Source organism: Dactylosporangium sp. NPDC049742, assembly GCF_040674675.1.
GTDB lineage: Bacteria > Actinomycetota > Actinomycetes > Mycobacteriales > Micromonosporaceae > Dactylosporangium > Dactylosporangium maewongense.
Genome location: NZ_JBFANF010000001.1, coordinates 1 through 115,343, shown reverse-complemented (window position 1 = coordinate 115,343; position 115,343 = coordinate 1). Strand labels below are relative to the sequence as shown.

At 70.1% G+C, this 115,343-nt stretch carries 99 protein-coding genes, 4 tRNA genes and 3 pseudogenes (1 of these 106 running past the window's edge); 51 read left to right on the top strand and 55 right to left on the bottom strand.

Annotation, left to right across the window (positions count from 1 at the left end; translation table 11 throughout):
* The 3 genes from AB0J72_RS00530 to AB0J72_RS00520 form a co-directional block, all read left to right on the top strand.
* Positions 1 to 336, top strand: partial view of a roadblock/LC7 domain-containing protein gene (locus AB0J72_RS00530; protein ID WP_344501174.1) — the 3' portion only. The gene continues 81 nt to the left of window position 1, outside the view; the window shows 336 of its 417 coding nt (coding positions 82-417); its start codon lies off the left edge, out of view; it ends in the stop codon at positions 334 to 336.
* Positions 333 to 1,298, top strand: coding sequence for a TAXI family TRAP transporter solute-binding subunit (locus AB0J72_RS00525; RefSeq protein WP_363392788.1), 966 nt, complete (start codon positions 333 to 335; stop codon positions 1,296 to 1,298). The genes AB0J72_RS00530 and AB0J72_RS00525 overlap by 4 nt, the downstream gene beginning before the upstream one ends.
* A 75-nt stretch (positions 1,299 to 1,373) precedes the next feature.
* Positions 1,374 to 2,333 carry a threonine/serine dehydratase gene (locus AB0J72_RS00520; RefSeq protein WP_363392785.1) on the top strand — a complete coding sequence of 320 codons (960 nt, stop codon included), beginning with the start codon at positions 1,374 to 1,376 and terminating at the stop codon, positions 2,331 to 2,333.
* A 372-nt stretch (positions 2,334 to 2,705) separates the two neighbouring features.
* Here the strand turns inward: AB0J72_RS00520 and AB0J72_RS00515 are convergent, their stop codons facing one another.
* From AB0J72_RS00515 to AB0J72_RS00490, 6 genes are all read right to left on the bottom strand, one after another.
* Positions 2,706 to 3,662: a glycosyltransferase family 2 protein gene (locus AB0J72_RS00515; RefSeq protein ID WP_363392782.1), complete on the bottom strand. Its 957-nt coding sequence runs from the start codon at positions 3,660 to 3,662 to the stop codon at positions 2,706 to 2,708.
* Positions 3,663 to 3,715: 53 nt separating this feature from the next.
* On the bottom strand, positions 3,716 to 4,912 hold the full coding sequence (locus AB0J72_RS00510) for an acyl-CoA reductase (RefSeq protein WP_363393917.1): 1,197 nt from the start codon (positions 4,910 to 4,912) through the stop codon (positions 3,716 to 3,718).
* A gap of 26 nt (positions 4,913 to 4,938) precedes the next feature.
* Positions 4,939 to 5,985 carry an acyl-protein synthetase gene (locus AB0J72_RS00505; protein WP_363392779.1) on the bottom strand — a complete coding sequence of 349 codons (1,047 nt, stop codon included), beginning with the start codon at positions 5,983 to 5,985 and terminating at the stop codon, positions 4,939 to 4,941.
* Positions 5,982 to 7,382 carry an AMP-binding protein gene (locus AB0J72_RS00500; RefSeq protein ID WP_363392776.1) on the bottom strand — a complete coding sequence of 467 codons (1,401 nt, stop codon included), beginning with the start codon at positions 7,380 to 7,382 and terminating at the stop codon, positions 5,982 to 5,984. Before AB0J72_RS00500 ends, AB0J72_RS00505 begins: the two co-directional genes overlap by 4 nt.
* 111 nt (positions 7,383 to 7,493) lie before the next feature.
* Positions 7,494 to 8,243 (bottom strand): SDR family NAD(P)-dependent oxidoreductase, encoded by a 750-nt coding sequence (locus AB0J72_RS00495; RefSeq protein WP_363392774.1) that lies wholly within the window; start codon positions 8,241 to 8,243, stop codon positions 7,494 to 7,496.
* The gene (locus tag AB0J72_RS00490; protein WP_344501182.1) at positions 8,227 to 8,472 is read right to left on the bottom strand and encodes an acyl carrier protein; all 246 of its coding nucleotides are present in this window, start codon (positions 8,470 to 8,472) and stop codon (positions 8,227 to 8,229) included. Before AB0J72_RS00490 ends, AB0J72_RS00495 begins: the two co-directional genes overlap by 17 nt.
* Before the next feature lie 105 nt (positions 8,473 to 8,577).
* Between AB0J72_RS00490 and AB0J72_RS00485 the strand changes: the two genes are divergently transcribed.
* Positions 8,578 to 9,072 carry a GNAT family N-acetyltransferase gene (locus AB0J72_RS00485; RefSeq protein WP_363392771.1) on the top strand — a complete coding sequence of 165 codons (495 nt, stop codon included), beginning with the start codon at positions 8,578 to 8,580 and terminating at the stop codon, positions 9,070 to 9,072.
* Here the strand turns inward: AB0J72_RS00485 and AB0J72_RS00480 are convergent.
* On the bottom strand, positions 9,069 to 10,289 hold the full coding sequence (locus AB0J72_RS00480; protein WP_363392768.1) for an FAD-binding oxidoreductase: 1,221 nt from the start codon (positions 10,287 to 10,289) through the stop codon (positions 9,069 to 9,071). The two genes, AB0J72_RS00485 and AB0J72_RS00480, sit on opposite strands and share 4 nt — an antisense overlap.
* Positions 10,290 to 10,512: 223 nt before the next feature.
* Complete coding sequence (locus tag AB0J72_RS00475) at positions 10,513 to 11,439, bottom strand: hypothetical protein (RefSeq protein WP_363392766.1); 927 nt, start codon at positions 11,437 to 11,439, stop codon at positions 10,513 to 10,515.
* 239 nt (positions 11,440 to 11,678) lie between these two features.
* Between AB0J72_RS00475 and AB0J72_RS00470 the strand changes: the two genes are divergently transcribed.
* Positions 11,679 to 13,757, top strand: coding sequence for a S9 family peptidase (locus AB0J72_RS00470; RefSeq protein WP_363393915.1), 2,079 nt, complete (start codon positions 11,679 to 11,681; stop codon positions 13,755 to 13,757).
* A gap of 863 nt (positions 13,758 to 14,620) precedes the next feature.
* Here AB0J72_RS00470 and AB0J72_RS00465 read toward each other — a convergent pair.
* The 5 genes from AB0J72_RS00465 to AB0J72_RS00445 are packed head-to-tail and all read right to left on the bottom strand — an operon-like array spanning position 14,621 to position 20,930.
* Entirely contained in the window at positions 14,621 to 15,199 is a 579-nt protein-coding gene (locus tag AB0J72_RS00465; protein ID WP_363392763.1) for a GtrA family protein, read from the bottom strand.
* Positions 15,196 to 16,353 carry a dTDP-4-amino-4,6-dideoxygalactose transaminase gene (gene rffA, locus AB0J72_RS00460; protein ID WP_363392761.1) on the bottom strand — a complete coding sequence of 386 codons (1,158 nt, stop codon included), beginning with the start codon at positions 16,351 to 16,353 and terminating at the stop codon, positions 15,196 to 15,198. Before rffA ends, AB0J72_RS00465 begins: the two co-directional genes overlap by 4 nt.
* A gap of 27 nt (positions 16,354 to 16,380) precedes the next feature.
* The gene (locus tag AB0J72_RS00455) at positions 16,381 to 18,747 is read right to left on the bottom strand and encodes a hypothetical protein (RefSeq protein WP_363392759.1); all 2,367 of its coding nucleotides are present in this window, start codon (positions 18,745 to 18,747) and stop codon (positions 16,381 to 16,383) included.
* Between the two features lie 43 nt (positions 18,748 to 18,790).
* Positions 18,791 to 19,606, bottom strand: coding sequence for a MaoC/PaaZ C-terminal domain-containing protein (locus AB0J72_RS00450; protein WP_363392756.1), 816 nt, complete (start codon positions 19,604 to 19,606; stop codon positions 18,791 to 18,793).
* A 10-nt stretch (positions 19,607 to 19,616) separates the two neighbouring features.
* Complete coding sequence (locus tag AB0J72_RS00445) at positions 19,617 to 20,930, bottom strand: 3-oxoacyl-ACP reductase (RefSeq protein WP_363392753.1); 1,314 nt, start codon at positions 20,928 to 20,930, stop codon at positions 19,617 to 19,619.
* A gap of 88 nt (positions 20,931 to 21,018) precedes the next feature.
* Here AB0J72_RS00445 and AB0J72_RS00440 point away from each other — a divergent pair, with 88 nt between their 5' ends.
* From AB0J72_RS00440 to AB0J72_RS00410, 7 genes are all read left to right on the top strand, one after another.
* Entirely contained in the window at positions 21,019 to 22,293 is a 1,275-nt protein-coding gene (locus tag AB0J72_RS00440; RefSeq protein WP_363392750.1) for an acetyl-CoA C-acetyltransferase, read from the top strand.
* Between the two features lie 34 nt (positions 22,294 to 22,327).
* Entirely contained in the window at positions 22,328 to 23,917 is a 1,590-nt protein-coding gene (locus AB0J72_RS00435) for a sugar ABC transporter permease (protein ID WP_363392748.1), read from the top strand.
* A gap of 28 nt (positions 23,918 to 23,945) precedes the next feature.
* A complete protein-coding gene (purB, locus tag AB0J72_RS00430) occupies positions 23,946 to 25,364 on the top strand; it encodes an adenylosuccinate lyase (RefSeq protein WP_363392745.1) in 1,419 nt (472 codons plus the stop codon).
* Between the two features lie 174 nt (positions 25,365 to 25,538).
* The gene (gene purS, locus AB0J72_RS00425; protein WP_363392742.1) at positions 25,539 to 25,799 is read left to right on the top strand and encodes a phosphoribosylformylglycinamidine synthase subunit PurS; all 261 of its coding nucleotides are present in this window, start codon (positions 25,539 to 25,541) and stop codon (positions 25,797 to 25,799) included.
* Positions 25,796 to 26,476, top strand: coding sequence for a phosphoribosylformylglycinamidine synthase subunit PurQ (gene purQ, locus AB0J72_RS00420; protein WP_354889879.1), 681 nt, complete (start codon positions 25,796 to 25,798; stop codon positions 26,474 to 26,476). The genes purS and purQ overlap by 4 nt, the downstream gene beginning before the upstream one ends.
* A complete protein-coding gene (purL, locus tag AB0J72_RS00415) occupies positions 26,473 to 28,974 on the top strand; it encodes a phosphoribosylformylglycinamidine synthase subunit PurL (RefSeq protein WP_363392739.1) in 2,502 nt (833 codons plus the stop codon). The genes purQ and purL overlap by 4 nt, the downstream gene beginning before the upstream one ends.
* Before the next feature lie 2 nt (positions 28,975 to 28,976).
* Positions 28,977 to 29,732 (top strand): 2-phosphosulfolactate phosphatase, encoded by a 756-nt coding sequence (locus tag AB0J72_RS00410; protein ID WP_363392736.1) that lies wholly within the window; start codon positions 28,977 to 28,979, stop codon positions 29,730 to 29,732.
* A gap of 1,173 nt (positions 29,733 to 30,905) precedes the next feature.
* Here the strand turns inward: AB0J72_RS00410 and AB0J72_RS00405 are convergent.
* A tRNA-Ser gene (locus tag AB0J72_RS00405) sits at positions 30,906 to 30,993 on the bottom strand.
* Between the two features lie 280 nt (positions 30,994 to 31,273).
* Between AB0J72_RS00405 and AB0J72_RS00400 the strand changes: the two genes are divergently transcribed.
* Together AB0J72_RS00400 and AB0J72_RS00395 are read left to right on the top strand one after the other, a co-directional pair.
* Positions 31,274 to 31,849: a hypothetical protein gene (locus AB0J72_RS00400; RefSeq protein WP_363392733.1), complete on the top strand. Its 576-nt coding sequence runs from the start codon at positions 31,274 to 31,276 to the stop codon at positions 31,847 to 31,849.
* On the top strand, positions 31,812 to 32,762 hold the full coding sequence (locus AB0J72_RS00395) for an NAD(P)H-quinone oxidoreductase (RefSeq protein WP_363392730.1): 951 nt from the start codon (positions 31,812 to 31,814) through the stop codon (positions 32,760 to 32,762). The genes AB0J72_RS00400 and AB0J72_RS00395 overlap by 38 nt, the downstream gene beginning before the upstream one ends.
* Here the strand turns inward: AB0J72_RS00395 and soxR are convergent.
* Together soxR and AB0J72_RS00385 are read right to left on the bottom strand one after the other, a co-directional pair.
* Positions 32,743 to 33,198: a redox-sensitive transcriptional activator SoxR gene (gene soxR / locus AB0J72_RS00390; RefSeq protein WP_363392728.1), complete on the bottom strand. Its 456-nt coding sequence runs from the start codon at positions 33,196 to 33,198 to the stop codon at positions 32,743 to 32,745. The two genes, AB0J72_RS00395 and soxR, sit on opposite strands and share 20 nt — an antisense overlap.
* Before the next feature lie 5 nt (positions 33,199 to 33,203).
* On the bottom strand, positions 33,204 to 33,902 hold the full coding sequence (locus tag AB0J72_RS00385; RefSeq protein ID WP_344501204.1) for a glycosyltransferase family 2 protein: 699 nt from the start codon (positions 33,900 to 33,902) through the stop codon (positions 33,204 to 33,206).
* A gap of 102 nt (positions 33,903 to 34,004) precedes the next feature.
* Between AB0J72_RS00385 and AB0J72_RS00380 the strand changes: the two genes are divergently transcribed.
* Complete coding sequence (locus AB0J72_RS00380) at positions 34,005 to 34,385, top strand: PPOX class F420-dependent oxidoreductase (protein WP_363392724.1); 381 nt, start codon at positions 34,005 to 34,007, stop codon at positions 34,383 to 34,385.
* Positions 34,386 to 34,503: 118 nt separating this feature from the next.
* Here AB0J72_RS00380 and AB0J72_RS00375 read toward each other — a convergent pair whose 3' ends face one another.
* The gene (locus tag AB0J72_RS00375) at positions 34,504 to 34,713 is read right to left on the bottom strand and encodes a BldC family transcriptional regulator (RefSeq protein WP_033365012.1); all 210 of its coding nucleotides are present in this window, start codon (positions 34,711 to 34,713) and stop codon (positions 34,504 to 34,506) included.
* Positions 34,714 to 35,137: 424 nt separating this feature from the next.
* Positions 35,138 to 35,977, bottom strand: a complete 840-nt coding sequence (locus tag AB0J72_RS00370; RefSeq protein ID WP_363392720.1) for a hypothetical protein — start codon at positions 35,975 to 35,977, stop codon at positions 35,138 to 35,140.
* A gap of 99 nt (positions 35,978 to 36,076) precedes the next feature.
* On the opposite strand from AB0J72_RS00370, the gene AB0J72_RS00365 reads away from it, so the two are divergent.
* Positions 36,077 to 37,135 (top strand): Glu/Leu/Phe/Val dehydrogenase dimerization domain-containing protein, encoded by a 1,059-nt coding sequence (locus tag AB0J72_RS00365; protein ID WP_363392717.1) that lies wholly within the window; start codon positions 36,077 to 36,079, stop codon positions 37,133 to 37,135.
* Positions 37,136 to 37,332: 197 nt separating this feature from the next.
* Positions 37,333 to 37,563 carry a DUF3073 domain-containing protein gene (locus AB0J72_RS00360; protein ID WP_033365009.1) on the top strand — a complete coding sequence of 77 codons (231 nt, stop codon included), beginning with the start codon at positions 37,333 to 37,335 and terminating at the stop codon, positions 37,561 to 37,563.
* Positions 37,564 to 37,701: 138 nt separating this feature from the next.
* On the opposite strand, the gene amcA is transcribed toward AB0J72_RS00360, so the two are convergent.
* The 5 genes from amcA to AB0J72_RS00335 all read right to left on the bottom strand — a co-directional run bounded on the left by amcA (position 37,702) and on the right by AB0J72_RS00335 (position 42,444).
* Positions 37,702 to 37,899: a multiple cyclophane-containing RiPP AmcA gene (gene amcA, locus AB0J72_RS00355; RefSeq protein WP_354889862.1), complete on the bottom strand. Its 198-nt coding sequence runs from the start codon at positions 37,897 to 37,899 to the stop codon at positions 37,702 to 37,704.
* A complete protein-coding gene (gene amcB, locus AB0J72_RS00350) occupies positions 37,883 to 38,974 on the bottom strand; it encodes a cyclophane-forming radical SAM peptide maturase AmcB (protein ID WP_363393913.1) in 1,092 nt (363 codons plus the stop codon). Before amcB ends, amcA begins: the two co-directional genes overlap by 17 nt.
* A 160-nt stretch (positions 38,975 to 39,134) precedes the next feature.
* A complete protein-coding gene (gene purM / locus AB0J72_RS00345) occupies positions 39,135 to 40,289 on the bottom strand; it encodes a phosphoribosylformylglycinamidine cyclo-ligase (RefSeq protein WP_360566655.1) in 1,155 nt (384 codons plus the stop codon).
* 57 nt (positions 40,290 to 40,346) lie between these two features.
* Entirely contained in the window at positions 40,347 to 41,906 is a 1,560-nt protein-coding gene (purF, locus tag AB0J72_RS00340; protein WP_344501210.1) for an amidophosphoribosyltransferase, read from the bottom strand.
* A gap of 184 nt (positions 41,907 to 42,090) precedes the next feature.
* Entirely contained in the window at positions 42,091 to 42,444 is a 354-nt protein-coding gene (locus AB0J72_RS00335) for a sterol carrier family protein (RefSeq protein ID WP_344501211.1), read from the bottom strand.
* A gap of 184 nt (positions 42,445 to 42,628) precedes the next feature.
* Between AB0J72_RS00335 and AB0J72_RS00330 the strand changes: the two genes are divergently transcribed.
* The gene (locus tag AB0J72_RS00330; protein WP_363392712.1) at positions 42,629 to 44,668 is read left to right on the top strand and encodes a carboxypeptidase-like regulatory domain-containing protein; all 2,040 of its coding nucleotides are present in this window, start codon (positions 42,629 to 42,631) and stop codon (positions 44,666 to 44,668) included.
* 104 nt (positions 44,669 to 44,772) lie between these two features.
* Here AB0J72_RS00330 and AB0J72_RS00325 read toward each other — a convergent pair whose 3' ends face one another.
* From AB0J72_RS00325 to AB0J72_RS00305, 5 genes are all read right to left on the bottom strand, one after another.
* Positions 44,773 to 44,958: a hypothetical protein gene (locus tag AB0J72_RS00325; RefSeq protein WP_363392709.1), complete on the bottom strand. Its 186-nt coding sequence runs from the start codon at positions 44,956 to 44,958 to the stop codon at positions 44,773 to 44,775.
* Between the two features lie 140 nt (positions 44,959 to 45,098).
* Complete coding sequence (locus AB0J72_RS00320) at positions 45,099 to 45,605, bottom strand: NUDIX hydrolase (protein WP_363392706.1); 507 nt, start codon at positions 45,603 to 45,605, stop codon at positions 45,099 to 45,101.
* A gap of 35 nt (positions 45,606 to 45,640) precedes the next feature.
* Positions 45,641 to 46,567: a sensor histidine kinase gene (locus tag AB0J72_RS00315; RefSeq protein WP_363392703.1), complete on the bottom strand. Its 927-nt coding sequence runs from the start codon at positions 46,565 to 46,567 to the stop codon at positions 45,641 to 45,643.
* Positions 46,568 to 46,616: 49 nt separating this feature from the next.
* Positions 46,617 to 47,426, bottom strand: coding sequence for an MEDS domain-containing protein (locus AB0J72_RS00310; RefSeq protein WP_363393911.1), 810 nt, complete (start codon positions 47,424 to 47,426; stop codon positions 46,617 to 46,619).
* Between the two features lie 94 nt (positions 47,427 to 47,520).
* Positions 47,521 to 48,312, bottom strand: a complete 792-nt coding sequence (locus tag AB0J72_RS00305) for a hypothetical protein (protein WP_363392700.1) — start codon at positions 48,310 to 48,312, stop codon at positions 47,521 to 47,523.
* A gap of 358 nt (positions 48,313 to 48,670) precedes the next feature.
* Here AB0J72_RS00305 and AB0J72_RS00300 point away from each other — a divergent pair, with 358 nt between their 5' ends.
* Complete coding sequence (locus AB0J72_RS00300; protein ID WP_363392697.1) at positions 48,671 to 50,224, top strand: peptide deformylase; 1,554 nt, start codon at positions 48,671 to 48,673, stop codon at positions 50,222 to 50,224.
* Positions 50,225 to 50,266: 42 nt separating this feature from the next.
* Here AB0J72_RS00300 and AB0J72_RS00295 read toward each other — a convergent pair whose 3' ends face one another.
* Entirely contained in the window at positions 50,267 to 50,713 is a 447-nt protein-coding gene (locus AB0J72_RS00295; RefSeq protein WP_363392694.1) for a pyridoxamine 5'-phosphate oxidase family protein, read from the bottom strand.
* 245 nt (positions 50,714 to 50,958) lie between these two features.
* Between AB0J72_RS00295 and AB0J72_RS00290 the strand changes: the two genes are divergently transcribed.
* The 3 genes from AB0J72_RS00290 to AB0J72_RS00280 are packed head-to-tail and all read left to right on the top strand — an operon-like array spanning position 50,959 to position 55,961.
* On the top strand, positions 50,959 to 52,071 hold the full coding sequence (locus tag AB0J72_RS00290; RefSeq protein ID WP_363392691.1) for a globin domain-containing protein: 1,113 nt from the start codon (positions 50,959 to 50,961) through the stop codon (positions 52,069 to 52,071).
* A gap of 57 nt (positions 52,072 to 52,128) precedes the next feature.
* On the top strand, positions 52,129 to 52,866 hold the full coding sequence (locus tag AB0J72_RS00285; RefSeq protein WP_363392688.1) for a CPBP family intramembrane glutamic endopeptidase: 738 nt from the start codon (positions 52,129 to 52,131) through the stop codon (positions 52,864 to 52,866).
* Positions 52,867 to 52,895: 29 nt separating this feature from the next.
* On the top strand, positions 52,896 to 55,961 hold the full coding sequence (locus tag AB0J72_RS00280) for a S8 family peptidase (RefSeq protein WP_363392685.1): 3,066 nt from the start codon (positions 52,896 to 52,898) through the stop codon (positions 55,959 to 55,961).
* A gap of 3 nt (positions 55,962 to 55,964) precedes the next feature.
* Here AB0J72_RS00280 and AB0J72_RS00275 read toward each other — a convergent pair whose 3' ends face one another.
* A complete protein-coding gene (locus tag AB0J72_RS00275) occupies positions 55,965 to 57,173 on the bottom strand; it encodes a hypothetical protein (protein ID WP_363392682.1) in 1,209 nt (402 codons plus the stop codon).
* A gap of 632 nt (positions 57,174 to 57,805) precedes the next feature.
* On the opposite strand from AB0J72_RS00275, the gene AB0J72_RS00270 reads away from it, so the two are divergent.
* Both AB0J72_RS00270 and AB0J72_RS00265 read left to right on the top strand, forming a co-directional pair.
* Positions 57,806 to 57,896, top strand: a tRNA-Ser gene (locus AB0J72_RS00270).
* Between the two features lie 44 nt (positions 57,897 to 57,940).
* Positions 57,941 to 58,013, top strand: a tRNA-Arg gene (locus AB0J72_RS00265).
* Here AB0J72_RS00265 and AB0J72_RS00260 read toward each other — a convergent pair.
* The 4 genes and pseudogenes from AB0J72_RS00260 to AB0J72_RS00245 form a co-directional block, all read right to left on the bottom strand.
* Positions 57,987 to 59,552, bottom strand: coding sequence for a tyrosine-type recombinase/integrase (locus tag AB0J72_RS00260; protein WP_363392679.1), 1,566 nt, complete (start codon positions 59,550 to 59,552; stop codon positions 57,987 to 57,989). The genes AB0J72_RS00265 and AB0J72_RS00260 overlap by 27 nt on opposite strands.
* Before the next feature lie 108 nt (positions 59,553 to 59,660).
* A complete protein-coding gene (locus tag AB0J72_RS00255; protein ID WP_363393974.1) occupies positions 59,661 to 60,224 on the bottom strand; it encodes a hypothetical protein in 564 nt (187 codons plus the stop codon).
* 113 nt (positions 60,225 to 60,337) lie between these two features.
* Positions 60,338 to 60,604: pseudogene (locus AB0J72_RS00250) on the bottom strand (HNH endonuclease); the annotation flags it as partial.
* Positions 60,605 to 60,673: 69 nt separating this feature from the next.
* Positions 60,674 to 61,057 carry a nuclear transport factor 2 family protein gene (locus AB0J72_RS00245; protein ID WP_363392677.1) on the bottom strand — a complete coding sequence of 128 codons (384 nt, stop codon included), beginning with the start codon at positions 61,055 to 61,057 and terminating at the stop codon, positions 60,674 to 60,676.
* 179 nt (positions 61,058 to 61,236) lie between these two features.
* Here AB0J72_RS00245 and AB0J72_RS00240 point away from each other — a divergent pair, with 179 nt between their 5' ends.
* The 10 genes and pseudogenes from AB0J72_RS00240 to AB0J72_RS00195 all read left to right on the top strand — a co-directional run bounded on the left by AB0J72_RS00240 (position 61,237) and on the right by AB0J72_RS00195 (position 68,575).
* Positions 61,237 to 62,118: a helix-turn-helix transcriptional regulator gene (locus AB0J72_RS00240; protein ID WP_363392674.1), complete on the top strand. Its 882-nt coding sequence runs from the start codon at positions 61,237 to 61,239 to the stop codon at positions 62,116 to 62,118.
* Positions 62,119 to 62,325: 207 nt separating this feature from the next.
* Positions 62,326 to 62,568 (top strand): annotated as a pseudogene (locus AB0J72_RS00235) (alcohol dehydrogenase catalytic domain-containing protein); the annotation flags it as partial.
* Between the two features lie 14 nt (positions 62,569 to 62,582).
* Positions 62,583 to 63,359, top strand: coding sequence for a zinc-binding dehydrogenase (locus AB0J72_RS00230; protein ID WP_363392671.1), 777 nt, complete (start codon positions 62,583 to 62,585; stop codon positions 63,357 to 63,359).
* Positions 63,356 to 63,745, top strand: coding sequence for a DUF2255 family protein (locus AB0J72_RS00225; RefSeq protein ID WP_363392668.1), 390 nt, complete (start codon positions 63,356 to 63,358; stop codon positions 63,743 to 63,745). The genes AB0J72_RS00230 and AB0J72_RS00225 overlap by 4 nt, the downstream gene beginning before the upstream one ends.
* Positions 63,746 to 63,758: 13 nt before the next feature.
* A complete protein-coding gene (locus tag AB0J72_RS00220) occupies positions 63,759 to 64,538 on the top strand; it encodes a carboxymuconolactone decarboxylase family protein (RefSeq protein ID WP_363392665.1) in 780 nt (259 codons plus the stop codon).
* 3 nt (positions 64,539 to 64,541) lie between these two features.
* A complete protein-coding gene (locus AB0J72_RS00215; protein WP_363392662.1) occupies positions 64,542 to 65,564 on the top strand; it encodes an aldo/keto reductase in 1,023 nt (340 codons plus the stop codon).
* Positions 65,561 to 65,968: a cupin domain-containing protein gene (locus AB0J72_RS00210; protein ID WP_363392659.1), complete on the top strand. Its 408-nt coding sequence runs from the start codon at positions 65,561 to 65,563 to the stop codon at positions 65,966 to 65,968. The genes AB0J72_RS00215 and AB0J72_RS00210 overlap by 4 nt, the downstream gene beginning before the upstream one ends.
* Positions 65,965 to 66,849, top strand: coding sequence for an aldo/keto reductase (locus tag AB0J72_RS00205; protein WP_363392656.1), 885 nt, complete (start codon positions 65,965 to 65,967; stop codon positions 66,847 to 66,849). Before AB0J72_RS00210 ends, AB0J72_RS00205 begins: the two co-directional genes overlap by 4 nt.
* Positions 66,850 to 66,860: 11 nt before the next feature.
* On the top strand, positions 66,861 to 67,517 hold the full coding sequence (locus AB0J72_RS00200) for a flavodoxin (RefSeq protein WP_363392654.1): 657 nt from the start codon (positions 66,861 to 66,863) through the stop codon (positions 67,515 to 67,517).
* A 116-nt stretch (positions 67,518 to 67,633) separates the two neighbouring features.
* The gene (locus AB0J72_RS00195) at positions 67,634 to 68,575 is read left to right on the top strand and encodes an MFS transporter (RefSeq protein ID WP_363392651.1); all 942 of its coding nucleotides are present in this window, start codon (positions 67,634 to 67,636) and stop codon (positions 68,573 to 68,575) included.
* Positions 68,576 to 68,580: 5 nt separating this feature from the next.
* On the opposite strand, the gene AB0J72_RS00190 is transcribed toward AB0J72_RS00195, so the two are convergent.
* Both AB0J72_RS00190 and AB0J72_RS00185 read right to left on the bottom strand, forming a co-directional pair.
* Complete coding sequence (locus AB0J72_RS00190; RefSeq protein ID WP_363392648.1) at positions 68,581 to 69,078, bottom strand: tyrosine-type recombinase/integrase; 498 nt, start codon at positions 69,076 to 69,078, stop codon at positions 68,581 to 68,583.
* Positions 68,991 to 69,812, bottom strand: a complete 822-nt coding sequence (locus AB0J72_RS00185) for a hypothetical protein (protein WP_363392645.1) — start codon at positions 69,810 to 69,812, stop codon at positions 68,991 to 68,993. The genes AB0J72_RS00190 and AB0J72_RS00185 overlap by 88 nt, the downstream gene beginning before the upstream one ends.
* 899 nt (positions 69,813 to 70,711) lie before the next feature.
* On the opposite strand from AB0J72_RS00185, the gene mgtA reads away from it, so the two are divergent.
* Complete coding sequence (mgtA, locus tag AB0J72_RS00180) at positions 70,712 to 73,399, top strand: magnesium-translocating P-type ATPase (protein WP_363392642.1); 2,688 nt, start codon at positions 70,712 to 70,714, stop codon at positions 73,397 to 73,399.
* Positions 73,400 to 73,691: 292 nt separating this feature from the next.
* Here mgtA and AB0J72_RS00175 read toward each other — a convergent pair whose 3' ends face one another.
* From AB0J72_RS00175 to AB0J72_RS00140, 8 genes are all read right to left on the bottom strand, one after another.
* Positions 73,692 to 75,200 carry a GAF domain-containing protein gene (locus AB0J72_RS00175; RefSeq protein WP_363392639.1) on the bottom strand — a complete coding sequence of 503 codons (1,509 nt, stop codon included), beginning with the start codon at positions 75,198 to 75,200 and terminating at the stop codon, positions 73,692 to 73,694.
* Between the two features lie 230 nt (positions 75,201 to 75,430).
* A complete protein-coding gene (locus AB0J72_RS00170; RefSeq protein WP_363392636.1) occupies positions 75,431 to 77,119 on the bottom strand; it encodes a Na+/H+ antiporter in 1,689 nt (562 codons plus the stop codon).
* Positions 77,120 to 77,251: 132 nt separating this feature from the next.
* Positions 77,252 to 77,461, bottom strand: a complete 210-nt coding sequence (locus AB0J72_RS00165; protein ID WP_363392633.1) for a hypothetical protein — start codon at positions 77,459 to 77,461, stop codon at positions 77,252 to 77,254.
* A gap of 127 nt (positions 77,462 to 77,588) precedes the next feature.
* Positions 77,589 to 79,985, bottom strand: coding sequence for a LuxR C-terminal-related transcriptional regulator (locus tag AB0J72_RS00160; RefSeq protein WP_363392630.1), 2,397 nt, complete (start codon positions 79,983 to 79,985; stop codon positions 77,589 to 77,591).
* A 275-nt stretch (positions 79,986 to 80,260) separates the two neighbouring features.
* Complete coding sequence (locus AB0J72_RS00155) at positions 80,261 to 80,989, bottom strand: GAF and ANTAR domain-containing protein (protein ID WP_363392627.1); 729 nt, start codon at positions 80,987 to 80,989, stop codon at positions 80,261 to 80,263.
* Between the two features lie 49 nt (positions 80,990 to 81,038).
* A complete protein-coding gene (locus AB0J72_RS00150; RefSeq protein WP_363392625.1) occupies positions 81,039 to 81,680 on the bottom strand; it encodes a GAF and ANTAR domain-containing protein in 642 nt (213 codons plus the stop codon).
* A gap of 224 nt (positions 81,681 to 81,904) precedes the next feature.
* Entirely contained in the window at positions 81,905 to 82,048 is a 144-nt protein-coding gene (locus AB0J72_RS00145; RefSeq protein WP_363392622.1) for a hypothetical protein, read from the bottom strand.
* 90 nt (positions 82,049 to 82,138) lie between these two features.
* On the bottom strand, positions 82,139 to 82,573 hold the full coding sequence (locus AB0J72_RS00140; protein ID WP_363392619.1) for a hypothetical protein: 435 nt from the start codon (positions 82,571 to 82,573) through the stop codon (positions 82,139 to 82,141).
* A 956-nt stretch (positions 82,574 to 83,529) separates the two neighbouring features.
* Between AB0J72_RS00140 and AB0J72_RS00135 the strand changes: the two genes are divergently transcribed.
* Both AB0J72_RS00135 and AB0J72_RS00130 read left to right on the top strand, forming a co-directional pair.
* Positions 83,530 to 84,561 carry an acyl-CoA desaturase gene (locus AB0J72_RS00135; RefSeq protein ID WP_363392616.1) on the top strand — a complete coding sequence of 344 codons (1,032 nt, stop codon included), beginning with the start codon at positions 83,530 to 83,532 and terminating at the stop codon, positions 84,559 to 84,561.
* A 333-nt stretch (positions 84,562 to 84,894) separates the two neighbouring features.
* Positions 84,895 to 85,881 (top strand): nitroreductase, encoded by a 987-nt coding sequence (locus tag AB0J72_RS00130; RefSeq protein WP_363392613.1) that lies wholly within the window; start codon positions 84,895 to 84,897, stop codon positions 85,879 to 85,881.
* A 340-nt stretch (positions 85,882 to 86,221) separates the two neighbouring features.
* On the opposite strand, the gene AB0J72_RS00125 is transcribed toward AB0J72_RS00130, so the two are convergent.
* Positions 86,222 to 87,268, bottom strand: coding sequence for a glycosyltransferase (locus tag AB0J72_RS00125; protein ID WP_363392610.1), 1,047 nt, complete (start codon positions 87,266 to 87,268; stop codon positions 86,222 to 86,224).
* 453 nt (positions 87,269 to 87,721) lie between these two features.
* Between AB0J72_RS00125 and AB0J72_RS00120 the strand changes: the two genes are divergently transcribed.
* From AB0J72_RS00120 to AB0J72_RS00105, 4 genes are all read left to right on the top strand, one after another.
* Complete coding sequence (locus tag AB0J72_RS00120; protein WP_363392608.1) at positions 87,722 to 87,973, top strand: hypothetical protein; 252 nt, start codon at positions 87,722 to 87,724, stop codon at positions 87,971 to 87,973.
* A gap of 224 nt (positions 87,974 to 88,197) precedes the next feature.
* On the top strand, positions 88,198 to 89,328 hold the full coding sequence (locus AB0J72_RS00115) for a glycosyltransferase (RefSeq protein ID WP_363392605.1): 1,131 nt from the start codon (positions 88,198 to 88,200) through the stop codon (positions 89,326 to 89,328).
* A 184-nt stretch (positions 89,329 to 89,512) separates the two neighbouring features.
* Positions 89,513 to 89,905, top strand: a complete 393-nt coding sequence (locus tag AB0J72_RS00110) for a DUF5994 family protein (RefSeq protein ID WP_363392602.1) — start codon at positions 89,513 to 89,515, stop codon at positions 89,903 to 89,905.
* Positions 89,906 to 90,449: 544 nt separating this feature from the next.
* Positions 90,450 to 90,953 carry an ATP-binding protein gene (locus AB0J72_RS00105; RefSeq protein ID WP_363392599.1) on the top strand — a complete coding sequence of 168 codons (504 nt, stop codon included), beginning with the start codon at positions 90,450 to 90,452 and terminating at the stop codon, positions 90,951 to 90,953.
* Positions 90,954 to 91,168: 215 nt separating this feature from the next.
* Here AB0J72_RS00105 and AB0J72_RS00100 read toward each other — a convergent pair whose 3' ends face one another.
* From AB0J72_RS00100 to AB0J72_RS00085, 4 genes are all read right to left on the bottom strand, one after another.
* The gene (locus AB0J72_RS00100; protein WP_363392596.1) at positions 91,169 to 91,660 is read right to left on the bottom strand and encodes a DUF5994 family protein; all 492 of its coding nucleotides are present in this window, start codon (positions 91,658 to 91,660) and stop codon (positions 91,169 to 91,171) included.
* Between the two features lie 242 nt (positions 91,661 to 91,902).
* Complete coding sequence (locus tag AB0J72_RS00095; RefSeq protein WP_363392593.1) at positions 91,903 to 92,271, bottom strand: lipopolysaccharide assembly protein LapA domain-containing protein; 369 nt, start codon at positions 92,269 to 92,271, stop codon at positions 91,903 to 91,905.
* Between the two features lie 526 nt (positions 92,272 to 92,797).
* The gene (gene ltrA, locus AB0J72_RS00090) at positions 92,798 to 94,192 is read right to left on the bottom strand and encodes a group II intron reverse transcriptase/maturase (RefSeq protein WP_363392590.1); all 1,395 of its coding nucleotides are present in this window, start codon (positions 94,190 to 94,192) and stop codon (positions 92,798 to 92,800) included.
* Between the two features lie 1,380 nt (positions 94,193 to 95,572).
* Positions 95,573 to 96,766, bottom strand: coding sequence for a hypothetical protein (locus tag AB0J72_RS00085; protein WP_363392588.1), 1,194 nt, complete (start codon positions 96,764 to 96,766; stop codon positions 95,573 to 95,575).
* Positions 96,767 to 96,930: 164 nt separating this feature from the next.
* Here AB0J72_RS00085 and AB0J72_RS00080 point away from each other — a divergent pair, with 164 nt between their 5' ends.
* The 3 genes from AB0J72_RS00080 (at position 96,931) to AB0J72_RS00070 (ending at position 99,081) form a co-directional block, all read left to right on the top strand.
* Positions 96,931 to 97,185, top strand: coding sequence for a hypothetical protein (locus tag AB0J72_RS00080; RefSeq protein WP_363392586.1), 255 nt, complete (start codon positions 96,931 to 96,933; stop codon positions 97,183 to 97,185).
* Positions 97,186 to 97,391: 206 nt separating this feature from the next.
* On the top strand, positions 97,392 to 98,420 hold the full coding sequence (locus AB0J72_RS00075; protein ID WP_363392584.1) for a hypothetical protein: 1,029 nt from the start codon (positions 97,392 to 97,394) through the stop codon (positions 98,418 to 98,420).
* 193 nt (positions 98,421 to 98,613) lie between these two features.
* Positions 98,614 to 99,081 carry a hypothetical protein gene (locus AB0J72_RS00070; protein WP_363392581.1) on the top strand — a complete coding sequence of 156 codons (468 nt, stop codon included), beginning with the start codon at positions 98,614 to 98,616 and terminating at the stop codon, positions 99,079 to 99,081.
* 250 nt (positions 99,082 to 99,331) lie between these two features.
* Here the strand turns inward: AB0J72_RS00070 and AB0J72_RS00065 are convergent.
* The 3 genes from AB0J72_RS00065 to AB0J72_RS00055 form a co-directional block, all read right to left on the bottom strand.
* A tRNA-Ile gene (locus tag AB0J72_RS00065) sits at positions 99,332 to 99,405 on the bottom strand.
* Between the two features lie 569 nt (positions 99,406 to 99,974).
* Positions 99,975 to 100,421 carry an ankyrin repeat domain-containing protein gene (locus tag AB0J72_RS00060; RefSeq protein ID WP_363392579.1) on the bottom strand — a complete coding sequence of 149 codons (447 nt, stop codon included), beginning with the start codon at positions 100,419 to 100,421 and terminating at the stop codon, positions 99,975 to 99,977.
* Between the two features lie 191 nt (positions 100,422 to 100,612).
* Positions 100,613 to 101,767, bottom strand: coding sequence for an IS110 family transposase (locus AB0J72_RS00055; protein ID WP_363393909.1), 1,155 nt, complete (start codon positions 101,765 to 101,767; stop codon positions 100,613 to 100,615).
* Between the two features lie 1,117 nt (positions 101,768 to 102,884).
* On the opposite strand from AB0J72_RS00055, the gene AB0J72_RS00050 reads away from it, so the two are divergent.
* Positions 102,885 to 104,006, top strand: a complete 1,122-nt coding sequence (locus AB0J72_RS00050) for an SMI1/KNR4 family protein (protein WP_363392576.1) — start codon at positions 102,885 to 102,887, stop codon at positions 104,004 to 104,006.
* A gap of 288 nt (positions 104,007 to 104,294) precedes the next feature.
* A pseudogene (locus AB0J72_RS00045) lies at positions 104,295 to 104,945 on the top strand (IS6 family transposase); the annotation flags it as partial.
* Between the two features lie 358 nt (positions 104,946 to 105,303).
* On the opposite strand, the gene AB0J72_RS00040 reads toward AB0J72_RS00045, so the two are convergent.
* Both AB0J72_RS00040 and AB0J72_RS00035 read right to left on the bottom strand, forming a co-directional pair.
* Positions 105,304 to 106,485: an FAD-dependent oxidoreductase gene (locus tag AB0J72_RS00040; RefSeq protein WP_363392573.1), complete on the bottom strand. Its 1,182-nt coding sequence runs from the start codon at positions 106,483 to 106,485 to the stop codon at positions 105,304 to 105,306.
* A 555-nt stretch (positions 106,486 to 107,040) separates the two neighbouring features.
* The gene (locus tag AB0J72_RS00035; RefSeq protein WP_363392570.1) at positions 107,041 to 107,991 is read right to left on the bottom strand and encodes a hypothetical protein; all 951 of its coding nucleotides are present in this window, start codon (positions 107,989 to 107,991) and stop codon (positions 107,041 to 107,043) included.
* A gap of 174 nt (positions 107,992 to 108,165) precedes the next feature.
* Between AB0J72_RS00035 and AB0J72_RS00030 the strand changes: the two genes are divergently transcribed.
* The 5 genes from AB0J72_RS00030 to AB0J72_RS00010 all read left to right on the top strand — a co-directional run bounded on the left by AB0J72_RS00030 (position 108,166) and on the right by AB0J72_RS00010 (position 113,567).
* On the top strand, positions 108,166 to 108,936 hold the full coding sequence (locus AB0J72_RS00030; RefSeq protein WP_363392567.1) for a transposase family protein: 771 nt from the start codon (positions 108,166 to 108,168) through the stop codon (positions 108,934 to 108,936).
* A 369-nt stretch (positions 108,937 to 109,305) separates the two neighbouring features.
* The gene (locus AB0J72_RS00025; protein ID WP_363392565.1) at positions 109,306 to 111,015 is read left to right on the top strand and encodes a hypothetical protein; all 1,710 of its coding nucleotides are present in this window, start codon (positions 109,306 to 109,308) and stop codon (positions 111,013 to 111,015) included.
* A 217-nt stretch (positions 111,016 to 111,232) separates the two neighbouring features.
* Positions 111,233 to 111,886, top strand: a complete 654-nt coding sequence (locus tag AB0J72_RS00020; protein ID WP_363392562.1) for a DUF3592 domain-containing protein — start codon at positions 111,233 to 111,235, stop codon at positions 111,884 to 111,886.
* A 270-nt stretch (positions 111,887 to 112,156) separates the two neighbouring features.
* Complete coding sequence (locus AB0J72_RS00015) at positions 112,157 to 112,402, top strand: hypothetical protein (protein ID WP_363392559.1); 246 nt, start codon at positions 112,157 to 112,159, stop codon at positions 112,400 to 112,402.
* A gap of 394 nt (positions 112,403 to 112,796) precedes the next feature.
* A complete protein-coding gene (locus tag AB0J72_RS00010) occupies positions 112,797 to 113,567 on the top strand; it encodes a hypothetical protein (RefSeq protein WP_363392556.1) in 771 nt (256 codons plus the stop codon).
* 267 nt (positions 113,568 to 113,834) lie between these two features.
* Here AB0J72_RS00010 and AB0J72_RS00005 read toward each other — a convergent pair whose 3' ends face one another.
* Positions 113,835 to 114,647 carry a hypothetical protein gene (locus tag AB0J72_RS00005; RefSeq protein WP_363392553.1) on the bottom strand — a complete coding sequence of 271 codons (813 nt, stop codon included), beginning with the start codon at positions 114,645 to 114,647 and terminating at the stop codon, positions 113,835 to 113,837.
* Positions 114,648 to 115,343 lie beyond the last annotated feature (696 nt).

The following is a 115,343-nucleotide window of genomic DNA, read 5'->3' as shown; positions in this document are numbered from 1 at the left end:
GCGCACGCGATCACCGTCTCCGGCGACGGGCTGCGCCTGGCCTGCTCCGCCGACCTGCCGGTGGACCAGGCCGACCACCTCTCCGCCGTCATCAGCGGGCTGGCCAGCCTCACCTTCGGCGCCGCCCGCGTGATGCAGGCCGGCCAGGTCCGCCAGACCATCGTCGACATGGACGGCGGCGTCATGATCGTCATGGCCGTGGGCGACCGCGCGCTGCTCGGCGTGCTCGCCGCCCCCGGCTGCGACCTCGGCCAGGTCGGCTACGAGACGGCCATGCTCGTCCACCGGGTCGCCGACGCGCTCGACCCCCTCCCGCGGGATGCGATGCTCCGGTGAGGCGGCTCGCGGCTGTCCTGCTCGTGTGCGCCGTTCTGGCCGGCTGCGGCTCGACGGCGCCGCCCCGCGCCGGCGCGGGCCTGTGGCACGGCGGGCGGATCTACATCGCCACCGGCAACACGACGGGCGTGTACTACCAGTTCGGCGGCGGCTACGCCGACCTCATCACCAAGCACGTGCCCGGCTACGAGGCGCGCGCCGAGGCGACCGGCGCCTCCGGTGAGAACATCACGCGCGTCGCGACCGGTGACATGGACGTCGCGTTCAGCATCGCCGACACCGCCGCCGACGCCGTGACCGGCAAGGGCGCCTTCGAGGGCCGGCCGCAGAAGGTCGTGGCGCTGGGGCGGCTGTACCGCAGCTACGCCCAGGTCGTGGTCCGCAACAGCCTGCGCGTCACGAAGTTCGCCGACCTGCGCGGCAAGCGGATCTCCACCGGCTCCGCCGGCTCCGGCGCCGACGTCTTCGCCGGCCGGCTGCTCTTCGCGGGCGGGATCAACCCCGACACCGACATCGTCCGGCAGCGCCTGTCCCTGCCGGAGACCACCAAGGGCATGCTGGCCGGCACCACCGACGCGCTGATCTTCACCGGCGGCCTGCCCACGCCCGGCATCGCCGACCTGCTGGCCAGCGCTCCCGGGCAGTTCTCCCTGCTGCCGCTCGACGAGCTGCTCAAGCCGCTCTCGTTCCGCTACGGCACGGTGTACGCGGCGGGCAAGCTCCCCAAGTCCGTCTACGACACGCCGGCGGACGTCGACACGATCGTGATCGGCAACCTCCTGCTGGTGTCGCCCGACATGCCCGACCAGCTCGCGTACGACCTCACCAAGATCCTGTTCGACTATCAGATCGAGTTGAGCCGCGTACATCCTGAGGGCGCCAATTACGACAAAGCGGGCGCTGTGGCCACCGATCCTGTACCGCTACACCCCGGCGCCGCGCGGTTCTACGGCAGCGGCTGACCATCGACGTTATGGATCTCTCATTCGCCGGATGCGAGGAGGGTGATCATGCCCGTGGGCTGTCAAGATGACCCCGTGACCACCACCGCTCAACACCTCGTCCGGCTGGACGACATCCGCGACGCCGCCGCGCGGATCTCCGGCCTCGTGGTTCGCACCCCGCTCCTGCCGTGCCCCTGGGCCGACGAACTGTGGCTGAAGCCCGAAAGCCTCCAGCCGATCGGCGCGTTCAAGCTCCGCGGCGCCACCAACGCCCTGCACCGCCTCGACCTCGACCACCGCCGCGCCGGCGTGGTCACCCACTCCTCCGGCAACCACGGCCAGGCCCTCGCCTACGCCGGCCGCTCCCTCGGCATCCCGGTCACCGTCGTCATGCCCGACGTCTCCACACCCCTGAAGATCGAGGCGACCCGCGGCTACGGCGCCGAGGTCATCCTCGTCCGGCAGGCCGACCGCGAGACCGTCGCCCGTGAGCTGGTCGCCGAGCGCGGCCTGACCCTGATCCCGCCCTACGACCACCCCGACATCATCGCCGGCCAGGGCACCGTCGGCCTGGAGATCTTCGAGGACCTCTCCAACGTCGACGTCGTCGTCGTCCCCGTCGGCGGCGGTGGCCTCTCCTCGGGCGTCGCGACCGCGATCAAGGCCCTCGCCCCGCACGTCGCCGTCATCGGCGTCGAGCCCGCCGTGGCCGCCGACGCCGCCGAAAGCCTCGCCGCCGGCGTCGTGCGCGTCTGGCCCGAGCAGCGCATGCTGAGCACCGTCGCCGACGGCCTGCGGACCCCGCTGTCCGAGCTCACCCTCGCGCATCTGAGCGCCCACCTGGACGCGATCGTGACCGTCGCCGAGGACGAGATCCTCGACGCCGTGAAGGTCCTCGCCCGCCGCGGCCGCCTCATCACCGAACCCAGCGGCGCCGCCGCCACCGCCGCCGTCCTGCACCACCGCGACGAGCTCCCCGCCGGCCGCACCGTGGCCGTCGTCAGCGGCGGCAACATCGACCCCGGCCTGGCCGCCCGCCTCTTCACCGACTGACCGGTTATCCACAGCCTGTGGGTAACCCCTGTGGGCATCGTCTCCCCAGGTCCCCCGTGTCCTAGGTCTCACACCGCCTACACGCAGGTGGATCCGGGGTGTACTCCGCGTTTATTCCACACGGTTATCCACAGCCCCGTGCACAGTCATCCACAGGTTTGGCGGGAGTTATCCACAGCTGGGGACATCCGGTTGGGGACATCCGTGTGTGTACGCCGGGCGCTCCGTGCGTGTACGCCCGGGCGCTCCATGCGTGCTTCGCCCAGCGCTCCGTGCGTGTTTCGCCCAGCGCTCCGTGCGTGTCTCGCCCAGCGCTCCGTGCGTGTCTCGCCCGGCGCTCCTTCCACGGAGCGCCGGGCGGACGGCTTTCGATCAGGCGGCGTCGACGCGGTCCGCGGGGCGGCCCGCCGGGCCGTTCACGTGCTCGCGGACGACGTAGGTCGGGCGGCCCATGCCGTGGGCGTGCACCCGGCCCAGGTACTCGCCCAGGACGCCGATGCCGATCAGCTGGGCCGACGAGAAGACCGTGACCAGCGACGCGACGGTGGTGAAACCGGCGACGGTCGTGTCACCGATGACGTAGAGCCAGACCAGCCGGATCGTGAGGATCAGGCCGCAGATGCCGATCAGGAACCCCAGGTACGTCACGAGCCGGAGCGGCTTCGTCGAATACCCGAGGATCATGTTGACGGCGTGCTTCATGAGCGACTTGAAGGTGAAGCCCGAGCGGCCCTCGGTGCGCTGGTCCATGCGGACGGTCGCGGTGCCGACGCGGGTCGTGGTCCACGACAGGACGATGTCGACGGAGACGTGCGGGCCGCTGACCTGCTCGAACCCCGCACGCAGGAACGTGCGGAAGATGCGCAGCGCGCCGAGGACATCGGCGTTGGGGATCCCCATCGTGCGGCCCATGACCAGGGTCTTCGCGCCCCACGAGGTGAGGTTGCGGAAGGCGCTGTGCTCCTCCTGCTCGGAGATCGCGTAGACGACGTCGAGGTCGTCGGTGAGCGCGTCGACGAGCTTCGGCAGCTCCTCCGGCGGGTGCTGGAGGTCGTCGTCCATCGTGATGATGCGGTCGAAGGACGCCGCGCGGATGCCGGCGATGAGGGCGTTGTGCTGGCCGTAGTTGCGGGCCATGCGGATCGCCTGGACGTGCTCGTACTTGCCGGCGAGCTCGCTGGCGACGTCCCACGTGTTGTCGGTGCTGTCGACGACGAGGATCACCTCGTGGTCGGGGGTGATGCCGGGAAGCACGCCGTTGAGCCGCTCGACCAGCGTGGGGAGGATACGCGCGGAGCGGTAGCACGGGACGACGACGGACAGAGACACGTTGTGGAGCTCCTCACAGAACCGTGTACGGAGGAGAGTACTCCGTTTTGAGGTCAGGCCTGGATCGTGATGATGCGCGTGAACTCGTGGAGCAGGTTGAAGCCGTCCCAGGTCCCCGCGAACGTCAGCGCCTGACCGAACGGCACGATCCGGTCGATGCCGCGTCCGGCGAGGGTGGTGACGAAGTCGTCGAGGTCGGACATGGTGAAGCCGTACTGGCTGAGCGTCTGGTCCTTGCGCTGGATCGCCGGGGCGAGCTCGGCGAGCGAACCGACCGTGACGTGGCAGATGGTGCCGGCGCCGAGCCAGTGCCGCTGCAGGTCGTCGAGGCCGGCGAGGGACACGTTGGCGACGGCGTTGCCGTTGAACGCGATCTTGGTGGCGGCGCCGGTGGCGGCGAGGCCGTAGGTGGCGACGTACTTCTCCACGGCCATCGCCGGATCCACGCCCCAGCCGCGCTGCACGACGACCTCGCTGAGCAGGTCGTCGAACTCGGCGCGGGCCGCGGCCACGGCCTCGGCGTCACCGACCCAGAACAGGTCGCGGGGGGAGGAGCAGGCGGCCTGGTCGAACCAGTAGAGGTCGTTGGCGAACCCGTCCACGGCCGCCCGGCGCTGCTCAGAGGTCGAGCTCTGCCAGCCGGCGACGGAGATCGCGGCGAACGAGGACCGGTCCGGGAACGCGAGGTCCCGGGCGAGCGGCTGGATCGGGTGCTTGCGGAGCTGGTTGACGGACTGGTCGCCGCCCCACAGCACGCGCAGGTCGCAGGCGCCGATGAGGGCGCCGGTGATCGCGTCGTCGCGGTCGTAGGTGACCATCCGCTGGGTCTGCGCGATCGCCGGGTGGGCGTCGGCGAGCACGTCGTTGAGCGCTTCGAGGACGGTCTGCGCGGCGCCGGCCGCGCGGGCGGAGACCCGCACGATGTTGTGGTTGCCGGCGAGGGCGGACAGCGCCCACGAGTAGACGAAGATCGTGTCGACGTTCGCCGGCGGGAAGTGCAGCACCAGGCCGCGGGGGGCGCGGCGCTGGCCGTTGGCCCCGTCGGCGAGGCGCTCGACGGCGCGGGCCAGCTCACCCTTGCGCAGGAAGAAGCCGAGCGAGCCGAGCTCGGGGTGGCGGCGGGCGAGGTCGGGCTTGAGCAGCCGCCGCGAGAACGCGATCAGGAAGTCCCGGACCCGCTCGTCGCCGACGGTCAGCCGCCCGCCTTCGGGCTCGTCGGTGATCTCCGCCAGGAGCCGATCCGCCGAAATATCGGAAATTTCGGGAAAGACGCTTTTCACGATGCACCCACAAACGTGTCGCTGCAGCCGCGGGCCTCGGCGCGCGGCAGCCGGCCCAGGATGGAGAAGCGCTTGCCGGGCCACGCGCCGTCGTCGATGCCGTTGATGACACCCATGTCCTCGGTGAGCAGCACGTGGCCTGGGTACGACTCCGGCAGCGTGCTGATCACCTCGACGAGACCGGGCCTGCCGGGCGGCAGCGGCTCCCACGTCTCCGGGTCGCGGATGACGACGTCGGCGAAGTCGGGGCAGTACAGCGAGTTGCCGTCCGGGCCTTCGAGGTAGACGACGCCGATCTGCTCGACCATGCCGTAGAAGTTGTGGATGTTGCGCAGCCCGGTGTCGGCCTGGAACGCGCGGCGGAACTCGGTGTTGTCGACCTGCTGGTCGACCAGCTTCTTCCAGCCGCCGGAGTGCACGAGGATCCCGTTGCTGAGGTCCAGGCCGTTGTCGCGCGCCAGTTCGTACAGGTAGAGCCAGACCATGAACGTGAAGCCGAAGACCAGGAAGGGCTTGTCGCCGTGCTTGGCGAGGAACCCGCGGACGGCCTCGAGGTCGGGCTTGCTGTCCTCGTCGAGCGCCCAGACGTGGTCCCGGCCGAACGTGATCATGCCGAGGACGCCGGCGCCGCGGGCGCTGAACGAGCGGCGGTTCTTGATGATCGCGGTCGTGTCGACGATGAGCATCGGCAGCCGCTTCGGGCCGAGGACCGCCTGCAGGGTCTGGCCGAGCATCCTGGTCTGCGCGGCCGCGGCGGCCTTGTCCAGGTAGATGCGGCTGACGTCGCCGGTGGTGCCGCTGGAGGTCAGGACCTTGAAGACCTCGTCGTCGGGGATGCTCTTGAGCTGGTGCGTCTTGAACAGCCGCACCGGCAGCCACGGCAGGTCGCTGATCCGCTCGTACGAGCGCCCGGGGCCGTGACCCGTGGCGGCGAGGATGTTGGCGTACGCCTCGCCCCGCGCCCGGTGCTGCTCGGTCAGCTCGGCCAGGCGGGGCAGCAGCTGCGCCTCGCGGTCCGGCTGCGACAGGGTGAACACGCTCATCGTGCGGACTCCAACGCTCGATAGTCGACCTTGCCGTTGCTGAGCAGCGGCAGGGCGGGGAGGCCGCGCATCTCGAAGCCCGACCAGTGCAGCTTCAGCCGGTCGGCGAGCTCGGTCACCCGCGGCGCCAGCGCCTCGGCCGTCGCCCCATCACCTTCGACGAAGATGATGACCTTGTCGTCGCCCGCGACGGCCGCGACGGCGCCCGGGCCGGTGGCGGCCGCCAGCTGCTCGATGTCGTCGAGGTTGAGCCGGACGCCGAACACCTTGCCGAAGCGCTTGAGCCGCCCGTCGATGAACAGGTAGCCGTCCTCGTCGAGGTGCCCGAGGTCGCCGGTCTCCAGCAGCCCGCCCTGCTCGTCGCCGCGGGCCAGGTCGGTGGCGGTCTCCGCATAGCCCATCATCACGTTCGGGCCGCGGTAGAGCACCTCGCCGACGACGCCCGGGGCGGTGGTCTCGGTGCCGTCCTCGAGCCGGATGGCGAGCGCGCCGCCGGGCACCGCGGGCCCGACCGAGCCGAGCTTCTCCGCGAGCCGCCCGGCCGGCAGCGTGGTCAGGCGCGGAGCGGCCTCGGTCTGCCCGTACATGACGAACAGCCGCCCGTCGACGGACGCCATGCGGTCGTGGAAGTCCTGCACCAGCTCGGCCCGCAGCCGGCCGCCGGCCTGCGTCAGCGTGCGCAGGCTCGGGTAACGCTTCGGGTCGAACCGCAGGCGGCGCAGCATCTCGTACTGCGACGGCACCAGCGCGAGCGAGGTCACGCCGAACTTCGTGACCGCGGGCCAGAACGACCGGGCGACCAGCCCCTCGGACTCCACCACGACGGTCGCGCCGGCGGCGAGGTGCGTGTTGAGCACCGACATGCCGAAGCTGTAGTAGAACGGCAGGCTGCTCACCGCGACGTCGGCCCCGGTGATGCCGAGCGCCTCGACGATCGAGGTCGTGTTGGCCAGGATCGCCGTGCGCGACAGCCGGACCAGCTTGGGGCTGCCGGTGGAGCCCGACGTCGCCAGCAGCGTGGCGAGGTCGGGGTGCGGCACGGTGGCCGACGGTGTGTCGCGCTCCCACAGTTCGTCGCCGCGGCGGGTGTACCCCTTGTGCACGTCCTGCGGCACTGGGCCGCAGACGGCGGCGGGCTCGAAACGCTCGATGAAGTCGGCGAGGATCTCGGCGGGCAGGCCCGGGTCGAGCAGCGCCAGCGGGCGCCCCGACTCGAACGCGCCGATGTAGCGGACGATCGCCTCGACGGTGGTCGGCGTGCGCAGGAACACCACGCCGGGCGTGATCTCGGCGAACCCCGCGACCGCGGCGTGCACGGCTTCGCGGAGCGGCACGCCACTGAGCTCGGCGCCGGTCGCCGCGTCGATCAGTCTGGCGTCTGGGTGCAACAACGTCATGGCGTCACCTCCGCGGCGCATTGATGCCGTTGAGGTGGACACGGATGCTTCTCACCGTACAGGATCCAAAAAAATGGTCCGATTTGTCGTGTAGGGCGCCGTCACGGTGTGTCATACGACCAGGCCGCCATCGACTTCGATCACCTGGCCGGTGACGAACCGGGACGCGTCGGAGAGCAGAAACGCGATCACGTCGGCGACGTCCGAGGGCTCGCCGAGGCGGCGCAGCGCGGTCGCGGCGACCCGCTCGGCGCGGCCGGCGTCGTCGAGGGACTCGAGCATCTCGGTGGCGATGAACCCGGGGGCGACCGCGTTGACCCTGATGCCGACCGGTCCGAGCTCCTTCGCCGCGGCGCGGGCGAACCCGGCGACGGCGGCCTTGGTCGCGCCGTAGACGACCTGACCGGCCGAGCCGGCGGTGCCCATGACGGAGGAGAGCAGGACGACCGAGGGCGCGGTGCCCCGGCGCAGCAGCTTGACCGCGCCGTTCACCGTGTACGTGGCGCCGACGGCGTTGACGGCGAACAGCCGCTCGATCGCGGCGTCGCCCATCATGCCGAGGAAGCCCGCCTCGTGGACGCCGGCGTTGACCACCAGGGCGTCGAGGCGGCGGTGGCGCTCGAAGACGAGCCGCAGGATGGCCTTGACGTCGGCGGCGTCGCTGACGTCGCCGTGCACGACGAGCGGCTCGATGCCGAAGTCGGCGGTGATCTCGTCGGCCGTGGTCTTGGCCGACCCTTCGCGCATGCCGTGCAGGACGAGTTGGTAGCCCTCAGTAGCGAGCTTGCGCGCGACGGCCCGGCCGATCCCGCGCGAGGAGCCCGTTACGAGCGCGACCCTGCCCTCAGCCGGAGAACTCAACGTCGTGCTTTCCGAGGATCTCGACGGCCTTGCCGAAGGAGCTGAGGTCGATCACCTCATCGGTGTCGATCATCACGTCGAAGGTGTCCTCGATCTCGCCGACCAGGGAGAGGTGCGCCAGCGAGTCCCACTTCTCAATGCCCCGGTATTCAAGCTTGTCGACGTCGTAGTCCTCCGGCAGTGCCAGTGCGGTGCGGAAGGCGACACGAAGACGATCGAGGTTGCTCATCAGCTCAGGGTCCTGTTCGATCGGGTAAGCGGCTGGCGTCCGCGAGCGAGTGTACCGTTGGCCGGTCTTTCAATGCCCACACGCCCGCCTACGGGAGGTACCACGGTGCTGCGCGAAGCCGACGATTCGGACGTCGAGACCATTCGGCGCTGGCGCAATCACCCGAAGACGCGCGGCGCCAGCATCTACACAGCGTTCATCACTCCGGAGGGTCACGCTCAGTGGTGGGCGAAGGTCCAGTCCGATCCGTCCCGCCGGGCGCTGATCTTCTCGTACAAGGGCAACGACTGCGGCGTGGTCACCTTCAACGACCACGACGAGGTGGCCGGGACCGCCGAGTGGGGGTTCTTCCTCGACGTCGACGGCCTTGAGGAGCGCGGTGAGCTGCTGCCGGCGTGGATGGAGCTGGAGAAGGCCGCCGTCGCGTACGCGTTCGACGAGATGAAGCTCACGTCCGTCGGCGGCCGCACCCTGGCGTGGAACAAGCAGGTGATCGCCCTGCACCGCCGCTTCGGCTTCAGGGAGGTGCCGGAGCGGGAGTACACCACCGAGATCGACGGCGTGGACCAGCTGGTCGTCTGGACCGAGAAGTCGCGCTAGCACGCGGGCAGGCGGCCGGGGGCCATCCGCTCCTCGGGGTCCAGGGCGAGTTTCAGCCGGACGGACGCGTCGCAGAGCCGGGCCGGGCCGTAGGTCTCCACGAGCTCACGCAGGTCGGCGGGGGCGCGCAGCAGCGTGCACCCGCCCCCGCCGCGGGCCAGGAGCACCGTCCGGGCGGCGTTGAGCATGCCCGCGAGCCGGTCCGCCGGGGTCGTGGCGGGCAGGGCCACGTGCGCGGTGCCGGCGCCGACCGAGCCGCGGACCGGCACCGGCATGCCGGCGGCGTCGCGCAGCGCGTAGACGACGGCGAAGAGTTCACTGGGCTGACCCCAGATCTTCAGCGCCACGTCGTCGGCGTCGAAGGGGTAGCGGCCCCACCATTCCGGCGGCGCGGGCTCGACCGAGGCGCCGCCGCCGAGTAAGTGCGCGGCGGCCTCGGCCCGGGCGGCGCTGCCGGCGCGGCTGCCCTCGAACAGCGCGGCGAGCTCGGCGGGGCGCCCGGCGCCACCGGGCAGGTCGGCCTCGATCGCCGCGGCGCCGAGCGACGAGGCGACCAGGGCCTCCGTGAGCTGCTGTACCTCGCGCGGGGTCGACACCGGCCGCACGACCCAGGCCCGCGCGGTCGGCATCGGCTCGAGCCGGACCGTCGCCTCCGTGATGACGCCGAGGGTGCCGAACGAGCCGCAGATCTGCCTGGCCAGGTCGTGCCCGTCGAGGTGCCGCTCCAGGCTGCCCTCGTCGAGCGCGACCCGCACGCCGGCGACCAGGTCGCGCGGCGTGCCGAACCGGTGGCGCAGCGGGCCCGCCTCGTTGGTGGCGAGGACCCCGCCGAGGGTCGCGCCGGGCGACGCGACGTCGAGCGCGATCCGCTGCCCCGACCGCAGCAGGTGCGCCCGCAGCGCCCGCATCGGGGTGCCGGCGGCGACGGTCGCGACGAGGTCGTCCGGGGCGTGGTCGAGCACGCCCGACATGCGGCCGAGGTCGATCAGGACGTCGACGTGCGCGGGCGGGAGCCCCCAGTCGAGCTTGGTGCCGGCGCCGGACGGCACGACCGACAGCCCGGCGGCGGCCGCGGCGCGCAGCACGCCGGAGACCTCCTCGGCGCTGCCGGGCGCGACCACCCAGCCGGCCGGCACGCCGTCCACCCTGTCGGCGGGGCCGGCCTCCCACACGTGCTCCGGCCCGCACGCCTCCGCCAGCACTTCGATCACGCTCACCGCAGCCCACGCTTCCCTGTTCACGACCCAGCGTCAGCTGGACCGTCCGACGAGACGACCACACGGGGAAGTGCTCGCCGGCGGGATTCGCGGAAGCCGGGACTCGCCGGTCAGGGCGTGATCCAGGCTTTCCCAACGACGCGTTCAAATATGCTCGAGGACGCGGACGATGCACGTGCTGCACCAAGCGACATCGAACATGTGTTCGAAGCGTAGTGGGTACCTACTTCAGTCGCAACTGCTTCCGGAGGAAGGCCACCCGGTCGGTGACCGCGGCCTCGAAGCCGACGAGATCGTGACCGGTGTCGTAGTCCTTGCGCTCCTTGGGGCCGGCCACGCCGTTGAGCAGCTCAGCGCGCTCGCCTTCCGGGACGACGGTGTCCTGCTTGCCGAACTGCAGCAGCATCGGCTTGCGGCCGGTCACCTGGGTGTACGGCGGCGCGTCGAAGCGCGACAATGCGTCCAGGTACGCGTGCCAGTCCTTCGGCACCGGATTGCGGACCATCCACCGGGAGATCCGGCTGGTCCCCGACGCCAGGGCGCTCGCCGTGATGCGGGAGTCGATGCCGTACAGCACGGCGCCCATCGACGCCCCCCAGCTGTGGCCGGCGAACCCGACTCTCGACCCGTCGCAGTCCGAGCGGCGGATCAGCAGGTCGAACGCGCGGCGCAGCGCCACCACGGAGTCGGCCACCACCTTGCTGTCGGCGACCGGGTCGCCCGACGGCTTGAGCGGCAGCTCCGGCACGCACACCAGCGCCCCCAGCCGGGCGAGCGCCATCCCCTCCTTGAGCAGCGTGTCGCGGTCGCCGTCGCTGCCGTGCGCGTACACCACCGCGGGCAGGCGGCCGGTGAACTTCTCCGGACCCAGGACGTAGGCCGGGATCTCCTCGCGACCCCTCGTGTCGGAGAACGTGATGTCCTCCAGGATCACGCCGTCGCCGGTCCGCTTGTCGGTGAGCTGGGCGTTGAGCGTCGCCTTGGAGTCGTACGAGTAGAGCTTCCTCAGCTCCGCGATCGGCACGGCGGCGGGCACGTACGCCGAGGGGTCGAACGTGGGGGACGACTGGACCGCGCCGGAGGAGCCCGGCGCCGCGCCGCCCTTCACGTCAGGTGTATCCGACTCCCCGGCGCACGCTTGGACCAGCATTGCTGCCAGCCCCGCCACCCCGATGTGCAACACCCCACGACGCCGCACCGCACTCCTCCATGGGCTCGCCCGAACTTCGAGACCATGACGGTACCGGCGTCGCTTTCTCCTACAGGACAGACTGCCGAGTTCGCCCCCCGGTTGCGTGTTTCGCCCGGTGTCTCTCGGGTGTTTTTGAGGGGTCGAGGCGCCCGAAAGTGTCGGAGGGTGCGGGTAACGTCTTGGGCGTGACTACAGGTGTGACGGGCGTTCAGCCGCCGACGGCGAAGCAGGTTCCGCACGAGCGGACGCACCACGGCGACACCGTGGTCGACGAGTTCTTCTGGCTGCAGAACAAGGAAGACCCAGACACGGTCGCCTATCTCGAGGCGGAGAACGCGTTCACCACCGCGGCGACCGCGCACCTGGAGAGCCTGCGCGAGACGGCGTTCAGCGAGATCAAGTCCCGCACCAAGGAGACCGACCTCTCGGTGCCGACCCGCAAGGGCGGCTTCTGGTATTACACGCGCACCGAAGAGGGCAAGCAGTATGGCATCCACTGCCGGGTCCCGGTCGAGGACGGCCAGGCCGCCCCGCCCGACCTCGGCGACGGCGGCGCCCTGCCCGGCGAGCACGTCCTCCTCGACGGCAACGCCCTCGCGGGCGACTCGGAGTTCTTCGCCCTGGGCACGTTCGACATCAGCCCTGACAGCCGCCTCCTGGCCTACAGCACCGACTTCGCCGGCGACGAGCGCTTCACGCTGCGCGTCAAGGACCTCGACACGGGCGAGCTGCTGCCCGACACCGTCGAGGGCGCGTTCTACGGCTCAGCCTGGTCCGCCGACGGCTCCACGCTCTTCTACATCACCATCGACGAGGCGTGGCGGCCGAACAAGATCTGGCGGCACGCCATGGGCACCGACTCCTCCGCCGACGTGGTGGTCCACGAGGAGACCGACGAGCGCTTCTGGGTCGGCGTCGACCTGACCCGCTCCGAGCGCTTCATCCTCATCGACATCCACAGCAAGGTCACCAGCGAGGTCCTGGTCATCCCGGCCGACGCGCCGACCAGCCCGCCGCAGTCGATCGCGCCGCGCCGGCAGGGCGTGGAGTATTCGGTCGAGCACCACGGTCACCGGTTCCTGATCCTGCACAACGACGGCGCGGAGGACTTCGCCCTGTCGTACACGTCCGCCGACGCGCCCGGCGCCTGGACGACGCTCATCGAGCACGAGCCCGGCACCCGGCTGCTCGGCGTCGACGCGTTCTCCGGCCACCTGGTCGTCTCGCTGCGCCGCGACGGGCTCACCGGCATCCGGGTCGTGCCGCTGCAGGGCGCCGCGCCCTACGACATCGCCTTCCCCGAGCCGATCTACTCCGCGGGCCCCGAGGCCAACCTCGAATACGACACCACCTCGTTCCGCCTGCACTACGTCTCGCTGGTCACGCCCGACTCGGTCTTCGACTGCAACCTCGACAGCGGCGAGCTGACCCTGCGCAAGCAGAAGCCGGTCCTGGGCGAGTTCGACCCGTCCCGCTACGAGCAGCACCGCGAGTGGGCCCTCGCCGAGGACGGCACCCGCGTCCCGATCTCCATCGTGGCCCGCACCGGCACTCCCCGCGACGGCTCGGCCCCCGCCGTCCTGTATGGCTACGGCTCCTACGAGACGTCGATGGACCCGTGGTTCTCCATCCCGCGCCTGTCCCTGCTCGACCGCGGCGTCGTCTTCGCGGTCGCCCACATCCGCGGCGGCGGCGAGATGGGCCGCCGCTGGTATGACGAGGGCAAGCTGCTCGCGAAGCGGAACACCTTCACCGACTTCGTCGCCTGCGCCGAGCACCTGGTCAAGGCGGGCTGGACGTCGTCGGACAAGCTCATCGCCCGCGGCGGCTCCGCCGGCGGCCTGCTCATGGGCGCCGTGGCCAACATCGCCCCGGAGGCGTTCGCGGGCATCGTCGCCCAGGTCCCGTTCGTCGACGCCCTCAACACCATCCTCGACCCGTCGCTCCCGCTGACCGTCACCGAGTGGGAGGAGTGGGGCAACCCGCTCGCCGACCCCGAGGTGTACGCGTACATGAAGTCCTACACCCCCTACGAGAACCTGTCGGCCCGCCCGTATCCGGCGATCCTGGCCGTGACCAGCCTCAACGACACCCGCGTCCTCTACCACGAGCCGGCCAAGTGGGTAGCCCGCCTGCGCAGCCTCTCGCCCAACTCCGACGTCCTGCTCAAGACCGAGATGGGCGCCGGCCACGGCGGCCCGAGCGGCCGCTACGACGCCTGGCGCGAGGAGGCGTTCATCACCGCCTGGGTCCTGGACCGCGCGGGCCTGGCCTGACCGCCCGCCTTTCGTCGCCAGTCAGCCCGCCCGCCTCGCACCCGAGGCGGGCACGGCCGACCTCCGCCGCTGGGCAGATCGACCGTGCCCTGCGGCGAGCCGGGTCACGCCTTTCGCAGGCCAGCTGGACAGGCCGGCTTGCGCTGCTCCTCCAGCAGAGCGGTGGAGACGCCATGCATTGCTGGAGGGACGGACCGCGCCTGGCCTTCTCCGGCAGGACCTGACTTGTCCAGCAGGACAGGCGGGCGCTCGCGCCGGGTGAGCCGCGCTTGACCGTCCGGCAGGGCAGGCGGGGCAACCAGTCTGTCAGCGGGCCGGTTCGCGAACCTTGATCTGGACCGTCCGGCCCGGCAGGCGTCACGCCGGTCACGTCCGTCGCAGCCGCGGCCCGGTCCGCCGTGATCCGGCCGGTTGCTGCGCTGCTGCGTCGCACTCGGAATCCGCCGGCTGCATCAGGGTGTGCCGCCAGTGCCAGGCGATTCGGGTGTGCCGCCAGATCGAGAGTGACGCGACACCTCCGGACGCGACCGCAGCATTGCCGACCGCCGAACTCGCCCGCCAGCCTCCCGACCGAGTGGGATCCTCACCCGCCGGCAACACCTTCGCGCGACGCCGCAAGATCGAAGGATGGATCCGGCTGTCACCACGACCCGATCCAACCTTCGATCACCACGCCACCGGAAACCGCGGTGTCGCGTTGGTGCTTGGTGTCCGTCGGCTTGATCGAGTAGCGGATCCAGCTGTGATAGCGACCGGATCCGTCATTCGATCATCGCGTTGTTGGGCGCTGGGCCGCTGGACCTGTGAGTCTGGCGCCGCAAGATCGAAGGACGGGGCCGGTCAGCGGTGCGGGTGGGGTGGGGTTAGCGGCGGAAGGCCCAGAGCTTGCTGAGCTGGTAGTTGATCAGGGGGGCGACGACGATCAGGATCGCCTGGGAGATGAGGACGGGGACGTTGAAGACCTCGACGAGGAGGGGGAGGCCGAGCATTGTGAATGCGAGGGCCCACAGGCAGATCACGTAGAACTTCAGGAAGCCCGAGATGATCGGGCCCTTCGACTGGAAGACGAAGTGGCGCTGCAGCGGGTAGGTGCAGAGGGCGCAGATGAAGTTGGCGATGATCGTGGGCACCAGGTAGTGCCAGTGGTCGCGGGTCAGCAGGTAGACGGCCGCGAAGCTGCCGTAGTAGGCGACCGCGGAGACGCCGCCGACGCCGAGGTAGCGGACGCGGCGGTCGTTGTAGAGCGTGATCGCGGTGCGGACGAGCCAGGAGTGGTGGGAAGGGGCGGGCTCGGCCGGGGGTGCGCCGGGGCGCGACCCGAGGTCGAGGGCCTCCGGGAGGCGGGCGTCGCGGGCGTCGGGGACCGGCGGTGCAGTGTTGCCCCGCGCCGCCAGGTTGAGAGATTCGGGGAGGGCGGGGCCGCCGTCCATGGTTTCGGTCATCCGCGCGGGTTGTAGGACTCGACCGCGGTGACGACCAGGTCGATGTCGGCCTCGGACATGCCGCCGTACAGCGGCAGGCGCAGCAGCCGGTCGGCGACGTCCTCGGTGACGGGGCAGCCGCCGGGGGCGGTGCGGCCGAACTTCACGCCGGCGGGGGCGAAGTGCAGCGGCTGGTAGTGGAAGGTGCCCAGGACGCCGTGGCCGAGGAGGTGCTTGAGCATCCCCTGGCGGCTCTCGAGGTCGGGCAGGAGCAGGTAGTACAGGTGGGCCGGCTGCGCACGGTCGCCGGGGACCGTCGGCTGGGTGACGCCGTGCTCGGCGGCCCAGGTGGCCAGGCGCTGGTGGTAGCTGTCCCAGATGTGGGCGCGCCGGCGCTGGATGTCGGTGAACTGCTCCAGCTGCGCGGTGAGGAACGCGGCGAGCAGGTCCGACGGCAGGTAGGAGGAGCCGATGTCGATCCAGCGGTACTTGTCGACCATGCCGCGGAAGAACTGGCCGCGGTTGGTGCCCTTCTCGCGGATGATCTCGGCGCGCTCGTAGTAGGTGTCGTCGTTGAAGATGAGGGCGCCGCCCTCGCCGCACTGCACGTTCTTCGTTTCGTGGAAGCTCTGGGTCGCCATCGCGCCGATGGAGCCGAGCTTGCGGCCACGGTACGTGCCGCCGATGCCGTGCGCGTTGTCCTCGATGACCACGAGGCCGTGCCGGCGGGCGATCGCCTCGATCTCGTCCATCTCGACGGCGACGCCGGCGTAGTGCACGACCACGATCGCCTTGGTGCGCGGGGTGACGGCGGCCTCGACCAGGCGCTCGTCGAGGTTGAGCGTGTCGGGGCGGCAGTCGACGAAGACCGGCACGGCGCCGCGCAGCGCGTAGGCGTTGGCGGTCGAGCAGAACGTGAACGACGGCACGATGACTTCGTCGCCCGGCTCCAGGTCCAGCAGCAGCGCGGTCATGTCCAGCGCGTGCGTGCAGGAGGTGGTCAGCAGTGAGTGCTTGGCGCCGAGGATCTCGGTGAGCAGCGCGCTCGCCCGCTTCGTGTAGGGCCCGTCGCCGGTGAGCGGTCCATTCGTCATGGCCTGCTGGATGTACCCGGTCTCGGCACCCGTCAGATAGGCCTTGTTGAATGGAACGGCGAGCTGGTTCGTGGGGGTCACTGCTGGAGCCTACCTAATGGTGTGTGGTCATGCCGACGGCAGTTCATACACCACGGCGACCCCCGACCGGTAACGTTCGGTAGCGAAGGCCGACAGTTGTGGTGAAACGTTGTTCTGGCTTTCGTCAACGAACAGCCAGCGTACCCCGTAGCGGTCGCGCAGGATGCCCACCGTTTGGGGTGATGGGCGGCTGAACGCTGCGTCATTGTCCGCGAGGATCTCGGGGCGCCAGTAGGGGATGGATCCGACCCACATGCCGAGCCGCTCGGCCTCGACGTGGGCGGTCGTGGTGAAGCCCCAGCCCTCGACGAGCATGCGCCGCTCGCTGTACGCCGTCATCGAGAAGTGCAGATCCGAGCACTCCTTGTTCCACAGCTGGCAGTGCGCGTTGGTGGCGACGAGGTCGTCGGGGTCGGAGTGGTCGCGCAGCCAGCGGCCGGCCTCCAGGACGCCCTCGGAGACGATGACCTCACCCTTGGCGTTGACGACGTTCTTCCAGCCGGTGTGCTGCGAGTCCCAGAGGAGCTGGTAGTAGTTCTGGAACGTCGTGTTGATCGCGAAGCCCGCGAGCAGGGCGACGACCAGGGCGACCGTCATGCCCCGCAGCGCAGGCAGCCGCCGCCGGGCGAGCAGCAGCGCGACCGCGACGACGACCGCGGCGACCGCGAGCGCCGCGTAGGGCAGGACGACGGCGCGGGTCAGCGCCGCCTCGGAGCCGGTGTTGTGGACGGTGGGCACGTCGGTGCGGCCGGCGCGTATGACGACCTGGGTGATGGCCATGCCGAGCACGACGAAGCCGATCAGCGCCCCCGCGCGGCGGACGGTCATCCGCCCGGCGGGCAGCAGCGCGTGGAGGCCGACGATCGCGGCGACGGCGAGGTACGGCCGGCCGCCCTCGACGAAGAACCGCTGGCTGTCGCCGGACTGGCCGGTCAGGAGCGTGGCGGCGGCGCCGGCGACGCCGACCCCGATCATGGCCACGACCGCCGGCTCGGGCAGGCGGCGGCGCACCAGGCCGGCGAGCCCGCCCCAGATGCACACCCAGCAGAAGATGAGCAGGACGCCGAGGACGAGCTTGTCCCGGTAGCCGGTGGTGCCGGCGAGGGCGCCGGCGACGAGCGCGGTGAACGGCTTGAGCTCGGTGCCCTGGCTGGTGCCGCCGAAGAGCACGAGCTGCGCGAAGACCAGCCCGCCGAACGTGATGCCGAGGCCGGTCAGGGCGCCGCGGTGCAGGGTGCGGTGGAAGACCAGCTCGACGGCGACGACCAGCAGCAGCCCGCAGAACAGCAGCGGCAGGTAGATCGCCTTGGCGCCCATTACCCCGCACAGCAGGAGGGTGAAGAGCAGCCACCCGCGCGGGTCGCGCCACTCCCGGGCCGGGGCCCGGAGCCGGTCGACGAGCACGATCATCAGCGGCACCATGAGCAGCGCGCCGAAGGTCTGGGTCGGCCCGGTCCACACGGTGAGCCGCAGCGACGAGCCGTCCTCGAGGGTGCTGAACGCGAGGTTCACGAAGAAGTCCCAGGCCACCCAGTTGTACGGGGTGGGTGACAGCGCGAACAGGGTCAGCACGCTCGCCGCGACGCCGCTCCACCAGCCGCCGGTGACCTTGCGGGCCAGCACGGCGATGAGCACGGCGAACGCCATCAGCATCGGCAGCACCGACAGCCGCAGCAGCAGGACCTGCGGCTCGATCCCCGTCACCCAGCTGGACGCGGCCATCTCGGGGTAGACGAACCAGTGGTAGTAGAGCGGCTCGTCGGTGATCCACGGGATCACCATCGGCATGTGGTGCTTCGCCTCGCCGAGGAGCGCGAGGTGGAAGGTGGAGTCGGTGTCGGGGGTCGAGTTGTACGGATAGCGCAGCCCGTACTGCCGGTAGAACTTGAAGCTCCACAGCAGCGTCATGCCGGCGATCAGCGTGAGTGCCCAGCGCCACAGCAGCGGCGGCACCGGGGCGTCGGCGGCGGTCCGCCAGTACCGGCGCAGCGACGGCACCAGCAGGAACACCGCCACCGTGCCGATCGGCCAGGCGAGCACCAGCAGCGGCAGCCCGAGCAGCCGGGCGCCGATGTAGACGAAGACCTCACCGACGTAGCCGAGCGCGAGGCCGGCCGCGACGTCGGCGACGAAGAACCCGCCGCTGCGGTGGAAGAAGCGCCACCACAGCGTGCCCGGCAGCGCGATGCCGGCCGCCAGGTACAGCGTGAACACGACCGTGGTCGCGGGCGGGACCTCGAAGAACCACAGGGTCGCGACCGTCACCAGCCACAGCAGCCCGGCGGGCAGCCAGCCGGACGTCAGCACGCCGTGCAGCCGGCCGCGGTCCGGGCCGGCGGGCGAGCTGCTCGGCGAGGGCGCGGCGGGTGCGGTGGCTTCGGTCGGCGTCTGCACGGTCTTGAGCCCCCCGAGACAATGGCGTTTGGCGCTGAGCAGGTTACCTGACGGTTCCGGTCAGGTGCGGCCTGCCGGAACGCCCATCATGCACCCCGAAGTCCCAGCCATCACCCTGCGCGACCGCGGTGAAGCCGACCGTGGCGGGCAGCGGGATCGGCGTCTTGAAGGCGACGTCCACGGTGTACGCGTCGGGCAGGCGCCCTTCCAGCGCGGCGAGGCAGCGGGCCTTGGTCCACATGCCGTGCGCGATCGTGCGGGGGAAGCCGAACACCTTCGCCAGCAGGCGCGAGGTGTGGATCGGGTTGCGGTCGCCGGACACGGCCGCGTAGTCGGTGCCTACCCGCCGTGGCACCCGCCACACGGCGTTCGGTGCCGGCGGATCGGCGGCCGGCCGGGCGGAAGCCGCCGAAGCTCCCGAGCCGGTCCGGCGGAGGTAGGTGGACGTGTCGGAGAAGACCGGATCCCCGTCGATCGTCGCCGTCGTGACCAGGTCGAGCTGCAGGCCGCGGTCGTGCGGTCGGAGGGTCTCGGCCCGTACCGACACCGAATAGACACCAGAGGCCGGCAGCGGACGGAGGACCTCGATCCGGTTCGCCACGTGCACGAGCCCGAGCACCGGGAACGGGAAGTCCGGGGCGGTCATCAGCGCCATGGCCAGCGGAAACGTGACGACGTGCAGGTAGGTGGCGGGCAGCTCGTCGCGGAGCCGGAAGCCGCAGACCCGGTCGTACTCCGCCAGGTGCGTCCGGTCGACGGCGACGCTCTCGACGGTGAGTTCACGGTCGGGCAGCACGGGATCCGCGGCGACCCCGCGCCGCAGCACCGCGGCCCGGTACGAAGGCCCGAGGCCGGGCATCCGATCCACGTCACGCCCCCAGCAGGCTCTGCCCGCACACCCGGACGACGTTGCCGTTGACCCCGCCGGACGCCGGGTGCGCCAGCCACGCGATGGTCTCGGCCACGTCGACGGGCAGGCCGCCCTGCGACATGCTGTTCATGCGGCGGCCTGCCTCGCGGATGAACATGGGCATCGCGGCGGTCATCTTCGTCTCGATGAAGCCGGGCGCGACCGCGTTGAGGGTCAGGCCGGCCGCGGCGAGCGCCGGCGCGTGCGCCTGCACGAGGCCGATGACGCCGGCCTTGGACGTGGCGTAGTTGGTCTGGCCGCGGTTGCCGGCGATGCCGGAGACGGACGAGACGGCGACGATCCGGCCGTTGCCGCCGAGCAGCTTCTCCGCGAGGAGCACCTCGTTGATCCGCTCCTGGCTGCCGAGGTTGACGTCGAGGACGGACTGCCACTGGACGGGTTCCATCCGGCCGAGCGTCTTGTCGCGGGTGATGCCGGCGTTGTGCACGAAGATGTCGGCGTGCACGTGCCGGGTCGCGATGAAGTCCGCGAGCCGCCGCGGCGCGTCGGCGGCGGTGAGGTCGAGCTGCAGCGCGGTGCCCTTGAGCTCGTTGGCGACCCGGGTGAGGTCCTCGCCGGCCGCGGGCACGTCGAGGCAGACCACGTGCGCGCCGTCGCGGGTGAGCACGCGGGCGATCGCCGCGCCGATGCCCCGGGCGGCGCCGGTGACGATCGCGGTCTTGCCGACGAGCGGCTGGTCCCAGTCCTCCGGCACGTCGATCGCGGCCGGCCCGACCCGGATGACCTGCCCCGACACGTACGCCGAACGCCCCGACAGCAGGAACCGCAGCGTCGACTCGATCGCCTCCTCGGCGCCGGGCGCGACGTAGACCAGCTGCGCGGTGCCGCCCCGGCCGACCTCCTTGCCGACGGACCGCACGAAGCCCTCGAGGGCCCGCTGGGCGGTGGCCTCGCGGGCGTCGGCGCACAGCTCCGGCTGGCTGCCGAGCACGACGACCCGCCCGGACGAGCGCAGCGTGCGGATCAGCGGGTGGAAGAAGTCGTACAGGGTGCGCAGGCCGTCCGTGTCGACGATGGCGGTGGCGTCGAACACGAGCGCCGCGGTGGGCCCTTCCGACGGCGCCGCCAGCTTCTCCAGCAGCTCGCGGACCGGCTCGACGAGGCGCCCGCCGCCGCTGACCACGACCTGCCCGTCGACGGGCGCCGAGCCCGGATCGTGCCGCCGCAGCCTGGGCGGGTCGGGCAGGCCGAGCCGCCTGACGAAGAACTTCCCGGCGCCCGAGTGGGCGAAGCTGGCGTAACGATCGGACATTGCAGTGCCTCCCCAGTCACAACAATCGCGCTAACCTACTCACCAGTAGGCTAACGCCGGCCTGCCCGTCGCACTGGAGGAGAATCCGATGGCCCCGAATCGAGTGGCGATCGTCGGCGGTAATCGCATCCCCTTCGCGCGCTCGGGCAGTGCCTACGCCACTGCATCAAACCAGGACATGCTGACTGCCGCTATAGACGGACTCGTGGCGCGGTTCGGCCTGGCAGGAGTGCGACTCGGCGAGGTCGCGGCGGGTGCGGTGCTCAAGCACAGCCGTGATTTCAACCTGACGCGTGAATCCGTGCTCGGGTCCCGCCTCGACCCGCGGACTCCCGCGTACGACGTCCAGCAGGCGTGCGGAACCGGTCTCGAGGCCGCCATCCTCGTCGCCAACAAGATCGCCCTCGGCCAGATCGACGCCGGCATCGCCGGTGGCGTCGACACCACCTCCGACGCGCCCCTCGGCGTCAACGAGGACATGCGGCGGGTCTTCATGGAGCTCAACCGGGCCCGGTCGCTCGGCGCGCGGCTCCGCGCGGTCAGCAAGCTGCGCCCGACCCAGCTCAAGCCCGACATCCCGCGCAACGCCGAGCCCCGCACCGGGCTGTCGATGGGCGACTCCGCCGCGCTGACCGCGCTGGAGTTCGGGATCACCCGGGGCGCCCAGGACGAGCTGGCGCTCGCGTCGCACCTGCAGCTCGCCGCCGCCTACCAGCGCGGCTTCTTCGACGACCTGGTCACGCCGTACCTCGGCCTCCAACGCGACCAGAACCTGCGCCCCGACACCTCCCTGGACCGCCTCGGCACGCTGAAGCCCGTCTTCGGCCGCGGGAAGTCGGCGACCATGACCGCCGGCAACTCGTCACCGCTGACGGACGGCGCGGCGGTCGTGCTCCTGGCGTCCGAGCAGTGGGCCGCCTCGCGCAACCTCCCGGTGCTCGCCTGGTTCGACACGGCGGAGACCGCGGCGGTCGACTTCGTGCACGGCGGCGACGGCCTGCTGATGGCGCCGGCGTACGCGGTCCCGCGCATGCTCGCCCGCACCGGCCTCAAGCTGCAGGACTTCGACTTCTACGAGATCCACGAGGCGTTCGCGTCGCAGGTCCTCGCCACCCTGAAGGCGTGGGAGGACCCGGCGTTCTGCAAGGAGCGCCTCGGCCTCGACGAGCCGCTCGGCGCCGTCGACCGCTCCCGGCTCAACGTCAACGGCTCCTCCCTCGCCGCCGGCCACCCGTTCGCCGCGACCGGCGGCCGGATCGTGGCGACCCTGGCCAAGCTCCTCGCGGAGCGCGGCTCCGGGCGCGGCCTCATCTCCATCTGCGCCGCCGGCGGGCAAGGGGTGACCGCGATCCTGTCCAGGTGAGCGGCGGTCCTGATTCACCCATATCGTTGACGGCATGACGATCCAGCCGACGATGCTCCGGCCGCCGACGCCCCGACCCGGCTGGCAGGTCGCCGTCGGCCTGATCCTCACCCTGCCCGCGTTCGTCCTGCTCCTGACGTCCTACGTCGAGCCGCTGTACTGGACCGTCACGTCCAGCTTCCGCAAGCTCAACGGGCTGCGGCTGACCGAGGGCGGCGACAGCGTCGGCTGGGACAACTACGACACCGCGTACGAGCGCGGGCTCGCCGACGCGCACTGGTTCACCCTGAGCCTCGCCGTCGTGCCGATCCTGCTGGTCCTGCTGCTGGCGCCGGCCATCGCCTGGGCCGCGCACGCCGGCGGCACGTGGGCGCGGTGGGTCACCCGGGTCGCCCTCGCCCTGCCCCTCGTGGCCTTCGCCCCCGTGGCGATCGCCGTCGCGCTGCGCGAGTCGTCCACCCGGGCGTCGTACTGGCTGGGCACGTTCGGCCTGGTCGTCGCGCTCGCCGCGACCGCCTACCTGGCCGCGCTGCGCCGCCGCACCCTCGACTCCGGCCGCAGCCCGATCCCCGCCGCGCTGGTCGTCGCCGGCCTGGCCGTGCTCACCGTCGTCGCGGTCGCGCTGCAGGACTTCACGTACTCCTTCATCGGCGGCTTCGGCACCAGGGCCGACCTCAGCCCGGCCCGCCTCATGTACGAGACCTCCTTCCGCACGATGACCTTCGGCGTCGGCGCGGCCGCCTCCGTGACGCTCCTCGTGCCGCTGATCCTGCTCGGCCTCGCCGCCACCCTGCTGGTGATCCTGCCCGGCACCCGCCTGGAGGTGGACCCCGCCGTCCCTCGCGTACAGAAGAACCCGCCGCTCGTGCCGTGGATCGTCGGCGGCGTCCTGCTGCTCGCCACCCTCGGCACGGTCATCTCCGGCCTGGGCCCCTGGCTGTCGCACATCACCGACACCGGCCGCCCCGGCGCCCCCTCCACCTGGGTCAACACCTGGCTGCCACCGGTCGTCTCCACCCTGATCGGGGTCACCGTCGCCGCCCTGGCCGCGTTCGGCATCAGCGGCCTGCGCCCCTTCGGCCGGCACAGCGAGTGGCTGCTGCTGCCCTTCGGCCTGTTCCTCTTCGTCGGCTCCGCCCCGCTCGCGCTGCGCAACTTCGCTGCCGGCGTCACCGCCGACCGCCTGGACTCCTTCATCGGCCTCATCCCGCCGTCCCGCGTGGCGATCCCGGCCCTGTTCATCCTCGCGCTGCTCTTCCGCGGCCAGGCCCAGCGCCGCGAGGTCCTGCTGCAGGAGGGGCACCGCGCCCCCTGGACCGGCGTCCTGCTGCCCGCGCTGCCGATGCTGGCGCTGGCGTACGTGGCGACGTGGCTGGTCCAGGCCCAGGACCTGATCTGGCCCCTGGTCACCGCCGCCGGCGACCACCCGACCGCGCAGAACGCCCTCGTGCAGACCCTGTTCATGCGCGGCGGCGCGAACGCCCCCCTGCCCTACGCGCCGCTGCTCCCGCTGTGGCTGCTCGTCCTGCTCTTCCTGGCCGTGGTCGCCGCGCAGCTGCTGTACCTGGACCGCGTCGCCCTGCGCGTCGGCCTCCCCGAACGCGACCACCCGCCCCGCACCTAGGCGCACCGGGCGGGAGACAATAGGGCACGTGATTCCTAATGTGCTTGCTGGTCGGTATGCGTCGCCGGAGCTCGTGGCGATCTGGTCGCCTGAGGAGAAGGTGCGGTTGGAGCGGCGGCTGTGGCTGGCCGTGCTCACCGCGCAGCGGGACCTCGGGGTGGCGGTGCCGGACGGGGTGGTCGAGGACTACCGGCGGGTGCTCGACGACGTCGACCTGCACAGCATCGCGGAGCGGGAGCGGGTCACCCGGCACGACGTGAAGGCGCGGATCGAGGAGTTCTCCGCGCTCGCCGGGCACGAGCACATCCACAAGGGCATGACCTCGCGCGACCTGACCGAGAACGTCGAGCAGCTGCAGATCCGCAGGTCGCTGGAGCTGGTCCGGGACCGGATGGTGGCGGCGCTCGCCCGGCTCGCGGCGCGGGCCCGGCAGTACGACGACCTGGTCATGGTCGGCCGGTCGCACAACGTGGCGGCGCAGGCGACCACCCTCGGCAAGCGGTTCGCCAGTGCCGCCGAGGAGCTGCTCATCGCGTACCGGCGAATCGACGACCTCCTGCGGCGCTATCCGCTGCGGGGGATCAAGGGCCCGGTCGGCACGGCGGCGGACCAGCTGGACCTGCTCGGCGGTGACGCCGGGAAGGCCGCGGAGCTGGAGCGGCGGGTGGCGGAGCACCTCGGGTTCGGCACCGTGCTGACCAGCGTCGGCCAGGTGTACCCGCGCTCGCTGGACTTCGACGTGGTGTCGGCGCTCGCGCAGGCGGTCGCGGGGCCGTCGAGCCTGGCGACCACGATCCGGCTCATGGCCGGCTACGAGCTGGCCACCGAGGGCTTCAAGCAGGGCCAGGTCGGGTCGTCGGCGATGCCGCACAAGATGAACACGCGCTCGTGCGAGCGGGTCAACGGGCTCGCCGTGATCACCCGGGGCTACCTGTCGATGGTCGGCGAGCTGGCCGGCGACCAGTGGAACGAGGGCGACGTGTCGTGCTCGGTGGTCCGCCGGGTGGCGCTGCCGGACGCGTTCTTCGCCGTCGACGGGCTGTTCGCCACGTTCCTGACCGTGTTGGACGAGTTCGGGGCGTATCCGGCGGTCGTCGCCCGGGAGCTGGACCGCTACCTGCCGTTCCTGGCGACCACGCGGGTCCTGGTGGCGGCCGTCTCACGCGGCGTGGGCCGTGAGGATGCTCACGAAGCGATCAAGGAGCACGCCGTCGCGGTGGCGCTCGCCATGCGCGAAAAGGGCATCCAGGACAACGACCTCCTGCGGCGGCTGGCCGGCGACGAGCGGCTACGGTTGACACAGGACGAGATCGACGCTCTGGTGGCCGACCCGCAGCAGTTCGTCGGGGCGGCATCAGCCCAGGTCAGCGCGATTGTCGAGCAGATCCAGGCGGTGCTGGCGGAGCACCCCGAGGCGGGGGCGTACGTGCCGCCGCCCATCCTGTGAGCAGAAGATCTTGACATCGGAGCGGGCCGCTAAGATGCGTGTCGGGCGATGTGTTCGGGCCACGCCGCGTGATGTACCTGACCGTGACACGGCCGGTGATCTGCGGCGTTGCCCCGCCCGGTAGGCTCGTGTCGCTCGCCCTCGAGCGCCCGACTCAACTGTCAGGAGTGCCCCGTGGCCCGCGTCGTGGTGGACGTCATGCTCAAACCGGAGATCTTGGACCCCCAGGGTCAGGCGGTCGCGAACGCGCTGCCACGTCTCGGCGTCGCCGACGTGGCATCCGTGCGCATCGGCAAGCGGATCGAGATCGAGTTCGACGGCGCCGCCGACCTCGACCGGGCCCGCGAGATCGCCGACAAGCTCCTCGCCAACCCGGTGATCGAAGACTTCACCCTGCGGGTCGAGGAGACGCCGGCCGAGAGCGAGCAGCAGTGACCGCCAGGATCGGTGTCGTCACGTTCCCCGGCTCGCTCGACGACCGGGACGCCGCCCGTGCCGTGCACCTGACCGGCGCCGTGCCGATCTCGCTCTGGCACGCGGACTCCGAGCTGTACGGCGTGGACGCCGTCATCCTGCCGGGTGGCTTCTCGTACGGCGACTACCTGCGCGCCGGCGCGATCGCCCGGTTCTCCGCCGTGATGGAGTCGATCATCAAGGCGGCCAGCGACGGCCTGCCCGTGCTCGGCATCTGCAACGGCTTCCAGGTGCTGTGCGAGGCCCACCTGCTGCCGGGTGCGCTGACCCGCAACCAGCACCTGCACTTCCGCAACCGGGACCAGTCGCTGCGCGTGGAGAGCACCGCGACCGCGTGGACGGGCGGGTTCCAGCACGGCCAGGAGATCGTCATCCCGGTCAAGAACGGCGAAGGCTGCTACATGGCCGACGAGCACACGCTCGACGAGCTCGAAGGCGAGGGTCGGGTCGTCGCGCGGTACATCCGCGGCAACCCCAACGGCTCGCTGCACGACATCGCCGCCATCACCAACGCTGCCGGCAACGTCGTCGGGATCATGCCCCACCCGGAGCACGCGGTCGAGGTGCTGACCGGCCCGTCGATCGACGGGCTGGGCATCTTCACGTCCGTGCTCGCACACCTGGGAGCTCGTGTATGACCGCCACAACGGGTTTCGACACCGTCTCGCACGCCACTGAGACCTCCGACGAGGAGCAGCCCTACGAGGAGCTCGGCCTCCGCGAGGACGAGTACGAGCGGATCAAGCAGATCCTCGGCCGCCGCCCCACGTCGTCCGAGCTCGCCATGTACTCGATCATGTGGAGCGAGCACTGCTCGTACAAGAGCAGCAAGGTCCACCTGCGGCAGTTCAGCGAGAAGGCGCCGAAGTCGGACCTGATGCTGGCCGGCATCGGAGAGAACGCCGGGGTCATCCGGATCTCCGACGAGATCGCGGTCACGTTCAAGGTCGAGTCGCACAACCACCCGAGCTTCGTCGAGCCCTACCAGGGTGCGGCGACCGGCGTCGGCGGCATCGTCCGCGACATCCTCGCCATGGGCGCCCGCCCGGTCGCCGTGATGGACCCGCTGCGCTTCGGCGCCGCCGACCACGAGGACACCAAGCGCGTCCTGCCCGGGGTCGTCGCGGGCGTCGGCGGCTACGGCAACTGCCTCGGCCTGCCCAACATCGGCGGCGAGGTCGTCTTCGACCCCTGCTACCAGGGCAACCCGCTGGTCAACGCGCTGTGCGTCGGCGTGCTGCCGGTCAACCGGCTGCAGAACAAAGAGGCGCACGGCCCCGGCAACGTCGTCGTCCTGCTCGGCGCCAAGACCGGCCGCGACGGCATCGGCGGCGTGTCGGTGCTGGCCAGCGCCACCTTCGACAGCGACGGCCCGGCCCGGCGCCCGTCCGTGCAGGTGGGCGACCCGTTCATCGAGAAGCTGCTCATCGAGAGCTGCCTCGAGTTGTACGAGCGGGAGCTCATCGTCGGCGTGCAGGACCTCGGCGGCGCGGGCCTCACCTGCGCGCTGACCGAGACGAGCGCGTCCGCCGGCACCGGCATGGACATCAACCTCAACCTGGTGCCCCTGCGCGAGGCCTCGATGGACCCGCAGGAGGTCCTCGCCAGCGAGTCGCAGGAGCGCATGCTCCTCATCGTCGAGCCGTCGAAGCTCGACGAGGTGCTCCGCGTCGCCGAGCGCTGGGGCGTCATCGCCACCGCGATCGGCCACGTCACCGAGGGCGGCCGCCTGGTCATCACCTGGCACGGCGAGATCGTCGTCGACGTCCCGCCCGGCTCCCTCGTCGACGACGGCCCGGTCTACGCCCGGCCGATGCGCGAGCCCGCCGACCTGATCCTGCTGCAGGCCGACCGGGCCGAGACGCTGCCCCGGCCGCGCAGCGGCGTGGAGCTGCGCGAGACGCTGCTGCGCCTGGCCGCCAGCCCCAACCTGTGCGACAAGAGCTGGGTCACCGAGCAGTACGACCGCTACGTGCAGGGCAACACGATCCTCGCCCAGCCGGAGAACTCGGGCATCATCCGCATCGACGAGCAGACCGGCCTCGGCATCGCGCTGTCCGTCGACGGCAACGCCCGCTTCGCCCGGCTCGACCCGTACAACGGCGCGAAGCTCGCCCTCGCCGAGTCGTACCGCAACGTGGCCGCCTCCGGCGCGACGCCGCTCGCCGTGACCAACTGCCTCAACTTCGGCTCGCCGGAGGACCCGCAGGTCATGTGGCAGTTCGCCGAAGCGGTCCGGGGCCTCGCCGACGGCTGCGCCGAGCTCGGCATCCCCGTCACCGGCGGCAACGTCAGCTTCTACAACTCCACCGGCTCGCAGGCCATCCACCCGACCCCGGTCGTCGGCGTCCTCGGCGTGATCTCCAACGTCGGCAGCCGCGTCCCGATGGGCTTCGGCGGCGACAGCGACGTGATCATGCTGCTCGGCGAGACGCAGGAGGAGCTGTCCGGCTCCGAGTGGGCCTGGGTGACGCACAACCACCTCGGCGGCCAGCCGCCCAGGGTCAACCTGGTCCGCGAGCGCATCCTCGCCTCCGTCCTCACCGAGGCGGGCGAGCGCGGCCACCTCTCCTCGGCGCACGACCTCTCCGACGGCGGCCTGGCCCAGGCCCTCGTCGAGACGACGCTGCGCTACGACCACGGCGCCAACATCACGCTGCCGGAGGGGCTGAACCCGTTCGTCGCGCTCTTCTCCGAGTCGACGGCCCGGGCGCTGGTCTCGGTGCCGCGCGGCCACGAGCAGGCCTTCACGGCGCTCTGCGCCCAGCACGGCCTGCCGGCGACCGCCATCGGCACGGTCGACGGCCGCAGCCGGGCGCTGGACGTGCGGGGGCAGTTCACGATCTCCCTGGACGAGATGCGCTCCGCGTGGAAGGGCACGCTGCCGTCGCTCTTCGGCGAGGTGTCGACGGAGGCTCCCGCGTACGAGCCGCCGGCTTCCGCTGCTTCGGACAATTCCACCTCTTCGGACAATTCGGATTCTTCGGTTGGTTCGGATTCTTCGGGCGGTTCCAAGACCGGGATCTTCGATCCGGTCGCCGCGCCCGAGGTGCCCGAGGTGCCGTCCGCGGTGTCCGGCGCTCCCGTCGCCGCCTCCCCCTCCCCGGACGCCGCGCCGGACGAATCCGACGCCTGACGATGACCGAGGGCGTCTTCAGCCAGCCCGGCTCGGGCACCCGGTTCGACTGGGGCCCAGCCGGCGCCGCTGAGCTGGCGCGCGTCTGCTCGGTCCTCGTCGTCGTCGACGTCCTGTCCTTCTCCACCGCGGTCGACATCGCCGTCGGCCGCGGTATCCGGGTCCACCCGTTCCCCTGGAGCGACCAGGCCCGCGCCTACGCCGACCGCATCGGCGCCGCCGTCGCCGTCGGCCGCAGGCAGGTCTCCGCCACCTCCCCGTGGTCCCTCTCACCGGCCGCCCTGCAGTCCGCCCCCTTCGTGGCCGAGCTGGTCCTGCCGTCCCCCAACGGCGCCTCCATCTGCTCCGCGGCCGCCTCCACCGGCGTCCCCGTCATCGCCGCCTGCCTGCGCAACGCGCCCGCCGTGGCCGGCTGGCTGCACGCCCAGGGCCACGGCACCCCGTCCACCCCCATCGGCGTCGTCGCCGCCGGCGAACTCTGGCCCGACGGCACCCTCCGCCCCTGCGTCGAGGACCTCCTGGGCGCCGCCGCCGTCCTGGACGGCCTGTCCCTGCACGGCGTACCCCTCTCGGTCGAGGCCGCGGTCACCCTCGCCGCCCTCGCCGCGGTCCGCGACGTCCCAACCGCGGTCCGCCGCTGCGTCAGCGGCCAGGAACTCATCTCCCGCGGCTTCACCGACGACGTAACCCTCGCCACCCAGTCCGGCACCTCCGACACCGTCCCCCTCCTCACCGCCCAGTCCTTCACCGCGCAGTAATCACCCCCACCGCTCCGCGGCGGGGCCCCGGCGGGGATTCTCACCCGCACCCCAATGCTCGCTGCGCTCGCACTGCCAGCGCTGCGCGCGGCAGCCTCACCCGCATGCGCGCCGCATCCCGGTGGTTGCTGTTTCATACGACCGATCGGGCTGCTGCGGGTCACGTTTACGGCTTGCCAGGTGTTGGCACAATTGCCGTTCAACAATCACGCAAAGGCCCCTCCGCCGGTGAAGTCTGACGGAGGGGCCATGCGTCGGCGTTGGCCAACTGTTGCCATCGACCTTGGCCTTCGCGGCGGTGGCGCTTACGCTGGACGGTGCGCTACTTGGTCACCAGGTGGTAGCAGGTCCAAGCTGCGGCGGCTACCGTCAGCAGGACCGATGCGCGGATGGTTCGGGGCCAGTCCTTCAGGATTTCTCGGACCATCCGCCCCGCCTCTCGAGCGAGGGCGTCCATGTCTTATCACCTCCCTTGCCGACCACGTGGGTGTCTCAACACCGTACGTGTTCAGGTGGGAGTCGGACATGACTAGATGAATGAAAGACCCGGAATGACGGGGATGAATGCCGCTTTCACGACTCTTCTGGTTGAGTCGAAGGCCTGGTTCGGTTTAAGCCGATTTCTATGTAATTCCGGGAACTCTGGCGAGAATCGGCGCCCAAGTCGCCCTCATCCTGCCACACGTCGCAACGTGTGGCAGGCATCGCTTCGGAGGCGTCCACACTGCTGGCGTGGAGGCGGCGACCACCGGGATGCCGCGCATGCGTGTGAGGCCGCCGCGCCGCAGCGCTGACGGTGCACGAGCGGCGAGCCTTGGGTGCGGGCGGGAACCCCCCGCGGAGCGGTGGGGGTGACTACAGCGCGGAGGGCGTGGGATTCGAGCCCACGGAGACGCGGAGCGCCTGGCCGGTTTCAAGACCGGAAATCATGCCGACAAGATGTCTGTCAACCGCGACTTCGCGGGAGTGCATGGCACACAAGTCGCGGTTCACTGACATCTGCCAGGACCTGAGTCTGGCAACACGAGTGTCTGCAGACGGCGGCCAGCACCGGGGTGCGGCGCGCACGCGCGTGAGGCTGCCGCGTGGCAGCGCTGGCGGTGCGAGCGCAGCGAGCATTGGGGGCGTGGGGTGAGAATCCCCCACCGCGGCCGGGAGGCCGCAGAGGCACAGCGGAGGGCGTGGGATTCGAACCCACGGAGACGCGGAACGCCTCACCGGTTTTCAAGACCGGCGCCATCGGCCACTAGGCGAGCCCTCCAGCGGAACGTCGAACAGTCTGCCAGATCGCCCCGGGGCGGTGGTGGTCACCCGTGTGAGGGAGGCCGGATGTCGTGGGCGAGTGGCGGACTGGGCGACCGCGACCAGATGACATCGTGACACTCCGCACCAAATGTCGCATCTCATTAGCTTGAGCTGCGCAGACTCAGGGGGAGTGACAGACACACCACGGGCGGGGGCCGGTAGGGATGCATCTCTTCTTCAACGATCCACGGGCAGCGTACGTCACCAGGCATCGGCGGATCGTCAGGCATCCGTTGGTGGCGCTGGTCGCGGGTGGGGTCGGGGTGGCGGCGCTCGGGGTGGTGATCGGCGCGGCGGGGTGGGAGTCGCCGCAGCGGGGCGCGCCGGCGCCGCAGTCGCAGCGGGCCGAGCAGGGGATGGCGAAGCCCGAGCCGGTGGTGGACGTCAACATGTACGGGGTGCCCGCCGCGCCCCAGCCGGTCCTGGAGCTCGGCACGCCGCCGGTGCGGGCGGTGCCGGGGGTCGTGCAGCAGCAGCGGCCGGTGCAGACGGCGAAGAAGCCGGCGAAGCGCGTCGAGAGGGCGGGGGCTCCCGCTGTACAGACGCCGCAAACGACGGCAGAGCCCACGACGGTGCCGGAGCCGACGACCCAGCCGACCACCGACCCGACGGGCGGACCGACCGCGCAGCCGACGACGGGACCGACGACAGGACCCACGGCGGGCCCCACGGCGGGGCCGACACAGACAGGGCCGACACAGACAGCGCCGGTGGAGCCGGGGCCGATGTGGACGGCGTGGATGCACGATCATCGCGTGGCGCAAAATGGGTGGCATGCGCGCGATCACGATCGAGCAGGCTGGTGGTCCTGAGGTACTGCGCTGGAGCGAGGTGCCCGATCCGGTGCCGGCCGACGGTGAGGTGCTGATCGAGGTGCGCGCGGCCGGGGTCAACCGGGCCGACCTGCTGCAGCGGCAGGGGCTCTATCCGCCGCCTGAGGGGGCGCCGCCGTATCCGGGCATGGAGGTGTCGGGGCGGGTCGTCGAGAGCCGGTCGCCGCAGTGGCAGGCCGGGCAGGAGGTCTGCGCCCTCATCGAGGGTGGCGGCTACGCGGAGCTGGCGGTGGCGTCGGCGGGGCAGGTGCTGCCAGTGCCGCGGAACGTGAGCCTCGAGGACGCCGCGGCGCTGCCCGAGGTGGCGGCGACGGTCTTCTCCAACGTCGTCGAGGTCGCGGGGCTCCAGCCGGGCGAGACGCTGCTGGTGCACGGCGGCGGCAGCGGGATCGGCACGTTCGCGGTGCAGCTGGGCGCGGCGCTCGGGGCGCACGTGGTGACGACGGCCCGGGCGCCCAAGCACGAGGCGTTGAGGAAGCTCGGCGCCGAGCGGGTGATCGACTACACGGCCGAGGACTTCAGCGAGACGGTGCGGGCCGACGTCATCCTCGACATCATCGGCGGCGCCTACCTCAAGGGCAACGTGAAGGCGCTCAAGGAGGGTGGCCGCCTGGTGGTGATCGGCATGCAGGGTGGCCGCAAGGCGGAGCTCGACCTCGGTGCGCTGCTGGCGAAGCGGGGCAGCGTGTCCGCGACGGCCTTGCGGTCCAGGTCGAAGGCGCAGAAGGCGGCGATCATCCGAGGTGTACGGGAGGAGGTCTGGCCCCTGATGGACGAGGGCATCGTCGGGCCGGTCGTGCACAGCAGGATCCCCTTGCCGGACGCCGCGGAGGCGCACCGGCTGATGGCCTCCAGCGAGCACTTCGGCAAGATCATTCTGGTGAGGCCGTAGGAGGGTCGGTCAGGATCACCGGGCCCGGGCCGCGGGAGGCGAGGCGGTCGGCCGTGTTGGCGAGGGTACAGCTGCGCAGGGAGAGGCAGCCGCACCCGATGCAGCCGGTCAGGGTGTCGCGGAGCCGCTCCAGGAGCGCGATCTGCTCGTCGAGGTGGCCGCGCCAGTTGCGGGACAGCCGGGCCCAGTCGGCGCGGGTCGGGGTGCGGTTGGCCGGCAGCGACGCCAGCGCCTCCTTGATCGTCTCCAAGGGGATGCCGACCTGCGCGGAGATCCTGATGAACGAGACCCGGCGCAGCTCGGTGCGCTCGTACCGGCGCTGGTTGCCGCCGGTGCGGGTGGAGTGGATCAGGCCGAGCTTCTCGTAGAACCGCAGCGCGGACGGCGCGACCCCGCTGCGCGCCGAGAGCTCGCCGATCGTGAGGAGCTCAGCCATGCGGCTCAGCGCTTGTGCGACGGCTTACGGACGCGCTCACGGGAGAGGATCCACAGCGCCTCGACGCCGTCCTTCCAGGTGATCTTCTTGCCCTCTTCGCGGGTGCGGGCGCGGTAGCTGATCGGCACCTCGTAGGGGCGGTGCCGGTTGCGCAGCAGCTTGCCGGTCACCTCGGCCTCCATGCCGAAGCCGGCGGACTTGATCTGCAGCGACCGGTACAGCTCGACGGGCATGAGCTTGAAGCAGGTCTCGAGGTCGCCGAGGTAGCAGTTGTACAGCATGTTGGCGGCCGTGGTGACGGCCTTGTTGCCCATGACGTACCAGAACGAGAACGAGCTGTGGCTGCCGAAGGTCCGGTTGCCGTAGACGACGGTCGCGCGGCCGTCGAGGACCGGCTCGAGCAGCTTGGGGATGTCCTGCGGGTCGTATTCGAGGTCAGCGTCGAGGATGACCATGTAGTCGCCCGTGGCGTGCTCGACCGCGGTGCGGATGGCCGCGCCCTTGCCCTTGTTCCTCGGGTGGATGACGACGCGGATGCGCTCGTCGTGCAGCCCGTTGAGGATCTCGGCGGTGCGGTCCCGGCTGCCGTCGTCGACGATGACAAGCTCGGTCTCCGTCGGATAGTCCACGTCGAGCGCCTGCTTGACGGCGTCGGCGACGCGGACCTCCTCGTTGTAGACCGGCATCAGGATCGACAGCTTCATCACGATCTCCGAAGAGTTCTGGTTGGGACCATCAGACTAGCCTTTCATCACCCGCGCGTGTGATGTCCCCACGAGCGCTTGCACCTACGTACGGTGTGGCCTATGACGAGTGCGGCGAAGCGGCTGGGCGACGAAGCGTACATCGCGGTGACGACGTTCCGGCGGGACGGCACCGCGGTGCCGACACCGGTGTGGGTGGCACCCGACGGTGACGCGTTGGTGATCTGGACCGTCGCCGACTCCGGCAAGGTGAAGCGGATGCGCCGGGACGGCGCGGTGACGGTGGCGCCGTGCACGGTCCGGGGGGTGCCGACCGGCGAGGCGGTGCCGGGACACGCGACGATCCTCGGCCCGGAGGGCGGCCGCACCGCCCGCGAGCTCATCAAGCGCAAGTACGGCCTGCGTGGCCGCCTCTTCGTCTGGATGAGCGTCCGGCGGCGCGGCGAGGACGGCACGGTCGGGGTGCGGATCACGCTGGTCTGAACGGCTGTCTCCGCACAAAGCAACGCGCCCGGATCACCGGGGGGTGACGATCCGAGCGCGTCGCGGGAACAAGCGTGTCTTTTTGGCACCGGAGGGATGCGCGAGGTAGGGTTGCGCCTCAGTCGCCCTGGCGCTGCTGCGGGATCTGTCCCTGGAGCAGGGCGCGCACCTCGGATTCGCGATAGCGGCGGTGGCCTCCGAGGGTGCGGATGGCGCTCAGCTTGCCCGCCTTCGCCCATCGGGTGACGGTCTTCGGGTCGACGCGGAACATCGACGCGACCTCAGCCGGTGTTAGCAACGGCTCAGGCTCATGCGTGCGAGATGGCATCGGTCACTCCTCCACAGGTACCCAGGAACGTCGGACGGGGTCCCGCCGGCCGACGCGTTTCCTATGGTCCGGCTAGTCCCCGATGTCCGACATGGGCCGAACGGCTGAAGGTCCCTGTATGGACGGATGATGAATAAGTGAATTTTCCCATTTTGGTGACACGAAATGGGATAAAGCGGGACCGGATGTGACGCTCTGTGGGTGAGCCGATACGAATCTAGCTCACTCGACCGGGTGAGCGGTAGCCTACAAAGTCCTCCCAATAACCCATAACGGACACCACTTCGGAGCGATTCGGTTGCGAAGGGTGACACCCGTTCGTGGCTGTTGGGATTCGGACATTTACCGTGATCGAACTCCACGACAAAACACCCCGCGACGCCACGCGTGCGGGGTGTGATGGCCGGGAAAGCCGGACGGGGGATTAGTTGCAGCGCTCCAGGAGCTGCACGGCGCGCCAGCGCTCGACCAGCTTCTCGTACACCTCGGTCGCCTCGTCGGCGTCGCCGCGGGCCACGCTGGACAGGCCCGCCGACACCAGGCCCGGCGAGTCGTCCTCGATGAGGGTCTCGTCGGACAGCAGGCCGACCAGGCCGCCGTAGTCCAGCTCGACGATCGAGCGGGAGTGGAACTCCTCCAGCCAGCGCGCCGTCTCCTCGACCGCGACCGTGATCGGCGCGTCGCCGATGGCCCGGCGCAGCACCGCATAGGCCCGGTGCGCCCGCCGGCGGGCCTTGGAGATCTCGGTGCGGTAGCGCAGCACCCGCCGCCCGGGGCGCAGCGACAGCTCGCGCTCCTCCAGGTCGACGAAGACGAACCAGCGCAGGGGCACCCCCCACGTGGCGACCTGCTCGTGCACCCGGGGCATGCCGCGCTCCAGGACGTTGTCGCCGCTGCGCCAGTCGTCGACGACGGTCTGCGCGAGGCCGGCGAGCACCGGCGGGACGAAGGCGTCGGCGATCACGCTCGGCACGCCGTCGCGGGCGGTGAGCGCCGCCTCGGCGACCCGGATGCGCAGGTTCCACGGGCAGACGAGCAGGGTGTCGTCGGCCTCCAGGACATAGGCCTCGTCGGGGAGGTCGGGCAGGCGCGTCCAGCCGGCCCCGAGCGCCTCGATGACCGCCGTCCGCTGCCGCCCGGGGCCGTCGGACAGCGCGACCGCCCGGCCTTCCTTGACGTAGCGACGCCAGTACAGCTGGTGGTCGCGATCGAAAGCGGCCAGCGGCTCGTACACCCGCAGATATGACGCGAAGAGCGACGGCACGGGCCGATCGTCGCACGAAACTGTCGGTCGCCGGTATTAGGGTCGGTGTACAGGCGCCGTCTCACGAGGATCGGGCCCCCCACCGACACAGGAGCATCCATGGGTGTCTTCACCACCAGCCACGAGCAGGTCGTCTTCTGTCACGACCGGCCGTCCGGCCTGCGCGCGATCATCGCCATCTACTCGACGGCGCTCGGACCGGCGTTGGGCGGGACCCGCTTCTATCCGTACGCGTCGGAGGACGACGCGCTGCACGACGTGCTCGACCTGTCCCGCGGCATGGCGTACAAGAACGCGCTCGCCGGCCTCGACCTCGGCGGCGGCAAGGCCGTCATCTGGGGTGACCCGGACAAGGACAAGAGTGAGGCGCTGCTGCGGGCCTACGGCAGGTTCGTCCAGTCGCTCGGTGGCCGTTACTACACGGCGTGCGACGTGGGCACCTATGTGCAGGACATGGACGTCGTGGCGAAGGAGACCAAGTTCGTCACGGGACGCTCCGAATCGCACGGCGGCGCGGGTGATTCGTCGGTCCTTACCGCCTATGGGGTCTTCCAGGGCATGCGGGCAGCCGCGGAGCACCGCTGGGGCAGCCCGACACTCGCCGGCCGGCGGGTCGGCATCGCCGGACTCGGCAAGGTCGGCAAGCACCTCACTGAGCACCTCATCGAGGACGGCGCGTCGATCGTCGCGACCGACGTCAGCGAGCGCGCCCTGGAGTGGGTCCGCACCACGTATCCGCAGGTGGACGTGGTCGGCAGCAGCGAGGATCTCGTCGCGGCCGACCTGGACGTGTATGCGCCGTGCGCGCTCGGCGGGGCGCTCAGCGACGAGACCGTGGCCGTGCTGCGCGCCAAGATCGTCGCCGGCGCGGCGAACAACCAGCTGGCTCACCCGGGGGTGGAGAAACTGCTCGCCGAGCGCGACGTGCTCTACGCCCCGGACTATGTCGTCAACTCCGGCGGGGTCATCCAGGTGGCCGACGAGATCGAAGGCTTCAACTTCGCCCGGGCCCAGCAGCGGGCCGCCCGGATCTTCCACACCACCCGGGAGATCCTGCAGCTCGCGGAGGCAGAGGGGGTCCCGCCGGCGGCCGCCGCGGACCGACTCGCCGAACGGCGGATGGCCGACGTCGGAAGGCTCCGTACGATCCTCTTGTAAGACGTGACGACCACGGTACGACGGTGGTGCTTACCCAACCGGTCCGGTCGGGTAAGCAACGCCACCGAATTGGTCGGCAGGGGCGAGATGCCGAAAGGTGCCCTCGACATGTACCGTAAGAGCCACGAGAGATGCCTGACGTTGTCGGGGCCTGCCGGTAATGGCTGCCCCGTAATTCTGTGCGAGGGGGTCGAGCCATGGGGCGCGGCCGTGCGAAGGCCAAGCAGACTAGGGTGGCCAGGGAGTTGAAGTATCACTCCCCAAACACCGACCTCGACGCGTTGCAGCGCGAGCTCGCGGGCAGCCCGAAGTCTTACGACGACTACGCCGGATCCGGCGATCAAGTCGACGATGAGGCCGACGACGAGGACGACGGTAACTACGACGACTCCTCCAGCGACAGCGATTGGCGCTCACGGAGTCGTTGATCATCGGTCTACCCGGCTGACGGGCACGTGGCGACCCCACGTGCCCGCGTCATGTCCGAGACACCCGCGCGGTGGCCGTTCTCTCGACGGCACACCGCGTGGGTGTCTGGTCATAGCCTGACGCTGCTGGACCAGCCCTCAACGGGGACGGTTGTTCCAGTTGTAGAAGGTCGGGATGTTCTCGAAGTGGTTCCAGGCGCAGACGGCGCTCGCGCCGTCCTGACCACTCGCCTCCGAGCGGGCGGCCCTTGCCACGGCGGCCTCGTCGAGCAGCACACGAAGGCCGTCAGCGGCTCCGTGGACGCGCTCGGTGACCGGGTCAGCGTGCTCCGGCATGGTCCAGCACTCCCTCCAGAAGGCAAATCTTGCTGTTGCGGCAGTGATTCGTCTCGGTGCTGTCGAACCTGCCGTGCTCGAAGTAGCGGTTCGCCGCGTGGGCACCGCCGCAGAAGCCGAAGTACGCGCACGTCGAGCGGCACGCCTCGACGCCGCGCAGGTACTCCGGCACCCACCCGGCCGAGCCGGCCGCGTCGGCCAGGATCTCGGCCAGCGGGGTCCGCAGGACGCTGCCGGAGGAGAAGTCGCCGTACCGCGCGTCCGTGAAGCCCGCCAGCTCGGGTGAGAGCAGGAAGACGCGCCCGTCGGCGGCGATCGTCGGGATCGGGTCGAGCGCGGCGGGCAGGACGCCGTCGGCGCCGCCGGCCAGGACCGCGCCCGCGTAGCGCAGCGTCCACTCGATCTCCCGCACGTGGATGCGCGGATCGCGCCGCCACGCCCCGACGAGCTCGGCCCAGAAGCCGCGGACCGCGGCGGCGCCGTGGTCGTTCGCGCGGGCGTTGACGCCCTCCTGCTCCTCGATGTTGATCCCGAGGACGTCGCAGCCGAGGCCGAGGAAGTAGTCGTAGAGCCGGGTGGCGAGGCCCGGCCCGGGCGTGCTGACGACGCAGAGCGCCGAGAAGGGGATCCCGTGCCGCCGCAGCGTCTCGATGCCGCGCTGGATCCGGCTGTACGAGGGGGAGCCCGCCCGGTCGACCCGCTGGTCGTTGAGCTCGGGTGGCCCGTCGACGCTGACGCTGACGTGCATCTGGTGCTCGGTGAAGAACTCGCACCAGTCGTCGTCGATGAGCGTCGCGTTCGTCTGCACGTGGTGCTCGACGCCCTCGAACGGGGCCATCAGCTCGGCGAGCGCGGCCCGCCCGGCGGTCAGCGGCTCGCCGCCGTGCCACACCACGGAGAAGCGGTCGTTGTCCGCGGCCCACCCGTTGACCGACGCGGCGACCGCGCCCGCGACGGCGGGGCTCATCCGGTCGTTGCGGGACCGGAACGGCAGGTAGCAGTACGTGCAGTCAAGGTTGCACAACGTCGTGGGCTGCATCACGACGTAGCCTGGCACCGGCGAGATGCCGCGCATGCCGCTCCACGACACCGCCCCGTCCTCCTTTTGGGTGTAGGGACGTGTCGCTTCAGCCTAGGTCTCTTGCCCCTCCGCGGTAAGACCTGGAGATCGGAATAGGCGAGACTTCCCCAATCCCGCCTATTCCGACAGCTTCCGGCATCCCCCAGGGGGACGGTCAGCCTCGCGTGTGCGAGCCGACCATCTGCACCTGGCCGGTGCCCTCGATGACCTCGCCGACCTGCCAGGCGTCCAGGCCGCGACCGGCGAGGAACGCCAGGGTGCGGTCCGCGTCCTCGGCGGAGACGACGGTCAGCATGCCGATGCCCATGTTGAACGTGCTCTCCATCTCCATGTCCTCGATGCGCCCCTTGGTGCGCACGAGGTCGAAGATGGGCTGCGGCCGCCAGGTCGCGCGGTCGACGACGGCGTCCACGTTCTCCGGCAGGACGCGGACCAGGTTGCCCGGGATGCCGCCGCCGGTGACGTGGGCATACGCGTGGACGTCGCTCTCGGTGATGAGGTCGAGGCAGTCCTTCGCGTAGATCCGGGTCGGCGTGAGCAGCTCCTCACCGAGGGTGCGCTGCGAGCCGAACTCGTCGATGACGCTGTCCAGGCGCATGCGACCCGCGCCGAGCAGCACGTGCCGGACCAGCGAGTAGCCGTTGGAGTGCAGGCCCGAGGAGCGCAGGGCGATGACGACGTCACCGACCTCGACCCGGTCGCGGCCGAGGATCTTGTCCTCCTCGACGACGCCGACGCCGGTGCCGGAGATGTCGTACTCGTCCGGGCGCATCACGCCGGGGTGCTCGGCCGTCTCGCCGCCGAGCAGGGCGCAGCCCGCGTAGCGGCAGCCGTCGGCGATACCGGCGCCGATCTCGGCGACCCGGTCCGGCACGACCTCGCCGCAGGCGATGTAGTCGAGCAGGAACAGCGGCTCGGCGCCGCAGGCCACCAGGTCGTCGACGACCATCGCGACGAGGTCGATGCCGACCGTGTCGTGGATGCCCATGGCCTGGGCGATGGCGAGCTTCGTGCCGACGCCGTCGGTGGACGAGGCGAGGATCGGGCTCTTGTACTTCTTGAGGTCGAGCCGGAACAGGCCCGCGAACCCGCCGATGTCACCCATGACCTCGGGCCGGTGCGTGCGGTGCACCTTGGTGCGGAGCAGCTCGACGGCCTTCTCGCCGGCGTGGATCGACACGCCCGCGTCGGCGTACGTCACGGTGCGCCTGCGGCCCCTGCCGTTACCGGCGGTCCACAACTGCCGCTCGGGGGTGCTGCCCTGGCCGGTCTCACCGGCCTTCTCGGCGCGCTCATCCACGTGCGTCACTTTCTCCCCTTTGATTGCCTTGGCGGCGGCCACCGCATGGTGCTACGGGTGGGCGGGTCACGGGCGCAGCAGTGCGCCCGAGCCGCCCGGACTGGCGGCGACGCTGACCGCGCCACCGTCGGTCGTGGTGGAAGCGGCCCCCGCAGCGCGCGCCACACCTTCCAGGACGTGCTTGCCGATCACGTTGTCGGCCGGCAGCTCGATCGGGTACTGCCCGTCGAAGCACGCGCTGCACAGCCGGTTGGCCGGCTGCTCGGTCGCCGCGATCAGGCCGGGCAGCGACACGTAGCCGAGCGAGTCCGCGCCGATCGACCGGCGGATCCCCTCCAGGTCGAGCCCGTTGGCGAGCAGCTCCGCCCGGGTGGCGAAGTCGATGCCGTAGAAGCATGGCCACTTGACCGGCGGCGACGAGATGCGGACGTGCACTTCGACTGCGCCAGCTTCTCGCAGCATACGCACGATCGCACGTTGAGTGTTGCCGCGCACGACAGAGTCGTCGACGACGACGAGGCGCTTGCCCCGCACGTTGTCGCGCAGCGGGTTGAGCTTGAGCCGGATGCCCAGCTGGCGGATCGTCTGGGACGGCTGGATGAAGGTGCGCCCGACATAGGCGTTCTTGACCAGGCCGTGGCCGAAGGGGATGCCGGACTCCGTGGCGTAGCCGATCGCGGCCGGGGTGCCCGACTCCGGCACCGGCATGACCATGTCGGCCTCGACCGGGTGCTCCTTGGCGAGCGTGCGGCCGATCGCCACGCGCGCGGCGTGCACGTTGCGCCCGACGATCGTGGTGTCGGGGCGGGCCAGGTAGACGTACTCGAACAGGCAGCCCTTGGGGTCGGGGGTGCCGAAGCGGGTGGAGCGCAGGCCGTGCTCGTCGATGGCGATCAGCTCGCCGGGCTCGATCTCGCGCACGATGCTGGCGCCGACGATGTCCAGCGCGGCGGTCTCGCTGGCCACCACCCAGCCGCGCTCCAGGCGGCCGAGCACCAGCGGGCGGACGCCGTTGACGTCGCGGGCCGCATACAGGGTGTCCTCGTCCATGAACACGAAGCTGAACGCGCCGCGCAGGGTCGGCAGCACCTCCAGCGCCGCGGCCTCCACCGACAGGTCGGGGCGGGCCGCGAGCAGCGCCGTCACCAGGGCGGTGTCGTTGGTCGAGTTCATCTGGTCGCGCTCGCCGAGCTCGGCGACGCGGCGGGCCAGCTCGGCCGTGTTGACCAGGTTGCCGTTGTGCGCCAGGGCGATCGTGGTGCCGCCGCGGTCCTCGCCGGGGGCGGTGGAGCGCAGCGTGGGCTGCGCGTTCTCCCAGTTGGAGCCGCCGGTGGTCGAATAGCGCGCGTGGCCGATCGCGATGTGGCCGCGCAGGCTCGCCAGGGTCGGCTCGTCGAAGACCTGCGACACGAGGCCGAGGTCCTTGTACACCACCACGCCTGAGCCGTCGGAAACCGCGATGCCGGCCGCTTCCTGGCCACGGTGCTGCAACGCATACAGCCCGTAGTAGGTCATCTTCGCGACCTCTTCGCCCGGCGCCCAGACGCCGAACACACCGCACTTGTCCTGAGGACCTGGACGCTGGGGGTCGAGCTCGTGGCTCAACCGGCCATCGCCTCGGGGCACGTTGCCGCTCCTGTCGTCGCAGTTCGTCGGGGTTCGTCGGCGGTGTGGGTCGAGGGGAATCCGACCTGATAGGCGCCGCAATTCGGTCGCCTTCGCGCCCCAAAGTGTACGCGAGGAATTTGGCATGACGCACAGCCACAGTTCACGCGCGGTTCGTAACCAGTGTCCCGGACGAATTGCGCAGTTACAAGGGTAGATAGGCCGATAAATCAGCCCGAACTCCGCTCGCACGGATCTTCCCGGTGGTGACTGCTTCATGCCACGATTTCCGACCCGTGGCGATCTCCAGCCAGGTGGCAGGATCGGTCTCCACGACGTTGGGTGGCGTACCTCTCGTGTGACGCGGACCCTCGACACATTGAATCGCACCGTATGGAGGAACCCGCACCTCCACCGAACGGCCGGGAACACGGGACCGCAGGTCAGCCAGAAGCTCGCGCACAGCGTCACGCAGCGCGAACCGGTCCGGAACGAGTCCGGCATCCATCGCATCAAGGACGGTCTGCACCGTGTCGGAATATCGGTGCGGAGTGGACATGACGGGACGATACGACCGCCTGTGGGCCGGTCGCAACACCCTGCGCCTTTCGCCGACCCCTGTGGACAAGGCATAGTTTGCTGCGGCGCACCATGCAAAGCGAGCCCCGCTCGCATGATGGACCATCGACAGACATGCTCGGCAGAGACGCTCGGGTGAAGTCAAGATCCGGAGGGGTGTGGACGTGACTACCCACCTACGAGCCTTGCTGCTCCGCTCGGGGGCGGCGGCCGTACTGGTGACGGGCGCTCTAGTCGGCACGACAGCCGCACCAGCGTTCGCGGCCGCGAACCTCAACATCAGTGCGAGCAGCGCGACGATCACCGTCGGTGGTGGCGCGGGGTCCTCGACGATCACGGTTCGGAACACCGGCGACGCCCCTCCGAACAACGACGTCAAGTTCAGCGTCGACATCCCGGTCGGTGACCAGGGCATCTCGATGAACACGCCCGGTGGGTGCTCGAACACCTCGACGGGCTTCGAGTGCACGGTCGCGCCGGGCGATCTGCCGGCGGAGGGCTCGAAGAGCTTCACCGTCTCCTTCACGCCGCCCGGGCAGAGCTCGATCCCGGCCGGCCAGTCGCGTGACGTCAACGGGCAGCTCAAGATCCAGGGCGGCGGGAACGGCTCGATCAAGGTGACCCTGAAGGCGGCCGCGGCGACCGCGCCGGCGACGCAGACGGTGACCGAGGTCTCAGGCACGGTCAACGACTCGACCACCGGCAAGACGCTCAAGGGCGCGACCGTCACCATGGAGGACGGCGCCGGCAAGAGCCGCTCGACGACCACCAACGACGCCGGCGCCTACCGCTGGCTCGGCACCGAGAGCAACCCCATCGCCCCGGGCGGCATCTCGATCTCGGTCACCATGAACGGGTACGACGCCGGGTCGAAGAACATCAACGTGCAGGCGGGCAAGGGGAGCACCGGTAACAGGATCGCCCTGGTGCCGATCGGGTCGACCGCTTCCCCGATCGCGCCGCCGTCCATGGAGGAGACCCAGCCCGCCGGCGCCGACTCGCAGTCGGCCGCGGCCCCGGGCGCGGCGAACACGACCAACACGTCCAGCGAGGGCGGCAGCGGCCTTTCCTCGTACATCCTGATCGCGCTCGGCGCGCTCCTGGTCATCTTCGGCATCGTCGCGATCGTGCTGCTTCTGCGCCGCCGCGGTGACGACGACGAAGAGGACCTCGAGGAGGAGCCGGCCCCGCGGCGCGGCGGCGGAGGCGGGGCCCAGCGCCCCGGTTACCGCCAGGCCCAGGCCGACCCGACGATGGTCGGCGCGATGGGCGGTGCGCCCACGATGATCAACCGTGGCTCCGCGAACGACGCGACCGCGATCGTGCGCCCGGGCCGCGCCAGCGACTACGACGTGCCGCCGGACCCGTACGGCGCGCCCCTGCCGCGGGCGGGCTCCGGCTACGGTGCCGCGGCCGCCGGTGCGGGGTATGGCGCGGCGAACGGCGGCGGGTACAACGACCAGGCCGGCTACGGGCAGGAGGCCCCCTCGGCGGGCTACGGCCCCTCGTCCCGCCCGGCGGTCGACCCCTACAGCCCCGAGTACAGCGCGGGCGGCGGCAACGGCTACAACGACCAGGCCGGCTACGGCCCCTCGGGCGGCGGTGGCGGCGGGTACGCGGACTCCACCCAGCGCTGGGAGCCGAGCGCCGGCAACGGCTACGCGGGCGGCCAGGGCGGCGGCTACGGCGCGGACGGCGGTCAGAACGGCTACGGCCCCTCGTCCGGCGGCGGCTACAACGGCAACGGCGCCAACGGGTACGGCGGCGACCAGGGCGGCTATGGCCAGGGCGGCGACCAGGGCGGATACGGCCCGAGTGGCGGCCAGGGCGGCTACGGCCCCGGCGGCGGCCAGGGTGGCTACGGCCCGTCGGCCGGTAGCGGCCAGGGCGGCTACGCCCCCGGCGGCGGGGGCGACGGCTACCCGAGCGCCGGCGGTGGCTACGGCCCGAGCGCCGGCAACGGCTACAACGGCCAGGCCGACTACGACGGCCCGTACGCCGGCCGCGGCGGCTACGAGCAGCGCGGCGGTTACGAGCCCGCCGCCGGCTACGAGCGCGACGGCTACGAGCGCGTCCCCGAGCCCCCGCGGGCCGGCAACGACAACTACGAGCAGCGCGGCGGCTACGGCGACCCGCAGGGCGCCCCTCGCGGCGGTGGCGCCAACGGCGGCAACCGCCGCTCGCTGGACTGGCTCGACGACTGACACACCCGGCAAACGGCGCCTCTGACACCAGGGGCGCCGTTTTTCGTGCCGGCGGCTGACCGGAGAAGACGGGCCGTCGCAGTCGGCCTTCCGCGGTCGGCGGGTTATGTGATGTGGGTGGGGAGCGCGACTGCCGACGGCCGGGAGACGCAGGTGGGGTCCAGACCCGCGTCCATGGCGACCACCGACGATGCCGGCAGGCGCGGGTGCATCACCCGGAGCCAGCGCACCTTGCGCAGCATCTTGACGGTCGGGCCGGGCTCCCGGTGGCGGGGCGTATGGCCGATCATGCTGCTTCCTCAATGAACCGTGTCACGCAACAGAGTGTGCGTGGCCGGACACGAGGTCGTCAGCATGCGAACGGTCCCGGTCCTGCGCCGGTCAGCTTCCCCCGTTCGGGGGCGAGTGGGGCGCCCGGAGTTGAGTAACGCTACTGGTGGCGGTGGCCCATCTCGGCGTGGATCGGCTCGCCGGTGGTGAGCGCCGTCAACGCCAGTGTCAGGCGGCGGTGCAGGGACGCGCGGATGGTGGCGTCGTCCAGCGGGAGCCACCGGACGCCGGTGAGCTCGTCGGCGGCGGGGCGCAGGTCAGTGGCGGGGTCGAGGACGCCGCCGTCGAAGACGAACTGGACCTGGTCGCTCCAGGGGTCGCGGCCGGGCGTCCAGTCGACGACCAGCAGGCGGCCGGTGGGCCGGTCGAGGCCGAGCTCCTCGAGGACCTCGCGGCGGCAGGCGGCGCTCGGCGGCTCGCCGGTCTCCACGATGCCGCCGGGCAGGTCGAGGTACGGCTTGTAGTTGGGCACGACGAAGAGGATCCGGCCGGCCGGGTCCCTGATCAGGGCGCCGGCGGCGACCGTCTTGTGGGCCATCCGGCGGGCGATGCCGGGGCGGAACTCCGCCTCCGGCGGACCTTCGGCGGCGAAGAAGGCAGCGGTCACGGTGTCCATCCAACCAGGGGTGCGCCGCTCCGCCCTCAGAAGACCGCCCGCCGCATGTGGAGGCGGACGGTGGTGCCGGTGGTGCCGGTGCGCATCTCCAGCAGGTCGCAGATCTGCCGGGCGATCCACAGCCCGTGGCCGCGCTCCGAGTGCGGGTCGGCGCGCAGGAAGCCCAGGAAGTTGCCGGTGGCGGTGCCGGAGTCGGTGATCTCGCAGACGACCCGGCGGTCGGTCGCCCACATGCGGGCCTCGCCCGTGCCGCCGCCGTGCCGCAGGACGTTGGTGGCGATCTCGTTGACGGCGAGCACGTAGTCGTCGATCCGGTCGTTCGCGACGCCGAGGCGCGGGGCGTGGTCGGCGACGAACTGCCGGACCGGGGCCAGGTCGGGGTGGACCGGGATCCATTCGACGCCGGTGGCCGGGTACGGCGTGAGCGGCGTGTTGTGGGCGGCGTAGTAGGAGGCGGGCTCGGTGAAGTCGGCGCTGATCTCGCTGGCGGTGCCGACCGCGAGCCGCGGGTGGGTGCGGCGGGCGTCGTCGACGATGGTGCTGGCGAGGGCGCTGCTGTCGTAGCCGCACATGACCCAGGCGCGGGAGCCGGCGAGCGCGACGTTGACCACCGACTCGTACCGGCCCCATTCCGACGTCTCGAGGTCGTCGCGGCCGACCCAGACCGGCTCGCCGATGACCCGCAGGACGGCGCTGTCGCCGGCGAGGGCGTCGATGCGGCGGTGGTGGGCGTCGAGGGTGCGCCCGGGGGAGTCGAACCAGCCGGACGGCTCGAGGAAGGTGACGCGGTCGGCGGCGGCGTCGAGCCGCTCGTGCAGGAGGCTGGTGTTGCGGGTGGAGGTCACGGCCAGGACGGTGTCACCGCGGTGCACGCCCTCGACGATGAACGGCACGGCCGCCGCGAGGAACTGCTCGGGCGAGTCGAACAGCAGCGCCTGGTGGATCAGGGTCACGACGTCGCCCCCGTTGTGCTCCGGCGCCGGTCGCGGCGCTTCAGGCCCGTCACGACGCCCGCACCCCCGCGTCCCCGATGGTGAGGCCCTGGGTGGTGTCCCAGCCGACGATGCGCAGCACGTTGCGCAGGGTCGGGGCGAGGTGGCGCACCTCGAGGACCCGGTCCGGTGGCAGCGCCTCGGCGGCGCGGACCAGGGCACGGATGCCGGCGATGTCGATGAAGCGCAGCTCGGCGAGGTCGATCACGACGATCGGCTCGGGCCATCCCGCGGTGTGGGCGAGCGCCTCCGCGAACGGCCCGGCGGTCGAGTCGTCGACGGTGCCGATGATGCGCAGGCCGCGGGGCGCGAACGTGGGCACGATGCGGAGCCGGCGGTCGTCGTGCAGCGGGTCGATGGTCATCACCACGGGGTGCCGGGCGACGAGACCGGAGAAGTCCGCCTTGTCGAAGAGGCGCTCGTCGTACTGGCAGACCGCCGCGACCCCGTCGGAGCCGGTGACGGTCGAGGCGACACCCGACTCGTACTCGTGCAGGCGGACGGTGTCGGGCAGGGCCCAGCTCATCTCGCCGGTGAGGCGCAGCCCCTGGAAGCCGGCGGCGCGGGCGTCCCGGATGGCGTCCCGGATGCCGTCGACGAGGACGCCCGGGTCGAAGTGGTCGTCGGCCGCCGGGCGGACCTCGAGCTGGCCGCGGGCGATCGCGAGGGCCCCGTCGACGCCGCGCGGGTCGAGCCAAGCGTCGATGGCACCGGGCGCGGTCCGGTCCGAGTAGTACAGGACCCGCTCACCACGGACGAGGCCGTCGGCGATGTAGGCGGACACCACCTCGCGCTGCTCCTGGTCGCTCGCGAACGGCAGACAGAGGTGGTCGCCCAGGCGGACGTGCCGGGTGTGTTTGGTCGAGACGCTGTCGTTGATGACATCAACTTACCCATCGACGCCGGAAATGATGTCAGGCGCGGATGCAGCAGCTCGAGCAGACCTTCGGGGTCGGCAGGGTGAAGGCGAGGCAGCAGGTGCGCCGCTTGATGTCGAGGCCGCCCTGCTCGCGGGCGCTGAGGTCGACGAGGTCGTCGGCGCCGAGCGCGGCCAGCACGCGGTGGGCGGTGTCGAGGAGGACGTCCGCGGGCGCGACGTGGCCGCGGGAGATCGCGTAGGAGACCCCGGAGGCGACCGAGCCCCACAGCGTCCGCCGGCCCAGGCGGGCCTGCTTGCGCACCTCGTCGAGCATCGGGTCGAGGTGGGCGTCGACGAGCGAGCGCCGCATGACGCCCAGCAGCTCGTCCTCGTCGTCGACGATGAGCAGCCCCGGCGTGTCGGTGGCGACGATGGGGTCGGTGGCGAGGACCGCGGTGACGGGGCGGCGCAGCGCGAGAGTGAGGAAGGGCTGCCGGTCGGAGAACCGGACCAGGACGTGGTCCGGCGTCATCAGCGGTACCCGCCGCGAGCCGGTGAACCCGATCACAGCCGGCAGGGCCAGCCAGTACGAGTAGCACTTCCAGGCGAGGGCGGCGGCGGCGTGCGGCTGCGCGTCCCAGCGCCGGGCGGCGGCGCCGAGCCACTCCCGGACGCCCTCGGCGGTGAGCAGCTCGCCGGCGGCGCGCCAGCCGGGCGTGTGCGGCGGGACGAGCCCGGTGGACAGCCCTTGGAGTGATTCTTTTCCGTGCCGCAGGCCCATCTGCGCCAGCCCGGCGATCACCGGGGCCAGGGGATCGACGGCCGTCCGGCTGATGAGGGCGGTCACGTTGGGTCGCCGCTGGTGCCGGGCGGGCAGGGGGACACACTGCGAGGACGCCGCGGCGCGGCGCTCGTCCTATGCGTGTGTGCGGTGCTCACCACCGTCGGATACCCCCAGACGTGCATGCCAAGCGCACACGATACCTCGATTAGGTAAGCCTAACCACTCCAACATTGTCCGCTATCCGATGTCACTTTGTGTAACTTTGCACAGACTGACTGCTGATGCCGATGCGTTGATCAACGCCGATGGGGTGGCGTTGTCAACCCTTTTGTCGGCAAATTGTCCGCTTGACCTGTTCGGCCGCCGACCCCGAGGACACTGAATCGGGCAGGGGCCGTCTCCCTGCGAGGCTGGGACGGACATGACTTCGAGCGACTCTCCCGTGCAGCGGGCGTCAGAGGCGTTCGTCGCGGAGTTCGCGCGGTGGCGCATCGACCGCGGCATGTCCAAGAAGCAGCTGGCCGCCGCCATGGGGTTCGACGCCTCCTACGTGAGCCACGTCGAGGCCCGCCGCCACCGCCCGACCGAGGACTTCGCCCGGCGCGCCGAGGCGATCCTGCAGAGCGGCGGCGCCATCTGGCAGCGCTACAAGGAGTACGACGAGCTGCGCGCGACCGCCCGCAGCCGGGTCGGCCTGCCCGGCCGCGACCCGCCGGTGCCCGACCAGTGGCTGCCGCCCGGCACGGGACTGGTCGTCGAGCGGGAGACCGCCCGGCTGTCCTACGTCGACGGCAAATATCGGTGCACGGTCCGCCGTGCGCTGTACAACGCCGGCACCGAGCCGGTCACGCGCTACCTGGTGCGGATCTCCGTGGACCGCTACCCGGACGACCCGGCGCGCTCCAACCGCCATCACCGTGACCACCCCATGTTGTGGGACGAGCTGGCGATGGTCGCGTCGTGCGCCGGCGAGCCCATGGACTGGCGGTCCAAGACCGACCGGGACGCGCTCAAGGAGGCGTGGCTGCTGTTCGAGAACGCGCAGGGCCGCTTCCCCCTGTACCCGGGGCAGCGGACCACCATCGCGTACTCGTGGCACATCAGCGTCGAGAAGTGGGGCCACTGGTTCCAGCGCACCGTCCGCCTGCCCACCCGGCAGCTCACCATCGAGGTCGAGTTCCCGGCGCGGATGCGGCCGGTCGTCTGGGGCGTGCAGACGTCGCTGTCGGCGGAGGAGGTGCCGCTGCGCACCCCCATCACGCAGGAGCTGTCCGTCGACGGGCGGGCGGTCTTCTCGTGGCACACCGAGCAGGCGACCCTGCACGACCGCTACCGGCTGGAATGGCGCTTCCGGGGCACCCGGCCGGAGGGGGCGGTCGAGCAGCCGGACGACTGGGAGGAGCCCCCTTTCGTGCAGCCGGCCTCGAGTGACGCCATGCGCGCGGCCGGTGTGATCCAACGCGGCGACGCCGGCCTCGACCGGCCGGTGCGGCGGCTGGACCTGCCCGGTGAGTCGGCGCGGGCCGAGGACGTCATCGAGCAGCTGGCCACGGCGCTGGACCGGATCGAGGCGCTGCACCCCTTCGTGAAGGGCGTGGGGCTCGCCGCCCCACAGCTCGGCTCGGGGCTGGCGGTGGCGGTGATCCGCGCGGCCGACCCTGACGCGGAGCAGATCGTGCTGATCAACCCGAAGATCGTGGCGGAGTCGGCCGACGCCGACGAGCAGTTCGAGGGCTGCCTGTCGTTCTTCGACGTGCGCGGGCTGGTGCGGCGGCCGCTGCGGATCACCGTGGAGAGCGAGCTGCTCGACGGTTCGACGGTGACGACGGTGTACGAGCGGGCGCTGGCCCGCCTGGTGGCGCACGAGATCGACCACCTGGACGGGCGGCTCTACGTGGACCGGATGGAGGACGACGCGCCGCTCGTGCCGACGACGGAGTACCGCCAGACGGGCAAGCCCTGGCATTACGCCTGAACCCGGACGCCCGGAAAGCCGGGTGTCCGGAAGGGCGGGACGCTACAGCTCGCCAGCGGCGGAGATGTAGGCCGACTCGACGAAGACCGTGATCCAGCGGGCCGGTCGGCGGTCGGCGACCAGGTCCAGCGCGGGATCCAGGTTGAGCGAGCGGTACGCGCGCCGCATCGCGTCGTCGTCCAGCACCTTCGCCTTGCCGTTGACGTGCAGCCCGATCGCGCCGCGGGCGAAGTCGACGAAGAGCAGGCTGACCCGCGGGTCGCGCTCGATGTCGGTGATCGCCTCCGACAGTCCCGCGTCGCCGAACTCGGGCCACGCGAGCCGGTCCCCCGACAGGACCCGCACGAAGCCGGCGCCGCCGGTGACGAACGTGCAGTCGTGGCCGTCCTCCGGCTCGCCCGTCGCCACGAACAGCATCTCCTGACGGCGGATGAAGAGCTGCATCCGGTCGTCGAGCTCATTGGACACGTCGCGCGAAAGATCGGACACGGTCGGCACGGTGCACCTCCATGGGCGGCTGGCTCTGTCACCAGCCAATCACCGGTGGTGTGCGGTGGCCGGACAGTCAGTGCGATTGAGCCGAACGGCCGTACTGTCCAGCGCCCCGTCCCGGCGCGTCGAGTGGAAAAGAAGCGGTGAACACGGGACGTCGCACACTCAGTGCGATGCGTGTTCTTCCCTGGTGGCGACGCTGGCTGTCCTACGGCACCTACGTTTGACCGCGAAGGGCACCGATGAGCGATCTGTCGCGTTTACTGAAGGAGAGTTGGAGCCTCGTCGAGGAGCAGCAGGACAAGCTCGCCAGCTACTTCTACGCGCGTATGTTCCTGAACCAACCGCAGCTGAGGGACCTCTTCCCGGTCCAGATGGATGTGCAGCGCTCCAGGCTCCTCGGCGCGATCGTGACCGCCGTGCAGACCGTCGACGACCCCGACACGTTCGACGAGTACCTGCGCTCGCTCGGGCGCGACCACCGCAAGTTCCACGTGCAGCCCGAGCACTACGACGTCATCCGCGAGGCGCTGATGGAGGGCCTGCGCACCTTCGCCGGTGAACAGTGGACCTACGAGTTCGACCAGGCCTGGCGGGACGCCTACGCGGTGATCGCCGAGAAGATGATCGCCGGTGCCGAGGCCGACTCCACGAACCCGCCCTACTGGCACGCCGAGGTCCTCTACCACGAGCGGCGCAACCAGGACATCGCCGTCATCACGTGCCGTCCGCTCCAGCCGCTGGAGTACCGCGCCGGCCAGTACATCAGCGTCGAATGCAGATATCAGCCGCGGCTGTGGCGCGTGTACTCCGCGGCGAACGCGCCGCGCAAGGACGGCTCCATCGACTTCCACGTCCGGGCCGTCGGCGCCGGCTGGGTGTCCTCCGCGCTGGTCCGGAAGGTCCAGCCGGGCGACATGATCCGGCTCGGGGCGCCGATGGGCTCGATGGTCATGGACCGCCGCTCGACCCGCGACATCGTCTGCGTCGCCGGCGGCACCGGCTTCGCCCCGATCAAGGCGCTGATCGAGGAGATGACCCGGGCCAACCGGACCCGCTGGGTGCACGTGTTCTTCGGCGCCCGCAACCGCGACGACCTGTACGACCTGGCCTGCCTCAACCGGCTCGCCGCCCGCTACCCGTGGCTGTCGGTGGTGGCCGCGACCACCGACGACCCCGAGTTCCCCGGCGAGCACGGCAAGATCTCCGACGTGGTCGCCCGCTACGGCCCGTGGAACGACCATGACTTCTTCGTCTCCGGCTCGCCGCAGATGGTGCGTTCGACCCTGCGCACTCTCGCGGAGATGCAGGTCCCCGCAATTCGGATCAAATACGACGCCTTCGGGGACTCGTAACACCGGGAGGGGCGCCGTTCGTGCGGGCGGCGCCCCTGCCGAACTAGAGTTTCGCGCGTGATCGACAAGCGTGCCGTCCGCGTCGAGGTGATCCTGCTGCTCGGCGTGTCGCTCGGCCGGTCCGCGATCCTCTCGATCCTGGCGATCATCGACCGGCTCACCTACGTGAAGCCGCTCTCGGAGCAGACCGCGACGCTCAACCCGTCGATCACCCCGGACCGCCCCTGGCTCGACCTGGCATACCAGCTGGTCTACACGGGTCTGGGCTTCGTCGCGCCGCTGCTCGCGGTGTACCTGCTGCGCCGCGACCACGAGGACTGGCGCCTCGGCGTGCGGCCGGGCTCCGACCTCGGCTACGGCGTGGGCCTCGCCGCCCTGATCGGCCTGCCGGGTCTCGCCCTCGTGTGGGCGGCGCGGGAGCTGGGGATCAGCGCGCAGATCGTGCCCGAGGCGCTCGGCACGCACTGGTGGTCGGTGCCGGTGCTGATCCTGGCCGCCCTGCAGAACGGCGTCCTCGAAGAGATCGTCATGATCGCCTACCTGCTGACCCGCCTGCGGGACCTGGGGTGGAACCCCTGGGTGGCGATCGTGACCAGCGCGGCGATCCGCGGGTCGTACCACCTCTACCAGGGCTTCGGCGGGTTCATCGGCAACTTCGTCATGGGGCTGGTCTTCGGCTGGTTCTACCGGCGGACGAACCGGGTCATGCCGCTCATCGTGGCGCACACGATCCTCGACATCGTGTCGTTCGTGGGGTACGCCCTGCTCAAGGATCATTTGGCGTTCCTGAGATAGGGCAAATTGCCACACTTAGTCTGACTTGTGTGGGCCGAATCCTTCTCGTCATCACCCTCGTCGCGTCATCCGTCTTCGCGCTGCCGGTGGCGGTCTCCGGCAAGGCGGCGAGCTCGGCGCTCTACATCGTGCAGCTGGAGGGCGACCCGGCCGGGCGCCAGGAGAGCGCCCGCGGCGCGATCCGGGCCGGCCGCGCGGACGTCCTGCGCCGCGCCGGGATCCGCAGGACGGTCACGGTGTACGAGTCGGCCTTCAACGGTTTCGCCGCCGCGCTCACCCCCGAGCAGAAGGCCCGCGTGGAGCGGACCCCCGGCGTGCGCCACGTCTGGCCCAACGAGCGGCGCACCGTCGACACGGTCTCCACCACCGGCTTCCTCGGCCTGGACGGCCCGGCCGGGGCGTGGGCCAAGCACTTCGGCGACCCGTCCCGCGCCGGCGAGGGCATGATCATCGGCGTCATCGACACGGGCTTCTGGCCGGAGAGCCCCAGCCTCGCCCCGCTCCCCGAGCCCCGCCCCGACCAGGCCGTCATCGACAAGAAGTGGGCCAAGGGCGGCACCGACAAGTGCGACGAGGGCACCGGCACCGCCCAGCAGCGGATCACCTGCAACAACAAGGTCATCGGCGCCCGCTTCTACGACGGCGGCGGCTTCGGCGGCTGGGAGTCGGAGTTCCACTCCCCGCGCGACTACGACGGCCACGGCACCCACACCGCGACCACCGCCGCCGGCCTGCCCGACGTCCCCGCCACCATCAACGGCGACCCCGTCGGCACCATCTCCGGCATGGCGCCCGCCGCCCGCATCGCCGTCTACAAGGCGCTGTGGCGGCAGTCCGACGGCGAGGGCTCCGGCGGCACCGTGGACCTGCTCGACGCGGTCGACGACGCGGTCAGCGACGGCGTCGACGTCATCAACTACTCCGTCTCCGGCTCCGAGTCGCTCATCGTCGACCCGGTCGAGCTCGCCTTCTACAACGCGGCCGCGGCCGGCGTCTTCGTCGCCACGTCCGCCGGCAACAGCGGCCCCGACGAGTCCACGGTCGCGCACAACGCGCCCTGGGTCACCACCGTCGCCGCCAGCAACCACGACCGCGGCGCCGACAAGTCCGTCACCCTCGGCAACGGCAAGACGTACACCGGCGCCGGCCAGGGCCCCGCGGTGCCGTCCGCGCCGCTCGTCGACTCCGTGAAGGCCGGCCTCAAGACCGCCGACGCGGAGAAGGTCGAGCTCTGCTACCCCGGTACCCTCGACCCGGCGCTGGTCAAGGGCAAGATCGTGCTCTGCAAGCGGGGCGTCAACCCGCGCACCGACAAGAGCATCGCCGTCCGCGACGCCGGCGGGGTCGGCATGGTCCTCTACAACCCGAGCGAGAACTCGCTCAACGCCGACTACCACGTCATCCCCACCGTGCACGTCGACCACGTCGCCGGGGCGGCGATCAAGGCGTACCTGGCGACCCCGAACCCGACCGCCTCCCTCTCGGCCGTGTCGGCGGTGGTGCCGCGGGCGCCCGCCATGGCCGCCTTCTCCTCCGCCGGCCCGGCCCTCGCCGGCGGCGGCGACCTGATCAAGCCCGACATCACCGCCCCGGGCGTCGACATCGTCGCCGGCGTGTCCCCGGCCGGCCACCACGGCAACCTGTTCGACGGCGAGTCCGGCACCTCGATGTCCAGCCCGCACATCGCCGGCATCGCCGCCCTGATCCGCGCCGAGCACCCGGGCTGGTCGCCGTCGGCCGTCCAGTCGGCGCTCATGACCACCGCCGGCGTCCACGACAACACCGACGGCATGATCCAGCGGGCCGGGAAGATCGCGAGCCCGCTCGACTACGGCTCCGGCCACGTCCGCCCCTCGCAGGCCTTCGACCCCGGCCTGGTCTACGAGTCGGGCCCGCAGGACTGGGCCCGCTACGGGTGCGCCATCGGCCAGTTGCAGCTCGTCAGCGACTGGTGCCCCACCGTCGGCACCGCCGACCCCAGCGACCTCAACTACCCGTCGATCGCGGTTGCCTCGCTGCCCGGGACGCAGACCGTCGCCCGCACCGTCACCAACGTCTCCACCCAGCCGAGCGTCTACGTCGCCTCCGTCACCACGCCCCAGGGCCTCGCCGTCACCGTCACGCCGAGCACCCTGACCGTCGCACCCGGCGAGTCCGCCACCTTCAAGGTCACCATCCGGCGCACCGACGCCGCGTACCGCGTCTGGACCTTCGGCTCCCTCACCTGGACCGACCTGCGCGGCCACACCGTGCGCAGCCCCATCGGCGCCCGGCCCGTCGCGCTCACCGGCCCGGGCGAGGTCGCCGGCTCCGGCGCCGCCGGCACCGCCGCGATCGAGCTCACCGCCGGGTACAGCGGCAACGTCACCACCAAGCTCTTCGGCCTCACCCCGTCGGCCGTCCACCAGCAGAACCTCGCCGGCAGCACGGCCGCCTTCGTGCCCACGGCGCCCGCCACCGGCCCGGCCGTCTTCAAGTTCACCGTCACCGTGCCGCCCGGCGCCGAGTTCGGCCGCCTGGCCACGTTCGCCGCCGACCACGTCCCGGGCACCGACGTCGACCTCTACCTCTACCAGGACGGGCAGCTCGTGGACCGCAGCGACGGCACCACCGCCGACGAGGAGATCCCGCTCACGTCCATGGGGGTGTTCGAGGTGTACGTCGTGCGCTTCGCCGCGCCGCCCGACGCCGACAGCCGGCCGGTCGTGGCGCACACGTTCCTCGTCGGCGGCGACCCCGCCGGCAACCTCACGGTCACGCCGCCGGTCGCCGCGGTCCAGCCCGGCCGGCCGGTGACCTTCACCGCCGCCTGGCACGACCTCGACCCCGCGAAGCGCTACCTGGGCATGGTCGAGTTCGGCGACGGTGCCGCGGCCCGGGCCTGGACCACGATCGCGGTCGGCCCGGACGCCTTGCCGCCCGCTCCGGCGCCTTCCGTGTCGCCTTCCGTGTCGCCGTCGGTTTCCAGGCCCGCCCGGCCGTCGCCGTCCGCTTCGGGTTCCAGGCCCGTCCGGCCGTCGCCGTCCGCTTCGGTTTCCGGGCCTGTTCGGCCGCCGTCTGCTGTGGTGCCGTCGCTGCGGGTCGCCCCGCGGTGACCCCTACCGCCCGTCGGGGGTTGGGATCGGCTTGCGCCGGTAGTAGCGGGTGGCGCGCATGGCGATCGCCTCGGTCGACCTGACCGCGGCGACCGCCCCGATCACCGGCCCGATCCCGGGCACCGCGCGCCGGGCGATCCTGACCCCGGCGGCCTGCAGCAGCCCGCCGCCGAGCGTCCGGCCGAGCGGGCCCGCCAGCCTGGAGACCCCCACCCCGGGCCCGGCCCGCCGCGACCGTTGCGCCTGCTCCGCGGCCATGATGGCGGCCTCGGCGGTGGCGACCTCCGCGTACACCCGCTGCAGGACGAGCAGCTCGGCCGCCCGCGCCCGGTCCAGCGGATCGTGCCCGTGCGCGGCGGCCAGGTGCAGGACGAGCTTGGCGTGCAGCCAGTTGACGCCGGCCGCCTCGACCACCAGCCCCAGCGACCCGGCCGCCCCCGCCACGATCCCCAGCCTCCTGGCCCGCCGCACGAACTCCCGCGTCACCGCCCGCCCGATCGCGTCACCGTCGACGCCGGGGTAGTTCGCCGCGTACCAGGCGGCCCGCTCCCGCGCCGCCTCCCCGAGCCGCGCGACCGCGGCGAGGGCGAGCAGCTCCGGCAGGTACGCGGGATTGATCCCCCGCCCGGCCGGCTCCGCCTCCAGCACGGTCTCCTGCTCCATCTGCGGGACCCCGAGGTCGGTCGGATCGGCCTCGACCACCTCCACCCGCCCTTCGACGAGCGGCGCCTCGTCCACCACCGGCGCCGGCTTGGGTGCCTCGGGTGCCTCAGGTGCCTTGGGCGCCTCGGCTGCCGGCTCGGGCGCCTCGGGTGGCTCGGGTGCTGCGGGCGCCTCGGGTGCTTTGGGTGCCGGGAAGAGGACCTCTTGGGTCGAGGTCGCTTTCACCGCCGCCTTCTTGACGGGGGCTTTCTTGACGGGTGCCTTCTTCGCGGGCGTGGCCCCCGGTGCCGGCTCGACCTCCGCCTTGGGCTCGACCTCCGCCTTGGGTGCTGCCTTCTTCACCGGCGCCTTCTTGGCCACGGCCTTCTTGGCCGCCTTCTTCGCCGGGGCCGCCGCCTCCGGGGGCGTCACCTGGGTGGGCTCGGTGGCGGGCACCGGCTGCTCGGACGTCCGCGCCGCAGGCACCGTCTTCGCCGCGACCTTCGCGGGCGCCGCCTTCTTGGCGCTGGCCTTCACCGGCGCGGCCTTCGCCGGTGTGGCCTTCGTCACCGGCGGCGGCTGCGCGGGAGGGCTCGCCTGCTTGACCGGCGGGGGAGCGGCCGCCGGTCTCGGCTGCTTGGCGGGTTCCGCGACCGGCGCGGGAGCGGCTGCCTGCCTCGGCTGCTTCGCGGGCTCAGCGACCGGCGGAACAGCGGCCGCCGGCCTCGGCTGCGGCGCAGGTCCGGCCACCGGTGGCGGGGCGAACGGGGTCACCGGCTTCGCCGCCGGTCGCGCCACGCGGGGCTGCGGTGCCGCCTGTCGCGGCGCCTCCACGACGGGCGGCGGCGGAGCACCGAACGGCGTGGTCGCCGGACGCGGGGAAGCCGCCGGCGGCGCGGTCTCCGGGGCGGACTCCTGCGGCGGCGGCTCGAACCGCAGGGAGGTGTCGCCGAGAACCCGTGGGCGGTGGGGTGGCTCGTTGGAAGTCGGAGGCTCGGTGGACTTCGGATCCTCTTCCATTCGCAAGAGCGTAATGCGCCGACGCCGATGGCACCCGCCGTGCGACCAGGCAAACGTCCACCAGTGGACGATGTGACGCAAACCACGCGGCCCGGTCCGACGCGCCGGAGGGTCACCCTCTTTGCCCGGTCCTTCATCGGCCCTGTATCCTCGGACGGCGGCTCCTGGCGACAGGGGTTGTTGGAGGCTTCGCCTAGTTCGGTCTATGGCGCCGCACTGCTAATGCGGTTTGGGTCTTAAAGCCCATCCCGGGTTCGAATCCCGGAGCCTCCGCGCAAAACCGGTAAAACCTGGTGTGTACACTAGGCAGGCACCAAGCGCCCGTAGCTCAACGGATAGAGCATCTGACTACGGATCAGAAGGTTAGGGGTTCGAGTCCCTTCGGGCGCGCTTGATCGACAGGGCCTGAGCTGCAGCGATGCGGTTCGGGCCCTTCGTCGTTTCCGTCTCCTGTGGACGGTGGGTGTCGCATGGGTGCGACGTGGGTGCCGCCTGGGGGACGGTGGTTTCACGGCTGGACCGGCGTGTGACCTGTGCCTTTCCGGCCGGCTTTCGCTTGGTCGAGGCGGGAGCACCTGTTTTCGGTTTGGCCGGGGCCGGAGCTCCCGTGGTGGGCCGGTCGGACCGGTTCTTGCGGGCCTTGGTCTTGATCTTTTTGCGGGTGCGGCGGGCGGCGTTGAGTACCAGCTGGGCGGTGGCGTCGGCGCACCGGCGCTGAATTTGCGGCAGGACGCTGGTGTAGGTGTCGGCGGTGACGACGATGCTGGAGTGCCCGAGCAGGTCCTGCAAAGTCTTCAGGTCGGCGCCGGCCTCGTGGGCGAGGGATGCGGCGCCGTGCCGCAGGTCGTGCAGCCGGACCGGTGGCAGCCCGGCCCGGCGGACGAGGAGCCGGAACCGCGTGGTGGCGTAGTTCGGGTTGATCGGCAGCCCATCAGGCCGGGTGAAGACGTAGCCGGAGTCGGTCCAGGACGTGCCGTTCGCGGCGGCCTCCGCCCGCCGGTCCTGCTGGTAGCGGCGGTGGACGCGCAGGATCTGCACGCTGCGCCGGTCAAGGGCGACCGCCCGGCGTCCGGCCGGTGTTTTCGGGTCGCCTTCGACGACCTGGTAGCCGGCGGTGGTGCGGTTGCGTTCGATGGTCAGCACAGCGCGGTCGATGTCGCTCCACCGCAGCCCGCACAGTTCGCCGCGGCGTAGGCCGCGCAGGCCGGCCAGCCAGTAGAAGGCGAACAGCGGGTCGTCGTTGACGCTGCCGAGGAACTCGGCGAGCTGGTCGGCGGTCCACACCGCCACCGCCGGGTGTGCGCCGGTCAGCTCCCATGATTCGACGCGGGCCTCGGTCCACACCTTGGCGTGCGGCTGCTGGTAGCCCTTGATCTCGATGTGCCGGGCCGGGTTGCAGTCCAGCACGCCCTCCTTGACCGCGAGGTTGAGCGCGGCGCGCAAGGTGGTGCGCAGGTGGTGCATGGCCGACACGGACTGCGGGCGGCCCTTGGTGTTGCGGGTGTCGGCGATCGCAGCGAACACGGTCCGCAGCACTTGGGCGTCGAGGTCCGCGAGCCGGTACCGGACGAGGTAGGGGATCAGGACGGTGTCGACGTCGCGGGTGTAGTGGAACCGGGTCGTGGGCCGGATGCTGGTTCGGGAGTCGAGCCAGTGCCGCAGCCACCGCTCGACCGTCCAGCCCTGCGCGGTGCGGTCCGCCGCGGTGCCGGCGAGGAACTCGTCCCGGGCTCGGCGGGCGGCGGTCTGGGACGGGTAACCGCCGCGGCGGGCGCGTTCCCGGCGACCGAGGAGGTTGGTGGCGGAGCAGTGGAAGTACCAGGTGCCGTGGCCGCGTTCGGTGAGCCGGGGGCAGCGTTGCTCGAGTCGTCGCCGGTGGGTGTCGCGGCAGCCGCACCGTTTGAAGATCACGCCGCTGTCGGACCGCATGACCGCCTACCTTTCGCCCGGTTGTCGTCTGCGGACAGCATGGAGAGGCGCGTGCGCGTAGGCGGTCACTCGACCGGGCGACACCGGTCCGGTTCGAGGTGCTCGGCGTCACCGGGTGGGTGGGTGGTGGTCCAACAGGTAGGTGGGCCAGCGGGGCCAGGGCACCTCTTTGCCTTGCAGGTCGGCTCGTGGGTCGCCGTCGGTGCTGCGTGCGGTGACCGCATCGTGGAGCTGGTGGCTGGTCTGGGGCTGGTCGATGCCGGGCAGCAGGATGAGGCGTTGGCCGAAGGTGACGGCGACCGATCGGAGGTCGTCAGGTTGCTCGACGAGCAGGATGCGGCGCTGGTCGGGGGCTGCGGTGCGGTCGCGCAGGACTCGGACGGGCACGGTGGCGGTGTCGGGTTCGCGGAACTGGATGCGGTAGGGATCCATGACGGGGCGCAGGATGTAGCGCCAGCCGAGTGCGGCGAACGCGGCGAGGTAGGCGGCGCGGAACCAGGAGAGCTGGTCGCGGTTGGCGTTGTACTGCCGGGTGTGGATGGTGATGGTGAGGTCGGGTTTGGGTTCGGCCCGGTCGACGTAGTCGTCGAGGGTGTGCAGGTGTGCGGCTTGCTGGTCGGGGTGTTCTGCTGGGGCACGCCGAAGATCTGCAGGCTGCCGTCGTCGGTCCATCGGGCGGTGCCGCGCAGCGGGATACCGGCGGCGCGGACGGTGACCGGCAGGGTGCGGCCGGTCGCCGTGCCGCGGATGAAGAAGTCTTCGAGGTGCCGGCGGCGCACGGCGTGCGCGTCGAGGGTGGTACCGGCGGTGTTGTTGCATGCGGCGCAGGTCAGCAGCAGGCCGCGACCGCCGAGCGCGTATGGCGGGACGTGCTCCTCGGTGAGGACCCCGGCGGCGACGGCGGCTCGGGGGTAGGCGACCAGGCACAGCGGGCAGGCGTACCAGTCCTCGCCAGCGGGCAGGGCGGTGCCGAACCCGAGCCGGTCGGCGGTCGCGCGCAGCAGCGGTGAGCCGTCGTCGAACCACCGCAGCCGCTTCTCCACGATCTGCATCGTCGCGACCGCGACGGGTGCCGGTCAACCGGGGTGGTTCGCGACCCGGGCGGCGTGCTGGAACGATCGTTACCAGGTGGTTGCGATGGAACGCAGTGCGATCCAGCTCTCACCGGTCCGGGCGTAGTCCAGAACCAGTTGCAGCGGCCACTGTGCGCGGGTGCCGTAGACGGTCGCGTCGGTCACGATGCGCCCGACGAGGCGGGCGTTGTTGCCGGCGACGGCAACCTCGATGCTGCGTTCCTCGATCCCGTGGTAGACGAACTGCCCGGCCCGCATCTGGGTCAGCCATTCGGCCTTGGGCTGCCGGTATCCGGTGATGTGGGTGAGCGTGAAGCCAGCATCGAGCAGCACGTCCAGCGCATCGGTGTCACCGCCGGCCATCGCGTCGAGCTGGGCGCGGTAGGCCCGGATGACGTCATCCTCAACGCGGTCACGCGGTGGTGTGTCCATGGAGCGTCCTTTCGCCCGTAGCGCTCGCGGCGGCCTCGGTACTGCCGGTCGAGGGCGACCCGATCGCCAGGTGGCGTCTCGTCCAGCAAACCCTGTTCGCTGCTGGTCAGGGAGTATCTGCTGTTCGGGGTAATGACAGAACCTCCCACTCCGGCCCCGGCGGTCGTAGCGTCGAAGCCGTGGACAGCCGAGCCGAGATCCGTGACTTCCTCACCACCCGCCGGGCCAAGGTCACCCCTGAGCAGGCGGGCCTGCCGAACTATGGCGGGCACCGCCGCGTCTCAGGGCTGCGGCGGGAAGAGGTCGCGCTGCTGGCCGGGGTGAGCGTCGACTACTACACCCGCCTCGAGCGCGGCAACCTCTCCGGCGTCTCGGACGGCGTCCTGGAAGCCCTGACCCGGGCGCTGCAGCTCGACGACGCCGAGCGGGCGCACCTGTTCGACCTGGCCCGCGCCGCGAACACCACCGCGGCGACCGCCCGGGGCCGGCGCCGGCCGACGTCGCAGCTGCGCCCGGTGGTGCAGCGCCTGCTGGATGCGATGACGATGGCCCCCGCGTATGTGCGCAACGGCCGCCTCGACGTCCTTGGCGCCAACCCGCTCGGCCGGGCCGTGTTCGCACCGTTGTTCGACACCGCGGCCGCCACGCCGAACATCGCCCGGTTCATCTTCCTGCACCCGGCCAGCCAGGCGTTCTACCACGACTGGGAGAACCTCGCCGGGGACACCGTGGCGCTGCTGCGCGCGGAGGCCGGCCGCGATCCATACGACCGGGCGCTGACTGACTTGATCGGTGAGCTGTCGACCCGCAGCGATGTGTTCCGCACCTGGTGGGCGGCGCACAACGTCCGCCTGCACCGCTCCGGCGTCAAACACCTGCACCACCCGGAGGTCGGTGACCTCACCCTGGCCTACGAGTCCCTGGACCTGATCACCGACGTCGGGCTGCGGCTCAACGCCTACACCGCCGAACCAGGCTCCGCCTCCCAGGACGCCCTCGACCTCCTCGCCAGTTGGACCGCGGCGCCGCACGAGCGGCCCGCCGCCCGCCCGGCCGAATGAGCACGCCGACCTGAGGGGTTCTGGCAGTACCTGGAACAGCAGCCACTGCCACATCGACCGCACCGCAGCTTGGATGGACAGCACAGGGGTAGCGGTCACGAAGACGGACCGGCCCCTGCGCCCGGGCCCGACCGGAAGCAACACCGACGCGGCGTCAGCCCGCGGGCCCGCGCAACCTACTGAACGGACATTTCGGAGGAAACAACCATGCGTGCAACACTCATCTACGGTGCCGGCGACGTCCGGATCGAGGATGTTCCCGATCCCGTCCTGCGCGACCCGACCGACGCGATCGTGCGCGTGGTGCGCTCCTGCATCTGCGGCAGCGACCTGTGGCCGTACGGATCCCGCGAGGCCACCCGGCACGGGGACAGGATCGGCCACGAGTTCCTCGGCGTCGTTGAGGAGACCGGCCGGGACGTCACCGGGCTCAAGGCGGGGGATTTGGTCGTGGCGCCGTTCGTGTGGGCGGACAACACCTGCGACTTCTGCCGGAAGGGCTGCAGACGTCGTGCCGGCACGGCGGGATGTGGGCCCGGGACGGCGTCGACGGCGGGCAGGGCGAGGCCGTGCGGGTACCGCAGGCGCAGGGCACCCTCGTCAAGCTGCCCGTCGCCGAGGACTCCGCGCTGCTGCCGTCGCTGCTCGCGTTGTCCGACGTGTTCCCCACCGGCCACCACTGCGCCGTCACCGCCGGCGTCAGCCCGCGCACCACGGTCACCGTGATCGGTGATGGCGCCGTCGGGCTTTCGGCCGTGCTAGCGGCGAAGCGGCTCGGCGCGGAGCGGATCATCCTGATGGGCCGGCACAAGGACCGCACCGACCTCGGCCGCGAGTTCGGCGCGACCGACGTGGTCGCCGAGCGCGACGCGGAGGGCATCGAGCGGGTCCGGGAGCTGACCGGCGGCGACGGCACCCACACCGTGCTGGAGTGCGTCGGGCTCAAGCCGGCGATCGAGACCGCGTTCGCCGTGGTCCGCAACGGTGGCACGGTGAGCCGGGTCGGCGCGCCGCAGTACCCGGACGTGCCCGCCGACTTCGGGGTGTTCTTCCGCAACATCACCCTTACCGGCGGGGTCGCGCCCGCCCGCGCCTACATCGACGAGCTCCTGCCCGACGTGCTTGAGGGCCGCGTCCAGCCGGGCCAGGTCTTCGACCAGACCGTCGCCCTCGACCAGGTGCCCGGCGGCTACCGGGCGATGGCCGACCGCAGCGCGCTGAAGGTGCTGATCCAGCCATGACCAAACCAGCAACGACCTGGACCGATGACGAGCTGCGCCGGGTTGGGCGGGCCGAGGAGTTGCAGCTGGCCTCCCGCCGCGGCGACGGCAGCCTCCGCCTGTACGTGACCATGTGGGTCGTCCGTGCCGGCGACGAGCTCTACGTCCGCTCCGCCTACGGCCCCGACAATCCGTGGTACCGCCGCGCCATGGCCGCCGGCACCGGCCGCATCCGCGCCGGCGGGGTCGAGCGGGACGTGACCTTCGCCGACGCCGCACCGGATGTGCATGCCGGTATCGATGCGGCCTACCACGCCAAGTACGACCGGTACGGCCCGGCGATCGTCGGCTCCGTCGTCGGCGACAAGGCCGTCCCGGTCACCGTCCGGCTCGTCCCGGCCTCGTGAAAGGCACTGCGCTGTGGCACCCAACGAACAGGCCCGCCAGCACCACGACGAACTGTTCCCAGGGCACGTGTCGACCCTTTCGGTCACCGACCCGGAGCTGATCGAGTACTTCGACAACTTCGCCTTCGACGAGGTCCTGCATTACGGCACGCTCGACACCCGCACCCGGCTCATGGTCCAGCTTGCCGCGCTCATCGGGATGCAGGGGATCAGCGAGTACCGGGTCATGCTCGGCGCCGCCCTCACCGTGGGCGTGACGCCAGTCGAGGTCAAGGAGATCGTGTACCAGGCCGTGCCGTACGCGGGCATGGGCAAGGTCTTCGACTTCCTGCACGCCACCAACGAGATCCTGACCGCCCGCGGCGTCGAGCTGCCCTTGGAAGGGCAGTCGACCACCACACCCGAGACACGCATGGAACGCGGCCTCGCGACCCAGAAGGAGATCGTCGGCGCGGACGCAGTCGACGCCATGTACGCCGCGGCACCGGACGACACCGCGCACATCCAGCGGTACCTGTCCGGCAACTGCTTCGGCGACCACTACACCCGCCGCGGCCTCGACCTGCGGACCCGGGAGCTGCTCACGTTCGCGATGCTCATCGCGATGGGCGGCTGCGAACCCCAGGTCAAGGGCCACGTCGCCGCGAACCGCAACGTCGGCAACGACCGCCAGACCCTGTTGTCTGCGGCGACGCAGCTGCTGCCGTTCATCGGCTACCCGCGCACGCTCAACGCGATCCGCCTCATCGACGAGGTCATGCCGGCCGCCGGCAACGACTCGGACAAGGAGTAGATCATGCAGTACCGCCCGCTGGGGCGCACCGGCGTCCAGGTCAGCAACCTGTGCCTCGGCACCATGATGTTCGGCGCGTGGGGCACCAAGGACCACGACGAGAGCATCCGCATCATCCACCGCGCCCTCGACGCCGGGATCACGTTCGTCGACACCGCCGACGTGTACTCCCAGGGCGAGAGCGAGGAGATCGTCGGCAAAGCCCTGAAGGGCCGCCGCGACGACGTCATCCTGGCGACGAAGTTCTTCATGCCGTTCGACGACGACCCCAACCACCGCGGCGGCTCCCGCCGCTGGATCATGACCGAGGTCGAACACTCGCTGCGCCGGCTCGGCACCGACCACATCGACCTGTACCAGATGCACCGCTACGACCCGGCCGTCGACCTCGACGAGACCCTCGGCGCGCTCACCGACCTCGTCCGCGCAGGCAAGGTCCGCTACATCGGCCACTCCACCTTCCCCGCCTCCGCGCTGCTCGACGCGCAGTACATCGCCCGGGACCGCGGCCGGGAGCGGTTCGTCACCGAGCAGCCGACCTACTCGATCCTCACCCGCAACATCGAGCACGAGATCCTGCCCTTGACCCAGCGGTACGGCATGGGCGTGCTCTCCTACAGCCCACTCGCCGGCGGGTGGCTCTCCGGCCGGTACCGCAAGGACGACCACTCCGGCCCGATGTCCGAGGCCCGCAAGCGCCTCGCCAACCGCTTCGACCTGTCCCTGCCGGAGAACCAGCGCAAGCTCGACGCCGCCGACGCCCTCGCCGAGCTCGCCGAGCAGGCCGGGGTCAGCCTCATCGACCTGGCGATCGCGTTCGTCCTGCGCCACCCCGGGATCACCTCGGCGATCATCGGCCCGCGGACCATGGAGCACCTCGACTCGCAGCTCGCCGCCGCCGACGTCGAGCTCAGCGCCGACGTGCTAGACCGCATCGACGAGATCGTGCCGCCCGGCGTGACGCTCAACCCGGCCGACAACGGCTGGGTCAGCCCGTACCTGAACAAGGAGGCCCGCCGCCGATGATCACCCGCAGCGGTTCGCAGCCGTCCACGCCCGGCCCGGCGGAGAACTTCACCGGCGACGTCCGCGTCCAGCCGCTCTTCGCCGCCGAGGACACCGCCCCGTACACCGGCGCCTACGTCACCTTCCAGCCCGGGGCCCGCTCGGCCTGGCACACCCACCCGGCCGGGCAGCGGCTCGTCGTCACCGACGGCGTCGGCCGCACCCAGTCCGAAGGCGGCCCGGTCGAGGAGATCCGGGCCGGTGACGTCGTGTGGTGCCCGCCCGGCGTCAAACACTGGCACGGCGCCGCACCGACCTCGCCCATGACCCATATGGCGCTCACCGGCGTCCGCGACGGCCAGGCCGTCGAGTGGCTGGACAAGGTGACCGACGAGCAGTACGACCCACAAGGAGACCAGCAGTGACCACACCTCCGCTGACACTGAACAACGACGTCGTCATGCCCGCCCTCGGCCTCGGGGTCTTCCAGACCCCGCCGGACGAGACCCGCGCGGCAGTCGCCGCGGCGCTCGAGACCGGCTACCGGCACATCGACACCGCCGCCGCCTACGGCAACGAACGGCAGGTCGGCGAGGCCATCGCCGCCGCCAGCATCGACCGGTCCGACGTCTTCATCGAGACGAAGATCTGGATCAGCGACTACGGGTACGAGCAGACGCTGCACGGCTTCGACAAGAGCGCCCGCAAACTCGGTGTCGAGCAGATCGACCTGCTGATCCTGCACCAGGCCCTGCCGTCGGAGTTCGGCAAAACCCTTGAGGCGTACCGGGCACTGGAGACGCTGCTGGCCGACGGCCGGGTGCGCGCCATCGGGGTCAGCAACTTCATGGTCGAGCACCTGACCCGGCTCCTCGACGCCGCGACGGTGGTTCCCGCGGTCAACCAGATCGAGGTCCACCCCTACTTCCAGCAACGCGAGGTACAGGACTTCGGCGCGGAGCACGGCATCCTTACTCAGGCGTGGGCGCCGATCGGTGGGATTACCTTCTACCGCGACAGCGGCCACACCAGCACCCTGCAGGACCCGACCATCGGGGAGATCGCCGTGGCGCACGGCAAGACGCCGGCGCAGGTGATGCTGCGCTGGCACCTGCAGCAGGGCCGCTCGGCCATCCCGAAATCCGTCCGCCCGCAGCGCATCGCGGAGAACTTCGACGTCTTCGACTTCGAGCTCACCGGCGAGGAACTCGCCGCGATCGACGGCCTGGACACCGGCAAACGCGGCGGCCCCGAACCCGCCGACATCACCCTCGCCGCGTTCGGCCGGCCGATCCCGGAGAAATGAGGATCCCGCTCGTGGGAACGAAGCGCCGTGCCGTGCTGGGTGGCTCCCTCCTCGCCGTGGGAGGTGCGCTGCTCGGCGCGGCCACAGCGGGCTGCGGTAACGCCTCCCCGGCCCCGCCACGCACACCAGGCCCGGCTGGATCATCGCCGCGGCGGGTGCTGCTGGCCTACTTCTCGCGAGCCGGTGAGAACTACTGGTACGGCGGCCGCCGGACGCTCGACGTCGGCAACACCCAGATCATCGCCGAGATGATCGCCTCGTTGGTGCGCGCGGACGTCTACCGGATCGAGGCGGCGGAGCCGTACCCCGACAGCTACGACGCGACCGTCCAGCGCAACGTCGCCGAACAGAACGCCGACGCCCGCCCGGCCATCGCCGGCGCCCTGCCGGACGCCCGCGGCTACGACGTGGTGCTACTCGGCAGCGGCATCTGGAACGTCCGCCCACCCATGATCATGAGCAACTTCGCCGAACGCGCCTACCTGGCCGGCACGACCATCCACCCGTTCGTCACCTTTGCCGTCAGCGGGCTGGGCAGCACGGTGGAGGAGTACCGGCGGCTGTGCCCCGAGGCCACGATCGGCGCGGGTCTCGCCGTCCGCGGCGAGGAAGTCGCCGGCGCCCGTTCGCAGGTCGAGGCCTGGCTGCGGGAGATCGGCCTGCGCTGATTCCCGGCGACGCGGGAAGGGGGTACCGCCAGCACCGGGCACGACCCGCACTGCCTCACCTGCCGATTTTTGGGTTGTCTGGAGGTATCAGCCGCCACGACGAAGGGAAGTGCCCGGTGCCGACACCGCGCCGCCCGGCCCGCCCGGCGATGATCCTGACGATCATCTGCCTCAGCTACTTCATGGTCATCCTGGACAACTCGATCATCTTCACCGGACTGCCCAAGATCGAAGAGGCGATGCGCTTCACCCCGACCGGCCTCACCTGGGTCCAGGACGCCTACACCCTGGTCTTCGGCGGGCTGCTGCTCGGCGCCCGCTCCGGCGACATCGTCGGCCGGCGCCGCATGTTCGTCATCGGGCTCGTGCTGTTCGCGCTCGCCTCGCTGCTGGTCGGGCTCGCCTCGCTGCTGGTCGGGCTCGCCCCGTGGTCCTGGTGGCTGATCGCCGCCCGCGCCTTCCAGGGGATCGGCGCCGCGATCCTGGCGCCGTCGTCGCTGTCGCTGCTGACCGCGAGCTTCGCCGAAGGCCACCAGCGGGCCCGGGCCGTGGCCGCCTACAGCGCGGTCGCCGGGATCGGCGCCAGCGCCGGCTTGGTCTTCGGCGGTGTCTTGGCCGACGTGGTGTCGTGGCGGGCCGGGTTCTTCCTCAACGTGCCGATCGGCGTCGCGATGGTGTTCGCCGCCTACCGCTACATCGGCGAGACCGAGCGCCGCCAGGGCCGCTTCGACCTGATCGGCGCGCTGTGCGCCACGGGAGGCATGACCGCGCTGGTGTTCGGCATCGTCGACGCCGCCGAGGTCGGCTGGGGCGCACCGAGCACCATCATCGCGATCGCGCTGGGCATCGTGTTGCTCGCCGGGCTGGTGGTCAATGAGGCCCGTGCGGCGCAGCCGATCATGCCGCTGCGGCTGTTCGCCGACCGGCGACGCACCGGCGCCTACCTCGTGCGGATGCTCTACCTCGGCGCGATGATCGGCTTCTTCTTCTTCTTCACCTCCCAGTACCTGCAGGGCGTCCTGGGCTTCAGCCCGCTGCATGTGTCAGCGCTCACGTAATTGGCCTACCGCTCGCTCGTCGTCCCCCATCTACGAGGCACGGCGTCCGCCGGCAGTTCGCTCGTCCCGCCCGCGACGGTCGCGACGAGCAGGCAGAGAAAAGCAGCAGCGAGGAGGAGGTGCGTGGGCGAGCAGGGCGGTCGGCCAGTCGCGGTCATCGGTGGCTTGATAGCCGCCCCGACGCCCGCGATCTGCCCGGGGTACGACGAGCGGCGACCAGAGCAATTACGTGAGCGTCCACAACTGTGCCGCTGGGTGGCGGGTAGCACGGTGGTGTAGATGTCGGCGGTGACCGCGATCGTGGAGTGACCGAGCTGCTGCTGGATCGTCTTGAGGTCGGCACCGGCGGCGTGGGCGAGACACGCGGCGCCGTGGCGCAGGTCATGCAGCCGGACCGGCGGCAGGTCGGTGCAACCTAGGAGCCGGGTGAACCGGCGCGTGATGGCGTCCGGATGCAGCGGGCGGCCGTCCGGACCGTGAACACGTACCCGCCGTCGGCCCACGCACCAGTATCGGTCGCCCGCTGACGGCGGTGGTCCCGAAGCACCTTGACGGTGTGCTTGTCCAGGGCGACGGTCCGGCGGCTGGCGTCGGTCTTCGGCAAGCCTTCGAACACCTGGTAGCCGGCCGTGGTGCGGGCCCGGTGGACGTCGAGCTCGCTGTGGTCGAGGTCGAGGTCGTCCCACCGCAGAGCCGCCGCCTCGCCGCGACGTAGCCCGCGCAAAGCAAGCAGCCACCACAGGGCGAACAGCCGGTCGTCGCGCACCGCGTCGAGGAACTCCGCCAGCATGGCCGGGCCCCACACCGCGATCCTCGGCCGGGCGCCTGTGGCCTGCCACGCTGTGACCCTCGCCGGCGTCCACACGACCGGCCGGGGGCGCGGGTTGGCCGGCAGTTCGACGTGGCGCGCCGGATTGCCGTCGATCAGCCCGTCGCGGACCGCGGCGTTGAGGGCTGCCCGCAGCGTGGTCCGCACGTGCGCCAGCGTGGACGGGGTGTGCGGCAGCCCGGCTCGATTCGTCTGCCTGCCGATCCGGGTGAACATCTCCGACAAGCGCGCCACGGTCAGGTCTGCCAGGGTCAGGTGGCCGATGTGCGGGATCAGGAACTGCTCGATGTAGCCGGCGTGCGACAACCGGGTCGTGGGCCGGATCGCAACCCGGCCGTCCAGCCACTGCCGCAGCCACCGCGCCGCCGTCCACCCATCACCCGTGCGCTGCTCGGCACTTACCGCCAAGTATTGCTGGCGAGCCAGGGCCGCCGCCTCAAGGGTCGGGTGACCGCCCCGGCGCACCCGCCGACCCCGACCCAACCGGTCGGGTACCGAGCAGGTGAAGTACCACGAGCCGTGCCCCTTCTCGTCCCACCGGGGACACGCCCGATCCCATCTCCTGCCGGTCGCCGGGTTCACGCACCCGCACCGCTGAAACACGGAGTTGCCGCCCATAGCCGCCTCCGTAGCTCGATGAGACGCCTACGCTGCCGTTTCCTGACAGAAGCGATGTCGGGTCGCGGGGCGGGAGGGGCATCTTCCCGGCTAAGGATGCTTGTTCGTCCGTCCTGTACCGCTTTGATGATGAGCGGGGAATCCTGTCCTGTTACGGTACTGAGGGCCGGTTCAAAGTCCGTCGGCCGACGAGCTGTCTACCAATTACGGCCAGATTCCAGATCAGAGGTTCCCGAACGAGACGCCGCCCGCGAGGGATTGGGCCGTGCCGCCCGAACTCGCAGGCAGTACGTCACCCATCCGAGTCGGAAGGAACCTTGTGGCCGGAGGAGACCACCGGTCTCACTGCATCTTGTCGTGAAGTCGAGACCGGGGTCCAAACCCGCAGCCTGGCCACGACGGGACAAGCCGCCGGTGCCGGTGCGGCTGGTCATGGACGTGCTGAACGCCGTCGAGTTTGATCGCTTGCCGGTTGACGAAGCGTTGAATGCGGTCCTCGAGAGCAGCCGGTGCAGGGAGGTGTGACTGTGTCAGGACCTCTTAGGCCAGCTGGCATCGGACGCTGCCGGCCCGTTGGTCCCGACCGGCCGGGCGACCGGCCCTGATCCGCACGGGGGCGTGCGTGGCAGGCTCGAAGTGTTATGGCAGCTAGGCGTGCGGGGCGTGCCGGGGTTGAACGGTCGGCGATCGTGACGGTCGCCGGCGGGCCGTCGCCGAACCTTTTCGAGTCCGGCTTGGACGTGTCCAGGGCCGCGAAGCTGCCCGCCGAGCAGGTGCTGTACGGCCTCGGCGTGGGCCACGGCGGGCTGCCGGCCGGGGAGGCGGCGCGCCGGCTCGCCCGGTACGGGCGCAACGCGGTCTCCACGCACCGGGCTCGGCTGCTGCCGGTGCTGTGGCACCAGGTGCGCTCCCCGCTGTTGGTGCTGTTGCTGGTCGCCGCGGTGGCGTCGTACTTCGTCGGTGAGCGCAGCGACGCGATCATCATCGGAGTGATCCTGGCGCTGTCCGTCGGTCTGGGACTGGTCAACGAGTACCGGGCGGAGAAGGCGGCCGAGGCGCTGCACTCGAAGATCAGCCATCGGGCGCTGGCCGTGCGCGGCGGGCATCCGGTCGCGGTGGACGTGACCACGCTGGTCCCGGGCGATGTCGTCGACCTGCGGCTGGGAGACGTGGTGCCGGCTGACATCAGGCTGCTGCAGGCATCCGGGCTGGAGTGTGACGAGTCGGTGCTGACCGGCGAGTCGCTGCCGGTCGACAAGAACACCGCTCCGGTGCCGGCTGGCACGCCGCTGGCCGAGCTGTCCGGCTGCGCGCTGATGGGCACCGTGGTGCACGCTGGGAGCGGGCGTGGGGTGGTGACGGCAACGGGGACGGGCACGCAGTTCGGTCGCATCGCGGGAGGCCTGGGCGGCCACCCGATCGAGACGCAGTTCCAGGCCGGGTTGCGACGGTTCTCGATGCTGCTGGTCTACGTCGCCGCCGGTCTCACCACCTCGATCTTCGTCATCAACGTGGTGCTGCACCGGCCGATCCTCGAAGCGCTGCTGTTCTCCCTGGCCATCGCGGTGGGAATCACCCCGCAGCTGCTGCCCGCGGTGGTGTCGATGAGCCTGGCCGCCGGGTCCCGGCAGATGGCCCGGCGCAATGTCCTGGTCAAACGACTGGTCTGCATCGAGGACCTCGGCGACGTCGACACCCTGTTCACCGACAAGACCGGCACCCTGACCCAGGGCCGGATCAGCTTCATGCGCGCCGTCGCCACCGATCCGGATTCCCCCGACGAACCGTTGCGGTGGGGTCTGACCTGCACCGAAGCCGCCGTCGAGGACGGCCGTGCGATCGGCGGCAATCCCCTCGACATGGCGCTGTGGGACTCGCCGGCCGCGCTGGGCCAGCACGTTGCCGTGGCCGGGGACACCCGGCTGTCGATCGTGCCGTTCGACTACGAACGGCGCATGGTGTCCGTGCTCGTCCGTGACCAGCACGGCGCTCAGACGATGGTCACCAAGGGTGCGCCGGAGGCCGTCCTGGAGTGTTGCGTCAACGTGCCGGCCACCGCCGCGACGGCCCTGGCCGCCGAGTTCACGGCCGGCAACCGGGTCGTCGCCGTCGCCACCCGCCCCGCTCCCGGCCTCACCCAACTCACCGCGGCCGAAGAACACAGCCTGCGGCTGGCCGGCCTGCTGGTCTTCCTGGACCCGCCCAAGCCCGACGCGGCGGCCGCGCTGGGCCGTCTCGCCACGCTCGGCATCACGGTGAAGATCGTCACCGGGGACAACCCGGCGGTGGCCGCCAAGGTCTGCCAGGACGTCGGCCTGCCCGCCGGCACGACGCTGACCGGGGCGGACATCGACAACCTCGACGACTCGCACCTCGCGGCGGCGATCACGACCACAACGGTGTTCGCCCGGGTCAGCCCCGAGCACAAGGCACGCATCGTGCGCCTCCAACGCATGACCGGGCGGGCCGTGGCATTCCTGGGCGACGGGGTCAACGACGCCCTCGCCCTGCACGCGGCGGATGTCGGCATCTCGGTCGACTCGGCCACCGACGTGGCCAAGGACGCCGCCGACGTCATCCTGCTGGAGAAGAACCTCAACGTCCTGGCCGACGGTGTCGCCGAGGGCCGACGGATATTCGCCAACACCGTCAAGTACGTCCTGATGGGCACTTCGAGCAACTTCGGCAACATGTTCAGCGCCGCGGGCGCGTCGATGTTCCTGAAGTTCCTGCCGATGCTGCCCTCCCAGATCCTGCTCAACAACCTGCTCTACGACACCAGCCAACTCGCCATCCCCACCGACAACGTCGACGAGGAGCAGCTACGCCGCCCGTCGCACTGGGACATCCGGTTCATCCGCCGCTTCATGCTCTACTTCGGGCCGTTCAGTTCGGTGTTCGACTTCGCCACCTTTGCCGTCATGCTGTGGGTGTTCCATTCCGGACCGGCCCAGTTCCGCACCGGCTGGTTCGTCGAGTCCCTCGCCACCCAGACCCTGGTCATCTTCGCCATCCGCACCCACCGAATTCCGTTCTTCCGCAGCCACCCCAGCCTCCCGCTGACCCTCGCCGCCCTCGGCGTGGTTACCGTCGGTACGCTGCTGCCCGCCACCCCCCTCGCCAACGTGCTGGGGTTCCATCCACTACCCGGCGGCTTCTTCGCCGCGCTCACGATCATGGTTGCCTGCTACCTCGGCCTCATCGAAGTCGGCAAACGGCTCTTCTACGGCGTCACACCCACGCCCACCGGCCCGCCCGCACTGCCGGTCGGGCGCCGCCACCTGCGACGCCGCGCCGCCTACTTCAGCATCGGCCACCGCCGCAAACTCGGACCCGATCACGCCGCGACGGCACCTGCTGGCCTGTCAACGAAGTGACCGCCCTCGTTGTCCCACACGGGACCGCAAAAGATGTCCTGGCCGACGGTGCCGAGCAGCAGTGGGGAGCCGTGGCTGCCGCCGCTTTGGGTGCCGACGACGATGGGGTCGGCGTGCTGGGCGGCGGCGAGGACGACGTGGCCGGGTCGTGGTAGCGGATGTCGTATTGCACGGTGTCGTGTGCGCCCGCGGGATGATGCCGCCCTGCCGGGGTTGCCTCGGCGGCGATGTCATCCAGTCCAGTGGTGGCGAAGTCGTTGCGAGGGCAAGGCGAGCCGCTGCGACCGCTCACTCAATCGACACCTGCCAGCGCCAGGTCAAACCGCCCGGAGTCGATGTCGGTCGGGATCATGATGCACAGTGACGTCGCCCCACCGGCCGGACGTGAGATCTGCAGGCGTCCCCCGTGTGCCTCCACCCAGTCGGTGAGGCCTACGAGCTCCGTGCCGTGGGCCAGGTCGGCTCCCCCGGCACCATCGTCGCGGACCGAGACCACGAGGAACTCGCGCCTGGCCGCGTCGTCGACGGTGATGGCGACGTCGACGTTGATCGAGGAGGCGTGCGGCGCGTCCTCAGTTACGTACGCGAGCACCTCGCATACGACGCCGTACGCGGCCACCTCGACGCTGGGGGGCAGCCGGTGCTCGGGACCCGGGCTGATCGTGACCGGGACGGCCGAGCGCCGCGCGAGTGCCCTGAGCGCAGGCATGAGCCCGGACTGGGTGAGGATGGCCGGGTGGATGCCGCGTGTCATCTCTTGCAGCACCTCGAAGACACTCGTCAGGCCCTCGACCGTGTGGGAGAGCCGCGCCTTGAGCTCGTCAAGTTCGTCCGGCACCAACGCCTCGGCCGCACGAAGCTCCAGGCCGAGCGACACCAGACGCTGCTGGACGACGTCATGCACGTCGTGTTCGAAGCGGCGGCGACCTTCCTCGACGTCATGGACGATTCGGGCGCGTGACGCGCCGCTCTCGACGTTCGCCACTGTCGCGGCCACGCCCTTGGCGAACTGTGCCAGTCGCTTCTCGGCGCCGGGTGGCGGTGGCTCCCGGCGGGACCACAGCACCACCAGGCAGCCCCACAGGCGGCCACCCACCGTGATCGGCGCGGCGACCGATGCGTTGTAACCGTCGCGGCGCACCAGGGCGGCGAAGGCACCGGAACGGTCGTTGTAGCTGTCCACCCTCGCCGGGCGGAAGGCTCGCAGCACCGGCTCCGTGACGTCGCCCTCGACCTGGAATCGCCGACCCAGCCAGGTCTCGGTGCCGGGCTTGCCGTACCCGGCGAGGACGACGCTGCCAGCGGTCTCGTAGCGCATCAGCCTGGTGGCGTCCGCGTCCAGCAGCGCGGCGGCCTCGGCGACGACCCCAGCGAGCACATCGGCCGGCGGCGCACCGGACGCGACGAGCACCGCCACCCGCCGCAGACCCGCCTGCTCCGACGCGAGGTCGTGCAGTTCGTCGCGGCTCGTCCGCACGAACTCGGCCATCGCCTTGTACTCGGTCGCGACTGCCAGCAGCATCTCCAACTGCGGCAGCACGCGTTCGCGGAGGCGCTGCAGGGTCGGCCCGGGCAGGTCGGCGGGGACGAGGAGGGTTCCGGGCCGCGAGCGGTGCCGCAGCGGCAACGCAACCCGGCGCTCGTCGCCTGGAACGCTGTCGAACTCGATCACAGCGAACGGCAGCCGCAGCTCCCGCGCCAGGCGGCGCGAAACCTCCGGCAGCGCTGACCGCGGATCGTCCGCGGACAGTATGAGACGGCTCAGTACGGCAAGGAAGTCGGCCTCCTGATATGCCTCCATCAGCAGCCCTTTCGCCGACCAGACGTATCAGCGCCCACCCTATGCCGGTCACCGGGTGACTACCGGGTGAGGCGCCGGGTGACCGGCCGACCGGCCCGACCCTGAACCATCGACGCTTCGGAAACGCTCGTCGTGACGGAGGCAGAGCAAGAAGCGGTCTCATGGGAAGTGCCCGAACAGGCAACCACCAGCGAGGTGTCGCCACCTCACCGGCGCCGGACCACCCAAACTCAGCGCGGCCGCCTCGTGGGCAGCAGCCCTTCCTCGTGATCGAGTTCCCGTTCGAGCACGCGGAGGCCCTCATCCGGCAGTCTGCCGGCGTCACGCCACTGTAGTAGTTCCTCCCGCTGGGCATCGATGACCTCCCGGCGGACGTGCAGCGCGGCTTCGTGTCGTGGCGATGCCGGCACGTGGACCAGGTCGGTGCTGCTCAGCTGATCTCGTCGGTCCTGATGGTGGGTCAACTGGCCGCGGAGTTGCCCACGCATCGTCTCGATCGCGTGGGTCTTGGCGTCGTTGTGCGGTTGAGCCGCCAGCTCGTCGAGCCTGGCAATGGCAGCCTCGACAGCGGCCGAGCGTGCCTCGTTGCGTAGTCGCGCCTGGTCGACCTCGTCGGCGCGCAGGCCGAGCGCCCGGACGAGCGGCGCGAAGGTGAGACCTTGCCCCACCAGCGTGATCATTACGACGACAAACGTGCAGAACAGCAGCAGGTCGCGGTTCGGGAACGGGGCACCGTCGGCGGTGACCCGCGGCAAGGCGGAGATCGCCGCGAGGCTGATCACGCCTCGGGTGCCGGACCAGCTGAGTGCCACGACAGCGCGGCCCGTGAGCCGCTGGGATACGCGATCGTGTGATGGCGCTGCCGGCGTCTTGTCAGCCCCGGCACGGTCGTCGTCGACAGCCCGGCCACCCAGCCAGGTGTACAGCGATCGGGGCAGCGACTGGGTCAACACCAGCCACACCGGGCGCAGCAACAACACCACACCGACGGTGATCGTCACCGCGATGACGATCGTGGCCGAATCGTATTGTGCGAGTCCGCGTACAACCTCGGGCAACTGCTGCCCTATCAGCAGGAACACGAACCCTTCGAGCAGGAAGTCGACCAGCCGCCAGACCGCGTTCGTCTGTAGCCGGCTCGCGCCTGAGGCCGATCGTGGCCGGTGGTGCCCGACAATCAGCCCCGCGACGACCACCGCGAGCACGCCCGAGACATGAACCTTCTCGCCGAGCAGGTAGGCCGCGAACGGGGTGGCCAGCGAGACGGCGTTCGCCATCAACGGGTCGCTGCTCAGAGCGCGCGTCAACAGCCGGACAGCGTAGGCGACCAGCGCTCCGGCCGCGACGCCACCTACCGCGGCGATCAAGAACTGACCGAGCGCGGACGGCGCCGAGAAACCGCCACCGGTGGCCGCGGCGACGGCCACACTGAGGATCGTGAGCGCCGTGGCGTCGTTGAGCAGCCCTTCGCCCTGGATGAGCGTGAGAACTCTGGGTGGAAGGCCGACCTTGCGCCCGACTGCGAGCGCGGCCACCGGATCGGGCGGCGCGACCGCCGCGCCGACCGCAATACCGGTGGCCAGGGTCGCTCCCGCGACGAACCATTGGAAGCCGATGCCGATCATCACCGCATTGAGGAAGACCAAAAGCACCGACAGGCTCACCACGGTGCGTAGGTTGCGGCGGATCGCGAGCAGCGACGAGTCCAGTGCGGCGCTGTACAGCAGTGGTGGCAGGACGAACGCCATGATGATTTCGGGGGGCAGAACGACATTGGGCCCCGGCAAGAGGGCGTAACCGATGCCGATGATCGCCAGCAGCGCTGCGGCCGGCAAGCTTGTCCGGTTTGCGACCCACCGCACCAATACGACGACAGCGACGGCGGCAAGCACGAACAGCAGCATCGACTCGACGCTCATTGCGTCCATTCTCCTGGACATGGCCTGCGGGGGAGATGAGACGGGCGGCCTTCCCGCGGTATGACCGCCGATGCGCCGCCGACGACATTCCGGGCGGTTACGGACGATGCCGGTTCAGCTCGGAGATGCCGTCTATTCGTGAGGTCCGTTTGCGTCCGGACGGAGTACCAGCGTCAGGCGCAGGCCATCCCGCAGTTCCTCGACGCGGAAACGTTCCGCTTGGCCGCTGTCGGGCAGCATGGCGTCGTAGAGCTCAGTGTTGCTGATCTCGATTGTGCCGCCTGCCCGACCGATCAGCACCTTGAGGACCGCGCGCAGATTGACGTCACTGAGATACTGCACAGGGACCGCCTCTATCCGTGGGCGTGTCTGGCGCCGGACGGCGCGCAGGGTGCCGCCGGTCACCGACACTACCCGCTCATCCCGCAGCCCAGCGTTCGGTGCCGATCGGCACAGGCCCGGTGGGACGTCACCGGGTGGGGAAGATGTCAAGGGCGACTGCGGCGCGCACGGCGTCGCGCCGGGTATGGACTGCCAGCTTGCGGTAGATCGACGCGACGTGGGTCTTCACGGTGTTCGGGGAGAGGTGCAGTTCGGCGGCGATCTCGTGGACGGTTCGGTGTCCGGTCAGGTGTCGCATGACCGAGATCTCACCCGGGCTCAGCGGACCGCCGGCTGGCGGGGTGATGGCGGTCAGGGTGAGCTGGTTGAGGGTGGGGGCGAGCAGGTGGTGGTTGGCGTGGAACGGGTGCCGGAGTTGTTCCGGGTCGGCGAGGACCATGGCCTGGCGTAGCAGGTGTGTGGCGTGCTGCGTGTTGCCGGCGGTGTTCGCCTGGTGTGCCATGAGCAGGCGGAGCTCGACCTGAGCGAACAGCGAGATGTGCGGCTCGTCGAGTAGGGGCCGCAGCAGCCGATCGGTGCGGGCCTGCGGTTGCCGGGCGAGCAGGAGCTTCGCGGTGGTGATCGTGGCGGTCGACGCGGGGACGGCGGCGGCGTCGGCACGCCAGTGCCGGTGGGCGTCGTGGAGCCGGCCGGTGGCGATGAGGAGTTCGATCCGCAGCACTCGTGCGGCCCACTGTGGGACCAGCAACGCGTCGTCGCCGTCGACGATGAGCCGCTGGACGGCGTCCAACGCGGCGGCGTAGTCGTGTTCTTGCTGGCAGAGCAGCGCGGCCTGAAACTGTTGTGCGGCGACGAGCGCAGGTACCGACTGCCACAATTGGACCGCGAGCGCGTCGAGGTGCTGCACGGCCGCGTCGGGTGTGCCACGTTGGACGGCCACCTCGGCAAGGATCAGCCGCGCCCAGCCGTCGTCGTGGGAACCCACGAGGCCGTTCGCGCGAACGTCATCGCCGAGAGCGTCGGCATGCCGGGCGGCGTCGCGCAGCCGGCCGGTCATCCGGGCGATGACGGCGTGCAGGCGCAGCATCGTGGAGTGGCGCAACGGACAGCGGCCGGTCGCCGCGTCGGAGATCAGCGCGGCCTGCGCCGCTACGTGGTCCCCGCTTCGTAAGGCACGCCAGATCGGTTGCGCCGAGGGCTGGATCAGATCAGCGGGCCCCGCCGTCTCCCACCGGACGGCGGCCGCCGAGTGCCGGACCGTGGACGGCGGGGCTGCGGTGTTGTCGGTGAGGCCGCGGTGCACGGCGAAGGCGTGGGCGAGTGGTGCGTCGTTGGCGAGCGATGACCAGGGGCCCGGCGCCGCCGCGGTGGCCGCGGCCTGCGGCGTGGCCTCGCGGATCTGCGCGCCGTGTCGCTGCACGATCCCGATGGCCGACGACCGGTCCGCCGCGGCCAGCGCGTGGCGCAGCGCTTCGGCGGGCTGGGCGTGTGCGGCGTACCAGTTGGCGGCGGTGGCATGCAGGTGATGCGCGTGGGTGGGGTCCTCCTCGCTGAGTGTGGTGTAGAGGGCGATGCGCCAGAGCCGGTGGTAGCGGTACCAGGCGGACGTGTCGTCGAGGCGGGTGGCGAACATACCGTCGCGGGCGAGGTCGGCCAGGACATCGGCGGCGTCGATGCGGCCGGTGAGCGTGGTGAACAGGTCCGGGCCGACGGATTCCACCACGCTGGCGTCGCGCACGGCCTGGCGGAGGTCGGCCGGATACCGGCCCAACACGTCCCACATCACGTATTCCGACAGCCTCGCGCCGGTACGCAGCAGCTGTTCCAGGACGCCTTCCGGCTCATGCGGTTGCTCGCTCAGCGCCGCGGTCGCGACCACGAGACCCGCAGCCCACCCATCGGTGATGGCATACAGGCGCCTGCTGACGGCCGCGGGCAGGTCAAGCCCTCGCCGAACGCAGAGGTTGGCCGTTTCGGCGGCGGTGAAGGCCAGGTCACGCCCACGCAGCGCGCTGACCCGGGGGTGGCCCAGAGGTTGCGGGGAGCCGTCCGGTGGAGCGTGCCTGCCCAGCAGTACGACGTGCAGGCGGTCCTCGCCGGCGGCAAGCTGCCGCACCTCGGTCAGGAAGTCGGTGCCGACCACCGTCTCGGTGCCGTCCAGCGCCACGATCACCGGGCCGCCGGCGTGTTCAGGGATGTCCTCGTGCAGCGCCTGGGCCAGTTCGGCCGCGTTGACCGGCCACGACGGCCACCATGAAGGTGACCGCAGCGGCGCCTGCCACCATCGGGCGGTGATGGACGCGGCGAGGTCCACGAACACCGAGCGGTGCTCCGCGCCGACCGCTTCGATCCAGTCCACGACGAGGTCGGTCTTGCCCGCGCCGGCCGGAGCGTAGACCGTCGTGATCGAGTTTCCCCCCGGCGCGGCCAACGCCGCGTGCAGCCGGGTCCGGCGCAGATGGTGTGACCGTGACGCGTTCGCCGCGGCGGCTCGACCACCGACGGCGGTCGCAGGCGAGGACACATTACCGACCATAATGACCCTCTGGGTGACGTCGAATCCGTGACCTACGGAATTCGCCACCGGGGTCCGAGGTGACATCCGACGATATCGCAAACCCGGTCGGCCGTTCCAGCCCAGCCGGCGAAGCGGCCGGGCAGGCCCGGTCACGCAGGCTGGGTGATGGTGCGGCACGGTCGCAGTTTCAGGCGTTGCAGTTCGCGCGGCTGTGCCCTGCGCGGGGCCTGATACGAGGCCGGCCGGCGGGCAGGCTTCGTATCGGGGTGCTGTCCGGTGCGTCAGGTATTGGTGAGGTCAGCAAGGCTGCCCCGGTCGGTGACCGCGAGGTGGGCGACGTCGCTGAGCCGGCGGTTGGTCCGCCGGGCGTGGGCCCGGAGCAGCTCGAACGCGGCGTCGACGGAGATTTGGTGTGCCTGCGCGACGGCACCCTTGGCCTGCTCGATGACGATCCGGCTGTTCAACGCCCCTTGGAGTTGTTCGGTGAGGATCTCGCCGCGGTGGATCGTCCGTTCCTGCAGCAGGCCGATCGCGGCGACGTCGGCGAGTGCCTGCACGATCTGGACGTCAGCGTCGTCGAAGTTCGCACGGCCGGTGCCGAAGACGCCCATCGCGCCGATGACGTCGTTCCGCAGCCGCAGCGGAAACGCATGCACCGAGCGGAACCCGGCGGCCGTGGCGTAGGGCGCGAACCGCGGCCAGCGGGGCCCGGCGACGCTGAGATCGGCGTTGACGACCGGTCCGGCGGTGCGGAACGCGTCCAGGCAGGGACCGTCCTGCCACTGCAGCTGCAGCAGCTCCAACAACGTGGTTGTCTCGTCCGAGGCGGCCATGAACTGCAACCGGCCCTTCTCGTCGGCCAGCAGCAGCCCCACGGTGGCGTTCTCGACCAGCCCGGCGACGCGGTCGGCGAGCATCTGCATGAACTCGATCAGGTCGAACTCATCGACGAGGGTGTCGGCGACCTCGACGAAGATCCGCGCCAGGCGTTGCTCGGATACGGTGGTCATGACAGCTTCCCGGCCTTCCTACGATCGTCGTCGCGGTGGTCCTTGCGGGTCATGCGTGGCCGGTGTCGAACTGCAGGCGGCGGGCGACGATGTCCGCGGCCACCTCGCTCAACGGCCGGTTCGTGCCGTAGGCGTAGGCCCTGATCCGCACCAGGGCATCGGTGAGGGGGATGCCCAACTGGACCATGACCATGCCCTGAGCCTGGAACAGCTCGGCCCGGTGCTCGAACACCTCGTCGAACTCGCCGACGCCGGCCCGTTCCTGACCGTCCAGCAGCGTCACCACCATCAGGTCGGCGAACGTGAACGCCTGACCCAGTTCCGCTCGGGACAACGAGCCGGGCCGGGTGCGGAACACGTCCAGGACGCCGAGACGGGCCGCACCGATCTGCAACGGAAACGCGAACACTGCCCGGACCCCGGCGTCCCGGACCGCAGGCGTGTACATCGGCCATCGACTCGTCGCTCCATCTGCCAGATCGCTCACCAGAACCGGCCGGCCGGCCGCGAAAGCGTCGATGCAAGGGCCTTCGCCGAGGGTGAACTGCAGCTCCTCGATCCGCGCGGTACGCGGGTCCGAGGCTGCGGCCATGCCGTGCACGCCGCGGCCGGCCATCACGCTCACCCCAGCTCCAGAAGCGGACAGCGCATGCACGACGTCGACGCAGACGCGCTCCAACAGCTCAACCACGCCGGCCAACTTGCGCAACAGCCCAGCGCCGAAGACGCGGCGTGGCGCCTGACGTATGAGCATTGACCGCGCCGATCACGGGGGCGCAGGGCAACGGCTTACAACGTCGGGAATCGTGCCGGTAGCGCGTACGCATCCGCCGCACCCTTCCCGCAGATCGTCACTGTCAGCATTCAGGGTAGTCAGGCGCCGGGCCGACGTCGTGTCGCTGACGCTACTCCCTGCTATGCGCCGAGACAACGCCGGCAGCGGATGCCGCTGCCGGTCGGTCGGGTGCCACCGGTCCAGTAGGCGAGTTCGGCCTGCCAGGCGGCGTCGCCGGCCTCGGTGCGCTGGGCGTGGCCGGCGGCGCCGGCCAGTTCGAGCACCTGATCGGAGGTCAGAAGGTGCAGCCAGGTGTCCTCGGCCTCGACGGCCGTGGGGCCAGAGCCGGTAGGTCCATCCGGCCGTCTGGCTCCTCAACGTTCATGACCGGTGCCCGCGGAGCGTGCGAGCAGCGTGTCCAACTCTATCTGGGTCTGCCGATCGAACGTCGCCAGCAGGTCCATCGGCTGTTCCTTCTCCAGCGCTACGGCCATGCGGGCGGCCCAACGGTCCCCGGCGCGCCTGGCGGCAATGGCGTAGATCCACCCGACGGCGTCGGTCTCACGCTCGGGGGAGCGCCCGGCCAGCCGCCAGACCTCGATGAATGTAGCGTTGGTGACGGCAGCGACGTCGGCCGGGTCGAGCGGCACCGTGGCGACGTACGCGACCAATCCTGGGCGCAGTTGCGCGTGCAGCCTGGCGAACGCGGCCCGATCTGCGCGCGCGATCCGGATCATGAGGGCGGCCAGTCCGTTGGTGTTGACATGGTTGACATGCCGAGACTGAGTGCGATTTGTTCGGAATGTCACGATGATTCCCCCCGGTTCGAGACGTGAGCGCCTCGCCACCGGGGTCTGGGGTGGCTGCCGTGTGCAATCGTCACGCTACTCGGTCGGTTCGATCCGTGTGTCACTTCGAAGTCGGGCATCGCGTATCACGCGACCAGCGGCCATGCGGTCCGGACCGAAGAGACGATGTCAAGGATCGCCTGGGTGGCGGTAGGTCGATGGCTCCTCCTCATCACCTGAGCGTGACCGGCCGCGGCGGCTCGGGGACCGCGCCGGACGGGTTCCCGGTGCCGGACCGCAGCTCGTGCAAGGAGCGTCGCAGCAGCCGGGACACGCGCATCTGCGATGCCCAGCTCGCCGGCGATGGACGCCTGGGTCATCTCGTCGGTGAACCGTATGGCCAGGATGCGCAGACCATCCACAATGGACGAAAGATCTCGGTCGCCGAGGGCTTGGGCGGCACTGTCGTCCTACGCCGCTGTGCCGCGCCGAGGACGGTGCGCCGATGGTCGGGCAGTGGTAGCGTCAGGTCTCTTCGATGCCACCCCGGTCCCCGGTGGCGCCGGCCCGATGGCGAGGCGCCGCCGCAAAGTGGACGGGAGGCTCCATGACGCACCGCACCCCGGTCGGCCGGGAGATTCCGGCTGCGCTCGCGGCCTCGCCCTGCTGACCTTCTTCGCATCCGGGGGGAGAGAGCTCCCGGGCGGCATTGCGGTGCCGCCCGGGAGCTCTGGGATGTCCCCGTGCGAACTCCCGCGTCGATGCGCTGCAGCCGCCGCCGATCACCCCGGTCGGCTGCCATGGCCGTCGAAACGCCGCCGGTCAAGGAAATCGCGGACCCTCCGGCGTACGCCGGGCCGAGGCCGCGAAACGACTCGTGACGAGCATGTTGCCTACGCACGGAGTACCGTCGGAAATGCGGCCCAGGACCTCGGCGGCATCGTGTCGTCCTGTCGTCGATCTGAAAGCCGCACATCATGCTGGTTCAAGCCTCTGCTGCCGGCCCGCCGCCGCGCGCCGGCAGCCAGTACGCCCAGTTGTCGCGCCGGGTGAAACAGGCCGGCCTGCTGGAGCGGCGCCCCGGCTACTACGGCGTCCGCATCGGCGTCATCGGCTTCGCCTTCGTGGCGACGTGGGCCGTGTTCGTGCTCGTCGGTCCGTCGTGGTGGCAGCTGTGCACGGCGGTGGTGCTGGCCGTCCTGTTCACCCAGGTCGGCTTCCTCGGCCACGACGCGGGCCACCGCCAGATCTTCCGGTCCCGCCGCGCCAATGACGTGACGGGTCTGCTCCATGCGAACCTGCTGATCGGGCTGAGCTTCGGGTGGTGGATCGACAAGCACAACCGGCATCACGCCAACCCGAACACCGAGGGGGCCGATCCGGACATCGTGGTGGCGCCGCTGGCGTTCACCGCCGGCCAGGCTCGCCCGCTGCGAGGGGCACGGGCCGCGATCGTCAGGTGGCAGGGGTACCTCTTCCTGCCGCTGCTGACGCTGGAGGCGCTGAGCCTGCACCTCAGCAGTGTGGCTGCCGTGTTCGGGCGCCGGATGAAGCGCCGCCGCACCGAGGTTGCCCTGCTGGGCCTGCACGCGGCGCTCTACCTGTCGGCGGTGTTCCTCGTGCTCAGCCCCCTGCAGGGGGTGGTGTTCATCGGGGTCCACCAGGGGCTGTTCGGCGTGTACCTGGGCAGCGCGTTCGCCCCGAACCACAAGGGTATGCCGATCCTGCCGGCCGGCAGCACCCTGGACTTCTTCCACCGTCAGGTGCTGACCTCCCGGAACGTCCGGGGCAACGCGTTCATCGACATGGCGTTGGGCGGGCTCAATTATCAGATCGAGCATCATCTGTTCCCGAGCATGCCGCGCCCGACCCTGCGCCGGGCCCAGGTGCTCATCCGCCAGTTCTGCCGCGAGCACGGCGTGGAGTACTGCGAGACGACGCTCTGGCGGTCCTGGCGTGAGGTGCTGCGGCACCTCGACACCGTTGGAAGTGCACCCGCCCCTGTCTGAGCGTCGGCGCCGAGCGGTCACATCCATGCACGTCGAAGAGGGGCACCCCATGCCGTCCGCGCCGACCTCCGCACCGCAGTCACCCCTCGGCCCGAGGCTTTCGTTCCCGGCGGTGCGCGCCATACGAGCGCCGGTCAGACCGGTTGGCGACGTACTGTTGAGTGCAGGGTGTCGCGTCGTTCGTGCACGCGACAGCCGTATGTCTTCCTGCCATTCCATCCAAGACGATGAGGCGGGCACGGTAGGCCGAGACCTCGTCGTGCTGCGTCGGGTGGTGCTGCCCATGCGGCAGGCCCTCAACACCCCCGCCACGCCGGGATCGGAGGCGCGAACATGAGTGAGACCCAACGACCGGCGTCGTTGTCGGCCCGGGATGTGTTGTACGAGGCGGCGCGGGTCGCTTGCCTGGCCCCGTCGATCGCGAACTCCCAGCCGTGGCATTGGCGTATCCACGGCGACACCCTCGAACTACACGCGGACCGCTCGCGCCAGTTGACCGACGCCGACCCCCAGGGCCGGTCGATGATCATCAGCTGTGGTGCGGTCCTGCATCATGCCACCGTTGTGCTCGCCGTCCTCGGCGCCGCCGCCACAGCCGAACGAATCAACGACCCGGCCGACCCCGACCTGCTCGCCAGACTGACGCTGACCGGCCCCCACCAAGTAACAGCCGAAGACATGCGCCTACACCATGCCCTGCGTACACGTTGCACCGATCAGCGCCCGTTCCTGGGCATCGGACCGCTGCCGGACGAGGTGATCGACCTCCTGCACTACGCCGCCGAACCGTTCGAGGTCAGCACGCACGCACTCGACCCGTCACAGGCGGACCTCCTTACCCTCGCCGCACGGTCAACGGCGACAGTCGAGCGCCACGACGCCGGCTTTCAGGACGGGATGCCGCTCTGGACGACCTGCCCGGACGTAACGATCGGCGACGATGTGCAGGAGACGGGTGCCGCATCGGTAGGCGACGACGCGCCCGGCGCGTCCCCGGGTCTGGCTCCCGGGCACGGGGACGACCGGCATACGACCTACCTCGCGTTTACGACCACACACGACACCAGGGCGGACTGGCTGCGCACGGGCGAAGCGCTCAGCGCGGTCCTGCTCACCGCCACAACCATCGGGCTGGCGTCGTCGGTGATGAGCGATGTGGTGGAGGCTCCGGAGGTACGGGCGACCCTGCGTGAGGTGGTCGCACCGGCCGAGTATCCACAGCTGACCGTCCGGCTCGGGGTGAACGAGAGCGCCCCTGCGGCACCGCTGACACCGCGCCGCCCGCACGACGAGGTCATCGAGGTCGTAGCGACGAGATGACCAATGCCGCTACGGATCAGAAGGTTTGGGGTTCGAGTCCCTTCGGGCGTGCTTGATCGACTGGTGTCCGGCCTGCGAAAACGCGGGTCGGGTGCCATCCTCGCCTGCGCGAGGCGGCGAACCAGCCGGACGGGCCGGCCGACGGCTGTTGCCGGCCCGTCCGCCGGCGAGAGCATCAGCGGCCGGTGGGCGGGATCAACGAGGTGGGGTTGGAGGCCTTCTTGGCCTTCTTAGCGGTCCGTTTCTCCTTGAGCGTCCTGCCCTCTTTCTTGCGATCTTCCTTGTGCACGGATCTGCGCGCCATGGTGACCCTCTCAATCGTCGAAGGTTGGGCACGAGCTCAGCCGGTGGCTGAGTCCGGATCGGAGGCGGCGAGGACGGAGCCGCCGGCGGAGTCCAACCGCCGCGCGTGCTGCAATGCGGACAGCAGCGCGAGCGTCGACTCGGCGCCCTGGTTCTCGTTGCGCCCGGAGGCGGTCAGTCCGTCGCAGCCGCCGCCGGTCGACGGATCGTGCAGCGGCAGGCCGTTGTCGTTGGCGCCGAGGAACCAGTCGACCGCAGAAGCCAGGCCCCGCTCCCACCGGGGGTCGGCGCTGACGGTCATCGCCCGGGCGCACGCGTCGGCCATCGCGGCGGCCTCGATCGGCTGCTGGTCGAAGGCCGGGGGCCCGTCGTTCGGGCCGCCGCCACCGACCGGCGTGCACGACAGGTGACCGTCGTGGGTCTCCCGCTCCAACAGCCAAGCGAGCATGGTCAGCCCGTCGGCCGACGCCTTGCCGCCGGCCGCGATCAGGGTTTCCGCCAGGGCGGCATTGGCGTAGGTCAGGCGGGGCTCCGGCCATGGCCACGCCGGGTCGAGTGGCATCGCGCCGATCGTGACCACCGCGTCGTGCAGCAGCCAGCGGGCAGCGGAGTGATCCGGTCGCACGTCGAGGATCTCGGCGGCGCCGAGCGCCGCGAACGCCATCGCCCGTGGCCAGCGAGTGCGCCGATGCGCACCGGTTTCGAAGCACCGCAGGGCGGTCTCGCGGATCGACGGTAGAGGGCTGCGGGCCGCCGCGGTGCCGAGGCCCCACAGGCCCCGGCCCCACCAGTCACCGACCGCCGGCTCGTCGCGCCACCGCCGGTCCGGGCCGAGCCGGTTGCGGAACGCGCCGTCGGGCGACTGTGCCTCGACGAGGAACGCCAGATACCGTTCGCCGAGGCGGAGCAGGTCCGGCGGCGGGTCCGGCTCGCGGCAGATGATCAGCAGGCCGCGGGCGACGTCGTCGACGCAATACCCGTGCGACGTCCGCGGCGTGCTGTATTCGGCATGTTCGAACAGGCCCACGTCGTCACTGAGCCGGTGCAGGTGGGCGTACGACGCGCTGGGGCGCCGAGTCCCCATGGACCGCACCGCCGCGGAGATCGGCGAGCCGTCCGGAACAGTCATTGCGGAGGGCCGGAACCGGCGACGAAAACAGACATGACCCACCTTCCAATGGCGGGTGCGGCGCCGGCCGGCGAGCGCAGATGGCGAACCCGGCGCTGGTCATTCGGTGCAAGCACCATGCGACGGCGACCGTCATCAGGCGTCTGTCGAGCTGACAGCTCAACGGTTCCCACCGTACACGCCGTCGCGATCCGCGCCACCCGGCCGACCGCGCTACGCAGCCGGAGCCGGCACCGACCCGGTACAGGTAACCGTCGAAGAGCCAGGCGGCTCAGTGTGATCGACCGGCCGCGCCCCGAGATGTAGCGTGGAAGGGTGCCGCCCCGTCGGGTGGCCCGACCGGCCCGCCATGGTGCGTCCATTGTAGACGGTAGACCGGTGCCGCGACCCGCCGAAGGGACACGCGCCATGACCGTCGATCCTCCGACCTGTCTGCTGTATCTGCTGACCGTCGGCCGGGACAAGGAGCTCGTGCTGCGTGTGCACGGCACCGATCTCTCGCTGGAAGAGCTCACGGCATGGATGACCGAGGAGTCCGTGCACCCGCTGACGGTGTCACGGTTCGGTGACGAGCAGACCTCGACGCTGCTGCTGAACTTCCGGCACGTGGTCGGCGCGCGGCTCGCGCCGTACAGCGATACACGAGCTGGTTCGTTCTGACCCACCAGGCTGCGTGCTACGGTGGGCAACACTGGCCCGCCTCGATCGATGTCCCGGGTTGGTGACGGCGGATCGTCGTCTCGATGGTGTTCGCACCGAATGACCAGCGCCGGGTAAGCCATCTGCGCTCGCCGGTCGGCGCCGCACCCGCCATGAAGGTGGGTCATGCCAGGAATGCACGGCTACCACTCCGTCCGCACCGATCTCCGGCCCGACGGTGTCGCATGACGATTTCCTACGGGTTTCTGAGCACCTATCCACCGACCCAGTGTGGCCTGGCGACGTTCACGGCATCGCTGCTGGGCGCGCTCACCGCGCCGGTCGGCGGTGACCGCGCGGGCGTGATGCGGCTGGTGGAGTCCACGGCATACGCGGACCGCCCCGAGGTCATCGGCCACCTGCTGGTCAACGCCCCGGGGGCCGAGGGGCCGGCGGCCTCCGCGCTCAATCGCCACGACGTCGTCATCGTCCAGCACGAGTACGGAATCTTCGGCGGGGCCGACGGAGAGCACCTGATACCGCTGCTGCGCCTGCTCCGCACCCCGGTGATCGTCGTACTGCACACCGTGCTGGCTGAGCCCACCGTGCACCAGAGGGAGGTGCTGGAGCAGGTCGTCGCGCTGGCCGGCGCCGCCGTGACCATGACCGAAGCGGCCCGCGCGCGGCTGGTCCTGCAGTACGGCGTGGACCCGGACAAGGTCACCGTCATTCCGCACGGCGCGCCCGAGCGGCCGCCGCTGCGTCTGCTCAACCCCAAGAGCGAACTTACGATCCTGACGTGGGGGCTCCTCGGCCCGGGCAAGGGAATCGAGTGGGCGATCGGTGGGCTGCGACTGGTACGGCATCTGCTGCCGCGCCCCCGATATGTCATCGCCGGACAGACACACCCCAAGGTGCTCATCGAGCAGGGCGAGACATACCGGCTCATGCTGTACGCCCGGACCCGGGCACTCGGCGTAGCCGGCCTGGTCACCTTCGAGCGCGCCTACCTCGATCAGGTCCGCCTCGACCGGCTGATCGGGCGCGCCGACGTGGTGCTGCTCCCGTACGACTCCCCCGATCAGGCCACTTCCGGCGTGCTCGTCGAGGCGCTGGCGGCGCACAAGCCCGTCATCGCCACCGCTTTTCCCCATGCGCAGGAGTTGCTCGGCGACGGCGCCGGAATCCTCGTGCCGCACCAGGACGCTTCGGCGATCGGCGCCGCGCTCAAGCGCGTGCTCACCGAGCCTGATCTGGTCGCCGACATGCACGACAGGGCCAAACAGATCGCGCACGGTACGCAATGGAGCGCCGTCGCCGAGCGCTACCGGGCGCTCGCGGCGACACTGCTGAGCCGGGCGCCGGTTCCGCTGTGACCGGGCGACACCGGCGTCGTCATCCGAGCACCTGCTGTGGCTCGGCGATGACACCGGTCCGCTCGAGCCGCTTCCGGCGTACGCCACACACGCGTCCCGCAGGTCTTGATCGCCGCGGGGCAGCATCTCGATCGCCCGTTCTCGTCATTTGAGGGGATGCGCCTGCTCCCGAGAGAAGGCCCGCATGACCGATGACATTCACGAACCCGCCCCCACCGGGCGCCGCGGCTCCCGGCTGGAGTTGCGCACCACATTCCCGGCCCCTTCGGCCGCCGCACTCGACGGTGCGTGGTGGCCGCGGAGCCGGGACAGCGTCGGCGAGCTCGTCGCGCTCATCGGCGCGCTGGACGCGCGCCAGGCGCCGGTCAGGCTGCTCATGCTCAATCCTCAAGGTTGGCACGGCCATCCCCACCGGATCGACGTGGCGGATCGAAGCGTCCGGATCGCCTGGATACCGATGCTCGACCGGTCCGTCGTGATCGGCGCGACCGCTCGAGGCGTCCGGATCGACCTGCAACTGATGGTGTCGGCCGACAGCGGCCGGATCGACGCGGTCGCGGATCCGGTGACCCGCTAAGCGGCAGAGGCGCGACGCCTCGCCACGCGGGCCGACGTGCGAACGATGAGTTCACACAGGGTCTACGGCCGCCGGTTCCGGCCGTTGACCGCTTCGCTCAGCGTCGAGTCCCATTCAGCCCTGGACGCGGCGTCGTCCTCAGCCGCAGGAGGGCGGCAGGTCGCGCTTGGCGAGGATGCTGTTGAGGTGTTTGCTCAAAGATTTCTCAGTGGATTCCGGGCCTGGCCGCGACCACCGAGTTGGAACGGCCTTCGGCCATCTCGCTGAGCACGCCGAGTTCACGGGTCCCAGCCGCGATCGTGGGCTGCAGCCCATCGTCGGCGTCCGCTGCGCTGCAGCGGCCCCGTTCCTGGTGCACGGTCACCGGCGAACCCGGAACCAGCGCTGCGGAATGAGCCGGCATCGAGGCTCTGCGCGAACGTTCGATCCAATGGATCTACGTTCGTGAGCCTCGGCGTCGATGCAGTCGCCATGTGCTGCTTGAGGCTTGATGCTGCGGGTATCAAGAGGTGGAGCGCATCACGCCGAGGGAGGCGCGAGGATCATGACCGACGACTCGGCAACCGGCCACGAACGACCCGACGCGGTCGCCGCGATCGCAGCTCGCCCTGAGGCTACCGGCGTACGCCGGGGTGACCAGCGGCGAGTGCGTCAGCTCGTCTGGCGGCCGGCTGATGGCGAGCGGGTCGCTGTCGTGGCCCGGGCACGCAACTGGTTGGGTCGGTCGTTGCCGCGGCTTGTCGAACTCGGCTCATGCGTCCGGTTGCAGGAGGACACCGAACTGCTGCTGTCCGAACTCGTCACCAACGCCGTCCTGCACGCCGGCGGCGTCACTACCATCCGGCTGCGCCTCGCCGGCGAGATCCTTCGCGTCACCGTCTGCGATCATGTCACCGCCGTGCCCGCCCTGCGCAACACCGAACCCGATGACGAGCACGGTCGAGGTCTGGCACTGGTCACGGCGCTCGCCACCAGGTGGGGAGTCGAGCGCCGCCACCCCGTCACCGGGAAGTGCGTCTGGCTGGAGCTGTCCACCGCGCCGTTGTAGGGCGCCTTCGGCCCGACGGTCATGGCAGCGGCGAAGACTCCCTGATGGAGCGGCGCATGGCCCACGATCGGCGTGCCGTGGCGCGCTGCGTCGTGCCCGCCATGCGCGACGGCTGCTATGTGCTGGTGCGTCTCGGGGTCTGCGCGGCGGAGGTCGCTGTCGGATGGCCGAACAGCGCGGACGGGCCCGTACCTGAGGCCGGTGGCCGCCTCGACTCAGCTTGCGGGCGCTTCTTCGGCTCCGGTACGGCGGGGCTGCGGTGTGGCGGGCGGATCGTTGAGAATCTCGGCGGGGTGCAGGTGGTTGCTCGGATCCGCGGCTGCGGTCATGGCTGCCTCGGCGAGGGCTGTCAGGGTGTCCGACGGTACGACGAGCAGGTCGATCTGGTCGCCCCGTTCGGTGGTGGCGACGACGATGCCGGGGTCCACGTTGGCGAACCACCCGGTCCGCACGACGTGTGTGGGCATCGCCAGCCGCCGGAAGCGGACGTCCCAGGTGTCGCTGTTGAGCATCAGCAGGCGGATCGGACCGTACCGGGCGTCGAGGGCGGCGACGAGGCCGGGGAGCTCGGCCACCGGATCCCAGGAGCGGGGCCACCATCCGCCGTCCAGGACGGCGCTGGCGGCGCGGGTGGGGGCGAGGCGGAGCCGCGGCGACGACGGCGGGCCGGAAGGGGTGATAGTGGCACGCTGGGCTTTGGTGAGCATGATCGACCGTTCTGAACGACATGCACGACGGACCGTCATGCGGGGGCCTGGCGAATGCGATGGGCCGGCCAGGTGCCGACGTTTCACCGCCACCAGCTGACCTTGAATCTCGTGAGGGCTCGCATCGGTGAGGTGGGACCGACGATGCGGATCGAACGCCGGCGGTCAGGCGTCCGTCCGTCGTTGATGCACGATCACGATGCAGGGCTGTTGCGGAGCAATGGGCCGCGCGCGTGTCGTGCTCAGCGTCGCTGGCGGCGGGAGAGGCGGCGGAGTTGGGTGATCCGGGCTGCGCCGACGGTCATGGTCACGATCGCGGCGCCGACAGCGGCGACCAGCAGGGCCATGGCCAAGGGCAGGTTGCCGTGCATCCACAGGAAGGTGACCTCGATGCTGCGGGTGTTCTGCAACATGAAGACGATCAATACGACGAGGAACAACGCCGCGGCGCAGATGCCGAACCAGACGGCGCCGGTGCGGGGCATACTGCCGGCTGGCGGGGCCGCTTGGTCGGTGGGATCCTGCTGGGTAAGAGTCGCCGGGCGAGCCAACGGCCCCGTGCCGCTCGGGTTGGCGGGCACCGTTCGGGCCGGATGGAAGTCGTTCGACATGACATCCCCCTTTGGGGGGTGGGCCGGTATGGCGGGCACCTCAGGAAGTGATGTCGTCGAGTCCGGGATGCCTGCATCGTACTCGTGTTCGGTCGGATGTGCTCGACTGTCTGTCGCCGCCCGATGCGCGCCGTGCGTAGCCGTCAACGTAGCCAGCACATACGCGAGCGATGCCAGAAACCTGCGCATCGCGGGTCAACAACTGTTGTCGGGTTCTTGAGACAGGAGCTTCGTCCGGCTCTCAGTGATCACGTCCTTGCGCGGAATGGCTCACTGGGGCGGCTGCGGCCGTGTCGAGATTCGTCCGCCGGCTGGCGGGGCGCGGTGATCGCGTTGTGTTCCTGTGGTGATCGGATGTACCGCAACTGTCGAGCACAACCGGCACCGATCCAGCACAGGGGCGAAGCCACCTAGTTGAGTCGGCCTGGAGCGCGGTGCTGGCGTTGCCGCTGGTCCGTTTCTCCAGGCCGCTCGCCGAACCCGCCGTGCGCGTCTCCGCGCAACGGGCTCTCCACGGTTGCTGTCGCTAGGCGTTGTCGGTTGCGGGCCAGGGGTTGGGGATCGTGGTGCCGCGCCAGCGGTAGCGGGTCACGGGGATGGCCGCTATCGGCCGGTGCTCGATCCCGTCCGCGGTGATCGGTTGCCACCTGCCGGTGGGCGTGGTGAACCGTCTGCGGATGGCCGTCCAGTTCCAGTGGTGCCGTCGCATGAGCATGTTGATCAGCCGTCGCCACGTGAAGGTGTCGAGCGTGCTGAAGGTGTGCTTGGCCACGGCGTGCCGGAAGTAGTTGGCCCAGCCGTGCGTGACCTGGTTCAACCTGGTCAGCACGGACCTGAGGTCCTGCTGTGATGTCCTGTGGGTCAGTGCCCGGATCTTCGCCTTCAGTGACCGGATCGGTCGTTGGGCGATGAACGTGTAGACATGCCACTTGTTCGATCCCCGCTTGCGGCGCCACCGGATGTGGAACCCCAGGAAGTCGAACCCGTCGCTCATGTGCACCACCGTGGTCTTGGCTGGTGACAGCCGCAGCCCGAGCGGCGCGAGCACGTTCGCGACGTCCTCGCGCAGCGCGTGCACGTGGTCCTCGGTGCCGTGCACGAGGATCACGAAGTCGTCGGCGTAACGGACCAGCCGCCACGTCGGCAACCCTTTGCTGCGCCGGTAGTTGCGGCGTGCGCTGGTGGACATCGTCCCGCCCGGCTTCCACGGCGCCGTCAGATGCTCATCGAGCACCGACAGCGCGATGTTGGCCAGCAGCGGCGACAGGATGCCACCCTGCGGCGTGCCGGTGTGCGTGTCCTGCCGCTCACCCAGTTCGGTGAGAATCCCGGCCTTCAGAAACGCTTTCACCAGCGCGAGCACGCGTTTGTCCTTGATCCTCGCCCGGACGCGGTCCATCAACGCCGTGTGGTCGATGGAGTCGAAACACGCTTCGATGTCCGCGTCGAGCACCCACCGGTACCCGTTGGTGCCGTAGAGGTGGATGTCGGCAATCGCGTCCTGCGCCCGCCGCTTGGGCCGGAACCCGTAGGAAACCGGCTGGAAGTCGGCCTCGAAGATCGGCTCCAGCACCAGCTTCAACGCCGCCTGCACGACCCGATCCGCCACCGTCGGTATCCCGAGGCGGCGGACCTTGCCCGACCCGCCCGGCTTCGGGATCTTGCGTTCCCGCACTGGCAGTGGCCGGAACGTGCCCGCCTTGAGCTGGGCACGCAGGTCGTTCAGGAACCCGGTGGCCCCGAGGGTCTCCTCGATCTGCGTGACGGTCAGGCCGTCGACGCCGGGGGAGCGGGCGCCCAGGTTGCCCGCGACCCGGTCGAACGCCAACCGCAGCGTCGCCGGGTCGTGCACGAGGTTGAACAGGTCATCGAACCGGCGGCCAGGATCAGCCGCCGCCCATCGGTGAAGTTTGGCCTGCATCTTCGCTACCCACCCATGCGGACCGAGGACCTGTTCGGGTGGAGCGTCGCTGTTCGGCGGCGCGTCTTGCGGCATTGCAGTCTCCGTCCCTTCGCGTAACCGCTGCCGCCCTTCCCCATGTGCCGGGCTTTCCCCGGCGCCGAGTACTACGGCGGCTCCGCCCCACCCGGCCCGTTGAGCGGTCGATGCGCCTATCCCGTCCGGTCGGCTGGCCGCCGACCGGACGGGAACCGCGCCGGGTGGTTCCCGTGTTCACTGCTGCTCGTTCGTCGAAGGAGGAGCCCGACTTTGTCCCTGCGGCATCGCCATGGGTACGCCGCAGACCTTCCCCATGGCCTCCCGGACCGGCGATCCTGTCCGACCCGGAAGCTCTCCGCCCACGCGCACGGCGGGAAAGCGCCGCCCCCGGCCCTGATCCACCAGGTTCGAGCCGGCAACCTATTGAGGGACGTTATGACGCCGGTTCCTCGCGTACTCCTCTTCGTCTCGCTCGCCGGACCCGCACCATCTGGCAGTACTGACACGTCCCGGCTTTGTCAGGGCTGCTCCCGCCCTCCCCGGCATCACCCGGGGCAGGCTGCCCTCAGCTACGTCCACCTGCTGCGACAGGCCGACGGTGGCGGTCTTGCACCTCCACTCGAACAACAGCGCCTCACGGCGCACCGGATCAGAAGGTTAGGGGTTCGAGTCCCTTCGGGCGCGCAACATTAAGAGGCGGTTGACCTGCGGAAACGTAGATCAACCGCCTCTCATCGTTCGTCCACTGTGGACCTGATGTGTTCCGAAAGTGATCGGCTGTTTCGGAAGGGTCCAGACCGGCCCGTGCTGATGGGTGCTGGCCCGTGCCGACTGGTCTGGATCTTGGACGGCGAAGCCAGTGGTCGAACCGTTCTTCAGCAGGGTTGTCCAGGCTTCTGACCTCGGCCGGATTCCAGACCTCGACGAGAAGATCGTTTCCCGCCGCATGCCTCGGTGATCTTGCCATGCTCGGGGTCACGGATGCCGGTCTGCCCAGGGAACCCGCCGAGCGAGGCGATCGGCTCATCGCGCCGGCCGAGCATTCGATGCACTGGGCTAGGCCGCCCACGACCGGGTCCGGTCCCCTCCGGCCTCGGAGGATAGCCAGATCACTGGCCTGCTGGCTGGTGGTAACGATGCGTAATGGCAACGTCGCCACTCGACGACCGCTCAGCATCCGGATCTGCCGAGATGAGCGCAGCCGATCACTCAAATATTCGGATGGTGTCTTACTGAGAAGCTAGTAGGCCAGCACGGTCACTTACAGCTCACGCGGAGGCCGTGAGGTCGGTGGCCCCCTTTGCCGACCCAGCAGCGACGCGCGCCGGCCGCGCAACTCGTTGCAACGCCTCGGCGCCAGGACTAGGTGATCCGGTTCATGGCAGCCTGGATCTGCAGCCAGGACGGGTCACTCTCGGAGGCTTCGGTGACAGTTTCCAGATCGCCCGGCTGCCAGGTTCGGGTTCCGTCGGTGAGGTCAAGTTGGTCCATGTCGACGGCCGAAGCCTCAGAGGTACCGGCGAGGAAGCCGGTCACTGCGGCCGTTGACGCCTCGGCTGGGCCGGCCCGTCCGATCGAAAGCACGAGAAGCGTGCCGTCCTGGCCGGCAACGATCAGTTCACCTGTGGCGGTGGCCGTCAGAGCGGTCACTGCCGACCCGGGCAGCGTCTCATGTTCGGTCGCCTGTTTCCCGTCGATCTCGAGCTCGATGACGGCACCCTCCGGCGTCCCGATCCAGAGAACGCCCGGACGCGGCCCAAACGCGAGGTTGTGGCGCGACCAGGCGTGCATGCTGTCCAGCCACTCTTGCGGGTACGGGTATCCCGGACTCGGCTCCCCGAGTGTCAGGCCGAGAACGCGGCGCAGCGAGGGAAAGTCGAACACCTCCAGCGAGTTGTCGTAGGCGTTGCCCCGCACCGCGAACTGCCGCCCGTCCGGGCTGAAGATAGGAGTCTCGTAGCCGTCGCAGTCGAGGACCAACGCCCGGCGCATCGGCCGCAGCACAGGCCCGGTGTCTCGAGAGAAGAGCACCAGCGTGGCACCCTGATCGCTCTGCATGGTGGCCAAGAGGCCACCGCCCGGATACGTCACAACTCCGGTATCCCAGCGTGGGCCTATGGCGGTTGCGCCGGAGGCCAGGTCGAGCGTGATGGAGGACTCCCAGCCCTCCTCTCCGCCAGCTGGCGACAACCAGAGGGTCCGACCGTCCGGACTGAACGCCACGTCGCGGTGGTATTCGGTCGGTGGAACGCTCTCGATCCTGAAGGTGCCGGCGCGGGTCCAGCAGACCGTATGGTCGCCGTCCGTTACCGCGAGCTGCGGCTTCTCCGGATGCCAGGCGGCGGAGGGCGTCCGTTCGAACCGGTCATAGCCGGTGGCGTCATAGACGGCCGAATCGGCACCGACAGCGCCGATCTCACGCAGCTGCCCGATCGCGTACTCCCAGATCCGAATCGCCGGACGTTCGGCGTCCCAACCGGCAATCAACGGCAGCCTGGGATGGCAGAGCAGCCGCTCGAGCGGGGCTTCGGAACGGATCTGCGCCAGGGTTTCCATCGGCACACCGTAGCGGTGAGGGGGTCGTGCGATGGGCTTGCCAGGGCTGGCTGCTGGGTTGTCAAACTCGCCGACTTGCCGCAGTCATCCGGAGCTGCCGCGGGTCGTGCGCTACTGGATGGGACAGTAAGCGTGCCCTAACCGCTAATGGAAGGAGGGACGCTGTGGATCGGGTGGTGGAAGCACTGATCGCGAGCATCGCCGCCCTCGAGACGGTCCTCCAGCAGCATCAGGACGACCGATCGGCCGGTAACGCGCTCGAGGAGATCTCGTACCACCTTGGAGAGATGGGACCGGCTGAGCGCCGCGAGTTCGACGCCGCCATTGAGCGCGTCGCCACCAGGTGGGAAGCGGATGATCCGGACCGAGGCCATGGTGACTGGATCCGCCGGTTACCCGGCCAGTTGGGGCTGCGCTGACGCGGCCCTCGCTCCCGCGCACAAGATCACGCGCGCACATCTGCCGCCGGTCGGGTGCTCCGGCTCGGCGATGATCGTCACGCTGCGTACGCCGTCCCGGCGGCAGGTTCTGCGGAGCAGGCGCGTTCTCGTGCCGATGACAGTGTGTGATCGAGTCCGGGTTGAATCCATGTTGCGTCATTGGTCTGGCGTATAGCCTTCGCCGAGTGTCCATGCAGGTGTCGGCGCTGCCTCCCGCGATCGATGTCCCACCGCCGATCGGCAGTGCCGCCTGGGATCGAGAGCTCGTGGCGCTCGGCACCGACCGCGCGACCGTCGACACGGAGCTGCAGCTGGCTGTCGATGACGCTGTCGCCGCCGGAACCGCCGAGCCGGACGGCCACGACGTGTACCTCAACGACGCGTCACCGGAGACGGCGGCGGTGCTGGTCCTGTTCCATCAGCAGCGTCCGTCGTACTCCGCACTGATGTATCTCCGCTTTGTCTGGAACGATTCCGGCGGTCGACTCCGGGACTGGATCGTGCGCCAGTACGCCGCCATGCTCGTCCACGGCCCCCGTCCGGTCGCCGATTCGGGCACGTATGGGTTGGCTATCGACTACTTCGAGCATGACAAGGATGCTCCCGACGTTCTCGCCGCTCTTCTGGCCCAGGTTCCGGCCACCCACTGGGGCGGAATCCTGCGCGCGGCGGGGCCGTTGGCATGGCCGGTGAAGCGGCGCCTCTTCCTGACCGCCGCGGAGATCCCGGCACTGCACGCGCCGCTTGGGGAGGGAATGGCCGCGTCCTTCTACGGCACATACGGCGACATCGACGCGCCCGAGGCGGCCGAACTGCTCCGACGCATCACCGTCGTCGACGACCGGGTCCGGGTGGCTCTGGTCGAGGCCACTACCCAGCCGATGCTGATGCGGTCCGGTTCGGCGATCGTGGTGACCGACGCGCGTTGGGATTACCCCGACAGCTTCCTGCTCGAGATGACCGTCACCAGCGGCCGATGGCGCTGGTCCCCGCGGTCAGAGTTGGTCGTCGACGGGCAGGCACGCGGCCGGCTCGCACACTGGACTTTTCCATTCCGGCCCGAACTCGAGCACGTGGTGCTGCCAGGCCGGACGCTGGACAAGCCGCAGTTGCACCGGATCGAAGGGTCACCGAACGATGCGGAGGACTTCGTCGACCGGGAAATGGAGCTGTGGCCGGCAGGGCTGCGGGAGCATCTCGCCCAGCGCCGCTGAACCGATTGAGTACATATCCGCCCACCGCGCACGCTACGCGCGGCTTGATCACGTTTCCGCTCATGCCGCCGATCGAGTGTCCTGGCGTCGGAACTGGTGGGCGCCGGTTGCCGAATCCGTCTGCGCTGGCCCTGCCCGCCGTGCCGATCCTCGATAGTCTTCGGTTGTTGAGGTCCAGTCGGCCGGAGGTCTTGTGGAATATCGGAGTCCTGCCCAGAGAGTCGCCGTCGCGCTCCGGGCGGCACGAATTCTGGAGATCTATGGGCAGGATCGGGACGTCTTCTGCGCAGCAGTCGAGGACCCGGGAGCCGACATCGTCTGCTGGGACTGCGACCCCGATGCGGTCCTCGTCTGGAACGTCGTGGCCAGAGACGACGCGGAGCAGGCGGACCTCGCAGCGGCGATCGACCTGCTCACCCAGCCTCCTTACAATCGCCCGGTTCGGGCCGGCGACCTGTTGGGAGCACCACAAACGGGCTTCAACGCGTTGCACCAACTGATGGTGACCGTCTCCAGCGGCGACGACGGCGTGGAGTCCTACGACTCGATCAGGGGCGCTCAACGACAGGACAAAGATGCCGCGATGGCCACGCAGCATATTGCCTTCGAAATGGTTGCAGACCGACCTCGTCCGACGAGACCACCCTACCTCCGGGATTGATCGCGTCAGTTCCTGCCCGGACCGAATGCCGTCGATCGCAAGAACCCGCGATCGGCCACTTGAGGGCCGACTGCGGAGCGCCTCAGAAGCTCAGTGGCTCAGCACGCCCCTCGCAGCGCCGCAAACCGCGTGACCTTCAAGGTCACGTGCGAACATCTGCCGCGACCCGCGCGGCCGCGCTCTTTTACCGTGACCCGTGCCGCCATCCGATCGCCGAGCGGCCAGGCTGCGGTGGTCCGAGATGGATGAGTAGGGCAGACGGGACTTGAACCCGCGACCGGCGTCTTATAAGGACGCTGCTCTCACCGGCTGAGCTACTGCCCCAGGGCCCGGCCGCGAGAGTGCCCGGAATGGTCAAACGTCTAGACCATCGGGAAGCGTGCGACGGGCATGCCGACGTCCAGGGATATGCAACGGCAGGGGCGGACGACCGCCCGGCCGCGTGCATCCTGAGGCCCAGTCACCACGCCTGCAGCATAGTCGACGGCTCCGCGGAAGCCAGTCTGCAGACGCACGCATATGCCGCCGAGCGGGCGCGCCGAGCTACCGGACTCGAACCGGCTCATACCTTGCGGTCGTTAGCGAAACGCTAGTAACGGACTTTCCCATCCGCCTTTGCCCGGCACGCCCGACCAGAGTATCCGCTGGCAATTGGCCTGCACGTCAGGCTCGCGCCGATCACGCTCATGCCGGTACGAAAGCGACCCACGCGAGGTCGACCGTCACGCTTCGATGTGCAGCGTCTGGACCCGGCCAGACTCGTGGTCGCGCCGATACAACAGCAAGCCCGCCCCTGGACCATCTATAACGCTGCCTGGAAAGTTGACCTTGGCATCCGCTCATGCCGCTGACGCGGCACAGTCGGCCAGCGGTGGCAGTCACCGTCCGTACGCCTATCCTGCGGCGCGCTCCGTAGGTTGCGGCGAGGGTGTCATGCCGGCGGCGCGCAGGAGTTCGACGGTGCTGCGATGCCCGCCGATGTCGGCCCACTCAGCGGCGGTGTGCCCGTGCCCGTCGTCCTCCCGCAAGTTCGGGTCAGCGCCGCCGGCCAACAGCTCCCGCACCGTGGCGGCGTGCCCCCAGCAAGCCGCACCGCACAGCGGTAGGCCTTCCTCGCCCGTACCGCTTTCCAGGTTCGGATCCGCCTCGGCCGCCAGCAACACCCGGACGTTGTCCGCCATGCCCTGGACGCTGGCCCGGTACAGCGGCGTACTCCCGCCGCGGTCGGCCATGTTCGGATCGGCGCCAGCCCGCAACAGCGCAGCCACCTGCTTGGCATCGGCCCAACCCGCCGCCTCCACCAGGTACTGCTGCAACTTCTTGCGCCGGCGCAGCTTCACGCCACCCATTGTGGAGCAAACGGTCGACCGCATACTCCGCCCGAGTAGGTCGACTCGCCGCGGCCCACGCAACCATCACTGCACCCCTCTGCCGCCGTTGGTGCGCGGTCGCCGTGGGGTCGGCCAGCGCTCGTCACGGACCGTCATTGGCTCGTAGTGACCGAAGCTTGCTGTCGTGGCTCCCCTCTAGGTCAAGGGGTTGGGGCGGCGAATGTTTTAGGCTGGGTGGCGGCGGGTTCGGTTTGTGACTTGTCCGAAGTGTCAGTTGTCGGGATTGGGCTGGCCGCGCTGGATTGCAGAGTCGCTCCCGGTTGTCCTGCTGGGCCCGCCGCCCCAGCTCGAGCGGTTTTGGCGTCGCGGGTCATGCGTTTGAAGACCACGTCGGACAGGTGGCGCTTGAGTGCGCGCAGGGCTTCCATGGTGGTTTTGCCCTCGGCGAGCCGCCGGCGGTAGTAGGCCCGGCCCGGGGTGTCGTGGCGGAGCTGGACGATGGCCATGATGTGCAGGACCCGGTTGATGCGCCGGTTCCCGGCGCGGGACAGCCGATGGCGGCGTTGATCGCCGGAGGATGCCTCGATGGGTGCGGTGCCGTTCCAGGACGCGAAGTGCGCTGCGGTGGGGAACCGGTTGATGTCACCGACGTCGCCGAGCAGCCGAGCGGCTCCGGACGGGCCGATGCCGTTGAGCTCGGTGAGGCTGCTGCCGGCCGCGGTGACGACCTCGCGCAGCTGCTTGTCCGCGGTGCGGATTTTCGCGTCGATGGCGGTGAGTTCGTCGATGAGCTCGCGGGCGAGCTGGTGACGGGTTTGCGCCACGATGCCGATCGGCTCCGGGGCGGTGCGTAGCAGGTAGCTGGCCTGGCCACGGGTGAGGAACTTCTTCGCCCCGCCGGGGACGAGTTCGAGCAGCAGGTGGTGGATCCGGCTGACGGTCTCGGTGCGGGCCCGGCCCAGCTCGTCGCGACGGTCGACCAGCAGGCGCAGCACGACCGCCGTGTCATCAGCCTGGACCCGGCGCAGTCCCGGGCTGCGCAGGCTGGCCACGGCAACGCTGTGCGCGTCGACCGGGTCGGTCTTGCGGCCCTGCCCGGTGTCGAACACCCGCACTCGCGCTGACAGCTTGGCGGGCACGTCAATGGCGGTCTCGCCGTCGGCGACCAGGCGCTGGGCGACGTGCCGGCCGATCCCGGCGCAGCCCTCCACCGCCCATGTCCGCTCCGCGAACCGGCGGCCGGCCTCGAGCATCCGCGCGTAGCCGCTGGTGTTCGTGCCGTACCGGCCCTTCGCCAGGATCTGTTCGCGTTCGTCGATCACCTCGATCGTGGCTGACCGCTTGTGCGGGTCCATCCCGATCACCACACGACTCATCCGCTTACGCCTCCTCGCTCGTACACTGTGGACGACTGGCGAGGAGGGCAACGCTACTTCGAGCTGGGCAAACCCCTCTTGAGCCACTCCCTGCCACGGTGACCAGCGGGCGCAGGCCAAATGAGAGTCACACCCACATGCCGTGGACAGCCGATGATGAGAGCGACCCGCTGATCACCTCGACCCAGCCTGGCCGGGCTGAGGTCGTAGATCCAAGTAAACAAGTAGCCGATGACCGCGCACTCGATCATGCGGCCGAGCAGCGACACTACCGGAGTTGGCCGCGAGGTACGCGACAGCGACCAGGACCCGCGCGTGCGGACGTGACTACTCCTTCGCCAGCAGCAGGACAGTGAACGTGCCAGCAAGAAACTCATCGGTCAGCCGGACGCCTGTGAGTATTTCGGCCAGCGCGAGCGCAGGCGCATACCAGTCCTGATCCCCCAGTTCCAAGGGCTTCGACGACCGGCACCACGCCGACGGGTAGGCCGTCGTTGCGGGGATTGTTCAGATCCAGCCAGAACGCCGTCTCACCGGCGACCGCCACAGTGAAGGTGGCCGGTCCGGCGATGGGAGGCCGGCGGCGTTTCGTGTATCCACATCGGCCCCGCGCCCGCGGACGGACCCCGATGCGCCGCGGTTGGAAGCGCTGATCCCCGGCAGGCGCTGCCCGACGCGGCGGTGAGCGACGAGGTGCTGCGCTCGATCCTTGCAATCGTCGACACCGCTACCTACTGCGAACAGGTCGCGGGATGCGGCCAGCCGCCGGCGAACCACGCACCGACGGCAGCGGAAGCCGCCGCGGTCCAGAACGCACTCCGCCAGCGGGGATTCGTTGATGCTGTGGCACGACTCGCCTCTAGGATCGATGCCGCGCCTACCGGCGCTCTGTTGTACGGGGTTCGGGTCGGCGATGCTTGTGTGGTCGGCCACCTTGACGCCGCACCAGGCGGGGTGAGCGGATGGAAGATTGTCGGTCTGACGCCGCAACGAACGTGCCTGACGTAACCGCCGACCTCTCACCACTGTCGACACAACACGCGGTCGTGCCGACAATACGTCACGCATTGCGTGCGCTGCCTGCGACGATGAGGTGATGATGGCGGACGGCGGCACGGCCTTGGGCATGGTGCTGGCCTGGTTGGACCGTTCCATGCCGGGTGCGGTGTCGCAGCTGCGGCCGCCGGCGCGGAACGAGGACCTGCGCGCGGTGGAAACGGCGGTCGGGCGGAGCCTACCCGGCGACCTCGCATCCTGGTGGCGTGCGATGGACGGCGTCGACGGCACCCTGAGTCTGATCCCACCGCACCACTCACCGTACTCCACCCGAGCCGCCCTGGAGAATCGTGAGATCCTGCTCGACGGGTGGAACGCCGCCGTGGGACACGACGACCCGGAGCGCTTCGACGCACTGGTGGCCGACGCCGAGCAGGAGCCAGCCGGGTCTGCCTGCCGGTTCGCGTGGCTGCCGTCGTGGTTGCCCATCGCGGGTGACCGCGGTGGGGACTACGTCTTCGCGGATCTGCGACCAGGGCCGGCCAACGGCTGCCTCCGGTTGTTCTACCGCGACGCCGGCGCGTCCGACGTTGTGGTCTGGCCGGGCGTGGCGGCGATGGTCGCCGAGATCGCGACTGGAGTGACCTTCGACCTGCCGGTCGCAGGATGCCTGCCCTGGATCGAAGCGCCGGGCACGCTGACCTGGTACGTACCGCGGTTCCGCTGGTACCGCGGCGGCAGCGCGTTCGTCAACGGTCCGATGCTGCAGGAGCGATACGGAGAGTTCGTCGCCGAGCTCCGACAGGGAGGATTCTCACCGCCGGCCCGTGGCTGGTCCGCCGGGCTGATCGCCGCGCACGTCGCCCGCAACACCGAGCTGCTGAGCGAGGTTGCCAACGCGCTGGTCGGCATGCCGGGTGCAGCCGCCGACCTGCGGTACGACAATACGGCCGCCTTCGATCCTGTGGTTCTGAACAGCTACGCCAGCCTCGGCACCGCTGCCCTCGCCGACCGGATCGCGTCGCTGAGTTCGAACCTACGCGCCGCCACCGATGGTCTTGACAGGAGTAGCCCTCGAATTCAGATTCGCCTGGTTGAGGGTACGGACGTCCTCGTCGACGGACCCGAGAGCCTCTCCGGGGTCCTCAATGCGCTGTGGGGGCGGCAGCTTCCGTTGAGAATCCGGCAGCTGCGCGCGTTGCGCGCCGACCGGCTGCCCTGACGCCCGCGACCGTCGTATCTGGACGACTTGTACGAAAATCACTCGTCCTTTTGAGCTCCAGTCGATGCATCGAACGCCACCGAAACGACAACATCCCGTAGCAGTCCGGACCTGTGCGAGCATCGCTCGGCGGCCAGCGGCGTCGGCCGGCCGAGGCATGCACGCCACCGACCGCGTCGTCCGTGGCCGGGCGACGCGGTCGGGGCTGAACGCAATCCGGTCCCTGCCGGGACGACTGCGCGGCTCTGTTGCGTTCGCCGATCGGCAAGATCGCGGCAGGCTTGAGCAGTGAAGCTTCCAAGCCGACGGCCGCCCTCGCCATCGCAGCCCGCATTCGTCGGGTTCCGGTTCCCGCCAGAGGCGATCATGGTGGCGGTCCGGTGGTACCTGCGGTACGGCCTCTCCTACCGCGACGTCGCAGAACTCCTCCTCGAACGTGGTGTCGAGGTCGACCACGTGACGATCTTCCGGTGGGTGCAGCGGTTCACGCCGCTGCTGGCCGACGCGGCCAGGTTCTGTCGGCATTCGCCTGGCGATAGGTGGTTCGTCGACGAGACGTATATCAAGGTCGGCGGTGTCTGGCGGTACGTCCACCGCGCCGTCGACCAGTACGGCCAGGTCATCGACGTGCTCGTCTCAGCCCGGCGTGACGCCGCTGCATCGCGGAGGTTTTTCCGCCGGGCGTTGGCCATGTTGAAGGTGACGTCGAGCGAGGTCGTCACCGACGCGGCGCAGGTGTACCCGGCCGTGCTCGATGAACTGGTCCCGTCGGCGTGGCATCACGTCGAGCGGTACGCCAACAACCCGATTGAGGCCGATCATAGCCAGCTCAAACACCGGCTCAGACCGATGCGCGGGCTGCGCACAGACCGGACCGCACAGACGATCATCGCCGGACACGCCTTCATGCGGAACCTTCGCTGCGGACACTACGAGCTCGTGGCGGCCAGGCTGGTACGGACGCCGCAGAGGGACGCGCAGCGCGTCTACCACGGCATCGCGGCGATGTGGTTCGTTGGTGACGACCACGGCGCTCCGAGCCTGGTGACGGCGCGGGCGATGGCAGTGCTTGCGGGTGCCACCGAAGTCGGAGTCAGTGAATGCGAAGGCGGTCGCGCCGGTGCGGTGGTGCAGGAATGCGATGTCGTTCACCACGGCGGGGACGGAAAGTTGCAGCCATCCGCCGCCGGGGAGGTCGGCGTTGTAGGCGCAGAACGTGCACCGTGAGCGGCAGCCGCGGCTGGCGGCGATCGAGACTCACCGGGTCGGGGGTCGTTGCGTGTGTGTGGATCTTGACTTAGCGGGCGTGTTCCGGGCGGAGGCCGATGCCGATCAGCCGCGCGGGGAGTGCGCGTAAGGCAGGTACCCGGTCGATGATCCGCAGTGGCAGGGGCGGGCGAGTCGGGCGGCCCGAGACCGCGGGTGCGAGCACGGCGCGCTGCAGCGCCCGCTGGACGAGCTGCGTGCCTTTCGTTGGGAACGTCCGGCGGCGCTGGACGGCGGCGAGCTCGTCCTCGGTCGGTGGGGCGCCTCGCTCGAAGGCGGCCGTGATCACATGCGCCGCCGCGACCGCGTCCTGGATCGCCAGGTTGATGCCGACCCCGCCGACCGGTGACATCGCGTGCGCGGCGTCACCGATGAGCAGGGCACCTGGCACGTGCCAGCGATACAGGCGGTCCATCCGTACCGTCAGCTTTTTGATCTGATCCCAGTCCGTCAATTCGGCGACCCGGTCGGCCAGGTGGGGTGCCCCGGCGGCGATCCCGGTGCGGAAGGCCGCCAAGCCCCGGCTGCGTAGTTGGTCGTCGCTGCCCTTCGGTATGACGTATCCCATCTGCCAGGTGTTGCCGCGGTCGATGCCGATGAGCAGTCGGCCGTTGTCGATCCGACCGACCAGCCCCACCGGGTCGTCGTCGTTCCTCGGCAGCTTGAACCACAGCACGTCGATTGGTGTGCCGAAGACCTTCGAGCGAAGGGCGAGATCCCTTCGTACCGTTGAATGGCGGCCGTCGCAGGCGACCGTTAGCGCGGCGTCGACCCGCAGTGGTCCGTCGGGTGTGCGGGCGTCGACGCCGACGATCCGCCCTCCCGAGCGGCGCACGCCGAGTACCTCGTGTCGCCGGAGGAGTTCGAAACGGCCCTCGGAGGCCAGCAGTTCGAGGAAGTCGGACTGGGGTAGGAGTATGACGTACGGGTGTGGGGTGTGCAGGCGGGTGAAGTCGACCGGCTGGAAGGAGCCGACGGGGTAGGTGAAGCGGAACTGCCGGATAATGCGGTGCGGCAGGGCGTGCAGGCGCTCACCCAGACCGAGCTCGTCCATCAGCTGCAGCGTCGACGGGTGGACCGTGTCGCCGCGGAAGTCGCGCAGAAACGTCTCGTGCTTCTCCAGCACGACCGTGCGGATCCCGCGCCGGCCCAGCAGCAGTGCCAGGACCAGCCCGGCCGGGCCGCCGCCCACGACGCAGACGTCCGTTTCCACACCTCAGCCCTCCAACATCCGTCCGATCACCGACAGGGCCTGGTCCACATCGGGCCCATTGTCCGCGACCGCGTTGCGTAGGGGGAAACTCTCCCCGATCCGCACCGGAGCAAACGCACGTATCCGAGCGTCCAGCCGGTCGATGCGTTGCGGGCTGTGGGCGCTCACGGAATGCGGTGGGGTCGCGTCCAGCGCCCCGCCGGTCGCCACAGGCGCTAAATGCGACCGCGGAACAGCTGCTGTGCGACGACGACAGCTTCGACAGCCGAGCCGCCGTCGGCGAGGGAGAAGCCTGTGGTCTTCCATCGGACGCTGTTGCAGGGCGCCGTTGCGTTGCGGGATTGACGGACGCGTCGAATTCGGTCGCCGTCCTCGATCAGACGGATCCGGGAATTCCAACTTCTGCCGAGCCGTCCGGGCCGCAGCCATGGAGCCTTTTCCAACCTGATCTTGCTGGTCAGGTGGGTGCCGTCGGAAGGGCATGCACGGCGTCGAGACGCGGAGAGGCTCCCGGTAAGACAGCAATCGACTAAAGGACACTCCTTCCGTGGAGTCTTACGACGCCAGGCCGAGATCCTTCGGCGCCAGCAGCCGCGGCTCATCGTAGAATCGCTCGGCCTCGGGGGGTTTCGTGAGATCCAGGACGGGTCGAAGCGCGCTGAATACGCGGTCTGCTTGATCCGGTCCGTAGTCAGCCATCCGGTCGGTGGCGAGCAACCAGAACCCGCCACCGGGCATCGCCTCGACCTCGGTGAAGGCCCCGCTGTCACGCAGCGCCTCGACGCCGCCCAGACGTTCACCGAGATCCTGGGCGATCACCGTCAGCCACGAGTACCCACGAGCTGAACGCTCCGAGGACAACAGCTCTGCGTCGCCGTCCTGGTTGAGCGCAACCTCGCGAGCCGACTGCTGCAATCTGGCCGCGTAGGAGATCTCGCCGTACGTCGGGTTGCCGCTCTGCGCCGCCGCCCGGAGCACCGGCAGCAGGGCGCCAGCCCACTCTGCCGGGCTCGTCAGGTACAGGCTGTACCACAAGGCGCCGTCTTCACCGGTGTCGACCGAGGCGGAGACGAACATCCCCGGGGGTCCTGGCGTGACGAAATGTGCCATGCGCTGCAGCTCGAAGACGCTCAGCTCCGCAGTGCCGGTGGTGACGCCGACGTTGTCGAGGCAGTCGGCCCAGCCTGCCAACGTGAACGGCTGCACGCCGACGGTTTCCTCCTGCCCTTCCGGGATGAAGCCGTACTCCGCCCAGATCTCGCCAGGCTCGCCGGCGTATCGCTTCGGCGACCAGGTGGCGTCGCTCACCGAGGAGCCGGTCACGCTGGTGGCGTCGCCCGGCTGGACCGGCCGGGCGATCAGTCGTTGCCACAACGGGCCAGCCGGGCCTGCGAGGGTGGTCTCGAACCATCCCCGCAGGGTCCCGGCGAACTGTTCGTCACCCAGCGGCGCCCGCCCGCACAGCATCGCCTTCACTACCGTCGGCGGCTTCCGCTCACTGACCATTGATGGTCCTTTCGGTTCAAGACAGGGGTCGGCTTGCTCGTGGAGGTAAATCTGTCTGATCCTGCTGGTCAGGCGAGGTGCCGTCGGAAGGACATAGGCTGGCGGCAAGACGGGGAGAGGCTCCCCAGTAAGACAGCAATCGACCAGGACGCTGCCCTCCCGCGGAGCCTTTCGATGCTGTCCTACCCGTCGGCGATCTCGTTGTCTACCCGCAGCCTCAACCACCTCACCACCCTGATCCGCAACCATCGACAGACGCTGGGTACGCGGTGGCGACGCCTCGACCCCGGCCGGCAAGCCCTCCTCGCCCTGGCCCACCTCCGCAGCGGCGACACCTACGCCCAGCTCGCAGCCGGGTTCGGCATCGGCGTGGCCACCGCCTGGCGGTACATCCGCGAAGCGGTCGACCTGCTCGCCGCCACCGCACCGACGCTGATCGAGGCGATGCGCCGCATCCGCCGGCTCGCATACGTCATCCTCGACGGCACCCTGATCGCCATCGACCGCCTCCGCGGGCATAAAGACCGACTCCATTACTCGGGCAAACACAAGCGGCACGGCGTGAACGTACAGGTCATCGCCGATCCGCACGGCCGGCTCGTCTGGCTGTCACCGGCACTGCCCGGCGCGACCCACGACCTGACCGCCGCCCGCGCCCACGGCATCATCGCCGCACTGACCAGCGCCGCCGTCGCGACCCTGGCCGACAAGGCATATCGCGGCGCCGGCGGCGCGATCGGCGTGCCACACTACGGCCGCGACCTACCGGCCCGGATGCGGGACTGCAACCACAGCCACAACCAGATCCGCGGCATCGGCGAACGTGCCAACGCCACCCTCAAGACCTGGCGGCTCCTCCGTCGACTGCGCTGCTGCCCACAACAAGCCACCGCACTGACCGCCGCGATCCTCGTCCTTCAACACGTCGAAGAACAGCCGGGATGAGGTTGGAAAAGGCTCACTGTGTGGCTGGCCGCTGGGCTGCCGCGCCCGACCAGCGGCAGATGAGGATTTGTAGATCGGCGGCTTACCGTCAGCGTTGTTGGATCTGGGTTCACAGCTCGGTAAGGCTGTGGGAATGGCTGGCCGGCTCGTCGAGGAAGCGGCTGCCTAGCACTACGGTCCAACGGGGGTAGCTGCGGGAGCGGGCTCAGATCACCGTCACCGATGACGGCTTCGTCGATCCGCCTGCCGCACACGCGCTACGCGCGGACATCGGGAATCGGCCGCTGACCCAACACAGGCTGCGCCGGGCTTGGCATCAGCCGGCGCAGCCACCATGATCACCGGGTGAGAGCATCGGATCGCCCCGACGTGCCAGGCGACGGCGAGACCGCCACCACCGTGCAGGGCCTGGTGACGTTCGCATTGAACCGGTCCTCCAGCGCCGACCGTGCGACGGCCCTGATCGGCCTCGTGCCGTACCTGACCGACGATCAGTTGGCCGTAGTGTTGGAGGTCGGCCTCGAATTCGAAGACGAGCTGGATCGATGCCGCATCACGGACGCCATCGCGCCACGGGCGACACCAGAGCAACTGCACCGAATCCTGGCCGGCACACTGCGCCTGCCGACGCCCGACAACCGACTGGTCAGGCTGGCCTCGCTGCTACCACACCTGCCGGAGACCTACCGTAACGTGGCGGTCGAGGCGGCCACCGCGGCCACCGAACGCGCGCACCCGATGACGCTCGTCATGTCCAGCGCGGTGGTGAACCTCGCACCCTGGTGCACCCCAACGCAACTGGAGCGGATCACCGCCGCAGCTGCTGGCGGCGTCAGCGACCAGGCGCTGCGCGCGCACCTGCTCACGTGGGTCGCGAAATTTCTGTCGGGCCGGCTATTGGACGAGACCGTCACGACGATCTGCGCCATCGCCGACGGGAACCTCCGAGCCGTCACGTTGACGGGCCTGGCCTCGGTGGTGACCGGCGAGCATCTCGCCGCGGTGGAGGCCGCAGCCCACGCGATCGACCACGGCGGCGCCCGCGCGCGGGCCTTTGCCGGGATCGCCCCGCACCTGCCCGGACCACGACGTCAGGCGGCGATCACCGCCGCGCTCGCCGCGGTCACCGCCGCGGACGCCTACGACACGCTGCGGGGCATCGCGCTGCGCGACCTGCTTCCGCTGCTCGACCAAGATCAGGTGGCCTTGGTGCTGGACGCCGACGCCGCAGACATCGACACCCACACGCACTCGTGGCTTGCCGCCGTAGCCCCATACGCAGCTCCGGACCGGCTCGCCGCCGCGGTCGCCGAATACCTCGCACCACACCGCCTCGGCGACGCCCTGACCGGCGTCCGGCTCCCTCGGTATGTGGCGGACCAACTGGCCGGGCTGGTGCCCTACCTTCCGGCCGGGCACCGTAACGCCGCCGCGGTCAGCGCGGTGTCCCTGCTCGGGCAGGTCAATGACCGCCAATGGGGGCAGCGCCTCGGCGTCCTCGCCCCCCACCTCACCCCGGACCAGCTGAACGACGCATTCCGCATGGCAGACCCGCAGCACCACCCGCTCGCACTCTGCGACGGCATCGAACACCTTGCCGCCCACCTCAGCGGCGACCGCCTCGACGAGGTCCTTGCCGCGGTGCTGGCGCTTACCGACGACACACATCGCAGCGAAGCGCTCGCAGGCATCGCACCACACCTCGGCGCCACACGCATCGATCACGCGGTCAGAGCCGCAACCGATCTCCTGGATCCGCAGCTGCGCGTCGAAACCCTTGTCGCGATCCTGCCGCACCTACCACCCAGCCGGCAGCCCGCCGTGGCGCACACCGCGCTCCTCACCACAGCAACGATCGACCCGATCGAGGACCGGACCGACCTCCTGCTCCGCCTGGCCGGTGCCCTCCCGCACGCGCACCGCGCACCGGTGCTGAGCCGGGCGATCACCGCCATGACCGCAGTGCCGAACGGCCGAGCGCAGACCCGAATGCTCACCACGATAGCGGCCCTGCTGGTCGCGGACCGACCTGACTACGGGCAGCCGGCTAGCGTCCGAAGCCCCAGTGTCCGACCTTGATCAGCTGAGCACTCATCGGCAGGACAGTGCGCCTTGATCTCGACGAGGCGGTTACCGTCTGTGGCGGGCAACGGCTGGGCGGCACGCGCCGTCAGCGGCATGTGAGCGTGGCTCGGAACCGACATGCATCCGGCGGTCGCAAGTACGCTTGGCGGGTGCGCCGGGCAAAGGCGGATGGGAAAGTCCGTTACTAGCTTTTTGCTAACGACCGCAAGGTATGAGCCGGTTCGAGTCCGGTAGCCCGGCGCGCCTGGTCAGCGGCATGAGCGCGTATTGCAGCAACGGTCTACCGTCGTGGCAGGAGGTCGATCGTGGCGTTGTTTGTGATCCCTGCACCGTGGCAGCCTGCACCATTGCACTGTATGTCGTCATGAACGGCCGAGGCGATCAGCGGATACGGCCGAACCGGGGGCTACTCGCGCTCGCTGTCGTGATGCTCGTTGCGGGACTGGCGCTCGCTGGCGGGACGCCGATCCTGTTGTCGCGGAACCACGATAAAGCTGAACGGCTGCGTGCCACCGGAGTGGCCGTCGACGCCTCGATCACCAGTTGGTCCACGCAGCAGCGCAGCAACGCAGCGGCAGATTACATCAGGCTGACGTACACCTACAACGGCGTGCGGTATTCGTCCCAGACTCGATGCGGCGGCAGCGGCGGGTGCGCCGAACCACCTGGGCCGACGCTGCGGATCTGGGTTGACCCGCAAGACCCCGACGAATTCGTGACCAACGACGGCAACACCGACGACTCGAACCTCGCCACCAGCTACCTCCTTATACCGGCTGGCTTCATGACACTGGTCGGCGGTCTCGGCATCTGGGTCGCCACGGCGTTCCGATCGATTCCGCATCGCGAGCACCGGCGAGCGTGAGGCCCGATCAACCGGCCCGCCGCCCAATCACGATCAGGTGCGCCCACATCGGCAGGGCAGGAAGTTTGGTCTCGCCGCGCTGGTCACTCGCTGTGACGTGCATGGACCGGCCGCCACGCACCAACGGCGGCAGAGAGCGCGCTGCGGTAGCGATGGCGGATCGGCCCGCTGGTCAGCCACAGGACCGCCCTGCCGGATCTTGGCATGGCGTCGTCATCGTGCGAAGATCTGCCGTCACTGTGATCGACGGAGCGTGGAGGGTCTGTCGGGATGGCACCACGCAAGTGGGTGATGGTGCTTTGCTCGGGACTGCTCCTGTCCGGCCTGCTGTGCTGTGGCGGGGTGATGGTGATCGGTGCCCTGGTCGAACAGGCCGAGAAGGCGGGACGAGAAATGGAATCGTGGCCACTGGGGTCAGTGGCGCTCTTCGCCGGGGCGTTCATCGCTCTGATTGCCGTCATACCCGCCACCGTCGTGACGTTCTATCGAGAGCGGCGTTCCAGGATCGGTAGTTGAAACGCAGTAGCCCAGCGCGAGAGCACCGCAGCGTCACGGACGGTGCCGCAGGACGGCGTTCGCGCGTGATCACGAATGCCGCGACCGCGTCCGCCAATCAGCGCCGCAGTAGCGGATGATCAGTGGTCGGGCGTCCAGTTTGAGTTGCATGTGTGCGCGGCGAACGGGTGCGAGCTCAGCGGCCGGTCTTCGCAACGCATCGACGAGGCCGGCGAAGCGACCAAATCGGAGCAGGACCGTCAGCGGCGACACGGACGCGTGATTCGCGGCATGTCCGAGAACGCGATCAAGCCGCGAACGCGCCGACAGCGGCACGAGCGCACGCCTGTGCGCTGCCACTACACGAGGTCAAACGTGGCGGCTCACTCGTCTCGTGTCGTGTTTACTTGTAGCCGTGATCGATTGGCCGGAGCTGCTGGACCCGGGTGTCGAGGTCGCGGAGTTGCTGGACCGGGCGGAGCGGGAGCCGAGCACCGCCGTGTGGGAGCAACTCGACAAGCTGCTCATCGTCGAGGCGGAGTGCTGGTACTCGGCCGGCTTCGCCGCCCTGCCGCGGCTGAGCGCGTTGGCGCAGTCTGGCGAAGCGGAACACCGTACAGACGCGATCGATCTCGCTGCAATGATCGTGATGACGCTCCACCGGTACCACCGGGACGACGATCTCGTGCGGGCGGACCCGGCAGCCCTTGCCGCCCTGCACCAGTTGGCCGCGTGCCGACTGCCGAGCATGTCCGGCGGCCAACTGCTGCGAGCGTTCCAGGCCACATGCGCGTTCGCTGGCTACACATTCTGGGCGACGATCAGCCTCGACTACACCGACGAGCACTACCAGATTCATTGCCCGCAGTGCGAGACGCCGCTCATGATCGTAATCGGCGACTACGGCCACTACTCTGCGATCCGCGACGACGGAGAGGGCGATATCCTGCGTCAACCATTGCGGCCGGCGCCACCTGCGAGCCTGTACGAGTTCCGTCGATGGATGTACGACACCGCCATCGCCTGCCGCAATCCGGTCCTGGCGGACGGATTGACGTACTTATTCGGCGATGCGATCTGCAGCAGCTGTCATTGCGTCTTCAACGTCGCTGACTGGTACGAGGCTCAGAACGGCCCGACTCAACCCATCGACGCCGTCATACCTCGCGTGGACCGCTCGACCTGAACCGCGCCGCCAGCTCGGCACGTGGTACGTACCCAACCCACCGATCCGCCCCGTTTCGACCGTTACGAAGCGTGATAGTCGATCAGCGAGTCACCACACGGACGGCGGCATGTGCGGATGCCATGATCGCCCGACACTCTCGAGCTGCGTAGAGGTAAAGGTGCCCAGCTTCGGGCGGATGGCCTCTTCCCTCGGTGACGCAGGTTTCGTCCGGAGCGGCGCGTTGCGGGGCGTTGGATGGAAACGGCGTCGATGACGGCCGGGAGTTCAGCTGCGCCAGCGGTACACCATTGCTTTCTCGTCTTTTCGGCAGGCATCGAGCAGCCGTTCGGCGTCTTCTCGTAAGGTCGTGGTGTCGGAGTTCTGGCGATGCCGGACGGCCCAGATGTCGGCCTCAAGCGCGATTGCTGCGCGTTCCCATTCGCGCTCCGGGCCGAAGACTCCGCTGTCCGGTGCGGTGCGGCTGTCGCGGTAGCTCCTGCGGTCTGACGCCTGCCGTGCCAGACCGCTTGAACCGACGAATGCGCACCACGGCAGCTGTTCAAGGTCGATCACAGTTGGGCTTGGTTCGGCGGACTCGGGCAAACCGAGCGCCGGCAGCAGTTCGAGCGGCAGCTCGTGGCCCCAGCCGGAATTGCCGCGATAGTCGTACGCCGCGATGGCCCGAACCTGCTCCGGGACAGCAGTCAGCCCGACGGCACCCGCCCACTGCTCGAGATCGGCGGCAACAGCCTCCCTCGTTCGCGGCCCCAGTGGTGGGCGGTGCCGGTACGGGCACGGCGCCTCGTCGACGGGAAGGTGGAACGACGTGGTCCAGCCGTCGGGTGTCCGCCCGTGGACGCCGATGCAGTCGCTGTCGTTCACGTACGCGGCCAACACGCTGGCACCGGTGGCGGCGACGAACTGCTCACTGGCGGCAGCGAAGTCCTGCGGGTCCCGAATACCCCGAGTCTCCAGCAGTTGCCATCCCTCGCCGAGTTCGTACAGATGTTCATGCTGATATCCGAAGCCGAGCACCGCCTCCTCATCGGTGAGGAGGCGGTCCGACTGCGCCAGTACGAACGTCCCGAAGAATCCCACCGGCGCACGGTACGCCAGTCCCACGGACAGAATCACCCAACTGGCCAAGATCACGTGCTCGCACATCGGCATGTGTGCTCACCCGATCACCCGATCACCCGATCATGGCCGGTCGGGGCATCGCCGACGTCTCGTGGATCGTCTCGTCCGCGGCCATGCCGGATGGGCGGTTGCGATTCGACGCGGACCGGTCGTGGGATCGCGATGTGTTCCTAGCGTGATCGGACGTAGCGCAACCGTCGAGCACAACCCGCACCAAACCAGCACGGACGTCGAGCGCCCGCGAGGCTGGCTGCGCCGACGGACAGGGAGATCGCGTGGACCTGCGGATACGCGCCGCACCGTTCGAGTAAAAAGCCCTTGCGAAACGACACGATTCCGTGAGACGATGTAAAAGTAGAATTCTGCCCGGAGCATCTGACTACGGATCAGAAGGTCAGGGGTTCGAGTCCCTTCGGGCGCGCGGCATCAACAGGGGCGTCACCAGCTGTCATGGCCGGTGGCGCCCCTGCTTTTGTCCCTGGGACGGTGACGCGGCGGCGGTCCTGCCGCGCCGGCTGTTGTCCGGCGGCTACCCGTCGTGACATGTGGTCGGGCGCTGGCGAGGGACGTCGCCCGCTCGACCGGCTTGTCGTCTCGGACGAGGCGTGGGTTGACGCTGATCATCCCGCCGAGAATACGCCTCGCGGGATGAAC

Bases quoted from the DNA above. Each gene is read 5' to 3' on its own strand.
- AB0J72_RS00125 (WP_363392610.1), bottom strand. From the start codon at position 87,268: ATGGGGACTCGGCGCCCCAGCGCGTCGTACGCCCACCTGCACCGGCTC.
- AB0J72_RS00325 (WP_363392709.1), bottom strand. From the start codon at position 44,958: ATGATCGGCCATACGCCCCGCCACCGGGAGCCCGGCCCGACCGTCAAG.
- AB0J72_RS00120 (WP_363392608.1), top strand. From the start codon at position 87,722: ATGACCGTCGATCCTCCGACCTGTCTGCTGTATCTGCTGACCGTCGGC.
- AB0J72_RS00380 (WP_363392724.1), top strand. From the start codon at position 34,005: ATGACGAGTGCGGCGAAGCGGCTGGGCGACGAAGCGTACATCGCGGTG.
- AB0J72_RS00375 (WP_033365012.1), bottom strand. From the start codon at position 34,713: ATGCCATCTCGCACGCATGAGCCTGAGCCGTTGCTAACACCGGCTGAG.
- AB0J72_RS00440 (WP_363392750.1), top strand. From the start codon at position 21,019: ATGGCCCCGAATCGAGTGGCGATCGTCGGCGGTAATCGCATCCCCTTC.
- AB0J72_RS00360 (WP_033365009.1), top strand. From the start codon at position 37,333: ATGGGGCGCGGCCGTGCGAAGGCCAAGCAGACTAGGGTGGCCAGGGAG.
- AB0J72_RS00030 (WP_363392567.1), top strand. From the start codon at position 108,166: ATGCTGTCCTACCCGTCGGCGATCTCGTTGTCTACCCGCAGCCTCAAC.
- AB0J72_RS00260 (WP_363392679.1), bottom strand. From the start codon at position 59,552: ATGCGGTCCGACAGCGGCGTGATCTTCAAACGGTGCGGCTGCCGCGAC.
- AB0J72_RS00105 (WP_363392599.1), top strand. From the start codon at position 90,450: ATGACCGACGACTCGGCAACCGGCCACGAACGACCCGACGCGGTCGCC.
- AB0J72_RS00155 (WP_363392627.1), bottom strand. From the start codon at position 80,989: ATGACCACCGTATCCGAGCAACGCCTGGCGCGGATCTTCGTCGAGGTC.
- AB0J72_RS00100 (WP_363392596.1), bottom strand. From the start codon at position 91,660: ATGCTCACCAAAGCCCAGCGTGCCACTATCACCCCTTCCGGCCCGCCG.
- AB0J72_RS00170 (WP_363392636.1), bottom strand. From the start codon at position 77,119: ATGAGCGTCGAGTCGATGCTGCTGTTCGTGCTTGCCGCCGTCGCTGTC.
- AB0J72_RS00475 (WP_363392766.1), bottom strand. From the start codon at position 11,439: ATGCTGGTCCAAGCGTGCGCCGGGGAGTCGGATACACCTGACGTGAAG.
- AB0J72_RS00115 (WP_363392605.1), top strand. From the start codon at position 88,198: ATGACGATTTCCTACGGGTTTCTGAGCACCTATCCACCGACCCAGTGT.
- AB0J72_RS00085 (WP_363392588.1), bottom strand. From the start codon at position 96,766: ATGGAAACCCTGGCGCAGATCCGTTCCGAAGCCCCGCTCGAGCGGCTG.
- AB0J72_RS00015 (WP_363392559.1), top strand. From the start codon at position 112,157: ATGGCACCACGCAAGTGGGTGATGGTGCTTTGCTCGGGACTGCTCCTG.
- purL (WP_363392739.1), top strand. From the start codon at position 26,473: ATGACCGCCACAACGGGTTTCGACACCGTCTCGCACGCCACTGAGACC.
- AB0J72_RS00225 (WP_363392668.1), top strand. From the start codon at position 63,356: ATGACCAAACCAGCAACGACCTGGACCGATGACGAGCTGCGCCGGGTT.
- AB0J72_RS00300 (WP_363392697.1), top strand. From the start codon at position 48,671: ATGACTTCGAGCGACTCTCCCGTGCAGCGGGCGTCAGAGGCGTTCGTC.
- AB0J72_RS00210 (WP_363392659.1), top strand. From the start codon at position 65,561: ATGATCACCCGCAGCGGTTCGCAGCCGTCCACGCCCGGCCCGGCGGAG.
- soxR (WP_363392728.1), bottom strand. From the start codon at position 33,198: ATGGCTGAGCTCCTCACGATCGGCGAGCTCTCGGCGCGCAGCGGGGTC.
- AB0J72_RS00490 (WP_344501182.1), bottom strand. From the start codon at position 8,472: ATGAGCAACCTCGATCGTCTTCGTGTCGCCTTCCGCACCGCACTGGCA.
- AB0J72_RS00435 (WP_363392748.1), top strand. From the start codon at position 22,328: ATGACGATCCAGCCGACGATGCTCCGGCCGCCGACGCCCCGACCCGGC.
- AB0J72_RS00505 (WP_363392779.1), bottom strand. From the start codon at position 5,985: ATGAGCGTGTTCACCCTGTCGCAGCCGGACCGCGAGGCGCAGCTGCTG.
- AB0J72_RS00095 (WP_363392593.1), bottom strand. From the start codon at position 92,271: ATGTCGAACGACTTCCATCCGGCCCGAACGGTGCCCGCCAACCCGAGC.
- AB0J72_RS00465 (WP_363392763.1), bottom strand. From the start codon at position 15,199: ATGACCGAAACCATGGACGGCGGCCCCGCCCTCCCCGAATCTCTCAAC.
- AB0J72_RS00385 (WP_344501204.1), bottom strand. From the start codon at position 33,902: ATGAAGCTGTCGATCCTGATGCCGGTCTACAACGAGGAGGTCCGCGTC.
- amcB (WP_363393913.1), bottom strand. From the start codon at position 38,974: ATGCGCGGCATCTCGCCGGTGCCAGGCTACGTCGTGATGCAGCCCACG.
- AB0J72_RS00365 (WP_363392717.1), top strand. From the start codon at position 36,077: ATGGGTGTCTTCACCACCAGCCACGAGCAGGTCGTCTTCTGTCACGAC.
- AB0J72_RS00395 (WP_363392730.1), top strand. From the start codon at position 31,812: ATGCGCGCGATCACGATCGAGCAGGCTGGTGGTCCTGAGGTACTGCGC.
- AB0J72_RS00050 (WP_363392576.1), top strand. From the start codon at position 102,885: ATGATGGCGGACGGCGGCACGGCCTTGGGCATGGTGCTGGCCTGGTTG.
- AB0J72_RS00410 (WP_363392736.1), top strand. From the start codon at position 28,977: ATGACCGAGGGCGTCTTCAGCCAGCCCGGCTCGGGCACCCGGTTCGAC.
- AB0J72_RS00175 (WP_363392639.1), bottom strand. From the start codon at position 75,200: ATGGAGGCATATCAGGAGGCCGACTTCCTTGCCGTACTGAGCCGTCTC.
- AB0J72_RS00035 (WP_363392570.1), bottom strand. From the start codon at position 107,991: ATGGTCAGTGAGCGGAAGCCGCCGACGGTAGTGAAGGCGATGCTGTGC.
- AB0J72_RS00255 (WP_363393974.1), bottom strand. From the start codon at position 60,224: ATGGACCGACGACGGCAGCCTGCAGATCTTCGGCGTGCCCCAGCAGAA.
- AB0J72_RS00055 (WP_363393909.1), bottom strand. From the start codon at position 101,767: ATGGACCCGCACAAGCGGTCAGCCACGATCGAGGTGATCGACGAACGC.
- AB0J72_RS00135 (WP_363392616.1), top strand. From the start codon at position 83,530: ATGCTGGTTCAAGCCTCTGCTGCCGGCCCGCCGCCGCGCGCCGGCAGC.
- amcA (WP_354889862.1), bottom strand. From the start codon at position 37,899: ATGCCGGAGCACGCTGACCCGGTCACCGAGCGCGTCCACGGAGCCGCT.
- AB0J72_RS00020 (WP_363392562.1), top strand. From the start codon at position 111,233: ATGAGCCGGTTCGAGTCCGGTAGCCCGGCGCGCCTGGTCAGCGGCATG.
- ltrA (WP_363392590.1), bottom strand. From the start codon at position 94,192: ATGCAGGCCAAACTTCACCGATGGGCGGCGGCTGATCCTGGCCGCCGG.
- AB0J72_RS00335 (WP_344501211.1), bottom strand. From the start codon at position 42,444: ATGTCCACTCCGCACCGATATTCCGACACGGTGCAGACCGTCCTTGAT.
- AB0J72_RS00245 (WP_363392677.1), bottom strand. From the start codon at position 61,057: ATGGACACACCACCGCGTGACCGCGTTGAGGATGACGTCATCCGGGCC.
- AB0J72_RS00290 (WP_363392691.1), top strand. From the start codon at position 50,959: ATGAGCGATCTGTCGCGTTTACTGAAGGAGAGTTGGAGCCTCGTCGAG.
- AB0J72_RS00445 (WP_363392753.1), bottom strand. From the start codon at position 20,930: ATGTCCGATCGTTACGCCAGCTTCGCCCACTCGGGCGCCGGGAAGTTC.
- AB0J72_RS00130 (WP_363392613.1), top strand. From the start codon at position 84,895: ATGAGTGAGACCCAACGACCGGCGTCGTTGTCGGCCCGGGATGTGTTG.
- AB0J72_RS00500 (WP_363392776.1), bottom strand. From the start codon at position 7,382: ATGACGTTGTTGCACCCAGACGCCAGACTGATCGACGCGGCGACCGGC.
- AB0J72_RS00110 (WP_363392602.1), top strand. From the start codon at position 89,513: ATGACCGATGACATTCACGAACCCGCCCCCACCGGGCGCCGCGGCTCC.
- AB0J72_RS00215 (WP_363392662.1), top strand. From the start codon at position 64,542: ATGCAGTACCGCCCGCTGGGGCGCACCGGCGTCCAGGTCAGCAACCTG.
- AB0J72_RS00450 (WP_363392756.1), bottom strand. From the start codon at position 19,606: ATGCCCGGCCTCGGGCCTTCGTACCGGGCCGCGGTGCTGCGGCGCGGG.